The sequence below is a fragment of the Klebsiella sp. KE9456 genome (genome assembly GCF_043832615.1).
In the GTDB taxonomy this organism is placed as follows: Bacteria; Pseudomonadota; Gammaproteobacteria; order Enterobacterales; family Enterobacteriaceae; genus Klebsiella; species Klebsiella indica.
Genome location: NZ_JBDYQK010000003.1, coordinates 172,421 through 287,763, shown reverse-complemented (window position 1 = coordinate 287,763; position 115,343 = coordinate 172,421). Strand labels below are relative to the sequence as shown.

At 53.7% G+C, this 115,343-nt stretch carries 102 protein-coding genes, 1 tRNA gene and 1 pseudogene (2 of these 104 running past the window's edge); 52 read left to right on the top strand and 52 right to left on the bottom strand.

The genetic code is table 11. From position 1 onward, the window contains the following. The 3 genes from ABK821_RS05020 to ABK821_RS05010 form a co-directional block, all read right to left on the bottom strand. A protein-coding gene (locus ABK821_RS05020) for a DUF3696 domain-containing protein (protein WP_200049888.1) crosses the window boundary here: on the bottom strand, positions 1 to 156 show its beginning. It extends 993 nt beyond the left edge of the window; the window shows 156 of its 1,149 coding nt (coding positions 1-156); its start codon is at positions 154 to 156; its stop codon lies off the left edge, out of view. Then, positions 149 to 2,098 (bottom strand): DUF262 domain-containing protein, encoded by a 1,950-nt coding sequence (locus ABK821_RS05015; RefSeq protein WP_200049887.1) that lies wholly within the window; start codon positions 2,096 to 2,098, stop codon positions 149 to 151. The genes ABK821_RS05020 and ABK821_RS05015 overlap by 8 nt, the downstream gene beginning before the upstream one ends. 65 nt (positions 2,099 to 2,163) lie before the next feature. Then, entirely contained in the window at positions 2,164 to 3,306 is a 1,143-nt protein-coding gene (locus ABK821_RS05010; protein WP_343178415.1) for a DNA cytosine methyltransferase, read from the bottom strand. Positions 3,307 to 3,723: 417 nt separating this feature from the next. Between ABK821_RS05010 and ABK821_RS05005 the strand changes: the two genes are divergently transcribed. Both ABK821_RS05005 and ABK821_RS05000 read left to right on the top strand, forming a co-directional pair. Continuing rightward, positions 3,724 to 4,017 carry a hypothetical protein gene (locus ABK821_RS05005; protein ID WP_343178416.1) on the top strand — a complete coding sequence of 98 codons (294 nt, stop codon included), beginning with the start codon at positions 3,724 to 3,726 and terminating at the stop codon, positions 4,015 to 4,017. A gap of 85 nt (positions 4,018 to 4,102) precedes the next feature. Then, the gene (locus ABK821_RS05000) at positions 4,103 to 5,014 is read left to right on the top strand and encodes a zincin-like metallopeptidase domain-containing protein (protein ID WP_343178417.1); all 912 of its coding nucleotides are present in this window, start codon (positions 4,103 to 4,105) and stop codon (positions 5,012 to 5,014) included. A 21-nt stretch (positions 5,015 to 5,035) separates the two neighbouring features. Here the strand turns inward: ABK821_RS05000 and ABK821_RS04995 are convergent, their stop codons facing one another. Together ABK821_RS04995 and ABK821_RS04990 are read right to left on the bottom strand one after the other, a co-directional pair. Next, the gene (locus ABK821_RS04995; RefSeq protein ID WP_063390046.1) at positions 5,036 to 5,242 is read right to left on the bottom strand and encodes a hypothetical protein; all 207 of its coding nucleotides are present in this window, start codon (positions 5,240 to 5,242) and stop codon (positions 5,036 to 5,038) included. Positions 5,243 to 5,318: 76 nt separating this feature from the next. Continuing rightward, positions 5,319 to 5,591: a helix-turn-helix transcriptional regulator gene (locus tag ABK821_RS04990; RefSeq protein WP_343178418.1), complete on the bottom strand. Its 273-nt coding sequence runs from the start codon at positions 5,589 to 5,591 to the stop codon at positions 5,319 to 5,321. 120 nt (positions 5,592 to 5,711) lie between these two features. Here ABK821_RS04990 and ABK821_RS04985 point away from each other — a divergent pair, with 120 nt between their 5' ends. Continuing rightward, positions 5,712 to 5,966 carry a helix-turn-helix transcriptional regulator gene (locus tag ABK821_RS04985; protein ID WP_210943330.1) on the top strand — a complete coding sequence of 85 codons (255 nt, stop codon included), beginning with the start codon at positions 5,712 to 5,714 and terminating at the stop codon, positions 5,964 to 5,966. 92 nt (positions 5,967 to 6,058) lie between these two features. Beyond that, complete coding sequence (locus ABK821_RS04980) at positions 6,059 to 6,304, top strand: helix-turn-helix domain-containing protein (protein ID WP_210943391.1); 246 nt, start codon at positions 6,059 to 6,061, stop codon at positions 6,302 to 6,304. Between the two features lies 1 nt (position 6,305). Here ABK821_RS04980 and ABK821_RS04975 read toward each other — a convergent pair whose 3' ends face one another. Both ABK821_RS04975 and ABK821_RS04970 read right to left on the bottom strand, forming a co-directional pair. Beyond that, positions 6,306 to 7,418, bottom strand: a complete 1,113-nt coding sequence (locus ABK821_RS04975; RefSeq protein WP_343178419.1) for an ROK family protein — start codon at positions 7,416 to 7,418, stop codon at positions 6,306 to 6,308. 19 nt (positions 7,419 to 7,437) lie between these two features. Next, complete coding sequence (locus ABK821_RS04970; RefSeq protein ID WP_343178420.1) at positions 7,438 to 8,268, bottom strand: glycerophosphodiester phosphodiesterase family protein; 831 nt, start codon at positions 8,266 to 8,268, stop codon at positions 7,438 to 7,440. A gap of 215 nt (positions 8,269 to 8,483) precedes the next feature. Between ABK821_RS04970 and ABK821_RS04965 the strand changes: the two genes are divergently transcribed. From ABK821_RS04965 to ABK821_RS04940, 6 genes are all read left to right on the top strand, one after another. After that, on the top strand, positions 8,484 to 9,551 hold the full coding sequence (locus tag ABK821_RS04965) for an ABC transporter ATP-binding protein (RefSeq protein ID WP_343178421.1): 1,068 nt from the start codon (positions 8,484 to 8,486) through the stop codon (positions 9,549 to 9,551). Further along, positions 9,548 to 10,414, top strand: a complete 867-nt coding sequence (locus tag ABK821_RS04960) for an ABC transporter permease (RefSeq protein WP_226295807.1) — start codon at positions 9,548 to 9,550, stop codon at positions 10,412 to 10,414. Before ABK821_RS04965 ends, ABK821_RS04960 begins: the two co-directional genes overlap by 4 nt. Next, positions 10,411 to 11,247, top strand: coding sequence for an ABC transporter permease (locus ABK821_RS04955; RefSeq protein WP_110274846.1), 837 nt, complete (start codon positions 10,411 to 10,413; stop codon positions 11,245 to 11,247). The genes ABK821_RS04960 and ABK821_RS04955 overlap by 4 nt, the downstream gene beginning before the upstream one ends. A 21-nt stretch (positions 11,248 to 11,268) precedes the next feature. Beyond that, positions 11,269 to 12,342 (top strand): extracellular solute-binding protein, encoded by a 1,074-nt coding sequence (locus ABK821_RS04950; RefSeq protein ID WP_343178442.1) that lies wholly within the window; start codon positions 11,269 to 11,271, stop codon positions 12,340 to 12,342. 181 nt (positions 12,343 to 12,523) lie between these two features. Beyond that, complete coding sequence (gene mobH / locus ABK821_RS04945) at positions 12,524 to 14,134, top strand: MobH family relaxase (protein WP_343178422.1); 1,611 nt, start codon at positions 12,524 to 12,526, stop codon at positions 14,132 to 14,134. Then, positions 14,124 to 15,050, top strand: coding sequence for a site-specific integrase (locus ABK821_RS04940; protein ID WP_061376752.1), 927 nt, complete (start codon positions 14,124 to 14,126; stop codon positions 15,048 to 15,050). The genes mobH and ABK821_RS04940 overlap by 11 nt, the downstream gene beginning before the upstream one ends. A gap of 147 nt (positions 15,051 to 15,197) precedes the next feature. On the opposite strand, the gene ABK821_RS04935 is transcribed toward ABK821_RS04940, so the two are convergent. Beyond that, positions 15,198 to 15,282: transfer RNA gene (locus ABK821_RS04935), tRNA-Leu, on the bottom strand. A gap of 222 nt (positions 15,283 to 15,504) precedes the next feature. Between ABK821_RS04935 and ABK821_RS04930 the strand changes: the two genes are divergently transcribed. The 7 genes from ABK821_RS04930 (at position 15,505) to ABK821_RS04900 (ending at position 22,704) form a co-directional block, all read left to right on the top strand. Further along, complete coding sequence (locus tag ABK821_RS04930; RefSeq protein ID WP_343178423.1) at positions 15,505 to 16,524, top strand: NAD(P)-dependent alcohol dehydrogenase; 1,020 nt, start codon at positions 15,505 to 15,507, stop codon at positions 16,522 to 16,524. Between the two features lie 202 nt (positions 16,525 to 16,726). Next, complete coding sequence (locus tag ABK821_RS04925) at positions 16,727 to 17,599, top strand: carbohydrate ABC transporter permease (RefSeq protein WP_138361609.1); 873 nt, start codon at positions 16,727 to 16,729, stop codon at positions 17,597 to 17,599. Next, on the top strand, positions 17,589 to 18,476 hold the full coding sequence (locus ABK821_RS04920; RefSeq protein ID WP_138361610.1) for a carbohydrate ABC transporter permease: 888 nt from the start codon (positions 17,589 to 17,591) through the stop codon (positions 18,474 to 18,476). The genes ABK821_RS04925 and ABK821_RS04920 overlap by 11 nt, the downstream gene beginning before the upstream one ends. Before the next feature lie 10 nt (positions 18,477 to 18,486). Continuing rightward, positions 18,487 to 19,311: a phosphodiesterase gene (locus ABK821_RS04915; protein WP_343178424.1), complete on the top strand. Its 825-nt coding sequence runs from the start codon at positions 18,487 to 18,489 to the stop codon at positions 19,309 to 19,311. A gap of 5 nt (positions 19,312 to 19,316) precedes the next feature. Continuing rightward, the gene (locus ABK821_RS04910; protein ID WP_142502842.1) at positions 19,317 to 20,402 is read left to right on the top strand and encodes an ABC transporter ATP-binding protein; all 1,086 of its coding nucleotides are present in this window, start codon (positions 19,317 to 19,319) and stop codon (positions 20,400 to 20,402) included. 2 nt (positions 20,403 to 20,404) lie between these two features. Beyond that, complete coding sequence (locus ABK821_RS04905) at positions 20,405 to 21,715, top strand: ABC transporter substrate-binding protein (RefSeq protein WP_343178425.1); 1,311 nt, start codon at positions 20,405 to 20,407, stop codon at positions 21,713 to 21,715. Between the two features lie 230 nt (positions 21,716 to 21,945). Further along, on the top strand, positions 21,946 to 22,704 hold the full coding sequence (locus tag ABK821_RS04900) for an IclR family transcriptional regulator (protein ID WP_138361614.1): 759 nt from the start codon (positions 21,946 to 21,948) through the stop codon (positions 22,702 to 22,704). Between the two features lie 4 nt (positions 22,705 to 22,708). On the opposite strand, the gene ABK821_RS04895 is transcribed toward ABK821_RS04900, so the two are convergent. From ABK821_RS04895 to iolD, 7 genes are all read right to left on the bottom strand, one after another. After that, a complete protein-coding gene (locus tag ABK821_RS04895) occupies positions 22,709 to 24,328 on the bottom strand; it encodes a glycoside hydrolase family 43 protein (protein ID WP_138361615.1) in 1,620 nt (539 codons plus the stop codon). A 12-nt stretch (positions 24,329 to 24,340) separates the two neighbouring features. After that, entirely contained in the window at positions 24,341 to 25,720 is a 1,380-nt protein-coding gene (locus ABK821_RS04890; protein WP_138361616.1) for a glycoside-pentoside-hexuronide (GPH):cation symporter, read from the bottom strand. Positions 25,721 to 26,073: 353 nt separating this feature from the next. Beyond that, a complete protein-coding gene (locus ABK821_RS04885; RefSeq protein WP_138361617.1) occupies positions 26,074 to 28,041 on the bottom strand; it encodes a YjhG/YagF family D-xylonate dehydratase in 1,968 nt (655 codons plus the stop codon). Between the two features lie 14 nt (positions 28,042 to 28,055). Next, positions 28,056 to 28,964, bottom strand: a complete 909-nt coding sequence (locus ABK821_RS04880) for a dihydrodipicolinate synthase family protein (protein WP_138361618.1) — start codon at positions 28,962 to 28,964, stop codon at positions 28,056 to 28,058. A gap of 330 nt (positions 28,965 to 29,294) precedes the next feature. Continuing rightward, positions 29,295 to 30,194 carry a myo-inosose-2 dehydratase gene (gene iolE / locus ABK821_RS04875; RefSeq protein ID WP_138361619.1) on the bottom strand — a complete coding sequence of 300 codons (900 nt, stop codon included), beginning with the start codon at positions 30,192 to 30,194 and terminating at the stop codon, positions 29,295 to 29,297. A 128-nt stretch (positions 30,195 to 30,322) separates the two neighbouring features. Further along, positions 30,323 to 31,336, bottom strand: a complete 1,014-nt coding sequence (locus ABK821_RS04870; protein ID WP_138361620.1) for a Gfo/Idh/MocA family protein — start codon at positions 31,334 to 31,336, stop codon at positions 30,323 to 30,325. Between the two features lie 48 nt (positions 31,337 to 31,384). Continuing rightward, complete coding sequence (iolD, locus tag ABK821_RS04865; protein ID WP_343178426.1) at positions 31,385 to 33,325, bottom strand: 3D-(3,5/4)-trihydroxycyclohexane-1,2-dione acylhydrolase (decyclizing); 1,941 nt, start codon at positions 33,323 to 33,325, stop codon at positions 31,385 to 31,387. Between the two features lie 955 nt (positions 33,326 to 34,280). Here iolD and iolC point away from each other — a divergent pair. Together iolC and ABK821_RS04855 are read left to right on the top strand one after the other, a co-directional pair. After that, on the top strand, positions 34,281 to 36,194 hold the full coding sequence (iolC, locus tag ABK821_RS04860) for a 5-dehydro-2-deoxygluconokinase (RefSeq protein ID WP_343178427.1): 1,914 nt from the start codon (positions 34,281 to 34,283) through the stop codon (positions 36,192 to 36,194). Between the two features lie 152 nt (positions 36,195 to 36,346). Further along, the gene (locus tag ABK821_RS04855; protein ID WP_138361623.1) at positions 36,347 to 37,204 is read left to right on the top strand and encodes a MurR/RpiR family transcriptional regulator; all 858 of its coding nucleotides are present in this window, start codon (positions 36,347 to 36,349) and stop codon (positions 37,202 to 37,204) included. Between the two features lie 141 nt (positions 37,205 to 37,345). Here ABK821_RS04855 and iolB read toward each other — a convergent pair whose 3' ends face one another. The 4 genes from iolB to lptF form a co-directional block, all read right to left on the bottom strand. Beyond that, positions 37,346 to 38,158 carry a 5-deoxy-glucuronate isomerase gene (gene iolB, locus ABK821_RS04850; RefSeq protein WP_138361624.1) on the bottom strand — a complete coding sequence of 271 codons (813 nt, stop codon included), beginning with the start codon at positions 38,156 to 38,158 and terminating at the stop codon, positions 37,346 to 37,348. Between the two features lie 18 nt (positions 38,159 to 38,176). Further along, the gene (locus tag ABK821_RS04845) at positions 38,177 to 39,682 is read right to left on the bottom strand and encodes a CoA-acylating methylmalonate-semialdehyde dehydrogenase (RefSeq protein WP_138361625.1); all 1,506 of its coding nucleotides are present in this window, start codon (positions 39,680 to 39,682) and stop codon (positions 38,177 to 38,179) included. A gap of 525 nt (positions 39,683 to 40,207) precedes the next feature. After that, on the bottom strand, positions 40,208 to 41,290 hold the full coding sequence (lptG, locus tag ABK821_RS04840) for an LPS export ABC transporter permease LptG (RefSeq protein WP_138361626.1): 1,083 nt from the start codon (positions 41,288 to 41,290) through the stop codon (positions 40,208 to 40,210). Next, positions 41,290 to 42,387: an LPS export ABC transporter permease LptF gene (gene lptF, locus ABK821_RS04835; protein ID WP_138361627.1), complete on the bottom strand. Its 1,098-nt coding sequence runs from the start codon at positions 42,385 to 42,387 to the stop codon at positions 41,290 to 41,292. Before lptF ends, lptG begins: the two co-directional genes overlap by 1 nt. 394 nt (positions 42,388 to 42,781) lie before the next feature. On the opposite strand from lptF, the gene pepA reads away from it, so the two are divergent. The 5 genes from pepA to ABK821_RS04810 all read left to right on the top strand — a co-directional run bounded on the left by pepA (position 42,782) and on the right by ABK821_RS04810 (position 49,600). Further along, the gene (gene pepA, locus ABK821_RS04830) at positions 42,782 to 44,293 is read left to right on the top strand and encodes a leucyl aminopeptidase (protein ID WP_343178428.1); all 1,512 of its coding nucleotides are present in this window, start codon (positions 42,782 to 42,784) and stop codon (positions 44,291 to 44,293) included. 128 nt (positions 44,294 to 44,421) lie between these two features. Beyond that, positions 44,422 to 44,865: a DNA polymerase III subunit chi gene (gene holC, locus ABK821_RS04825; RefSeq protein ID WP_343178429.1), complete on the top strand. Its 444-nt coding sequence runs from the start codon at positions 44,422 to 44,424 to the stop codon at positions 44,863 to 44,865. Then, positions 44,865 to 47,720 carry a valine--tRNA ligase gene (locus ABK821_RS04820; protein ID WP_343178430.1) on the top strand — a complete coding sequence of 952 codons (2,856 nt, stop codon included), beginning with the start codon at positions 44,865 to 44,867 and terminating at the stop codon, positions 47,718 to 47,720. Before holC ends, ABK821_RS04820 begins: the two co-directional genes overlap by 1 nt. Before the next feature lie 200 nt (positions 47,721 to 47,920). Continuing rightward, complete coding sequence (locus ABK821_RS04815) at positions 47,921 to 48,424, top strand: GNAT family N-acetyltransferase (protein WP_138361631.1); 504 nt, start codon at positions 47,921 to 47,923, stop codon at positions 48,422 to 48,424. 153 nt (positions 48,425 to 48,577) lie between these two features. Then, positions 48,578 to 49,600, top strand: a complete 1,023-nt coding sequence (locus ABK821_RS04810) for an alpha/beta hydrolase (RefSeq protein ID WP_138361632.1) — start codon at positions 48,578 to 48,580, stop codon at positions 49,598 to 49,600. A gap of 38 nt (positions 49,601 to 49,638) precedes the next feature. Here the strand turns inward: ABK821_RS04810 and miaE are convergent, their stop codons facing one another. Together miaE and rraB are read right to left on the bottom strand one after the other, a co-directional pair. Beyond that, a complete protein-coding gene (gene miaE / locus ABK821_RS04805; RefSeq protein WP_343178431.1) occupies positions 49,639 to 50,397 on the bottom strand; it encodes a tRNA isopentenyl-2-thiomethyl-A-37 hydroxylase MiaE in 759 nt (252 codons plus the stop codon). 151 nt (positions 50,398 to 50,548) lie between these two features. Beyond that, on the bottom strand, positions 50,549 to 50,971 hold the full coding sequence (rraB, locus tag ABK821_RS04800; RefSeq protein ID WP_138361634.1) for a ribonuclease E inhibitor RraB: 423 nt from the start codon (positions 50,969 to 50,971) through the stop codon (positions 50,549 to 50,551). Positions 50,972 to 51,071: 100 nt separating this feature from the next. Here rraB and ABK821_RS04795 point away from each other — a divergent pair, with 100 nt between their 5' ends. Continuing rightward, complete coding sequence (locus ABK821_RS04795) at positions 51,072 to 51,167, top strand: hypothetical protein (protein ID WP_374043487.1); 96 nt, start codon at positions 51,072 to 51,074, stop codon at positions 51,165 to 51,167. After that, positions 51,137 to 52,141 (top strand): ornithine carbamoyltransferase, encoded by a 1,005-nt coding sequence (gene argF, locus ABK821_RS04790; protein WP_138361635.1) that lies wholly within the window; start codon positions 51,137 to 51,139, stop codon positions 52,139 to 52,141. Before ABK821_RS04795 ends, argF begins: the two co-directional genes overlap by 31 nt. 85 nt (positions 52,142 to 52,226) lie before the next feature. Here the strand turns inward: argF and ABK821_RS04785 are convergent, their stop codons facing one another. Together ABK821_RS04785 and ABK821_RS04780 are read right to left on the bottom strand one after the other, a co-directional pair. Beyond that, the gene (locus ABK821_RS04785) at positions 52,227 to 52,679 is read right to left on the bottom strand and encodes a YhcH/YjgK/YiaL family protein (RefSeq protein ID WP_138361636.1); all 453 of its coding nucleotides are present in this window, start codon (positions 52,677 to 52,679) and stop codon (positions 52,227 to 52,229) included. A 141-nt stretch (positions 52,680 to 52,820) separates the two neighbouring features. After that, positions 52,821 to 52,895: pseudogene (locus ABK821_RS04780) on the bottom strand (hypothetical protein); the annotation flags it as partial. On the opposite strand from ABK821_RS04780, the gene ABK821_RS04775 reads away from it, so the two are divergent. From ABK821_RS04775 to ridA, 4 genes are all read left to right on the top strand, one after another. Further along, the gene (locus ABK821_RS04775) at positions 52,875 to 52,979 is read left to right on the top strand and encodes a pyrBI operon leader peptide (protein WP_138361637.1); all 105 of its coding nucleotides are present in this window, start codon (positions 52,875 to 52,877) and stop codon (positions 52,977 to 52,979) included. The pseudogene ABK821_RS04780 and the gene ABK821_RS04775 overlap by 21 nt on opposite strands. Before the next feature lie 35 nt (positions 52,980 to 53,014). Further along, entirely contained in the window at positions 53,015 to 53,950 is a 936-nt protein-coding gene (gene pyrB / locus ABK821_RS04770; RefSeq protein ID WP_138361638.1) for an aspartate carbamoyltransferase, read from the top strand. 13 nt (positions 53,951 to 53,963) lie between these two features. Next, positions 53,964 to 54,425, top strand: coding sequence for an aspartate carbamoyltransferase regulatory subunit (gene pyrI / locus ABK821_RS04765; protein ID WP_138361639.1), 462 nt, complete (start codon positions 53,964 to 53,966; stop codon positions 54,423 to 54,425). Between the two features lie 133 nt (positions 54,426 to 54,558). Next, positions 54,559 to 54,945, top strand: coding sequence for a 2-iminobutanoate/2-iminopropanoate deaminase (gene ridA / locus ABK821_RS04760; protein WP_138361640.1), 387 nt, complete (start codon positions 54,559 to 54,561; stop codon positions 54,943 to 54,945). Positions 54,946 to 55,282: 337 nt separating this feature from the next. Here ridA and mgtA read toward each other — a convergent pair whose 3' ends face one another. Both mgtA and mgtL read right to left on the bottom strand, forming a co-directional pair. Then, complete coding sequence (gene mgtA / locus ABK821_RS04755; RefSeq protein ID WP_138361641.1) at positions 55,283 to 57,991, bottom strand: magnesium-translocating P-type ATPase; 2,709 nt, start codon at positions 57,989 to 57,991, stop codon at positions 55,283 to 55,285. Between the two features lie 146 nt (positions 57,992 to 58,137). Further along, positions 58,138 to 58,191, bottom strand: coding sequence for a mgtA regulatory leader peptide MgtL (gene mgtL, locus ABK821_RS04750; protein WP_221887633.1), 54 nt, complete (start codon positions 58,189 to 58,191; stop codon positions 58,138 to 58,140). Positions 58,192 to 58,518: 327 nt separating this feature from the next. On the opposite strand from mgtL, the gene treR reads away from it, so the two are divergent. The 5 genes from treR (at position 58,519) to nrdG (ending at position 66,021) form a co-directional block, all read left to right on the top strand. After that, positions 58,519 to 59,466, top strand: coding sequence for a trehalose operon repressor TreR (gene treR, locus ABK821_RS04745; RefSeq protein ID WP_142502853.1), 948 nt, complete (start codon positions 58,519 to 58,521; stop codon positions 59,464 to 59,466). A gap of 129 nt (positions 59,467 to 59,595) precedes the next feature. Further along, the gene (gene treB, locus ABK821_RS04740) at positions 59,596 to 61,014 is read left to right on the top strand and encodes a PTS trehalose transporter subunit IIBC (protein ID WP_138361643.1); all 1,419 of its coding nucleotides are present in this window, start codon (positions 59,596 to 59,598) and stop codon (positions 61,012 to 61,014) included. A gap of 51 nt (positions 61,015 to 61,065) precedes the next feature. After that, the gene (gene treC, locus ABK821_RS04735) at positions 61,066 to 62,721 is read left to right on the top strand and encodes an alpha,alpha-phosphotrehalase (RefSeq protein ID WP_395033830.1); all 1,656 of its coding nucleotides are present in this window, start codon (positions 61,066 to 61,068) and stop codon (positions 62,719 to 62,721) included. Between the two features lie 432 nt (positions 62,722 to 63,153). Continuing rightward, positions 63,154 to 65,292 carry an anaerobic ribonucleoside-triphosphate reductase gene (nrdD, locus tag ABK821_RS04730; protein WP_343178432.1) on the top strand — a complete coding sequence of 713 codons (2,139 nt, stop codon included), beginning with the start codon at positions 63,154 to 63,156 and terminating at the stop codon, positions 65,290 to 65,292. Between the two features lie 264 nt (positions 65,293 to 65,556). Further along, the gene (gene nrdG / locus ABK821_RS04725; protein WP_343178433.1) at positions 65,557 to 66,021 is read left to right on the top strand and encodes an anaerobic ribonucleoside-triphosphate reductase-activating protein; all 465 of its coding nucleotides are present in this window, start codon (positions 65,557 to 65,559) and stop codon (positions 66,019 to 66,021) included. Positions 66,022 to 66,085: 64 nt separating this feature from the next. On the opposite strand, the gene ABK821_RS04720 is transcribed toward nrdG, so the two are convergent. The 12 genes from ABK821_RS04720 to pmbA all read right to left on the bottom strand — a co-directional run bounded on the left by ABK821_RS04720 (position 66,086) and on the right by pmbA (position 75,896). Beyond that, on the bottom strand, positions 66,086 to 67,996 hold the full coding sequence (locus ABK821_RS04720) for a PRD domain-containing protein (RefSeq protein ID WP_308560805.1): 1,911 nt from the start codon (positions 67,994 to 67,996) through the stop codon (positions 66,086 to 66,088). After that, positions 67,972 to 68,217 (bottom strand): hypothetical protein, encoded by a 246-nt coding sequence (locus ABK821_RS04715; RefSeq protein WP_138361648.1) that lies wholly within the window; start codon positions 68,215 to 68,217, stop codon positions 67,972 to 67,974. Before ABK821_RS04715 ends, ABK821_RS04720 begins: the two co-directional genes overlap by 25 nt. Before the next feature lie 70 nt (positions 68,218 to 68,287). Further along, complete coding sequence (locus ABK821_RS04710) at positions 68,288 to 69,028, bottom strand: KDGP aldolase family protein (protein WP_142502857.1); 741 nt, start codon at positions 69,026 to 69,028, stop codon at positions 68,288 to 68,290. Beyond that, on the bottom strand, positions 69,025 to 70,143 hold the full coding sequence (locus tag ABK821_RS04705) for a DgaE family pyridoxal phosphate-dependent ammonia lyase (protein WP_343178434.1): 1,119 nt from the start codon (positions 70,141 to 70,143) through the stop codon (positions 69,025 to 69,027). The genes ABK821_RS04710 and ABK821_RS04705 overlap by 4 nt, the downstream gene beginning before the upstream one ends. After that, positions 70,127 to 71,260 carry an amidohydrolase/deacetylase family metallohydrolase gene (locus ABK821_RS04700; protein WP_138361651.1) on the bottom strand — a complete coding sequence of 378 codons (1,134 nt, stop codon included), beginning with the start codon at positions 71,258 to 71,260 and terminating at the stop codon, positions 70,127 to 70,129. The genes ABK821_RS04705 and ABK821_RS04700 overlap by 17 nt, the downstream gene beginning before the upstream one ends. Before the next feature lie 115 nt (positions 71,261 to 71,375). Next, positions 71,376 to 72,020 (bottom strand): DUF4310 family protein, encoded by a 645-nt coding sequence (locus tag ABK821_RS04695; RefSeq protein WP_138361652.1) that lies wholly within the window; start codon positions 72,018 to 72,020, stop codon positions 71,376 to 71,378. 12 nt (positions 72,021 to 72,032) lie between these two features. Then, positions 72,033 to 72,809 (bottom strand): DUF4311 domain-containing protein, encoded by a 777-nt coding sequence (locus ABK821_RS04690; protein WP_138361653.1) that lies wholly within the window; start codon positions 72,807 to 72,809, stop codon positions 72,033 to 72,035. A 21-nt stretch (positions 72,810 to 72,830) separates the two neighbouring features. Beyond that, complete coding sequence (locus tag ABK821_RS04685) at positions 72,831 to 73,130, bottom strand: DUF4312 family protein (RefSeq protein ID WP_343178435.1); 300 nt, start codon at positions 73,128 to 73,130, stop codon at positions 72,831 to 72,833. 2 nt (positions 73,131 to 73,132) lie between these two features. Beyond that, positions 73,133 to 73,495: an SFCGS family glycine-rich protein gene (locus tag ABK821_RS04680; protein WP_110276583.1), complete on the bottom strand. Its 363-nt coding sequence runs from the start codon at positions 73,493 to 73,495 to the stop codon at positions 73,133 to 73,135. 9 nt (positions 73,496 to 73,504) lie between these two features. Next, entirely contained in the window at positions 73,505 to 73,843 is a 339-nt protein-coding gene (locus tag ABK821_RS04675) for a glycine dehydrogenase (protein ID WP_138361655.1), read from the bottom strand. A 277-nt stretch (positions 73,844 to 74,120) separates the two neighbouring features. Continuing rightward, entirely contained in the window at positions 74,121 to 74,507 is a 387-nt protein-coding gene (gene cybC / locus ABK821_RS04670; RefSeq protein WP_138361656.1) for a cytochrome b562, read from the bottom strand. 36 nt (positions 74,508 to 74,543) lie between these two features. Beyond that, the gene (gene pmbA / locus ABK821_RS04665; protein WP_343178436.1) at positions 74,544 to 75,896 is read right to left on the bottom strand and encodes a metalloprotease PmbA; all 1,353 of its coding nucleotides are present in this window, start codon (positions 75,894 to 75,896) and stop codon (positions 74,544 to 74,546) included. Positions 75,897 to 75,990: 94 nt separating this feature from the next. Here pmbA and yjgA point away from each other — a divergent pair, with 94 nt between their 5' ends. The 5 genes from yjgA to ABK821_RS04640 all read left to right on the top strand — a co-directional run bounded on the left by yjgA (position 75,991) and on the right by ABK821_RS04640 (position 84,309). Further along, positions 75,991 to 76,542 (top strand): ribosome biogenesis factor YjgA, encoded by a 552-nt coding sequence (yjgA, locus tag ABK821_RS04660; RefSeq protein ID WP_138361658.1) that lies wholly within the window; start codon positions 75,991 to 75,993, stop codon positions 76,540 to 76,542. Positions 76,543 to 77,101: 559 nt separating this feature from the next. After that, positions 77,102 to 79,771 (top strand): bifunctional acetaldehyde-CoA/alcohol dehydrogenase, encoded by a 2,670-nt coding sequence (adhE, locus tag ABK821_RS04655; RefSeq protein ID WP_343178437.1) that lies wholly within the window; start codon positions 77,102 to 77,104, stop codon positions 79,769 to 79,771. A gap of 131 nt (positions 79,772 to 79,902) precedes the next feature. Then, complete coding sequence (locus tag ABK821_RS04650; RefSeq protein ID WP_138361660.1) at positions 79,903 to 81,414, top strand: CoA-acylating methylmalonate-semialdehyde dehydrogenase; 1,512 nt, start codon at positions 79,903 to 79,905, stop codon at positions 81,412 to 81,414. A 225-nt stretch (positions 81,415 to 81,639) separates the two neighbouring features. Beyond that, a complete protein-coding gene (locus ABK821_RS04645) occupies positions 81,640 to 82,782 on the top strand; it encodes an iron-containing alcohol dehydrogenase (protein ID WP_138361661.1) in 1,143 nt (380 codons plus the stop codon). Positions 82,783 to 83,100: 318 nt separating this feature from the next. Further along, complete coding sequence (locus ABK821_RS04640; RefSeq protein WP_138361662.1) at positions 83,101 to 84,309, top strand: aldose 1-epimerase family protein; 1,209 nt, start codon at positions 83,101 to 83,103, stop codon at positions 84,307 to 84,309. An 81-nt stretch (positions 84,310 to 84,390) separates the two neighbouring features. Here the strand turns inward: ABK821_RS04640 and mpl are convergent, their stop codons facing one another. Continuing rightward, entirely contained in the window at positions 84,391 to 85,764 is a 1,374-nt protein-coding gene (mpl, locus tag ABK821_RS04635; RefSeq protein WP_138361663.1) for a UDP-N-acetylmuramate:L-alanyl-gamma-D-glutamyl-meso-diaminopimelate ligase, read from the bottom strand. A gap of 175 nt (positions 85,765 to 85,939) precedes the next feature. Here mpl and fbp point away from each other — a divergent pair, with 175 nt between their 5' ends. Further along, on the top strand, positions 85,940 to 86,938 hold the full coding sequence (gene fbp / locus ABK821_RS04630; RefSeq protein ID WP_138361664.1) for a class 1 fructose-bisphosphatase: 999 nt from the start codon (positions 85,940 to 85,942) through the stop codon (positions 86,936 to 86,938). A gap of 40 nt (positions 86,939 to 86,978) precedes the next feature. On the opposite strand, the gene yjfF is transcribed toward fbp, so the two are convergent. The 4 genes from yjfF to ytfQ all read right to left on the bottom strand — a co-directional run bounded on the left by yjfF (position 86,979) and on the right by ytfQ (position 91,515). Continuing rightward, positions 86,979 to 87,965, bottom strand: a complete 987-nt coding sequence (gene yjfF, locus ABK821_RS04625) for a galactofuranose ABC transporter, permease protein YjfF (protein ID WP_138361665.1) — start codon at positions 87,963 to 87,965, stop codon at positions 86,979 to 86,981. Beyond that, complete coding sequence (gene ytfT / locus ABK821_RS04620; protein ID WP_142502863.1) at positions 87,952 to 88,977, bottom strand: galactofuranose ABC transporter, ATP-binding protein YtfT; 1,026 nt, start codon at positions 88,975 to 88,977, stop codon at positions 87,952 to 87,954. Before ytfT ends, yjfF begins: the two co-directional genes overlap by 14 nt. 10 nt (positions 88,978 to 88,987) lie before the next feature. Further along, complete coding sequence (ytfR, locus tag ABK821_RS04615) at positions 88,988 to 90,490, bottom strand: galactofuranose ABC transporter, ATP-binding protein YtfR (protein WP_343178438.1); 1,503 nt, start codon at positions 90,488 to 90,490, stop codon at positions 88,988 to 88,990. Between the two features lie 68 nt (positions 90,491 to 90,558). Then, positions 90,559 to 91,515 (bottom strand): galactofuranose ABC transporter, galactofuranose-binding protein YtfQ, encoded by a 957-nt coding sequence (gene ytfQ, locus ABK821_RS04610; protein WP_138361668.1) that lies wholly within the window; start codon positions 91,513 to 91,515, stop codon positions 90,559 to 90,561. Between the two features lie 403 nt (positions 91,516 to 91,918). On the opposite strand from ytfQ, the gene ppa reads away from it, so the two are divergent. Continuing rightward, on the top strand, positions 91,919 to 92,449 hold the full coding sequence (ppa, locus tag ABK821_RS04605) for an inorganic diphosphatase (RefSeq protein ID WP_138361669.1): 531 nt from the start codon (positions 91,919 to 91,921) through the stop codon (positions 92,447 to 92,449). 87 nt (positions 92,450 to 92,536) lie between these two features. Here ppa and ABK821_RS04600 read toward each other — a convergent pair whose 3' ends face one another. Genes ABK821_RS04600 through tamA form a run of 3 tightly spaced genes read right to left on the bottom strand, consistent with a single transcriptional unit; the run spans position 92,537 to position 98,393 of the window. Continuing rightward, positions 92,537 to 92,884, bottom strand: coding sequence for a gamma-glutamylcyclotransferase (locus tag ABK821_RS04600; RefSeq protein WP_138361670.1), 348 nt, complete (start codon positions 92,882 to 92,884; stop codon positions 92,537 to 92,539). A gap of 2 nt (positions 92,885 to 92,886) precedes the next feature. Continuing rightward, complete coding sequence (locus ABK821_RS04595) at positions 92,887 to 96,663, bottom strand: translocation/assembly module TamB domain-containing protein (protein WP_343178439.1); 3,777 nt, start codon at positions 96,661 to 96,663, stop codon at positions 92,887 to 92,889. Beyond that, entirely contained in the window at positions 96,660 to 98,393 is a 1,734-nt protein-coding gene (gene tamA / locus ABK821_RS04590) for an autotransporter assembly complex protein TamA (RefSeq protein WP_138361672.1), read from the bottom strand. Before tamA ends, ABK821_RS04595 begins: the two co-directional genes overlap by 4 nt. 209 nt (positions 98,394 to 98,602) lie before the next feature. Here tamA and msrA point away from each other — a divergent pair, with 209 nt between their 5' ends. Both msrA and ABK821_RS04580 read left to right on the top strand, forming a co-directional pair. Beyond that, entirely contained in the window at positions 98,603 to 99,241 is a 639-nt protein-coding gene (gene msrA / locus ABK821_RS04585) for a peptide-methionine (S)-S-oxide reductase MsrA (RefSeq protein ID WP_138361673.1), read from the top strand. A gap of 169 nt (positions 99,242 to 99,410) precedes the next feature. Further along, positions 99,411 to 100,754, top strand: a complete 1,344-nt coding sequence (locus tag ABK821_RS04580) for a hemolysin family protein (RefSeq protein ID WP_138361674.1) — start codon at positions 99,411 to 99,413, stop codon at positions 100,752 to 100,754. 48 nt (positions 100,755 to 100,802) lie between these two features. Here the strand turns inward: ABK821_RS04580 and ABK821_RS04575 are convergent, their stop codons facing one another. Then, entirely contained in the window at positions 100,803 to 101,009 is a 207-nt protein-coding gene (locus ABK821_RS04575) for a DUF1107 domain-containing protein (RefSeq protein ID WP_138361675.1), read from the bottom strand. 319 nt (positions 101,010 to 101,328) lie between these two features. Between ABK821_RS04575 and ABK821_RS04570 the strand changes: the two genes are divergently transcribed. Continuing rightward, on the top strand, positions 101,329 to 101,886 hold the full coding sequence (locus ABK821_RS04570) for a YtfJ family protein (RefSeq protein WP_142502866.1): 558 nt from the start codon (positions 101,329 to 101,331) through the stop codon (positions 101,884 to 101,886). A gap of 235 nt (positions 101,887 to 102,121) precedes the next feature. After that, the gene (locus tag ABK821_RS04565) at positions 102,122 to 103,534 is read left to right on the top strand and encodes a sodium:solute symporter (RefSeq protein WP_138361677.1); all 1,413 of its coding nucleotides are present in this window, start codon (positions 102,122 to 102,124) and stop codon (positions 103,532 to 103,534) included. A gap of 53 nt (positions 103,535 to 103,587) precedes the next feature. On the opposite strand, the gene cysQ is transcribed toward ABK821_RS04565, so the two are convergent. Continuing rightward, entirely contained in the window at positions 103,588 to 104,331 is a 744-nt protein-coding gene (gene cysQ, locus ABK821_RS04560; protein ID WP_138361678.1) for a 3'(2'),5'-bisphosphate nucleotidase CysQ, read from the bottom strand. Positions 104,332 to 104,520: 189 nt separating this feature from the next. Between cysQ and ABK821_RS04555 the strand changes: the two genes are divergently transcribed. After that, complete coding sequence (locus ABK821_RS04555; RefSeq protein ID WP_138361679.1) at positions 104,521 to 106,464, top strand: bifunctional 2',3'-cyclic-nucleotide 2'-phosphodiesterase/3'-nucleotidase; 1,944 nt, start codon at positions 104,521 to 104,523, stop codon at positions 106,462 to 106,464. 79 nt (positions 106,465 to 106,543) lie between these two features. Here the strand turns inward: ABK821_RS04555 and ABK821_RS04550 are convergent, their stop codons facing one another. After that, on the bottom strand, positions 106,544 to 106,921 hold the full coding sequence (locus ABK821_RS04550) for a helix-turn-helix domain-containing protein (RefSeq protein WP_142502970.1): 378 nt from the start codon (positions 106,919 to 106,921) through the stop codon (positions 106,544 to 106,546). 90 nt (positions 106,922 to 107,011) lie between these two features. On the opposite strand from ABK821_RS04550, the gene ABK821_RS04545 reads away from it, so the two are divergent. From ABK821_RS04545 to ytfE, 4 genes are all read left to right on the top strand, one after another. Further along, entirely contained in the window at positions 107,012 to 107,860 is an 849-nt protein-coding gene (locus ABK821_RS04545; RefSeq protein ID WP_343178440.1) for an SDR family oxidoreductase, read from the top strand. An 80-nt stretch (positions 107,861 to 107,940) separates the two neighbouring features. After that, complete coding sequence (locus ABK821_RS04540; protein ID WP_138361681.1) at positions 107,941 to 108,765, top strand: AraC family transcriptional regulator; 825 nt, start codon at positions 107,941 to 107,943, stop codon at positions 108,763 to 108,765. A gap of 75 nt (positions 108,766 to 108,840) precedes the next feature. Continuing rightward, on the top strand, positions 108,841 to 109,812 hold the full coding sequence (locus tag ABK821_RS04535) for a DMT family transporter (protein WP_171034895.1): 972 nt from the start codon (positions 108,841 to 108,843) through the stop codon (positions 109,810 to 109,812). Between the two features lie 82 nt (positions 109,813 to 109,894). Then, positions 109,895 to 110,554, top strand: a complete 660-nt coding sequence (gene ytfE, locus ABK821_RS04530; RefSeq protein ID WP_343178441.1) for an iron-sulfur cluster repair protein YtfE — start codon at positions 109,895 to 109,897, stop codon at positions 110,552 to 110,554. A 658-nt stretch (positions 110,555 to 111,212) separates the two neighbouring features. Here ytfE and cycA read toward each other — a convergent pair. Both cycA and fklB read right to left on the bottom strand, forming a co-directional pair. Beyond that, positions 111,213 to 112,616, bottom strand: coding sequence for a D-serine/D-alanine/glycine transporter (cycA, locus tag ABK821_RS04525; protein WP_138358642.1), 1,404 nt, complete (start codon positions 112,614 to 112,616; stop codon positions 111,213 to 111,215). A gap of 305 nt (positions 112,617 to 112,921) precedes the next feature. After that, on the bottom strand, positions 112,922 to 113,542 hold the full coding sequence (gene fklB / locus ABK821_RS04520; RefSeq protein ID WP_138358640.1) for an FKBP-type peptidyl-prolyl cis-trans isomerase: 621 nt from the start codon (positions 113,540 to 113,542) through the stop codon (positions 112,922 to 112,924). 266 nt (positions 113,543 to 113,808) lie between these two features. Here fklB and ABK821_RS04515 point away from each other — a divergent pair, with 266 nt between their 5' ends. Then, positions 113,809 to 114,471: a LysM-like peptidoglycan-binding domain-containing protein gene (locus ABK821_RS04515; RefSeq protein ID WP_343178150.1), complete on the top strand. Its 663-nt coding sequence runs from the start codon at positions 113,809 to 113,811 to the stop codon at positions 114,469 to 114,471. A gap of 172 nt (positions 114,472 to 114,643) precedes the next feature. Here the strand turns inward: ABK821_RS04515 and rplI are convergent, their stop codons facing one another. Then, complete coding sequence (gene rplI, locus ABK821_RS04510; RefSeq protein WP_138358636.1) at positions 114,644 to 115,093, bottom strand: 50S ribosomal protein L9; 450 nt, start codon at positions 115,091 to 115,093, stop codon at positions 114,644 to 114,646. Positions 115,094 to 115,134: 41 nt separating this feature from the next. Beyond that, positions 115,135 to 115,343, bottom strand: partial view of a 30S ribosomal protein S18 gene (rpsR, locus tag ABK821_RS04505; protein WP_000135199.1) — the 3' portion only. Its footprint extends 19 nt past the window's final position; only the last 209 of its 228 coding nucleotides appear in the window; the start codon falls outside the window, past its right edge — the gene reads right to left on this strand; the stop codon is at positions 115,135 to 115,137.

Below are 115,343 nucleotides of genomic sequence, written 5' to 3'. Positions count from 1 at the left end.
TAGCTTACTTAATTTATTTTGGAACGGAATCGCAATAGCTTGTATTGCAGTACTTTTACCAACAGAATTATTGCCACAAAAAACAGTCAATTTCCCGAATGTAAAGCCTTCGTTTTTATAGCATTTAAAATTTTTTAAAAATAATTTTTTAATCATGATTTTTACTCACTACTATTGGTGACAAGGATATTTCACAACCGGTAGTTATATTTATCATTTTTATGATAGCTTCAAATCTATAAAGAATAGTAACTCTCTTTCCTGTTGAGCTAGATATAGAATAATTGAAACCACGTTGTGCTTCAATATATGGCTGACTATTCCAAGTTGCATAGAAATCAACGTCTTTATTGATGGCCTCATAAAAAGCCATCAAAAAATCAGATTTATTTCTCCGAATTAAATCTTGTTGTTCTTCAGTTAAATTTGAAAAAAGTGAAACAAACATTTCAAATAATGGTTTGCTTATAGGATCCTTTTTGCTTGAATTCCGTACCTTTTTAAAAGCATCTTTACCAAATATTTCTTGGCAAAACTTTAAACTTGATTCAAATCTTTTAGTGAGTTCTATTATAATAGATGATTCAGAAATGTACGTCACTATATCATTAACGGTTGATTTTCTAAAAGGCTGGTCATTAATCCATCTCATAGCTTCAGTTAAAAAATCATCATATCTATTTTTCTTATAGGATTTATATCCAAATATCATAAATGCCAATGCACCCAAACAAAGTTCAAGATCTTTTTGCCTTTTAGTGTTCACAGTGTTTGTAGTAGCTGAAGTGAATATTTTTGTAGATGCAAGGAATTTCAAATAATAAACACTGGAACCAAAGTTTATTGCAGAACGAATTTCTTGATCACTTAATTTTACACCATATGTATTAATTCTATGAAAAAGCTCAGTAATGAATTTATTTGAACTAGAATCTATTATATCAATAACGTATGCAGTTATTTCAAACTCTCTCAATAAACGTGTATATGTACGATTAAAATCTTTGAATAATAAACCATTTGCATCATAGACAGATGAACCTTTTTCAAGCTTTAGCGGAAATTTATTCTGCATAAAATCTTGGACTGTAGTTATCCTTTGCAAACCATCGATAATAACCCATGTATCATCTTTCCTTTCCCCAAAATAAAATATTGGCAAGGGCAGGCCCATTAATATGGACTCTATTAATTTAGATTTTTTATCATCACTCCATATTCTATCTTTTCGCTGATAGTCTGGCTGGATTTCTATTTCATCATAAAGCAAACGCTCATACAAAAGAGCAAAACTAGGGGTAGTTCTGCGAATATTCGGAACTCTTAAAACAGCTCCTTCATCTTCATCCTCACTGTCTTCATCTCCACTATTATCATCATCTGAAGATGTGACATCACCTTCTATACCTGTGATATAGGACATATCAACAAGATCAGACATATCAAAATCATCATTCTCAACAATTTCGGGTAAACTTTGCTCTTCGTCGTTTTTATCAATAGACAACGTTGTTGAATTGATTAATGCAGACATATTTTTAAAATCAGAAAGCAACTCTCTGAGATTAGTATCCGCAAGTAATCCTGGAGCAAGAACATGAATTTTTTCTATTTCACGATCGAGCGATGATATGCTATTAAGCAAGGATGATGAAAACTGATTATATTGTAGTTGCCTAAAATTAGATATGACTTTTTTAGCAGACCGTTGCTCTTTCAGCGGTAACTCTTCAACTGTACCATATGGATGATTTAAGCTATTTCGGAGAACAAGATATATAACACCATCCAGTCTAAAATAATTAATATAAGGTAGATTTAGAAAAATATTTTCAATCTGCATTATATTTACATCTGTAGTTTTTAATATATCACTGACGCAGCAAAAGTTTGTTCTTGTTAGCTCTTTTAATACTAATTCAAGGTCTTTAAAGTTTCTCGCTAATAACCTTTTTTTACCTTCGCTGGATAAATAAATTTTCTTCTTTAGATGATCTATATTTTTAATCATATAGATCTCATTACTATTCTTGACATCTACTAATGGCAAATCAATAAGATTTTCAATGTCATGAATTAGTTCATCAAAGTTGATCATATAGCGCCACTAAGTTTAATAAAATGTAGCGCTATTTTATCATTAGAACTAGAGGTTTTCTAGTTCTAATGATAAATTCTAATTTGTTCTAAATAGTCAGTAATTGATTTAGCTATCCCTAGAGAAAGCAGATACGGAACACCATTCCCAATTGTTTTAAACATATCGGTTAAAGACATAGATGCTGGCAATTCAAACTCTTTAGGAAGCGATTGAATTGCCAATGCTTCAGCAGCACTTAATCTGCGATCCTTGTAGGGATGTAAATGAACTTCATTATTTCCATACGCAGTTGTTGGAGAATATCTCCACCTATGTAGCCGTTTAAAAGATTTACGACTATCATCACCTTCCATAATAGTCTGAAATTTTAACAGTCCTTTTCGCGGCTGAAAGTAGTGTAAAGAATTAGGGTGTGCTGATACATTATTTTTCTCAAACCAATGTTCTACGGTTAATTCTATAAACTCTTCCACATATGAAGGGCAACTCTTTAACGAATCCTTCATATATATTTCTTGCTGAGGCCAGTTTTTCTTGCTTGGTATTTTATTTTTATCAAAACAAATATGTTTGCGCCAAGGAAAATCATTGCCGATATTTTGTTTGTTTTTATGAGATAATAATTTTTTGTTAATACCAAACAACATAATTCTGTCACGATCTTGAGGAACACCGAACTCTAAACTATTGACAAGACAATCAGTCAATACATAACCATTATTACTCAAAAAAACTTTCATATCATTATAAAAAGCTCTGTGTTTTTCAGTTTTCCAAAGCCCTTTAACATTTTCCAAAAGGAAAAAATCCGGCTTAAATATAGAAATCAGATCAACATATTCTTTCGTTAGCCTACCATTATCTCCATGGTGTCCACGGTTTTTACCTCCATTAGAGAAATCTGGGCATGGAGGACCTCCAATAAATCCTACAACAGAATCTTTCTTCGATTCTTTGATCAATTGAGATAGAAACTTCTTCCGACTCCCAGTTATATATTCCTCTATACTTTCCAAATGGCATCCATATTTTGGCAAAGACAAATTCATTTTATCTCTAGAAAAGGTATATGCGCCCTGGAAAGGTTTATGAATTTCGTTCGCAAAATTTATAGTAATCCCATTTTTCTCAAAACCAAGATCTAAAAATCCTGCACCAGAGAAAAAAGAAAATATACTTATGTTATGGATATCAACACTCATCATGAAACTCATTTTAAAATCTTATATTACATTATAATTCTAATAACAAAAAAATGACACAAAAAAATGCTCCCTGAAAAACAAACAACCTATTGATTTTATTGCAATTAATAACGATGAGGTTATTTTGATACAACATAAAAGACTAAACCATCTTGGAATCCTTATGGATATGAAAGCACTCAATTTTAGATGTACATAAATTTATCGCATTTGGTTTAAAAAATTGCTTCAATAGTACCGAATACCCCGCAGCCAGAGCCTTCAGGTTGCCACCCTTCCCGGTGAGGCTCGCCTTTTGTCCGCTCCGTATCATCTTCGCGGACAGCGCTTAGCGCCTGATACATCCTCTACCCCACCATGCAGGGAAACCCTCCCTGTCGGGCGGTGTTTCTCTGCTTTCATCACTGGAGAAACACTATGCCAACTTCATCTTGCCCTGAAGCAAAATCCTTATCGTTGTCTATCTCATCTGAGGCCTGGGAAAAGGTAGTCAGTTTTCCTCTCGATCCCTCTCAGGAAGATGACCGTCTCGAAAACCTGATTGTCGCCACTATGCTGACATTCAAAAGCGCAGGCCCGGACCGTAAGAGTATTAATTTCGGTCTGTACTGTTTGCCTTCTGACGGCAGTAGCAATGTACCGCTGATAACGCCGCTGCGCTTAACCCTTGAAGATAACCACTTGTTGGTTACTGCCCTTCATACCAGCTGATTCTCTCTGCGTCCTTTACTCCCCGTGCCGGGCGACTCCCGACCGGGAGCGCTGTACCCGGCTTCTTTATCATGAGGTTACGCTTATGAACAGAAGCAACGATCTTTACCAGAAAGTCACCGATGAAATTATCGCCGCGCTGGAGAAAGGCGTGATCCCCTGGGTTCGCCCGTGGCGGGAAGGGGAACCGGTGGTGCCAATGAATGCCTTATCCGGGCGGTTGTATCACGGCATCAATATTCCTCTACTCTGGAACAGCGCTGAGCGACAGGGATATGAAAGCGATCGCTGGCTGACCTTCACTCAGATTCGCAATGCGGGCGGTAACATCCGCAAAGGCGAAAAATCTACACTGGCCGTGTTTTATCTGCCCCAGCAGCGCGAAGTTGTGGACAGCAACGGGAACACGGTTCTTGATGCTGACGGAAACCCCAAAGTGACGTCTTACGCCGTGGTACGCGAGTTCCGGCTGTTTAATATTCAGCAATGCGAAGATTTGCCGGAAGCGTTCTCGCAGCCTGTCGTGATGGTCGATGATCCCATCGCCGCTGCTGAACAGATGGCCCGACAAAGCGCGGTGACAATCACTCACCGACGCCAGAACCGAGCGTATTACTCGCCGGGGCGCGACTGCATCATCATGCCGCATCCTGAGCAGTTCGCTTCGCGTGAGGATTACTACGGCACGCTGCTGCATGAACTGACGCACGCTACCGGACATGCTTCACGACTAAATCGGGACGGAATTACCGCCGGAAACCATACCTTTGGTGATCCGATGTATAGTTTCGAAGAGCTCGTTGCCGAAATGGGATCCGCCTTCCTGTGCGCTCATGTCGGCATTCAGGCGAAACTACAGCATGACAGCTACATCGCATCGTGGCTGAAGGTATTGCAGCAGGACAAAAAAGCGATTTTCCGCGCCAGCGGGTTAGCGCGTAACGCCTGCGAATATCTGCTTGAACGGGCGCAGCAGCCGTTAGCGCTGAGCGCATAACTTCATATTCACGGCAGGGTTCTACTCTGCCGTTCTCCCCTGCTCTTCCTCGTTATTGATATACCCCGCATCCATCGCACCTTTGAGCAGATCAAGCTGGTCGGAAAGGATAAACGTCAGTACATCCCGCACTCCTGGTTGTTTCGCGGCAATAATTTCCCGAACCAGTATCTGGCAGCGGATCACCAGTTCTTCGGCAGATGGCGGCGGTAAGAAGTGAGCCTGCATAAGCGCGTCCTGAACAGTTAAACCATTACCATCATCACGGAGTGCGAGGTCTTTTGTACACGGCATTTACGACCAATCAGCGTCCGGGCATCGGTAATTTCTGCCCCCGGACAAAACGTTCAATCCAACGCCCTCGCTCATCAAAGTATCTACTAGGCCAGATCTCCGCCGGGTGCTTACCAAGGCGCGATGCAATCAGCCATTCTCCCTTCGGCCAGGGTCTGTCGAGCGTGTTGGAGAGGGTGGAAGAACTCAGCCCGGCGCTACGGGAGAGCGCGGCAAGGCTGGTGCCACATTTGTGCAGTTCTGCAATGATATCCGCCCGATGCCAGTCATCCTTTGGTTTCATAGCCCACTCCACGAGATCCTGAAAGGTTATTTGAATCACCAATACTAAGGATAACTTAGTAATATTTACGCTAGCAAGGCTGAAAATTTCCCCAAATATCAGAAATGACACGGGGATCTCATGCTGCCACATCGTCTTAAAGAGGCGCGACTCAGGTCGGGGCTGTCACAGGAACGGCTGGGGATCCTTGCGGGTATTGATGAAGCAACGGCCAGCGCCCGAATGAACCAGTATGAGCGCGGCACCCACTCTCCCGATTTTTCTCTGGCATGTAAGTTTGCTGAAGTACTAAAAATCCCTGCTTGTTACCTTTACACCGTCGAAGACGATCTGGCAGAAATCATCCTGAATTACGCGGAACAGCACCGCACCTAGTTTCTGCCTACTGAACGCCGATTATCCCGTTTTGGGATAATTCATTAAAGCACGGATATTCGATTTTGGGATTTCAATCGGATTTCTGTGCGATGACTTCAGTTTATTCAGATGATTACCAGTCTGTGATTTCGGCCCTGAAACAAGCCAGAGTCAGGCAAAACATCACTCAAACAGCCATAGCGACCGCATTAGGGCGGCCACAGTCATTTATTGCGAAGGTCGAAAATGGGGAAAGGCGTCTGGATGTGGTGGAGTTTATCCGTCTGGCACAACTTCTGGGTATGGACTGGCAAAGCGAGCTACAAAGCATAGCCCGCAAATATAACTCTTTGTAACTCAATCTTCATTAATCACCTGATACAACGGGATCATCGCCGCGCCGCGTGATGCACTCTGCGCCCCCATTGAGGACGCCGCCAGTCTCACTTTCGGGCGGTTGGGGTCGAGCCGGGTTTCCAGCCGTTGATTCAGCTCCTGCACCAGACGGCTGATAATCGGTTTCGGCATCGCGCCACCGAGTACGATGATTTGCGGGTCTACCCACTGCACGCAACCAAAGACCGTCTGCTCCACCTGACCACGACAGCGTTCAAACCAGCTTTCCAGCAGCGGATGCTGCCCGGCAATCAGCTCCGGTAGCTGAGTTTCACTGAACCCTTCACGCTCCAGCGTGGCAAGCAGATCCTTATACGACGGGCGCGGTGTACCGGACGGAAATGCCATCCCGACTTCACCGGCGTTACAGAACCCGCCGCGCAGCATTTTATGTCCGGAGATAATCCCCGCGCCGATACCGTAGCCGAGATCGATAAAGGTCAGATCGCTGTACGCATTCCATTCGCCGCTGTACAGCTCGCCTACCGCCGAGGCGTTGGCGTTGTTCTCCACCCACGTCGGCCACGGCAGGTTATCGGCAAACGCCTGCTGTAAATCCACCTCGCGCCAGCTCTCCAGCCACGGCACGCTGTGGCGCTTGCGCCCGTCCGCTTTCAGGAAGCCCGGCACCGCATAGCCAATGCCGAGGATACGTGCGTGCTGGAGCTGGCGCTTTTTCAGCGTCTGCTCCACCAGGGTTTTAATCTGCACAAGAGTCGCCGCCAGCGGCTGGTTCTCCTGATGCGCTTCGGAAAGTGACAATAACTGGCGACCACTGAGATCGACCACCGTCATATCGATAAAACCGGGACTGAACGACAGCCCGATAGCGCAGCCGCCGCCGGGGTTAAGGCGCAGCGGCAGCGATGGCTGGCCGCGCTGCCCGGTGTTGCGCTCCCCTTCCACCACCAGACCGGAGAACATCAGCTCCCGGCACTGCTGGGTGATCGCCCCCGCCGTCAGCCCCGACAGCCGAGCCAGTTCGGCTCGCGTCACCGGGGCGTGGCGGCGGATCAGTTCCAGCAACAGGCGCTGCGAACCGCGCAGTTCAAGGCGTTCAGAGTGGGCGTTCATGGTGTCCTTAATTTTTTATCTAATCCCAGCGCAGTCCGGCCTCTTCTATCAGCCCCTGCAGGTACGGAATATCATCGTGGCTGAGCATATCAATCAGCCCCGCCTGCATCCAGCCGATAATCACAGGACGACTGTCACAGCCGAATTTATAGTCGTACTGCTCCAGCGGCGTCATGCCATTTTTCATTTCATGCAGATACATCCGCACGCCCAGACCGGCGTTTTTGTAGGCCCGCAGGTCGTCGATATGGGCTAACTCGAACTCAAAACAGACGCATCCGGCATTTGACTGCTGCACCGCTGCGAGCTGGTTATTGTACCGCTCCAGCGTCACCACCTGTAACGCCAGTTGCGGAATTTGCGCTTTTACCCGGTTAATCAGCACATGGTTAAAGCCCAGCAACTGGATATGGCCGAGGGCATCCGGCTGCTCACGCAGCAGCGCGACCAGCGCCGCCACAAACTCGTCATGGCGGTTGCGCTGTTTGACCTCAACAATCAGCCCCATGCCGTTTTCCACCGCCCAGCGCAGCACGTCCGCCAGCAAGGGGACGCGCGTTCCGGCAAACGACGGATGGTATTTCACGCCAAAGTCGCACGCCAGCAGTTGCGGGTACGTCATCTGCTCCACAAATCCGTGCCCGGTGGACACCCGGTCGATACGGTGATCGTGCGTGACGACCAGCTGGTTATCCGCCGTCAGGTGGATATCAATTTCGATACAGTGGGTTCCCGCCAGGCGGGCGGCTTCAAAGGCCGGAAAGGTGTTTTCCGGCGCACAGCTGGAATAACCCCGGTGGCTGTTGGCCAGCACGATCCCCTCTGCCGCCCGGTGAAAGTTAAACGCCATCTTCTTTTCCTCTCGAATGTAAGATGGTAATTAACTTTACTACTTAAATTTAAATGTGAAAGATGTTTTTATCATTTTATGGTTAATTCATTGTTTTATATGTTTTTAATTTGATATTTAGATCATTTTTTAGCTTTAAGGATCTGTGTCACATAAATTTAATGTTTAGTATGTAAATTTAATAATCATCTTTTTAATCGATGGAAGACAGACTCATGTCAAAACTGGTTCTGGAACAGGTGACCAAAACGTTCGGCGAATTCTATGCCGCCAGGGAAATCTCGTTCTGCGCTGAAGAGGGGGAGTTCGTCACCCTGCTCGGGCCGAGCGGCTGCGGTAAAACCACCCTGCTGAAAATGATCGGCGGTTTTCACCAGCCGGACAGCGGGCGCATTCTGATTGGCGATAAAGCGGTCAACGCCCTGCCGCCGGAAAAGCGCAACACCGCCATGTGTTTCCAGTCCTATGCGCTGTTCCCGCACCTCAACGTGGCGCACAACATCTGTTTTGGCCTGAAGCAGAAAAAGGTCGCCATCGGCGAACAGCAGGCCCGGCTGGCGGAGGCGCTGAAGCAGGTGGGGCTGGAGAGCCAACGTCTGAAAATGCCCGCTCAGCTCTCCGGCGGCCAGCAGCAGCGCGTGGCGCTGGCGCGGGCGATGATCACCCGCCCGGACGTGATCCTGTTCGACGAACCGCTCTCCAACCTCGATGCCAAACTGCGCGAAAGCGTGCGTTTTGAGATTAAGGAACTCCAGCGGCAGTACCAGCTCACCTCGATCTACGTCACCCACGACCAGGCGGAAGCGCTGGCGATGTCGGATAAAATCGTGGTGCTGAACGCTGGCAACGTCGAGCAGATCGGCAAACCGGAAGAGATTTACTACCGCCCGGCCAACCGATTTGTGGCGGATTTTATCGGCGCGGCCAATATCGACACCGCGCAGGTCACGCCCGCAGAGCAGCCGGGTTATTACCGGGTACGCTGCGCCCTCGGCGAGTTTTACGTGCATTCCGTACAGCCGCCGCGCGCGGAGCACTGCTATGTCTGCTGGAGACCGGAAGACGCACAGTATGTCAGCCAGCCACAGGCAGGCGACAACTACTTCACCCTGACGCTCGACAAAATGGCTTTTATGGGCAACCTCACCGAAGCCTGGGGCCACAACGACAGCGGGTTATCGGTCCGTTTACAGCTAATTAAAAAGCCGCCCGTCGCCCCCGGCGAGCGCGCCTGCTTCCGTCTGGCGGAAAACGCCATCCATTTTCTGGAGCCGGTATCATGAAAAACTGGCGCAACGATGCGGTCGCCTGGCTGCTGATGCTCAGCGGGCTGGGCACCATTCTGCTGCTGATGGGATCGACGTTTTACGTGGTGATCGTCCAGAGCCTGGGCTGGTTCAACCTCGAAGGCGACAGCCATTTCTCGCTGGAGTACTGGCGCAATATGTTGCAGGACGAAGTGCTGCAAAGCGCCCTGTTCTACTCGGTAAAAGTGTCGCTGCTGGGGGCGTTCGGTTCGGTGATTTTTGCGTATCCGCTGGCGCTGTGGCTGCGTAAACCGATGGTCGGTAAAGAAGGGATTATCGCGGTGCTGCGCGCGCCGATGTTTATTCCCGGCCTGGTGGCGGCGTTCCTGTTCGTCAACATCGTCGCTTACCACGGCATTATCAACGAACTGTTGCTGGCGCTGGGCATTATCAGCGAACCGCTACGGATGCAGAACGATGACTTTGGCTGGGGCGTGGTAATCCTGCAAATCTGGAAGAACCTGCCCTTCGCCCTGATCCTGGTCGGCGGTGCGGTCAATGCCATTCGTAACGACGTACTGGACGCCGCCAGCAACCTCGGCGCCAGCCGCTGGCGCAGCTTTACCGGCGTGGTGGTGCCGCTGACGCTGCCCGCCGTGCAGGTGACGCTGATTCTGGTGTTTATCGGCGCGCTGGGCGACTTCGCCTTCTTCTCGGTGGCCGGGCCGCGCAACACCTATTCGCTGGCGCGCCTGATGCAGGCCACCGCCATGGAGTACGGCGAGTGGAATAACGCGGCGGTGATTGCGGTGATCATTATGGTCACGGCGGCTATCTGCACGCTGCTGATCGCTACCCTGATTACCCCGTTCGCCACCCGCAAAGGAGAAGTCAAATGAGCCACACTACCAACGGTCGCCGGGTGGTGACGATTTCACTGATCTTCTTCGTGGTCGCCAACCTGGTCTGGCTGGGGATGCCGTTCGGCATGGCGATCCTCTGGTCGCTGGTTGACCCGGCCCATCCGTGGAGCTACCCGGATATCTTCCCGCCTGTATTATCGTTCAGCCGCTGGCTGCTGGTCTGGGAAAAGACCTCGCTTTCCGAGGCGCTGTTCAACAGTTACACCATCGCCCCTGCGGTGGCGGTGGTCAGCCTGCTGCTGTCGCTGCCCACCGCGTATGCCTTCGGACGCATGACCTTTCGCGGCAAGGCAGTGGCGGAGATGCTGACGCTGATCCCGCTGGTGATGCCGGGGATGCTGATCGGGATTTTCTTCAGCGCCATGCTGATCAACCTCAATATCGACAACGCCTTTATCAGCATTGTGATCGGCCATACCGTGCTGACGCTGCCCTATTCGATCCGCATTATGTCGGCGGGATTTAAGGCGGTGCCGCAGGATCTGATCGACGCCAGCCGCGACCTGGGCTCCGGCGCATGGGGCACCTTCTGCAATGCCTATCTGCCGCTGCTGAAACCGAGCTTCCTGGCGGCGCTGATTTTTTGTCTGGTGCGAAGTCTGGAGGAGTTCAGCATCTCATACGTGCTGGGCGCGCCGGATTTTATCACCGTCCCGACCATTCTTTACTCTTTCCTCGGCTACTCCTTCGTCCGCCCGGACGCGGCGGTGGTGTCGATGATTCTGGTGATCCCCAACGTCATCCTGATGGTCATCATCGAGAAGTTGCTGAAGGGGAACTATCTGTCGCAATCCACGGGGAAAGCCTGACCTTTTACAGGAGATAATGTGATGAAAAAAACAGTGATGATTCTGGCGGGCGGCCTGCTGTGCAGCTCGCAGGCGTTAGCGGCGGATAACCCCGACCTGATCGCCCAGGCGAAAAAAGAGGGCAGCGTGACCTTTAACGTCTGGTACCTCCAGCCGCAGTGGCGCAGCTTTGTGAAGGATTTTGAGCAGCAGTACGGCGTTAAGGTGCGCATCCCGGAAGGCAGCATCGACGGCAATATGAACAAGTTGCTGGCGGAAGCGGGCAAAGCGAAGGGTAAAATCGACGTTATCGCCCTGTCGGTGGCGCAGTTGCCGGTGACGACGGGGGCGAAAGCGCTGGCAAAGGTGGACGACCTGCCCGGCTATGGCGACGCCATTCACCAGATTCAGAACGTCGATACCCAGGGTTATGCCGTGGCGTTCTGGGGCAATCAGACCGGATATGCTTACGACCCGCAGCAGATGGGCGACCGGGCGCTGCCGCAAACGCTGGAGCAGTTGCAGAGCTTTATCGACGCCAACCCGAAGAAGTTTGGTTATAACGACCCGAACAACGGTGGCGCAGGAGAAGCCTTTATTCAGCGTATCGTCACCACTCAGGGCGGCGCATTTAACAGCGAAGCGGAGAGCGTTGACCCGGCGGTGGTGAAAAACTGGCAGAAAGGCTGGCAGTGGTTTGCCGCTAATAACGACAAAATTACCCGCACCGCTTCTGGTGCCGACAGCCTGACACGTCTGAACGACGGCGAACTGATGCTGACGCCCGCGTGGGAAGACCATCTGGCTGGCCTGCAAAAAACCGGAGCCATCACCTCGCGGCTGAAATTTTACGTACCGGCGTTCGGTATGCCCGGCGGCGGTAACATCGCGGCCATTGCCGCCAACAGCCCGCACCCGGCGGCATCACGGCTGTTTCTTAACTGGCTGATTCTGCCCGAAACGCAACAGGCGCTGAGCAAAGCCTTCGGCTCCACGCCGATGAATAAACAGGTCAGTCCGGATGTGCAGCGCCCGGATACCGAGGTGCAATTTTACGGCAAGTCGTACAGTACACAGCTCAGGAAAGAGTTTGTGCGTGAAGTCATGATGCAGTAAGCCTCAATTTGCGTGCAGCTATAAACAATTTCCCCCAGAACCTGACCACGCGAAAAGGCAGAATGCAAAAGGTTCAGGGGAAGGGGTTGAAGGGATAACGGGCTTACCCGGAAAAGGAACCCCCTTCGTCTTTCGGGTTGCAGTCCCGCGACCCGAAATCCATTGGGTATAAAGGGCCATTATGCGGATATGGCTGGCACGCAAAAAACCAGACACCACACCCTCCACCGACGAGACAAACGCCACGGAGGGCTGGCTGCAACCTGAATCCACCGAAATCCTGCTGGCGAAACCATCCCGCCAGCAGCTTATTCAGTTTATCCGTCAGAGCACCGCGCTCCCTGCCCCGCTGTTCGAACGCTTCTGGCTGACGCCGCTCCATCGTTTTGCGGAACTGGCGCAGTCGTTTCCCGCTTCGGAAAACCATCACCACGCCCATGCGGGCGGTTTGCTCGAGCACAGCCTCGAAGCCGCCTGCTATGCCGCACGGCTGCGGCAGAGTTATCTTTTTCCGCCTGATGCAGCGCCGGAAGATCAGGCCGCTCAGTCCGAACGCTGGACGACGGTTATCATCTACGCCGCGCTGCTACACGATCTGGGTAAACTTGTCACGGATGTTGAAGTGGAGGATGCCAGCGGGAAACGCTGGTTTCCGTGGCATGGCCCGCTGACCCAGCCTTATCGGTTCCGTTATCTGCCGCAACGTGATTACCTGCGCCATCCGGCTGCGGCAGCTCTTCTGCTGACCCAACTGCTCCCCCCGGAATGCCTCGACTGGCTCGCCGCTGATTCTGCTGCCTTATCCACCCTTCTGCACTGCCTGAACGGGCAGTATCAGTATGCCGGGCTGGCGGGTGAACTGGTGCAGAAAGCCGACCGGGCGTCGGTGGCGTTTAATCTCGGCGGCGATCCGGTTAAGGCAATTCATCGCCCGCCAACCTCGCTGCCGCAGCAAATTATTACCGCCCTGCGCGACCTGCTGGCGCAGGAGTTCCGACTCAATAACCCGAACGGCGGCTCGGATGGCTGGCTGACGGAAGAGGCGCTGTGGCTGGTCAGTAAGAACGCTGCCGATGCCGTGCGCGGCTGGCTGCTGCGCCAGGGGATTGACGCCGTACCACAGCATAACGTGCGGTTGTTCGACGAGATGCAGGCGCACCAGTTGCTTATCCCCTGCGAGGATAAAGCCATCTGGCATTGTCGGATTGAGGCCAGCGGCGGCTGGAGTAGTGAACTGACCCTGCTGCGCTTTTCTCCGTCGCTTATCTGGGAAAGCCTGCAGCAACGGCCAGACGTTTTTCAGGGAACGGTAACGCCCATCGCGCCAGAACCGGATAAATCCTGCGTTGCCAGTGATCCTGAGCCTGAACCTGTTCCCGCCACGCTACCGGATGAAGAACCGCTGTCCGGCGAAGCCTTCTGGCAGTGGCTGACCCAAAGCGTCCAGATGCAACGCCTGGAAATCAACGAACCCAACGCCCGGATCCACACCGTCGCCGGAACGGCGTTTCTGGTGACTCCTGGCATTTTTAAGCTATGGCTGAATGCCTGCGGCAGGAATATCCCGACAGAACGCTGGCGGGAGGTACAGAAAGCGTTTCAGGACCTGAATCTGCACCGCAAACGCAAAAACGGCCTCAACATCTGGAACTGCGCCGTTGTCGGCCCGCGCCGCAGCTCGCGTTTAAAGGGGTATCTGCTCCACGATCCCACACTGCTGTTCGGCGATGACGTCCCCTTTAATAACCCGCATCTCTTGCTGAATGAAGGAGAGAATGATCATGACCTTTGAAAAACTCCTGGAGGAGTACTTTTTCGCCCGCCTGCTGCGACCGGCGACCCAGGATTGTTATCGCACGGCGGTGGAGCAGTTCACTCACTGGCGCAACGTACTGCCCGCCGAAGTCACGCCACATATGGCGCTGGAATGGCGCGGCTATCTGCTTAACGAGCGCGATATCAAGCCGGTGAGCTGGAATCACTACATGCGCCACCTGCGGGCGCTGTATAACTTCGCCATCCGCCAAGGGCTGCTGACGCAGTTCGTAAACCCATTTATGAACATTACGCTGCGCGAATCGCGTCGCCGGAAGAAAACCCTGACTCATGAACAGATAGTTCTCTCACGCGACGTGCTGCATCACTACATCGAGCAGGAGAAAACGCAGTACGGCTACCGTTCGCCGTTTTACCCCGCGTGGTTCTGGCTGACGGCAATAGAGACGTTCAACTACACCGCCATCCGGCTGAACCAGCTTCTGCATCTGCGCAGCCGCGATATCGACCTGCTGCATAACACCCTGTTTATTCAGAGCGAGGGCAGTAAAAGCCACGATGAGCATGTGGTGCCCATCTCCTCCCGACTGCGGCCACATCTGGAAACGTTGCTGTATGAAGCGCGAAAACGAGGGATCGCCTCCGGCGAGCAGTTATTTAATATCAACTGCTTCAACCAGCGGACGCTGCGTCAGGGTAAACCGATGACAGAAAATCAGGTTAGCTACTTCTTTGCCAAACTGAGCGACGCCTGCCACAGTCGTTTTTCCTCACACCGCTACCGCCACACCGTGGCAACCGAACTGATGAAGAAACCGGAGCAAAATTTATACGTCACGCAGAAGCTGCTGGGACACAGGGATATTAAAGTGACGCTCAGCTATATCGAACATAATGTCGAGATGCTCAGAAGTTGCGTGGAGAGAGATTGACAAAGCGGAAGGTGAGTGGAAAGATCCCGAACTGAGGCTTTATAAACAAAAAAGCCAGAAACACGGCCTCTTGTGGTTGCCGTTAATTTCCGGTCTTAATGAATAACGTATTGACTGCTTTAGGTTTTCCGCCTGCTTTTTAATTCATGGTGCCGAAGGCCGGACTCGAACCGGCACGTATTTCTACGGTTGATTTTGAATCAACTGCGTCTACCGATTTCGCCACTTCGGCACTGAAGGGGATGCGGAAACGTTGTGGATTATACCTGTCATACGCTGCCATGCAAGCAACGTTACGTCCTCCAGCCATCAAGTGATGAATTTTTCATCTGTTCAGTGCCTTAGCTTCTTTAAGCGCCCGTTTTCCCATTCTCCTGCCCCACCTTCTTTCAGCATCCGCCCGCCGCATGCTCTACACTTCCTTCTTAACTACGCCAAACCCAAGGAAACTGTGATGAGCAAAATGAAAAGTTACGCCGCCAAAGAAGCGGGGGCCGATCTGTCGCTGTGGGAGTACGATGCCGGCGATCTCAAGCCGGAAGATGTCGAAGTACAGGTGGAATACTGCGGCATCTGCCACTCCGACCTGTCGATGATCGACAACGAATGGGGTATGTCGAGCTATCCGCTGGTAGCCGGTCACGAGGTGATTGGTCGCGTGGCTGCGCTGGGCAACGCGGCGCAGGATAAAGGACTGAAAATCGGCCAGAAGGTAGGCATCGGCTGGACGGCGCGCAGCTGCGGGCACTGTGATGCCTGTATCAGTGGCAATCAGATTAACTGCCTGGAAGGAACGGTACCAACCATCACCAACCGCGGCGGCTTTGCCGATAAGCTACGCGCCGACTGGCAATGGGTGATCCCGCTGCCGGAAAACATCGATATCGAATCCGCCGGGCCGATGCTCTGCGGCGGCATCACCGTCTTCAAACCGCTGCTGATGCATCACGTCACGGCAAACAGCCGCGTCGGCGTCATCGGCATTGGCGGCCTCGGTCATATCGCCATCAAGCTGCTGCGTGCGATGGGGGCGGAAGTCACCGCCTTTAGCTCAAACCCGGCCAAAGAGCCGGAAGTGCTGGCGATGGGGGCCGATCGCGTGGTCAACAGCCGCGATCCTGACGCCTTAAAAGCGCTCGCCGGTCAGTTCGACCTGATCATCAACACCGTCGCCGTCGACCTCGACTGGCAACCGTACTTTGCCGCGCTGGCTTACGGCGGCAACTTCCATACCGTCGGCGTGGTGATGAAGCCGTTCCCGGTCTCCGCCTTTACCCTGATTGGCGGCGACCGCAGCATCTCCGGCTCAGCCACCGGCAACCCGTCTGAGCTGCGCAAGCTGATGAAATTTGCCGGGCGTAGCAAAGTCGCGCCGACCACTGAGCTGTTCCCGATGTCGCAAATCAACGACGCGCTGAAGCACGTTCGCGAGGGCAAGGCCCGCTATCGTGTGGTGCTAAAAGCCGATTTCTGACGCTCCCGTCTATGCTTCAGGCAACGCGCAGGTTGCCTGGAGGCAAATAATTTAGGCGATACGCTCATCCCCATGCCGGGCTGCCCCTCTGCCCGGCATATCTGATTCGTTCATTAAACCGTCATCTCACTGCCATACCTTTGCAGTCATTCCTTTTCACAATCCGGGCTTCTACAAACGCCTGCACGAGACATCTGCCGCCATGAGAAAATACTGGCTCCCCTGGATGATACTGTCGCCTTCCCTGCTATTTTTATTACTGTTTACCTGGTTGCCGCTGGGGCGTTCGGTGTATGACAGCCTGTTCGATACCCGAATGGCCAGCGATGGCGGCCAGTATGTCGGACTGGAAAACTTCGCCCGCCTGTTTGCCGATGACGTCTTCTGGCAGTCTCTGGTTAACAATCTGCTCTATATCCTGCTGACGGTGGTGCCGGGCGTCACTCTCGCCCTGCTGCTGGCGGTCGCTCTGGCCGAAAATCACCGCGTGAATCGCTGGCTGCGCACCGCGTTCTTTTTCCCGATGATTATCCCGATGGTCAGCGCCGCCGCGCTGTGGCTGTTTATCTTTATGCCCGGTCTCGGACTGCTGGACCATTACCTGGCGAAGCTGTTCGGCCCGATGAACAACAACTGGCTGGGACGCAGCAACAGTGCGCTACTGGCGCTGGCGCTCATTGGCGTGTGGAAGTTCGCCGGTTACTACATGCTGTTTTTCCTTGCCGGACTGCAAAGCATCCCGGCGTCAACCCGCGAGGCGGCGCTTATGGAAGGGGCCACCCGCACGCAGGTCTTTTTTAACGTCACTCTGCCGCTGTTGCGCCCGACGCTCAGCTTCGTGATCACCACGGCGCTGATTTATTCCATTACCCAGATTGACCACGTAGCGGTAATGACCCGTGGCGGTCCGGATAACGCCACTACCGTACTGCTTTACTACATTCAGAACCTCGCCTGGGACACCCACGATTTAGGTAAAGCCTCCGCCGCCACTTTCCTGACCCTGGCCGGGCTGTTCGCCTTCTCGCTGATTAACCTCAAACTGCTGGAGAAAGGAGCGCATTATGAGCGCTGAAATCTCACCGCTGGTACTACGTTCGCAGCGCGCATCGCGCCCGCTGTGGCTGCGCCTGCGCCGCTCGCAACCCTTTACCGTGACGGTATTAATGTGCTGCCTGGCGCTGCTGTGGATAAGCCCGTTTTTGTGGATGCTGGCGACCTCGTTCAGCGCCACAACCTTCGGCGAAGATATGGCATCCCTGCTGCCCAGACTGCCGCTGACGCTGGATAACTTTCGCGATGCCTGGGCCAGCGCCGACTGGCTGAACCTCTATGCCAACACCATTATCTTCGCCTTCGGCACCTTTTGCGTACAGCTGTTGACCATCACCACCGCCGGATACGTCTTCGCCTGCCACGAGTTCCGCGGCAAAAAGACGCTGTTTCTGCTGTTCCTCGTGCAGTTGATGATCATGCCGGTAGTGATGATGGTGCCGAACATGCTGACCCTGAAAACCTTCGGCCTGCTCAATACTCTCACCGGGGTGATGATGCCCTATTTCACCTCGGCGTTCGGCGTGTTCCTGATGCGTCAGGCATTTCTCGCCATCCCCAAAGAGCTGGAAGAGGCGGCGCTGATGGAGGGTTGTCGCTGGTGGCAGGTGCTGTTCCGCGTGCTGCTGCCGATGTCATGGCCTTCGGTGCTGGCCTTCGCCACCGTCAGCATTACCTACCACTGGAACGAGTATCTGTGGCCGCTGATGATGCTTAACGACCCGGATAAACAGGTACTGACCGTGGGGCTGGTCTCCTTCGCCATGGGCGCGGAATCCGGCGGCCAGTGGGGCACCATCGGCGCCGGAACGCTAATGGTCTGCCTGCCGCTGATGCTGGCGTTCATTCTTTTCCAGAAACAGTTCCTGCGAAGCTTCGGTTTCGCCGGGATCAAATAAGGAGTTATTCATGCTGCTCGCGCAAATTTCCGATACCCATTTCCGCAGCCACGGCCAGAAGCTATACGGTTTTATTGATGTCAACGCCGCCAACGCCGATGTGGTCTCCCAGCTTAATGCCCTGCAGGAGCACCCGGACGCGGTGGTGGTAAGCGGAGATATCGTCAACTGCGGCCGCCCGGAAGAGTACCAGGTCGCCCGGCAGATCCTCGGCAACCTCAACTATCCACGCTATCTCATTCCCGGCAACCACGACGATAAAGAACTGTTTCTGGAATATCTGCATCCTCTGTGTCCGCTGCTCGGTAACGATGCGCAAAATATGCATTATGCGGTAGACGATTTTGCCACTCGCCTGCTGTTTATCGACTCCAGCCGGACGGGGACGTCGAAAGGCTGGCTAACGGACGACACCATCAAATGGCTGGAAGCGCAGCTATTTGATGGCGGCGACAAACCAGCAACGGTGTTTATGCATCATCCGCCACTGCCGCTGGGCAACGCGCAGATGGACCCCATCGCCTGCGAGAACGGCCACCGTCTGCTGGCGCTGGTTGAACGTTTCCCGTCGCTGACGCGCATTTTTTGCGGCCATAACCACAGTCTGACCATGACTCAATATCGCCAGGCCATCATCTCCACCATTCCGGGAACCGTCCACCAGGTCCCCTATTTTCACGAAGATACGCGCCCGTATTACGACCTCTCCCCCGCGTCATGCCTGATGCATCGCCAGGTGGGCGATCGGTGGGTGAGCTATCAACATCCGCTGACCCATTACGCCGGGCCGTGGATGTACGACGAACATATCAGTTGCCCAACGGAAGATCGCTAATCACCATGCTTAGTCTGCAAAACATCAGTAAACAATTTGACGGTAAACCGGCCCTCAGCGCCCTGTCGCTGGATATTCACGACGGTGAATTCGTGGTGCTGGTCGGCCCGTCCGGCTGCGGCAAAAGCACCCTGCTGCGCCTGATCGCCGGGCTGGAGCCGGTCAGCGCGGGGGAAATCTGGCTATATGATGAGAACATCAGCGAAATGTCGCCCAGAGAGCGTAATTTTGCGATGATTTTCCAGAACTATGCTCTGTTTCCACATCTGTCGGTGCGCGACAACATCACCTTCGGCATGAAGGTGAGAAAAGAGGATAAAACCAGCTGGCAGCCACGGGTGGAGAAAGTGGCGCAGATGCTGCAACTGGAAAACCTGCTGGATCGCAAACCGGCGAAGCTTTCCGGCGGTCAGCGGCAGCGGGTGGCGATGGCGCGGGCAATTGTGCGCAATCCGCGCCTGTTCCTGATGGATGAGCCGCTCTCCAACCTTGATGCCCGCCTGCGCAGCGAAGTACGCGACAGCATTATGGACCTCCACCAGCAGCTCAACATCAGCACCATCTACGTCACCCATGACCAGACGGAAGCGATGTCAATGGCTGACCGTATTGTGGTGATGAACGGCGGTCACGTACAGCAGGTCGGACGCCCGGAGTATCTCTACGCGAATCCGGCCAATTTGTTTGTCGCCGGTTTTATCGGCTCCCCGGCGATGAATCTGCTGTCGCTGCCCTGCGCCGACGGTCAGGTACTCCTTGGCGAACAACGTCACCCGCTACCGCCGGGCTACCGGGAAGAATCCCGCGTCTGGTTAGGTATTCGTCCGGAACATATCAGCGATCGCGTGGAAGAGAGCCATCTGCGCCTGCCCGCCACCGTGCTGCAACGAGAACTGATGGGAGCCGATTATCTGCTCCACGTCAGCACCCCTATCGGCACCTTACGCTTTAGCCGTCGCCATCGCGGAGCGGTGCCGGAGAAAGGCGACGCCCTGCTTCTCGGCTTTTCGCCCGACGATATTCATCTTTTTCATGCTGAGAAACAGCATAATTTAACGCCTGTGCATCAGGCGCTTACTCCAGGAGATTAATCATGTTTAAACCTCTCACGGCTCTTGCGGTTGGGCTAAGCCTCGCTCTCAGCGGCGTGGCGCTGGCAAAAGAGAAAATTGACTTCATGTTTCCGGCGCCGGTGGATGGCAAGCTGACCATGGAGATGACCCGCATCATTAAGGCCTTCAACGAGTCGCAGCAGGATGTCGAAGTGCGCGGGATCTTTACCGGCAACTACGATACCACCAAAATCAAAGCCGAATCGGCGCAAAAGGCCGGACAACCGCCCGCGCTGGTAATTATGTCCGCTAACTTCACCACCGATCTGGCGCTAAAAGATGAGATCCTGCCGATGGACGAACTGTTCCGTTATGGCAATCAAAAAGCGGGGGATTTTTTGCAGCAGGCGTTCTGGCCGGCAATGCGTAAAAATGCCCAGGTGATGGGCACCACCTATGCGATCCCGTTCCATAATTCGACGCCAATCCTTTACTACAACAAAACCATGTTCGATCAGGCCGGGATCAAACAGCCGCCCCAGACCTGGGCCGAGCTGCTGGCGGACGCCAAAAAGCTGACCGACGCGAGTAAAGGGCAATGGGGGATCATGCTGCCGTCAACTAACGATGATTACGGCGGCTGGATCTTCTCAGCGCTGGTGCGGGCCAACGGCGGACAATACTTTAACGAGGATTATCCGGGCGAAGTGTATTACAACACGCCGACCACTATCGGTGCCCTGCGCTTCTGGCAGAACCTGATTTATAAAGACAAAGTGATGCCCTCCGGCGTGCTGAACTCGAAACAGATCAGCGCCAGTTTCTTCTCCGGTAAAGTCGGAATGGCGATGCTCAGCACCGGCGCGCTGGGTTTTATGCGCGAGAACAGCAAAGATTTTGAGCTCGGCGTGGCGATGCTGCCGGCCAAAGAACAGCGCGCGGTGCCGATCGGCGGCGCCAGCCTTGTGAGCTTTAAGGGGATCGACGACGCGCAGAAAAAAGCCGCGTATCAGTTCCTGATGTATCTGGTCAGCCCGCAGGTTAACGGGGCCTGGAGCCGCTTTACTGGCTATTTCTCACCGCGTAAAGCCGCCTACGATACGCCCGAAATGAAGGCCTATTTGCAGCAGGATCCGCGCGCGGCAATCGCTCTTGAGCAGTTGAAGTATGCGCATCCGTGGTACTCCACCTGGGAGACCGTCGCCGTGCGTAAAGCGATGGAAAACCAGCTGGCCGCGGTGGTGAACGATGCTAAAGTCACCCCGGAAGCCGCAGCACAGGCGGCACAGAAAGAGGCCGACGCGCTGATGAAACCCTACGTGGATAAGACTGCCCTGGCGGAAGTGAAGTAAGCATTTTCTCCTCAGACGGTACACCGCGATGAGGTGGGGAGCGCGTTCAGTCACGGCGTGAATTGGGAGGTTACTCGCCGCCGTGAATCTCCCCGATCGTACCTCGCTGACTGGTGCTACAGGCCAGTACAAGATGATATCACTCGTCCTTTCTGCCCCAGCCGTTTGATTTTTCAACGTAAAAAAGGTACTTTTTCATCTTCCCCCCCCAGCGTGAGCGGTCATGCATTATGCCTATTATTCAGTCTGTTGAACGTGCACTGACGATCCTCGATCTGTTTAATGAACAGGCTACGGAACTCAAAATCACCGACATCAGCAAACAGATGGGCCTGAGTAAAAGCACCCTCCATTCGCTACTCAAAACTTTACAGTTATACGGCTATATCGACCAGAACCCGGAAAACGACAAATACCGCCTGGGCATGAAGCTAGTAGAGCGCGGCAACTTTGTGGTAAGCAGCATAGACATTCGTCAGAAGGCGAAACGCTGGCTGACGGAACTCTCGCAACGCACCGGACAGACCACCCATCTTGGTATTCTTGACGGACGCGAAGGCGTTTATATCGAGAAAATTGAAGGCAGGCTTGCCGCCATTGCCTACTCACGTATCGGTCGTCGTTTACCGATCCATGCGACGGCTATCGGCAAGATATTGATTGCCTGGCTAAGCGAGACAGAGCTGAATACTCTGCTGGAAGGCTATCAGTACACATCGTTCACTCCAGCAACAATTACCTGCCGCGAAGATCTGTTGGCGACGCTGGCGCAAACCCGCGTCCAGGGTTATGCGCTGGATTGCGAAGAGAATGAACAAGACGTACGCTGCGTAGCAGTGCCGGTGTGGAACCATGAATCTCGCGTTATTGCAGCGCTGAGCCTGTCAACGTTAACCTCCCGTGTCGATGACGACGAGCTGGCCCGCTACCGCGGATTGCTGGAAGAGGCCGGGCGTCAGTTGTCGAAAGCGCTGGGCTACCCGGCCTGAGGATTTACTCGATGACCGGTTGGTAACTGAAGTAGTCAAAATCAGCGTAGCAACCATCACCGCTAATATCCTCGCAGTGCAAGCCAACAAAAGCACCGGTAAAGAATCCGCGTCCGCCGATGTAATCATCCGACAACTTCCAGGCTGCATATTCCACCGGCACAGTTTGCCATTGCTCACCGTCAAACGAGTAGCTGTAGCGATAGATAAGATGGTCAACGTCAACCCTCAGCCACACGCTCCGCGTCTCGTCCGGCACTGCAATGGGTTGTTCGTGCAGCGGCCACGACGGTACGTTATGGTCAAGTTGCAATACTTTAATAGTTCTCCCCTTCCCTTCTTCATAGTCAACAAAACAGTAGCTCCAGTTTTTGCTGTTGTAATAACAGGTTAATCCGGCGCTCTGCTGGAAGTTTTCCGGGGCGAACTCCATCCGTGTTTCGGCGCGAAAGGCGAAATGCTGCCAGCGCCGCGCCACCGTGGACTGGATAAAGGTAGAGTTGAGCGAGTCATTACCGTACAGACGTAAAAATCCCGGCCGCACGCTGAGGGAGCCCAGCGTGTCATCAAACGGAATACGCAGAGTTTGCAACTCTGGATTGAGTGTCGGGCCATTGAAGTCATCTCGCCAGTTCACCACCGCAGCCGCACGACTTTCAACCATTTGCGGCCCCGGCACGGTCAATTGGGCGTGTTTTCCTCCTTCCACGGACGGCCAACCGTCATGCCAGGCGATGCGCACAATTCCGGTTTCTCGTCCCAGTGAACAGTAACCACGACCGCCGGAGGCCAGCAGCGGCACGCCGGGTAAACGCTTCGGACGACTAGTAAGATAGGCCATATACCACTCGCCAGTATGCGTCTCCAGCAGCGATCCGTGGCCGCTTTTCTGTAACGGGTTCTCCGGCAGATGCCAACTGGTCATCATTGTCCCGTCCGGGTGCAGTTCGTACGGCCCGTCAATATTTTTCGCCCTGAGCACAACCACCGCGTGTTCGTAACTGGTACCTCCCTCAGCGACCAGCAGATAATACCAGCCATCCTTGCGATAAAGGTGCGCCCCTTCGGTATAACGCAGCGCCGTACCGGTAAACAAAGTTTTGCGCGTTTTAGACAGGGTCCGGGTTTGCGGAAAATACTCCTGTAGCACGATGGTACAGTGCGGATCGCTGTGGTGACGCGGCCCCCATGGTCGGTAAATATAGTATTTTCGACCATCGCTATCATGAAACAGCGATGGGTCGAAGCCGCCGTTGCCCATCGCAACGGGCTCGCTCCACGGCCCTTCAATCGATGGTGCGGTCACCAGATAGTTACGACCATTTTTCCATGGCGAATCGACGATTTTCACATCAGTATACAGTAGCCAGAACAACCCGTCGGCATAGCTCAGGCATGGTGCCCAAATGCCGCCGGAATCAGGGTTGCCTTTCATATCCAGCATCGACACGCGATCCAGCGGTGCGCTCACCAGCGACCAGTTTTTCAAATCCCGCGAGTGATAAATGCGTACCCCCGGAAACCACTCGAAGGTGGAGGTTGCGATGTAATAATCCTCATTCTGGCGACACAGCGATGGGTCCGGGTTAAACCCGGTCAGAATAGGGTTAGTAATGGTATACATATTGCCTCCTCATTAATTTGACGTCGCAGTGGTCGCGGCAGAAATAGCCTCTTTCGGCTCCTCACGATGCTTACGTAATTGCTGGCTGATGGCTTCAACGCGGGCATTGGTCAATTTATAAAATGAAAGCATGATGAACATGCCAACGTAGAGCACCACAGGCACCACGCAGAACAGGATTTTAATGGTGGTTAAAACCTCCACCGGCTGTACGCTGCTGCTCGCGGAGTAGTTCACATATGCCAGAATCCAGCCCACCACCGCGCCGCCAATAGCCAGGCCAATTTTCAGACTGAACAGGTAAGTAGAGAACACCAGACCATCGAGACGCCGCCCGCTACGACTCTCTTCATAGTCGACCACATCGGAAGCCATCAGCCACTGCAGTGGCGTAGTGGTGTTAAAGATGAACAGGAAAACAATATTGAGAGCGAAAATCAGCGCAATGTACTCAGCAGGAGTAACGAAAATAAGCAGGCTTATCAGCGAATAGACGACGATAATCGCTTTAAAAGCCTTTACCCGGTCAAAGCGGCCCAACAGGCGTGACGAGGCCAGCGAACCGAACATAGTAGCGATGCTGCCATAAAGCAGGAACTGCATCGCCATTTCTGGATGATCCATCACATATTTCACGAAGTATAACGTTGCCCCACCGCGCACAACGTTGGAGCAAGTCGCCATCATTTTGAAGGTACACATAATTCGCCATTGGGTGTTACCGAACAGCAACTTGAGATCTTTCGCCACCGACGACCCTGGCTGTACCTCAAAGGTGTAACGCTCTTTGGTGGTAAAAAAGCAGACGTAAAGCAGTACCACGCCGACCAGTCCCAGCACACACATCGCGCCAAAATAACCGACCTGTTCGTTACCTTTACCGATAATATTCACCAACGGCAGCGCTATGCCGCTGATCGCCAGCGAACCTGCCGCCGCAAGGAAAAAACGCCACGACTGTAACGCATGGCGCTCTTTTGGATCGGCGGTAATTACTCCCGGCATCGCGCAGTAGGGCACGTTGACGAAGGTATAAACCAGCGTCAGCAGAATATAGGTCACGCAGGCATAAATAATTTTCCCCTGCGCAGAAAAATCCGGCGTGTAGAAGGTGAGCATACAGACGACCCCAAATGGAATCGCCCCCCACAGCAGAAACGGACGAAACTGACCGTGGCGAGTACGGGTACGGTCCACCAGCAGTCCCATCAGCGGATCGGTGACGGCATCCAGAACGCGGGAAATTAAAAACAGCGTACCCATAATGCCGGCGGACAGGCCGAATACGTCGGTGTAAAAATAAGCCAGCAGAAACATCGTTGCCTGCCAGACAAACCCGCAGGCAGTATCGCCCAGCCCGTACCCGATTTTATCTTTCATAGTTAATTGCATATTTATCCCCGATCCAGAGAGTGGATATCGTGCAAACGTCAGGGACCTGAAAAAAGCAATAAATAGCCGCTGAAGAATCAGGAATACACCCATGATACGTGTGCTTAATTCACGTTTTCGTGTTATTTCAGTGTACGGAGTTGTTCCTTTTTACGGCAATGGTCATTTTTTACTTATGAATTATGTTATTTAGTTTTTGTGATTTCCATCGACATTAAACACAAATAAAAAATATTTTTATCTTTTATTTTTAGCTAATTACAAACATATAAGAAAATGGAATTTGGCTTATTTAAGACATAAAAAAACGGCCCGCGAAATATTTCACACAAGCGAGAAAAACTTAAATTTATTTAAAGTCCAAGGGCTTTTTTACCGGCGTTAATCACCTCAATAATTTTATCAGTATCATATATGCAGCCTTTCCATGTACCACCGCTAATCGACTGCAAAGCCGCCCACAGGCGAGTATCGTCGGGTAAACAGTCATGAGCATGCAGGTCAGGATGGAGAGGTCTCGCCGCTAATTCCATCCCCCCCTCTTCCACCGTCAATCGCTTTTCCACTGTGCCGATGAAATTAACGCTGCCGGTTAAAGCAAAACGATCGACTACAATCTCAATAATGTCGTCATCGCGCAGTTTACCGATCGGCCCGCCCGCCAGCGCCTCCGGAGCGACATGACCAAAACAGGCACCGGTCGAAACCCCGGAGAAACGGGCATCGGTAATCAAGGATACCGTTTTTCCCCATGAGATGTGCTTCAACGCCGAGGTAAGCTGGTAGGTCTCTTCCATGCCAGTGCCGGACGGCCCACCACCAATCACTACCATAATGTCTCCCTGTTCGATCTCGCCGTTTTTGATCGCTTTGATCGCCAGCGCTTCAGAAACAAATATCCTCGCAGGCCCGGTATGACGATACACACCATCCTCATCCACCACAGTCGGATCGATCGCCGTGGCTTTTATCACCGCTCCTTCCGGAGCAATATTGCCAACAGGGAAGGCAACCGTCGAGGTAAGTCCTTTAGCCCTTGCACGGGTCGGGGGGAGGATCACATCATTCGGATCGACTCCATCCTGATCGCGCAGACACTGGCGAAATTTCACACGTCGTTCGGAAGCTTGCCACCAGTCAAGATTTTCACCCACCGTCTGACCAGTCACTGTCATCGCATCCAGATGCAGTAGGCCCAGACCTCGCAAATGCAGCATCACTTCCGGCACTCCACCGGCGAGAAAAGCGCGTACCGTCGGGTGGTAGTCCGGTCCATTCGGTAGCACGCTGACCAGACGCGGAACTTTTCGATTTATACGTGTCCACTGTTCAACGTCAGGAATCGTGCAGCCTGCAGCATGAGCAATAGCGGGAATGTGCAACAGGAGATTGGTCGAACCGCCAAACGCCGCATGGATTACCATCGCGTTTGCGATCGCTTTATCGCTCAAAATATCGCGAGTGGTGATGCCGAGATTATCCAGTTCGCTTACCGCTCGTGCCGACTGGCGCGAGATTTCCAGCCACACTTCCTGCCCTGATGGCGCCAACGCCGAGTGCGGCAGCGCCAGCCCGAGCGCTTCCGCCACAACCTGCGAGGTACCCGCTGTGCCTAAGAACTGGCAGCCGCCGCCCGGCGAGGCACAGGCACGACAGCCGAGTTCAGCGGCTTCCTGCAACGACAATTCATGGTTGGCGTAGCGTGCGCCAATAGTCTGTACCTTTCCAGCGTCTTCGCCAAAGGTTGGCGGCAGCGTTGCCCCACCGGGTACCAAAATGGTCGGTAGATCGTGCATCGCCGCCAGCGCGATCATCGTCGCCGGTAGGCCTTTGTCACAGGTGGCGACACCAATCACCGCCCGACGCGTCGGCAACGAACGGATCAAACGACGAAACACAATCGCCGCGTCGTTGCGGTACGGCAAGGAGTCGAACATCCCATGGGTACCCTGAGATCGTCCATCGCACGGATCGCTGACAAAAGCGGCGAACGGAATGCCGCCATTGCGCGTTATCTCTTTTGCCGCCGCCTGCATCTGTAGGCCGATTTCCCAGTGCCCGGTATGATAACCTAACGCCACCGGGCGACCATCACCGGCGCGAATTCCCCCTTGGGTACCAATAATCAACACCTCCTTCCCCGTAAGCTTGTTGGTATCCCAGCCCATGCCGGCGTTTTGCGTCATGCCAAACAGATTACCGCTCGGCGATTCCATCAGCATTTGCGGCGTCAGTGGCAGCACGCCCTGTGGTCCGGATGCATGAGTGATGACCGCATAAAAGGCATCATCCTGGGAAATGAATATCTTCTCTATCGCCATCTTATTATTCCGGTTTAGCAGAGTCTAAGCTGTTGCAACAGCGCTTTAAGCTGCATCTTTTGCACTTCATCCAGCGGAGAGGCCGGGGGGAGTACGTGTGTCGAAATCGGGCGACCGCACATGACGATCGCCTCTTTAATCACGTTAACGAACGGTGTATCCAGTTGATAAATTCGCGGGATTTGCAACAGCGTCTGATGATAGTGTGCCGCTTGCGCCAGATCGCCATCGCGGAAAGCCTGCAGCAGCTTCACTGATATCTGCGGCGCAAAATTGACGCTGGCAGAGATCGCCCCATCACCGCCAAGCAGCAGAGTGTTAAATAGGTGGTCATCGTAACCACAAAGTACCGAGAAGTGTGGGTGCGCCGATTTGACCGTTTTGATCATGCTGCGCAGGTGAGCCACCGAATCGATAGTGTCTTTGATGCCAACAATATTACGTCGCGAATCCACCAGCGTTTTTACCAACTCAGGAGGCAGATCCTGGCCTGTTAACGCCGGAAAGTTATACAGCACCACCGGCAGAGTCACGCAATCAGCCACCTGCTGAAAATAACGAATCAGATTGTGTTCAGAAACTTTCCAGTAATAGGGGTTGATGACCACAATGCCGTCGGCTCCCGCTTCCTGTGCGTGCTGACTAAGTTCGATGACTTCCCGGGCGTTAGTGCCACCGGTGCCAACCAACACCGGCACCCGCCGATCCACATAACCAATGACAAAGGTGGCAATGGTTTTACGCTCATCGACATTAAGCTGAGAGAACTCCCCACCGCTGCCGAGGATGAACAGGCCGTCAACGCCAGCGAAAATCATGTCATCAATCAACGCGGCGGTACCCACTTCATCGAACTGACCATCGGCGGTAAAAATAGTCGAAACAGGCGGAATAATCCCTGAGAACTGCATGGTTTGCTGCATGAGATCCCCTTGCTGAATCATCTTGTTCTATATTATAGAACCTCGTTCTTTTATTTAACGATCATACTATGCCGCCAGCAAAGAAAAGGTAAATGCTAAGGAAGCCGGAAGTGCGTATTTTTTAATCTCGATCACAAAATAACCGTTCTGTTCTAAAAGTTGTGGTGAGCTCGGTGCGAGACATATACCGCCGTTCAGACTGGCTGCGAGAAGAAAAACTGTACGATATTGATGACTGGAGAGAGAGCGAGTGCCCAGGAGTTTTATTCCACTGAGAGGAAAGTAGAAAAAGCAGGCCACAGCACGCTGTGGCCTGAAATGAAACAACGATTAGATTCCTGCCGTTTCACGGATGTATTTACGTGCTTTTACCGCATATTCGAATGGGTTGGCCAGCGCCGGATCCTGCTCGGCCTCGACCACCATCCAGCCTTTATAACCATGATCGTCCAATAATTTGAACACCGGGCGGAAATCAATCACCCCATCGCCCGGAACCGTAAAGGTCCCTTTCTTCACCCCATCAAGGAAAGAGAGCCCTTCACGACGCACCTGTTCAATCACCGGCGGACGCACGTCTTTCAGGTGCACATGGTTAATCCGCGACAAATACTTTTTCAGAATCGCCAGCATCGGCTCCTCACCGCCTTCGGAATACCAGGCATGGCCGGTGTCGAACAGCAGGAAGACCTTGTCATCTACCAGCGACATAAACTTGTCGATCTCTTCGGTGGTCTGGATACCGGTTCCCATATGATGATGGAGACAAACCTGCATACCCTTTTCCGCCGCCAGACGGCCGATGGTGTTGTAACCTTCCGCAACCCGCTGCCACTCTTCTTCGCTAAAACACGGTTTCACATTGCCAAGAATCGGTTTTTCCAGCCCCTGGATACTGCCGCTCTGCTCAGAACAACCGATTACTTTCGCGCCCATGGCATGAAGAAAATTCATATGATTCACAAATTCATCAATGGTTTTTTCCCGCTGCCCGTTGGCAAAAAAGGTACTAAACCAGGCGTTGCAAATCTGAATGCCGCGGATATCCAGCATCGGCTTGAGAACCGCCGGATCGCGTGGATATTTGCTGCCAACTTCGCTACCGGTAAAACCCGCCAGCGCCATTTCGCTGACGGTTTGCTGGAAAGTATTCTCGCTGCCAAGATCCGGCATATCGTCATTCGTCCAGCCAATCGGGGCGATAGCCAGTTTTACATTATCTTTGTTCATAGTAGGGCTCCTGCCGCTGCGCCTTGCCAGCGCAGCAATTGATGCTCGATAAGTTCACATGTTTCCGTTACCTGATTTCTATTTTCCAAATCCCTATGTAAATAGATCTACCCACCAGAAAAATGTGCTTAACGTTTATAGAACTCGGGACATTCAGGCAACGCTATCGTAACCGGTTCGCTGATCCCCTGCGCTTTGATACAGGCGTCGGCAGCAACAGATGCCGCATAGCCATCCCATGCTGATGGGCCATTCAGTTGTCCAGCCTTAACATCGTTAATGAAAGCTTGCAGTTCAACGTCATATGCTTTGATAAAGCGGTCTTTCCAGTCGACCAGAATAGCGGTCGACAGGTTAGCGGATTTACGCATTTGTACCGCTGACGGCTCAGGCAGACGGGCAATGCCGGTTTCACCAATAACCTCGCACTGGATGTCGTAGCCGTACTGGCAATTCACGAACACTTCAACATCGATCAGTGTGCCTTTCCTGGTTTCAAACGACACGATCTGCGGATCCTTCAGCCCCGCATGGGCGTAAGACGTGGAACGCGGGAAGCGTACCTGTACCGAACGATAGTCGTCGTTCAACAACCAGCGCAAAACGTCCAGCTCGTGGATCAGGGTATTGGTGATCGCCATATCGGTGGTATAGTTCTCGCCTACAGACTGATTGCGGTGCGCGCAGCGCAGCATCAGCGGCGCACCGATATCGCCGTCATCAATCACTTTTTTTAACGCCTGATAGCCTTCGTCATAGGGGCGCATGAAACCAACCTGCACCAGGCGGCGCCCCGCTTTCATTTCTGCATCGACAATACGGCGACAGCCTTCCGCGCTCATCGCCAATGGCTTCTCACAGAAGACTGGCTTACCGGCAGCAATAGCAGCCAGCGTATACTCTTCGTGGGTCGGGTCCCATGAGGTGACCAGGATGGCGTCAACATCGCTGGCCTTAATCACATCATGACCATCAGCATAAATTTCCGCAGTGACGCCCGGCAATGCAACCGCAGCGCGAGCGTTCTCTTGATTGATATCTGAAACTGCCACGACCGTGGCGCCCTGTAATACCTGAGTGCAACGGCGGATATGTTCTTTACCAATGGCACCTGCGCCGATAACGCCTAATTTAAGTGACATAGTGAGTGTTCTCCCGATAATTTTAGGGTTCAGAGTTTATGTTCAGTTTTAGTAATCCCGCGCCTGAGCGCGTTTTTCATTAATTATTTTGGCGACCTCGCGGATCCGTGCCGACAGCGCTGTCTGCGCGACACCTACGTTCCACCAACTTCCATAGCCATGCACCATCGTTTTCGGCAGCACTTTTATATCGATCAGCGTACTGATCGTCTCACGACGCGCGGCATCCAGCGCATGGCGCAGTTCATCCAGCGTCGTCACGCGCCAGGTTTTACAACCATAGCCGGCAGCAACAGTAGCAAAATCCACCGGCATCAGGCCCCCCTGAAGCTGGCCCGTCTCCGCGCAACGGAAGCGGAACTCAGTACCAAAACTGTCCATACCATGCCCTATCTGCAGGTTGTTGATGCAACCATTGGCCATATTGTCGAACAGTATGATGTTGATCTTCGCGCGCTCCTGCAGGGAGGTCACCAGTTCGGAATGCAGCATCATGAACGAACCGTCACCCACCAGGGAGTAAACCTCACTCTGGGGCTGAGCCAGTTTAACGCCCAGCGCGGCGCTGACTTCATAACCCATGCAGGAGTAGCCGTATTCCACGTGATAGGTGTTGGTTGCCCGGTTGCGCCAGACGCGCTGCAGGTCTCCCGGCAAACTTCCCGCCGCCGCGACAATCACCGCGTCGGACGGTAAGGTTTCGTTCAGCACGCCGAGGACGCTGCTTTGTGTCAGGGTGGAATCGGTTATCTGGCGGAATTCGCGATACACCGACTCACGATCCAGATGATCATCAATTTCCGGTACGAAAGACTTTTCCTGCCACACCGCCTGATAAACGCGCTGCGTCTCTTTCAATTGACGGCTCTGCACGCTTTCAATCTGCTCGCCCCACCCGGCCTGCCAGGTTTCGCCGGACAGGGCGTCATCCAGGGCAGTAAGGGCTTCACGCGCATCGGCCAGCATTGGAATACCGTCCAGTTTCCAGGCATCGAAATTGCTGACGTTAATATTGAGAAAACGCACTTCCGGATGCTGGAAAATCCATTTCGACGACGTGGTGAAGTCGCTGAACCGCGTACCGAGGCCGATAACTAAATCCGCTTCTTTCGCCAGCAGGTTGGCTGCCAGACACCCGGTTTCACCAACGCCGCCCACATTAAACGGATGCGAAGAGACCACGGTGCCTTTACCGGCCTGGGTTTCGGCAAACGGGATACCGTAGCGTTCGGCAAAACGGGTCAATGCCTCGCCTGCGCCGGAATATTTCACCCCGCCACCGCAAACAATCAGCGGTTTACGGCTGGCTTTAATTGCGGCAACCGCGTCCGCCAGCTGCACGGCGCTAACCGGGCGACGGTCGAGACGGTGTACACGACGGGTAAAGAAAGACGCGGGATAATCCCAGGCTTCACCCTGAACATCCTGCGGCAGGCACAGGGTCACCGCGCCCGTTTCCGCCGGGTCGGTCAGCACGCGCATGGCGTTGATGCAGGCGCTCATCAATTGTTCCGGGCGGGTAATGCGATCCCAGTATTTGCTCACCGCACGAAACGCGTCGTTGGTGCTGATACTCAGATCATGGCTCTGTTCAATTTGCTGTAAAACCGGATCGGGCTGGCGAGTGGCAAACACATCGCCGGGCAGCAATAACAGAGGAATACGGTTGGCGGTCGCGGTGCCGGCGGCGGTAATCATGTTCGCCGCACCGGGGCCGATGGAGGAGGTGCAGGCAATAATCTGACGGCGTAAAGACTGTCTGGCAAAACCCGTCGCAGCATGCGCCATCCCTTGCTCGTTACGCCCCTGATAGACCCGCATTTCACCGCTATCTTGCTCCAGGGCCTGTCCCAGCCCCAGAACGTTGCCGTGGCCAAAGATAGCAAAGATACCTTGCACGAATTTATGCTCTTCACCATCGACGTCCAGGTACTGATTATCCAGGAACTTAACCAGCGCCTGCGCCGTTGTCAGTCTCAGTCTGCCCATGTTGCCTAATCCTTATATTTCAGTATTTGTTGTGTGGGTTAGCGCGTTTGCCCTGTACAGCCTGTACAGTGATACGATTAATGACTCAGGGAAATCGTTAACGTCACAGGAATACTGTTGGATTATAGGCAAACATTTTTTTCATTAAATAGAAATACAGAAGAAATATTTCATTTTGCGAGAGGGATCAAACTATACATAAAATCATTCAGTCGGTATTCAGGCGGCAACAAACAGCATCCCCATGAGCATGCGCAAGCCAGGTGGCTGGAATGAAAAGCAAATCTGTCAGAAACAGATCTGAGCATCATGAAAAAACCGGCCCTCGATAAGGTTCGCACATTTTTTCCGGATGATGGCTAACGCCTTACCCTATCTTTAAAAACATGTAATATCAAAAAGTTATATATATACCCCCAGTCCATTACGGCACGCTACCCACGATTCATGCCCTCGCGGCACAGTTTGTCAGCAGTCTGAAATCCATCAGAAACAGGCGGGGGCGCGGCGATGTTATGGTTGGCCAGGATGAGAGGCAAGAGTGCGCCGGATCATTTTACACCCAATAGATTAGCGGCCGACAAAAGGCGGCAGTTTTATGGATAAAATGCTTACTCGTGCATTTCACACGTTTCATTAACAGCCCGCATTTGGCTGGACGCGCGGTTTATGAGGCCATATCGTTTATATTTCCTTAAAAATCATAGATAAAGAAAATAACACACGCCGTCCGGGACGCCTTTTCGCCGCCTCGCAAGATCCATCCCGGAATGAGGCTCAGCGCGGCATAGTGGTAGATCCCTCACATTTTTGGTTTTTTAATTTCGAACTAGTTTGCAAATGAAATATTTATTTCTCAAACTAAGGGGAACCAATAACCCTCAGGCTGTTTTCGGAGACGCTGTCGGCATCCCGACTCTTCCGTACAGCAGAAATGCAAAAGGAAACCCTAGCTATGAATGCAGCAGTAAAGCGACTCGATGTCATCTGTATTGGCCGGGTGGCAGTCGATCTCTACGCCCAGCAAATTGGCTCAAGGCTGGAAGATGTTGCCAGTTTTTCTAAATACCTTGGAGGTTCTTCCGGCAACGTCGCCTTCGGTACCGCCATTCAGGGATTAAAATCGGCCATGCTCGCGCGCGTAGGCGACGAACATAATGGCCGTTTTTTACGTGAAACGCTTAGCCGCGCCGGCGTCGATACGGAATACTTGATCACGGATAAGCAGCGCCTGACGGCATTAGTGATGCTGGGAATCAAAGATCAGGAGACGTTCCCGCTCATTTTTTACCGCGATAACTGCGCCGATATGGCACTTTCGCCAGAAGATATTAAGGAAGAGTATATTGCCTCTTCCCGGGCGCTGGCGGTAACCGGTACTCACCTTTCGCACGCCAATACCCGTGAAGCGGTGTTGAAAGCGCTGGAGTATGCCCGTCGTCACGGCCTGCGTACCGCGCTGGACATCGATTATCGCCCGGTACTCTGGGGCTTAACTTCGCTGGGCGATGGTGAAACGCGTTTCATTGAATCCGGCCCGGTAACCAGCCAGCTCCAGGAAGTGCTGCATCTGTTCGATTTAGTGGTCGGCACTGAAGAGGAGTTCCATATTGCCGGCGGCAGCACTGATACGCTAACCGCGCTGAAAAACGTGCGTAATGCCACTAAAGCGACGCTGGTTTGCAAACGCGGTCCGATGGGTTGTGTGGTGCTGGAAGGCGCCATTCCGGACAGCTGGGATAGCGTACCGCTGCACCAGGGCGTGCGCGTAGAGGTGCTTAACGTTCTGGGCGCTGGCGACGCCTTTATGTCAGGCCTCCTGCGGGGCTGGCTTAACGATGAAGGCTGGGAGCAGGCTTGCCGTTACGCTAACGCCTGCGGCGCGCTGGTGGTCTCGCGCCACGGTTGCGCACCGGCAATGCCAACCAAAGTCGAGCTTGACGACTACCTGTCGCGCGCAGAATCGGTCCCGCGTCCGGATGTCGACGCGCGCCTCAACCATCTCCATCGTGTCACCAGCCGCCGTCATGCATGGCCTGAGCTGTGTATCTTCGCCTTTGACCACCGTAAACAACTGGCGGATCTGGCACAGGAAACCGGGCGCGATGAATCCTGCATTCCACCTCTGAAGCTGTTGCTGCTGGCCGCCGCGGAAGCCGCCGCGAAAGAAGCCGGACTTGATGGACGCAGCGGTATCCTCGCCGATGGCACCTACGGTCAGAGTTCACTCAATGCCATCACCGGTAAAGGCTGGTGGATTGGTCGTCCGATCGAAATGCCGAGCTCACGTCCGCTACGTCTGGAGCATGGCAACATCGGTTCCCAACTGATCGACTGGCCGCTGGAGCATGTGGTGAAATGCCTGGTCTTCTACCATCCGGCCGATCCCGCCGAACTGCGCGCCGAGCAGGATGCGCTGCTGCTGGAGGTCTGGCAGGCGTGCAACAAGTCCGGCCATGAACTGCTGCTGGAAATTATCCTGCCGGAGAACGGCCCGGATAACGATGAACGCCATTACCACGATATGCTGGAACACTTCTATCAGTTGGGTATTCAGCCGGACTGGTGGAAGCTGCCGCCGCTGTCGAGCGCTGAATGGGAGAGGATCAGCAAGCTGATTGAACGTGAAGATAGCTGGTGTCGTGGGATACTGATCCTCGGCCTGGATGCGCCATCGGATCGCCTGCGCGCCGGTTTTGCCGAAGCCGCGAAGCATCCAATGATCAAAGGCTTTGCCGTTGGTCGCACCATCTTTGGCCAGCCTTCACGCCGCTGGATGCAAGGAGAACTGACCGACGAGGCACTGATTGAAGAAGTGAAACACAACTACCTCACGCTCATCGGCTACTGGCGCGAAGCCCGCGGCTGATTCTGAACCGGCCCGCATCCTCTCCTGAAGATGCGGGCTTTTTTTCTGGATCTTCACGAAATAAGCCGAGAATTTCAGCGAAGTGAATGAAAAATTCGCTTCATTTGATACACTGGAAATTATATTCCTTTTCTTTTTTCAGAGCGCAATCTATGGCCAATAATCCGACTCAACTTACCATCTTGCAGGATGAAATCAGGCGTCGCTACGACACATTAAGTAAACGCCTGAAGCAGGTAGCCCGTTATATTCTGGATAACAGTAATAGCGTCGCTTTCGACACCGTGGCCTCTATCGCGCAGCAGGCAGATGTCCCGCCTTCAACACTGATTCGTTTCGCTAATGCCTTTGGTTTTAGCGGCTTTAATGAAATGAAGCAGATGTTTAAACAGCATCTGATGGAGGAGACCGCTAACTATACTGAACGTGCGCGTCTGTTCCGCCAGACCACCACAGATGACTCCAGCCCGCCGGAAACGCCGACCGAAATCCTGAATATGTTTACGATGGTCAACACACAGGCGCTACAGCAGCTGGCAATGCAGACTTCCGGCGATGAGCTACAACGCGCGGTGGCGCTGCTGGCAGAGGCGGAAAACATTTACGTGATTGGCCTGCGTCGCTCCTTTAGCGTCGCCTCCTATCTGACCTACGCCCTGCGCCATCTGGACCGCAAAGCGTTCCTGATTGACGGCCTCGGCGGGATGTTCACCGAACAGCTCAGCCTTGTGAGCCAGAAGGACGTTGTCATCGCGGTAAGCTTCTCCCCCTATGCGCGTGAAGTCGTCGAACTGGTGGAACTGGGGGCACAACGCAAAGCCCGACAGATAGCGATTACCGACAGTCAGGTCAGCCCGCTGGCGGCCTTCAGCGATGTCTGTTTTGTGGTACGCGAGGCGCAGGTTGATGGTTTCCGTTCTCAGGTGGCCTCCCTGTGTCTGGCTCAGACGCTGGCGGTCTCTCTGGCGCTGAATAGCAGCCAGGAGGCAGAAGCGAAGCAGCAGGCTTAATTTTTTGGTTTTCCCTGGGCTGCGCGTTGTGTCTGCCCGTTCAGCCGCCATCCGGCACAGAATACGGGCACTATTGCAAAATTTAAGGCCGGTTAGCATCGCTAATCGGCCTTTTCGTCATCAGTAATTCATCATCAACAACTATTCGCCGTGACGGGGATATTCAGGGCTGTTGATCCACGCGTGATCGTCTTCCCAGGTAAACAGCCATTTACGATCCGGGCCCGCCATAACGTTCAGATAATAACTGTCATAACCCGCAATCGCTGCCACCGGATGATAACCGCGCGGCACCATGACCACATCGTGGTTATAAGGGGCCATGCAGGCATCCAGACTGCGGTCATCAGTGTAAACACGCTGAAACGCAAAACCCTGCGGCGGATCGAAACGATGATAATAGGTTTCTTCCAGTTGGGTTTCCTGACCCGGCAGCGCCGTATCATGCTTATGCGATGGCCATGAGCTGGTCGCACCCTCATCGGTGTACACTTCCACCACCAGCAGGCAATCCGCCTGCACGTTATCCGGCAGAATATTATGCACCAGACGCTGATTGCGGCCTTTACCGCGATGCTCCACGCCCACATCCTGCGGGGAGATGACTCGCGCAGGAAGCGTACCTTTGCCCGGCGCGCTGCATACGGCCAGCTCAAGGTCAGAATCCGCCGTCACTTCGACTTTATCCTGCGGCGGCACGTAGACTGACCATGGCGGCGTGCGCTCAAACGGCGACATCCGCTGACCAAGATTCGGAAAGTCAGCTTTCGTGGTTTTTACCGAAGCCAGCCCGGCAACCAGCACCAGGCACAGTTCGCGATCGCCGCTATCCAGCGTAATGGTTTGCCCTTTCTTTAACATCCAGACATCAAAACCGATATATTTCCACCCCGCGCTTTGCGGGGTGATGTGCTGGATTTGCCCTTCTTGTTTCGCTTTAGCCAGTAAAGACATGGCGTTCTCCTTCGCCGATTAGCCTAACGTCGGCATACTGAACTCAGATACAGTTTGCTGCCCTTGCGGCCAGCGGACGGTGGCGGTTTTCATACGCGTGTAGAAACGTACCCCATCCGGCCCATGCACGTTCAGTGCGCCAAATACGGAGCGTTTCCAGCCGCCAAAGCTATGGAAGGCCATTGGAACAGGAACAGGGACGTTGACCCCAACCATTCCGGCCTGAACATCATGTACAAATTCGCGTGCGGTGTGCCCGTTGCTGGTAAAGACGGCGCTGCCGTTGCCAAACTCATGGCTATTCACCAGCTCCAGCGCGCTGTGGTAATCCGCCACGCGGACAATCCCCAGCACCGGGCCAAAAATCTCTTCGCGCCAGATAGTCATCTCTGGGGTAACGTTATCAAACAGCGTTCCGCCGACGTAGTACCCCTCTTCAAACCCGGCTACCCGCAGCTTACGTCCGTCAACAACCAGCGTCGCCCCTTCGCTGGCCCCTTTATCAATATACCCTAGCACTTTCTTCTGATGAGTATCGGAAACAACCGGTCCCATCTCGTTCTCTTCTTTGCCGCGCATACATCCCGGGCCGACTTTCAGGGCTTCCACCAACGGTTTCAGACGTGCGATCAGCTTGTCAGCCGTTTCATCACCTACAGCCACCACGACCGGCAGCGCCATGCAGCGTTCGCCTGCTGAGCCGAATGCGCCGCCCATAATGGCGTTAACGGTGGCATCAAGATCCGCGTCCGGCATAACAATCGCGTGGTTTTTCGCCGCGCCGAATGCCTGAACCCGCTTACCATACGCGCTGGCGGTTTTATAAATATGCTCCGCCACGCCGGAAGATCCTACAAAGCTTACCGCCGCAATACGCGGGTCCTTATACAGCTGTTCAGCGTCTTCATTGCTGCAGTGCACCACGTTAAAGACGCCATCCGGCAGGCCCGCTTCTTTCAGCAGTTCCGCCAGACGTACAGCGGCGGTCGGCGCCAGCGCAGGCGGCTTAAGAACAAAGCTATTTCCACAAGCCAGCGCCAGCGGGAACATCCACATCGGCACCATCGCAGGGAAGTTAAATGGCGTAATGCCCGCCACCACACCCAGCGGCTGCATCAGGGAATAGCTGTCAACACTGGTCCCCACATCCGAGGAGAATTCCCCCTTGATGAGGTGCGGAATACCGCAGGCAAATTCAACAACTTCCATGCCACGGGTCAGCTCACCCATTGCGTCTGAAAAGACTTTACCGTGCTCGCTGACAATAATCCCTGCCAACTCTTCGGCATGCTGTTCAAGCAACATTTTAAAATTGAACATCACGCGAGCGCGGCGCAGCGGCGTGGTACGCGACCAACCCTCAAAAGCATCCCGAGCAACCTGAATGGCGTCAGACACTTCCTGGGCGGTCGATAACGTGACTTCGCGGACCACTTTGCCCGTCGCGGGGTCAAAAACCGGTATCGTTTTATTGCTGCTGCTGGTAACGGTCTGCCCGCCAATAAAGTTTCCTGTGATAGTCATGCTTTCGCCTCATAGTATGGAGTATCGGGGCCAACGCAGTACGGCCCATTGCTGGATCTGCTATGCTATAACCGTAGTAAAATGAAATTAATATTTCAATATTCATCTATAATGAAATTCTATTTTGGTGATGAGAGTCGCATTTTCCTGTAAGAAAATGTCACCTCGCAGGCGAAATAGTCACGAAAAGAGATGAGATATGACAGGAAGCGGCGAACGATAGTAACAAAAACGCAACAGATACTCACATTGCGATCCGGCTCAAAAATCCACCATTTCATGCATTGTTATTTTTAGAATAAATATTTTAATTGTAACATATCCGAACGCGTCCCTTTTTTGCGCCAGTAAAGCGTATTGCTTCGACCCGCTGAAGCGGATTTATTCGAGGGTGAAGGCGACAACATGGCGTAAACCATGGCGAAATGCGCCGTCGTACGGCAGACCGGGAAATACAAGGAAACGTGTCAGACAGGAAGGGGCGATAAAACGCCCCTTTCGACATCAGAAAGAGGGTGTATTACATCAGGATTTACGCATCATCAACCAGAGGCTCAGCAAAAAGAAGCTGGCGCTCGGCAACAACGCGCCGATAATCGGCGGAATACCGTATACCAGGGTTAACGGGCCAAAAATCTGGTCCAGCACATAGAAGATAAAACCGAAGCTGATCCCGGTAACCACCCTGATCCCCATCGGCACGCTACGCAGCGGGCCAAAGATAAATGACAGGGCCATCAGCATCATCACCGCCACCGACAGCGGCTGGAAGATTTTGCTCCACATATTGAGCTGATAACGCCCCGGATCCTGACCGCTGGACCGCAGATAGTTGACATAGTTATACAGGCCGCTGATCGACAGCGCATCCGGGTCCAGCGCCACCACGCCCAGTTTATCCGGCGTCAGATTGGTTTTCCAGGTCCCGCTGACCCTCTGGGTACCGGTCACCTGTTTCGGGTTGGTAAGATCGGATTCATCCACCTGCGACAAGTGCCAGAGCTTGTTCTCGGTATCAAATTTCGCTGAAGCGGCATAGCGAACCGACTGTAAACGACGCTGGTCGTTAAAAGCGTAAATACTCACGCCGCCGAGCTCATCGGCACCTTTTACCCGTTCAATATAAACAAAGTTATTGCCGTCTTTCGCCCACAGCCCCTGCTGAGTGGAAAGCAGGGAACCGCCATACATCTGTTGAGCACGGTAGTTACGCGCCATCTGCTCACCCTGCGGCGCAACCCATTCACCCATAGCCATAGTCAGCAATACCAGCGGGATCGCGGTTTTCATTACCGACAGCGCAACCTGAAAACGGGTAAAACCGGAAGCCTGCATCACCACCAGTTCGCTGCGCTGGGCCAGCATCCCCAACCCCAGCAGCGCGCCAAGCAGCGCCGCCATCGGAAAGAATATCTGGATATCTTTCGGCACGCTAAGGATCGTGTAAATCCCCGCGCCCAGCGCATCGTAGTTACCCTGCCCCGCTTTTTTCAACTGATCGACAAATTTGATGATGCCCGAGAGGGAGACCAGCATGAACAGCGTCATCATGATGGTATTGAAGATCGTCTTACCGATATAACGGTCAAGTACGCCAAACGCCTGCATTACACCGCTCCTTTATTAAAACGGGCACGGAAGCGGCGCATCGGCACCGTATCCCACAGGTTCAACAGCACGGCCAATGCGAAATAGAGCAGATTGACTCCCCACATCCAGATCATCGGATCCATTTTTCCTTTACCGCCGTTCGATTTAATCGACGTCTGCAGCAGGAAGAACACCAGATACAGCAGCATCGCGGGCAACATCGATAGCACGCGGCCCTGACGCGGATTCACCACGCTGAGCGGCACAACCATCAGCGCCATGATGAACACCGTCGCCACCAGCGTGAAACGCCAGTGCAGCTCCGCCCGGGCGCGATCGGTATCAGTACGCCATAACGTACGCATGTCCATCTGTTCAGTATCGTTAGGATCGGATGCCACCGCCTGATGGCCGATAATCGCCTGATAATTTTTAAAGTCGGTGATGCGGAAATCTCTCAGCATCGCGGTCCCTTCAAAGCGCGTGCCCTGATTCATGGTGACCACCTGCGAGCCGTCTTTACGCAATGTCAGCTCGCCGGTGTCCGCGACCACCACCGAAGGACGGGCATTGCCTTTAGGACGGAGTTGTGCCAGGAAGACATCGCTGAAATGGTTGCCTTTGACATTTTCGATAAACAGTACCGCGCTGCCGTCGCTGGCCTGCTGGAACTGCCCCTGGGCCAGCGCAGCCATACCGGGATTCGCTTTCGCTTCCGCCAGCACTTCATCCTGATGGCGGGACGACCAGGGCCCGGCCCACATGACGTTAACCGCCGCGATGATGCCGGTAAATAGTGCAAGGATCATCGCGGCTTTCACCAGCACGGCTTTACTCAAGCCGCAGGCGTGCATCACCGTAATTTCACTTTCGGTATACAGTTTACCCAGCGTCATTAGCAGCCCGAGAAACAAACTCAGGGGCAGAATGAGCTGCGCCATTTCAGGTACGCCCAGCCCCAACAGTGAGAGCACCAGATTCGTCGGGATATCGCCATCAACAGCGGCGCCAAGGATCCTGACCAGTTTCTGACAGAAGAAAATGAGTAGCAGGATGAACAAGATCGCCAACTGGCTTTTCAGCGTCTCACGAACCAGATATCTTATGATTAACACTATAAATACGCCCGTAAAAACCCGTTTTATTGCAGGAAAATTGCTTGTTTCATGGCTTAAACGTCATTTATTCTCTTTGGTCGTCGAAAACATCGCTAAGATTAAATGACTCGCTGGTTCCGCGTATCAGGATCTTTTCTGACGAACCAAAGCCGTAATAACGTTAAGATTAACATGAAGTCACCACAACAGCGGACATGAGTTACGAAAGCTTTCAATTTCTGTACTCTATGGATTTCGAGTTGCAGGCAGGCGGCAAAGACTGTGAAGCTCCGGCGCTTACATCAGGTAAGTGACTGAGGTGAGCAGGCGCAGCCAACGCATCTGCAACGTGAAAGACGACGAGTATATCTGTAGCGACCACTGTTGTCTTTAAGATTCAGGAGCATAGTGCATGGAGTTCAGTGTAAAAAGCGGTAGCCCGGAGAAGCAGCGGAGCGCCTGCATCGTAGTTGGCGTCTTTGAACCGCGTCGGCTCTCCCCCATCGCCGAACAACTCGACAAAATTAGCGATGGTTATATCAGTGCCCTGCTGCGTCGCGGCGAACTGGAAGGCAAGCCTGGCCAGACATTATTGCTGCACCATGTGCCGAATATTTTGTCGGAGCGCATTCTGCTCATCGGCTGCGGTAAAGAGCGTGAGCTGGACGAGCGACAGTACAAACAGGTCATTCAGAAAACCATCAATACGCTGAATGACACCGGCTCAATGGAAGCGGTCTGCTTCCTGACCGAACTGCACGTCAAAGGCCGCAACAACTACTGGAAAGTGCGCCAGGCTGTCGAAACGGCCAAAGAGACGCTGTACAGCTTTGATCAACTGAAGACCAACAAGAGCGAGCCGCGCCGCCCGCTGCGTAAAATGGTCTTTAACGTGCCGACCCGCCGGGAACTGACCAGCGGCGAGCGTGCGATCCAGCACGGTCTGGCGATTGCCGCCGGGATTAAAGCGGCGAAAGATCTCGGCAATATGCCGCCGAATATCTGTAATGCCGCCTACCTGGCCTCCCAGGCGCGCCAGCTGGCCGACAGCTACAGCAAGAACGTCATTACCCGCGTCATCGGCGAACAGCAGATGAAAGAGCTGGGGATGCACGCTTACCTGGCGGTCGGTCACGGTTCGCAGAACGAATCGCTGATGTCGGTGATCGAATACAAAGGCAACCCGTCGGAAGACGCACGGCCGATCGTGCTGGTGGGCAAAGGGCTGACCTTTGACTCCGGCGGCATCTCCATCAAGCCTGCCGAAGGTATGGATGAGATGAAGTACGATATGTGCGGCGCAGCGGCGGTGTACGGCGTGATGCGTATGGTCGCCGAGCTTCAGCTACCGTTAAACGTTGTCGGCGTACTGGCCGGGTGTGAAAACATGCCGGGCGGGCGAGCGTATCGTCCGGGCGACGTGCTGACCACCATGTCCGGCCAGACGGTTGAAGTGCTGAACACCGATGCCGAAGGGCGCCTGGTGCTATGCGATGTGCTGACCTACGTTGAGCGTTTCGAGCCGGAAGCGGTGATTGACGTCGCGACCCTGACGGGCGCCTGCGTGATCGCGCTGGGCCATCACATCACCGGTCTGATGTCGAACCACAATCCGCTGGCGCATGAACTGATTAGCGCGTCCGAACAGGCGGGCGACCGCGCATGGCGCTTGCCGTTGGGCGATGAGTTCCAGGAACAGCTGGAGTCTAACTTTGCGGATATGGCGAACATCGGCGGCCGTCCAGGTGGTGCTATCACCGCCGGTTGCTTCCTGTCGCGCTTTACCCGTAAGTACAACTGGGCGCACCTGGACATCGCCGGCACCGCATGGCGTTCCGGCAAAGCGAAAGGCGCCACCGGTCGTCCGGTGGCGTTGCTGTCGCAGTTCCTGCTCAATCGCGCGGGTTTTAACGGCGAAGAGTAAGTTTGCATGATTGCCGGATGGCGACGCATATGCGCCGTATCCGGCCTACATGGAGTATTTAACCGTAGGCCGGATAAGCGTAGCGCCATCCGGCTTCGCATTTAAATTCACCACAAGAAGCCCCATATATGAAGAATGCAACGTTCTATATTCTGGACAATGACACCATCGTTGATGGCCTGAGCGCCGTTGAACAACTGGTGTGCGACATTGCCGCAGAACGTTGGCGCAGTGGTAAACGCGTGCTGATTGCCTGTGAAGACGAGAAACAGGCCATCCGCCTGGATGAAGCACTGTGGGCAAGACCGCCGGAGAGTTTTGTCCCACATAATCTGTCGGGAGAAGGCCCTGCAGGCGGTGCGCCAGTGGAGATCGCCTGGCCGCAGAAACGCAACAGCAGCCCGCGGGATATTCTGATCAGCCTGCGGCTAAACTTTGCAGATTTTGCCACCGCTTTCACAGAAGTGATAGACTTCGTCCCCTATGAAGATTCTTTGAAGCAACTGGCGCGCGAACGCTATAAAGCGTACCGCATGGCTGGTTTCAACCTGAACACGGCAACCTGGAAATAATGGAAAAGACATACAACCCCCAAGATATCGAACAGCCGCTTTACGAGCACTGGGAAAAGCAGGGCTATTTCAAACCCAATGGCGACGAAAGCCAGGAAAGCTTCTGCATCATGATCCCGCCGCCGAACGTCACCGGCAGTTTGCATATGGGTCATGCCTTTCAGCAAACCATTATGGATACCCTGATCCGCTACCAGCGCATGCAGGGTAAAAACACCCTGTGGCAGGTCGGTACCGACCACGCGGGGATCGCAACCCAGATGGTGGTTGAGCGCAAAATTGCCGCCGAAGAGGGTAAAACCCGCCATGATTACGGGCGTGATGCCTTCATCGACAAAATCTGGCAGTGGAAAGCGGAATCCGGCGGCACCATTACCCGTCAGATGCGCCGTCTGGGTAACTCCGTAGACTGGGCGCGCGAGCGCTTCACCATGGACGAAGGCCTGTCCAACGCGGTGAAAGAAGTGTTTGTCCGCCTGTACAAAGAAGATCTGATCTACCGCGGCAAGCGTCTGGTCAACTGGGACCCGAAACTGCGCACCGCCATCTCTGACCTGGAAGTGGAAAACCGCGAGTCCAAAGGCTCCATGTGGCACATCCGCTACCCGCTGGCTGACGGTGCGAAAACCGCAGACGGTAAAGATTACCTGGTGGTCGCCACCACCCGTCCGGAAACCCTGCTGGGCGATACTGGCGTGGCCGTCAACCCGGAAGATCCGCGCTATAAAGACCTGATCGGCAAATACGTCATTCTGCCGCTGGTTGACCGCCGCATTCCGATCGTCGGTGATGAACATGCCGATATGGAAAAAGGCACCGGCTGTGTGAAGATCACCCCGGCGCACGACTTTAACGACTATGAAGTGGGCCGTCGTCATGCCCTGCCAATGATCAACATCTTCACCTTTGATGGCGATATCCGCGAAACTGCGGAAGTGTATGACACCAAAGGCGAAGAGTCCGACGTCTACTCCAGCGACATTCCGGCGGAATTCCAGAAGCTGGAGCGCTTTGCCGCACGTAAAGCGGTGGTTGCCGCTATCGATGCCCTCGGCCTGCTGGAAGAGATTAAACCGCACGATCTGACCGTACCGTACGGTGACCGCGGCGGCGTGGTTATCGAACCGATGCTGACCGACCAGTGGTACGTGCGTGCCGACGTGCTGGCAAAACCGGCGGTGGAAGCGGTTGAGAACGGCGATATCCAGTTCGTGCCAAAACAGTACGAAAACATGTACTTCTCCTGGATGCGCGATATTCAGGACTGGTGTATCTCCCGTCAGCTGTGGTGGGGCCATCGCATCCCGGCATGGTATGACAACGACGGCAACGTCTACGTTGGCCGCAGCGAAGACGAAGTGCGTCAGGAAAACAACCTGAGCGCCGACGTTGCCCTGCGCCAGGACGACGACGTACTGGACACCTGGTTCTCCTCCGCGCTGTGGACCTTCTCGACGCTCGGCTGGCCGGAAAACACCGACGCGCTGCGTCAGTTCCACCCCACCAGCGTGATGGTCTCCGGTTTCGACATTATCTTCTTCTGGATTGCCCGCATGATCATGATGACCATGCACTTCATCAAAGATGAAAACGGCAAGCCGCAGGTGCCGTTCAAGACCGTCTATATGACCGGTCTGATTCGCGATGACGAAGGGCAGAAAATGTCCAAATCCAAGGGTAACGTTATCGACCCGCTGGATATGGTTGACGGTATTTCCCTGCCGGAGCTGCTGGAAAAACGTACCGGTAACATGATGCAGCCGCAGTTGGCTGAGAAGATCGCCAAGCGTACTGAGAAACAATTCCCGGACGGCATTGAGCCGCACGGTACTGACGCCCTGCGCTTCACCCTGGCGGCGCTGGCCTCTACCGGCCGCGACATCAACTGGGATATGAAGCGTCTGGAAGGCTACCGTAACTTCTGTAATAAGCTGTGGAACGCCAGCCGCTTTGTGCTGATGAATACCGAAGATCAGGATTGCGGCTTCAACGGCGGCGAGATGACCCTGTCGCTGGCGGATCGCTGGATCCTGGCGGAATTCAATCAGACCATCAAAACGTACCGCGAAGCGCTGGACAGCTTCCGCTTCGATATCGCAGCGGGCATTCTGTACGAGTTCACCTGGAACCAGTTCTGCGACTGGTATCTGGAGCTGACCAAGCCGGTCATGAACGGCGGCTCTGAAGCAGAACTGCGCGGCACCCGCAACACGCTGGTCACCGTGCTGGAAGGTCTGCTGCGCCTGGCGCACCCGATCATCCCGTTCATCACCGAAACCATCTGGCAGCGTGTGAAAGTGATTTCCGGCATTACCGCCGACACCATCATGCTACAGCCGTTCCCGCAGTACGATGCCTCCCAGGTGGATGAAGCCGCACTGGCCGATACCGAATGGCTGAAGCAGGCGATCGTTGCGGTGCGTAACATCCGTGCGGAAATGAACATCGCGCCGGGTAAACCGCTGGCGCTGCTGCTGCGTGGTTGCAGCGAGGCGGCGATTCGTCGCGTCAACGACAACCGCAGCTTCCTGCTGAACCTGGCGCGTCTGGAAAGCATCACCGTGCTGCCAGCCGATGACAAAGGGCCGGTTTCCGTGACCAAAATCATCGACGGAGCCGAACTGCTGATCCCGATGGCCGGTCTTATCGACAAAGAAGCCGAGCTGGCGCGTCTGGCGAAAGAAGTGGCGAAGGTCGAAGCGGAAATTGGCCGTATTTCGGGCAAACTGGCGAACGAAGGTTTTGTCGCCCGCGCGCCGGAAGCGGTGATCGCCAAAGAGCGTGAGAAACTGGAAGGCTACGCGGAAGCGAAAGCGAAGCTGATTGAGCAGCAGGCGGTTATCGCCGCGCTGTAAAGATCGTACCAGACTGTTTGCCGGATGGCGCTACGCTTATCCGGCCTACGGTTTCGGGTAGCCCGGACAAGACGCAGCAGCGCCGACTCCGGGTTATCCGCGTTACGCTTCCAACCGCCTGAATTATCGTCGCTTGCACTCCCCCTCCCGGCAGTGTTATTAACTGCATATGTTCAGCCATTTATGTCATGAGTTTCGCTATGAGTGTGATTTCACCGGTTGCGGCGACATTGCGTCGAATCACCGCTGACGATAACCCCGCCATTGCCAGCGTTATCCGCCAGGTTTCCGCTGAATATGGCTTAACCCCCGATAAAGGCTATACGGTGGCCGACCCGAATCTGGATGAGCTTTTCCAGTTGTACAGCCAGCCGGGCTCTGCCTATTGGGTAGCCGAACAAAATGGCCTGGTCGTTGGCGGTGGCGGAATTGCGCCTCTGACCTGTAGCGAGCCCGATATTTGCGAGCTACAAAAAATGTATTTTATGGCCTCTGCACGCGGCCACGGGCTGGCAAAGAAGCTGGCGCTGATGGCATTGGATCACGCCCGCGAACAGGGATTCAAACGCTGCTATCTGGAAACCACCGCCTTCCTTAAAGAAGCGGTTGGTTTATATGAACACCTTGGCTTTAAGCATATCGACGGCCCGCTGGGCTGCACCGGACATGTTGACTGCGAAGTCAGAATGTTAAAAACGCTGTAGCACGCCGAAACAACCGCGCCGGTTCATCGAAAAATTGCATCAATCTAATACAAAAAGAGCATTATTCACGGTAAATTTTCGCTAATACACTGTCTGAGTATTCGCTATTTTTTAGCCTGCCACCGTGGCAGGCATTACTCAGGATCGAACATAATGAAAAAACTCCCATTCCTGCTGACCAGCAGCCTGATTTTTGGCGGCATGGTGTCCAGCGTCTATGCCAACGCGCTTCCGGGTAATACCGAAGGTGCCCAGATCATGCACGTGGAAAAAACACAGGGCCGTATCGATGCGCTAAACGATATTGTTTACAGCCAGGTTAAAAGCACCGTAGCCGTTCGTCAGTTGCATATGTCATTGCTGGTGCCATACAACGACGACCTGAAACCGGCAATTGTTTATTTCCCCGGCGGCGGATTCACCGGTTCAGCATGGCATAAGTTTATCCAAATGCGCATGGCGCTGGCGGAGGCCGGATTCGTTGTTGCAGCGGCGGAATACCGCACGATTCCCGACACCTTTCCGGCTCCGGTAGTCGATGGTAAAGCCGCGATTCGTTACCTGCGCGAGCATGCCGCTGAATACGGTATCGACCCGTCCCGCATTGGCGTACTGGGCGACTCCGCCGGCGGCTATCTGGCGCAGATGCTGGCGCTGACCAATGGCGATAAATCATTCGACCGTGGCGACAATCTCGCACAATCTTCCGATGTCCAGGCCGCCGCGACGCTGTACGGGATTTCGAATTTACTGAACATTGGCGAGGGCTTCCCGGAAGCGATACAAAAAGTGCACCAGTCGCCGGCTGTCACAGAGGCGCTACTGGTAAACGGTAGCGCCTTCCGCGACTGGCCGGGAGCCACTATCGACAGCGATAAACAGAAAGCGCTGGCCGCCAGCCCAATGGGCCATATTCACGGTAAGAAACCGCCGTTTTTGATTATGCACGGCAGCGCTGACACGCTGGTCTCGCCGGTACAAAGTAAGCAACTCTATGAAGCGCTGAAAAAGGAGGGTAATCAGGCGGATTACGTGTTGCTGGAAGGCGCAAACCATGGGGATGATAACTGGTATCAGAAGCCGGTTATTGAACGCGTGGTGAAATGGTTTAAAGCGACTCTCGGCGCGCCGAAAGCCGCCACTGCGGGGAAAAAAGATAAAAACGCCAATCTGTAGCGAACACCAGACCGCCGTGGCTAAACGGCGGTCAGCGTTCAGGCCGGGACACCGCTATGGAAACGGAATTCCGTTTCCGGCGTGTTAATCAACACGGCTTCCGCCTCGCCAAGCTGGCGCACGCGTTCGCGAATATCATCTTCGGCAATCCGCTGCGCCAGTTCCAGATAGTCCTGATAATGGCGTGCTTCCGAGCGCAGCAGCGACAAATAAAACGTCTGCAGATCATTATCCAGCCATGGCGCCAGCGCGGCAAAACGCTCGCAGGAGCGGGCTTCGATGTAAGCGCCGCAAATCAGTTTATCAATAAGCATCGCAGGTTCATGAGAACGCACTTCCCGACGCAGCCCGCGCGCATAGCTGCTGGCGGTAATTTTGACGTAGGGGATATCGCGGGAAAGCATGATTTCGCGAACCTGCCAAAAGTGATGCAGCTCTTCTTTGATCAGCAAAATCATGCTGTCGAGTAGCTGACGCCCCCAGGGATCGTCGGTCTGCGGCATGGCGCTTTTATTAATCTGTTTATGCAGCGCGACAAAATCAGGCTCTGACCCGCGTCGCCAGGTGAAATCCTCATAGGGCTTCAGGCAGGCCAAAAGCTCATCCGACTCTTCTTTATCCGCCACATATCGACGCACCAGCAGCATGGCATTTTGCGCCGCCTTTAGCTCGCATACCATATGGTCCGTCAGCAGCAGCGGGAGATTTTCCGGTTTACGGGCTTCATCGATCCACGCCTGCGGCGTCGGACAATGTAAAAATTCTAAGATCGGGGAGAGTATTTGCGGATAATCCATTGACGTTCCTTGCTACACACACAATCATTCAGATACATCGCGACGGCAAAGAACACGGCTCCGGGATGAACAGCGTGCTGTTGCCAACGTGAATGATGATGGATATAAACGACGGCATACCTTGCCGTCGTTTACTTCAACGCGGAGATGCTTAGTGGCGAATGCCGTTGTCGTCGTCCATAAGATCTTCGTCGTCATCACCTTCTTCGTCTTCCCCGTCGGGATCTTCGTAGTAGGTGCCCCAGCCGTCGTACTCAACGTCGTATTTTTCAGCCAGCGTCATCAGTTGCTCGACCTGGGCATCGATCAGCTCAGCATTCAGCGCAGATTCACTGAGGATATCGCAACAAATAACCATCTCCCCCTCTTCAACTTCCAGCTCTTCTGGCTCGGTCACTTCGTAACCCAGTTTGAAGGCTTCAACTGCCACTTTCTCCAGCGTGTCGAAATCATCGGCGGAAAGATGATGTTCGATGGTGTACAGCGCATCCGGATCGCTGCCATCTTCGAGCAGCTCTTCGATAATCAGACGCGTTTCTTCACGCTGCTCTTCCAGTAGTTCCGGGTTTGCCATGGCTTGTTCCTCATAATATGTCGCGGATACTGCATATTGTCACATACCGCCGTGATTGCCTCCACCTTCTGAGAGAAAGATTTATCGCACGGGGTTGCAAATGAATATTAATACATATAAAGTGAATTTTAATTCAGTAAGTGGCCTAAGCCATGTGAGGAAACCATGTCAGCGTTTTATCAGAAGCACTTTTTAAAGTTACTCGATTTTACCTCTGCCGAAATTACCTCCCTGCTTGAGCTGGCAGCCAGACTCAAAGCAGATAAAAAAAACAATATTGAAGTCCAGCATCTCATCGGCAAAAACATCGCGCTCATCTTCGAAAAAGACTCGACCCGTACCCGATGCTCTTTCGAAGTTGCCGCATACGATCAGGGCGCTCGCGTAACCTATCTTGGGCCAAGCGGCAGCCAGATTGGGCATAAAGAGTCCATTAAAGACACCGCCCGCGTGCTGGGACGCATGTATGACGGTATTCAGTACCGCGGCCACGGCCAGGAAATCGTAGAAACGCTGGCGGAATATGCGGGCGTTCCCGTGTGGAATGGATTGACCAATGAATTTCACCCCACGCAGCTGCTGGCGGATTTGCTGACCATGCAGGAACACCTGCCGGGCAAAGCCTTCAATGAGATGACGCTGGTTTACGCTGGCGATGCGCGTAATAACATGGGCAATTCCATGCTGGAAGCCGCCGCGCTGACGGGGCTGGATTTACGCCTGGTGGCTCCACAGGCATGCTGGCCGGATGCAAGCCTGGTCGCAGAGTGCAAAGCGCTGGCGCAAAAGAACGGCGGCAATATTACGCTGACTGAAGATATTGCAGCGGGTGTAAAAGGCGCGGACTTTATCTATACCGATGTCTGGGTATCGATGGGCGAAGCCAAAGAGAAATGGGCAGAGCGCATCGCGCTGTTGCGCGGTTATCAGGTAAATAGCGCGATGATGGCGCTGACCGGCAATCCGCAGGTGAAATTCCTCCACTGCCTGCCCGCATTCCATGACGATCAGACCACGCTCGGCAAACAGATGGCGGCGGATTATGGCCTGCACGGCGGAATGGAAGTAACCGATGAGGTCTTTGAATCTCCGGCCAGCATCGTATTTGACCAGGCGGAAAACCGCATGCACACCATCAAAGCGGTGATGGTGGCAACGCTGGCGAAATAATGATAATGCCTTATTTATCCGGCCTGCAGAATATACTCCCGCAGGCCGGATGAGGCGTTTTGCATCGCGCCCCCGGCAATACGTCTTATTCAACCAGCAGCTTCACGACCGCTTTGCGTACCTGAGCTGGCGCCCCCACGGCGCACAGCGGCTTATGGACTTCCCCGGGGTAAAAGACCACAAAATCGCCTTCATTCAGGATCACCGTTTTTTCCTCTGCCCCTTCAGGCAAAAACGCGATGTCTTTATCCGCCAGCCAGTCGGTTTCCGGCGCGCCCGCAGGCTGGGTGCTAAAGGTCATGCCTTCCTGCCCCTTTAATACGATCTGAATATCGAGATAGCGCCCGTGATACTCCGCACGACGCTTTTCGAACGGCTCGGTCATGTCTTCGGAAACCAGATAGAACAGGCGATTACCATCGATATCATGCTTACCGAGCGGGGTCGCATCGGTAACATGGGCTTTAATATAGTCAATAGCCTGACGCAGCTGTTCCGGTAGCCAGGGTTGCAGATTGTGGATGTTTCCGGCGATCATAATGCCTCCTAAAATATAAAACAGCTTTTCATTTTACGCTTTTATACCGCCCTTCCTGCTACCCTGCCACCCCTATTTAAGGGTTTTTTGCGTTAGCGCAGGAATATCCAGGCAAACGTTTACTTGTTTGTGGATTAATCACTTGATCCGAAATTTGAGCTGCGTATAATCGCGGACAATTTGCCGGGAGGAAGCATGACCTACTGTGTACGACATTCTGTCTTACCGCGTCTGAAAACAGGCGCTGGCGTAGCGTTTTTCTTTCCGTTGCTCAATAAAGTCTCTAAGCCCCTTATTTAAGGGGCTTTTTTTTGCCCAGGCGTCAGGAGATAAACATGGCTAACCCGCTATTTCAAAAACATATCATTTCCATAAACGATCTCAGCCGCGAAGACCTTGAACGGGTACTGGCGACCGCAGCCAAACTGAAAGCCAATCCGCAGCCAGAGTTGCTGAAGCATAAGGTGATTGCCAGCTGCTTTTTTGAAGCCTCTACCCGCACCCGTCTGTCGTTTGAAACTTCAATGCACCGGCTGGGCGCCAGCGTGGTGGGTTTCTCAGACAGCAGCAATACCTCGCTGGGCAAAAAAGGCGAAACTCTGGCCGACACCATCTCGGTGATCAGTACCTACGTCGATGCCATCGTCATGCGCCACCCGCAGGAAGGCGCGGCGCGCCTGGCGACAGAGTTCTCCGGCGGTATTCCGGTGCTTAACGCCGGTGATGGCGCTAACCAGCATCCGACGCAGACACTGCTGGATCTGTTCACCATTCAGGAGACCCAGGGCCGTCTGGAAAACCTCAATGTCGCGATGGTTGGCGACCTGAAATATGGTCGCACCGTCCACTCGCTGACCCAGGCGTTGGCCAAATTTAACGGCAACCGCTTCTACTTTATTGCGCCGGACGCGCTGGCGATGCCGCAGTACATTCTCGATATGCTCGACGAAAAAGGCATTGGCTGGAGCCTGCATAGCGCCATTGAAGAAGTGATAGAAGAGGTCGATATTCTTTACATGACCCGTGTGCAGAAAGAGCGCCTTGACCCGTCAGAATATGCCAACGTTAAAGCACAGTTTGTTCTGCGCGCAGCCGACCTGGAAGGGGCACGAGCCAATATGAAAGTGCTGCACCCGCTGCCGCGTGTGGATGAGATCACCACCGATGTCGATAAAACGCCGCACGCCTGGTACTTCCAGCAGGCAGGGAACGGCATCTTCGCCCGCCAGGCGTTACTGGCACTGGTACTGAATAGCGATCTGGCACTGTAAGGGGGAAAAAGAGATGACACACGACAATAAATTGCAGGTTGAAGCCATCAAACGCGGCACTGTTATCGACCATATCCCGGCGCAGGTCGGCTTTAAGCTACTGACCCTGTTCAAACTGACCGAAACGGATCAGCGCATCACCATCGGCCTGAACCTGCCTTCCGGTGAAATGGGCCGTAAAGATTTAATCAAAATCGAGAATACCTTCCTGACCGATGAACAGGTCAACCAGCTATCCCTGTATGCGCCGCAGGCAACGGTAAACCGTATCGATAATTATGAAGTCGTAGGCAAATCTCGCCCGAATCTGCCGGAACGCATCAACAATGTACTGGTGTGCCCGAACAGTAACTGCATCAGCCATGCCGAGCCGGTCGCTTCCAGCTTTGCGGTAAAAAAACGTGAAAATGATATTGCGCTGAAGTGCAAATATTGTGAAAAAGAGTTCTCACATAATGTGGTCCTGGCTAACTAATTGCGGTTGGTATTGCGTACCCGGCTGCCTATAATGGTCGGGTTTACCGCATATTATCTTTTTGCATGTTGCGCTGTCGGCAACGAGAAAAGTTTGTATAACGACTTCATTATGCTGTTATTCAGGAGAACTCATGTCTAAAACTATTGCGACGGAAAATGCACCAGCAGCCATCGGCCCATACGTTCAGGGTGTCGATCTGGGTAACATGATCATCACGTCCGGCCAGATCCCGGTAGACCCGAAAACCGGCAGCGTAGCGGAAGATGTTGCCGCTCAGGCGCGTCAGTCTCTGGACAACGTGAAAGCTATCGTTGAAGCAGCCGGTCTGAAAGTAGGCGATATTGTTAAAACTACCGTTTTCGTAAAAGATCTCAACGATTTCGCCACCGTTAACGCCACATATGAAGCGTTCTTCACCGAGCATAACGCCACTTTCCCGGCGCGTTCCTGCGTGGAAGTCGCTCGCCTGCCGAAAGACGTGAAGATTGAGATCGAAGCAATCGCCATTCGCCGCTGATTGGCGACAGTGTGAAAAAATAGAGCCTCTGGCTGTAAAAAAGGCTGATGACAAACCGGATTTAAATATTGTGCTGGAATTTGGGCCGGGTGGCGCCTTACCCGGTCCGGGAGAGCAACAATATCACTATATTACTGTTTTTCGTCGGTTTTTTTTCGGCTCGCGCAAACGAAGCGCCGCCGGCAATTGCTGAAGAACCCGCTTTGTCAGCAATCTGTATTACAGCCTCCGGCTGTAATACAGACCCGTTAAGCCCCCTTTCGGTGGATGTGCCGTAAATCAACGGCGGCATTTGCTATTTTCGCCAGGTTCGCGCTCGTCCCCAACTCCCCGCTGCTCACTGCCAGCCGTAACGGCGGCTATAGAAGCCTTTCACCATCTGAGTCAGAGTCATATAACCTGCCAGAATGGCAATCAGCCACGGGAAGTAGCTCAGCGGTAGCGCCTGCAGTTGCAAATAGCTCGCCAGCGGCGAGAACGGTAGCGTCATCCCCACCACCATCACCAATAGCGTCATTACGATCAGCGGCCAGGCCGCACGACTCTGGATAAACGGGATCCGTCGCGTGCGGATCATGTGCACAATCAGCGTTTGCGACAGTAGACCCACCACAAACCAGCCGGACTGGAACAGCGTCTGATGTTCCGGCGTATTGGCATGGAACACCCACCACATCAGGCAGAACGTCAGAATATCGAATATCGAACTGATCGGCCCAAAGAAGATCATAAAGCGCCCGAGGTCCGCCGGATTCCAGCGCTGCGGCTGTTGAATTTGCTCATCGTCAACGTTATCGAACGGAATCGCCACCTGGGAAACATCGTACAGCAGGTTCTGAATCAATAAGTGCAACGGCAGCATCGGCAAGAACGGCAGAAAGGCGCTGGCCACCAATACACTGAAGACGTTGCCGAAATTAGAACTGGCGGTCATTTTGATGTACTTGAGCATGTTGGCGAAAGTCCGGCGGCCTTCGATAACCCCCTCTTCCAGCACCATCAGGCTTTTCTCCAGCAAAATGATATCCGCCGCCTCGCGCGCGATATCCACCGCGCCATCAACAGAAATACCGATATCTGCCGCCCGCAGCGCCGGAGCATCATTAATGCCATCGCCCATAAACCCCACCACGTGCCCTTCGCGTTTCAGCAGCGTCACAATGCGCTCTTTATGCAGCGGAGTAAGGCGGGCAAACAGCGTGGTACGCTTTGCCAGCCCGGCAAGTTGATCATCGCTTAGCGCGTCAATCTGGCTGCCGATCACCACGTCGCCCGCTTCCAGTCCCACTTCATGGCACACTTTTGCCGCTACCAGCTCGCTATCGCCGGTGAGGATTTTCACCGTAATGCCGCTGGCCTTCAGCGCCTTAAGCGCCGGGGCGGTGGTCTCCTTCGGCGGATCGAGGAAAGCAATATAGCCTTCGAGGATTAAATCTGATTCATCCGCACGCCGGTAGTCGCCTTCGCGGGCGGGGAGGTATTTGCTCGCCACCGCCACTACCCGCAGCCCCTGACGGTTCAGCGTATCGGTAACCCGACGAATACGTCGCAGCATGGTTTCGTCCAGCGGTACGATTTCGCCGTTATAGCGCACCTGGGTAGAAACGTTGAGGATCTCCTGTAACGCCCCTTTGCAGATCAATTGATGGACGTTATCCTGCTCCTGCACCACCACCGACATGCGGCGGCGTTCAAAATCGAACGGGATCTCATCCACTTTTTGCCAGCGTGCCGCCAGACTCCGCGCCGACTCCAGCTCTACCCCCTCCAGCACTGCGGTATCCAGCAGGTTCTTCAGCCCGGTCTGGTAGTGGCTGTTCAGCCAGGCTGCGTGCAATACGCGTTCACTCACCTTACCCGACACATCCGTGTGATTCTCCAGCACAATTTTATCCTGAGTCAGTGTGCCGGTTTTATCGGTGCACAGAATATCCATCGCGCCAAAGTTCTGAATCGCGTCAAGGTGTTTAACGATAACCTTCTGTTTCGACAGTTTCACCGCCCCGCGCGCCAGCGTCGAGGTGACGATCATCGGCAGCATCTCCGGGGTCAGGCCAACCGCCACCGAAAGCGCGAACAGCGCCGCTTCCCACCAGTCGCCTTTGGTATAGCCGTTAATCAACAGCACGACTGGCGTCATCACCAGCATAAAACGGATTAACAACATACTGACCCGGCTGATGCCTTTCTGGAAAGCGTTAGGCTCGCTTTCCTGCTCGCTGACGCGCCCCGCCAGTTGACCAAACCAGGTGCCGCCGCCGGTGGCGAAAACCATGGCCTGCGCCGAACCGCTCACCACGTTCGTGCCCATAAAGCACAACGTGTCGCACTCCAGCGGATTTGTTTGTTGCGGGTCACGGGTGTGCGCCACTTTCTCGATCGGCAACGATTCCCCGGTCAGCGAGGCCTGCGCAACAAACAGATCGCGCGCCTGAATGACGCGCAGGTCAGCCGGGATCATATCTCCCGCCGAGAGTTTCACGATATCTCCCGGTACCACCTGGTCTATGGGCAGCTCACACCAGCGGCTTTCGCCCTGCTCATTCACCACCCGCAGCACCGTCGCGGTATTACTGACCATCGCTTTCAGGGCGTCCGCCGCTTTGGTCGAGCGGGCTTCCTGAATAAAATTGAGCAGCGTGGATATCCCTACCATTAGCGCGATCACCGCTGCGGCAAACAGATCTTCCGTCGAGTAGGAGACAATACCCAGAACGGTCAGCAGCAAGTTGAAGGGATTGCGATAACAGCTCCACAGGTGCACCCACCACGGCGATGGCTTCTGCGCCGGGATGTGGTTTGCGCCATACTGCGCGATTTTCTGCGCCACTTCACCTTCATTGAGCCCTTCCGGATGGCTGGCAAAAGCGTGCCAGAGCGCATTTTCATCCATGACTGCTACACTCAGGCACTGCTTGCCGAGAGAATCCGGGATTGGCGCGCTCGCCAGATGACGGGCATCAGGTAGCGGATCGCGTTGTACCAGACGACGCGGTAAATGGCGGCTAAGCTGAGCAAACAGTTGCCGGGTAAAATTTTTCAACATAAACAGTCCCTCCGCGCTCGCGCGAACGAACGCAGCATCACCGACAGACGCGCATAAACCTTACCTGTCAGGCATGTTATTTTTATGGCAAGGACATCAAAGACATCGCTGCTTTACGTTTTCCGGTAAAGCGGCGCAAAACAGGTTTACCGGAAAGAAAGGGGGCTCCATCGAGGATGAGGAGTGGGATCAGGGTCCATAAAATCTCCGGTAAATGAATACAAACGACACGAATGCTAAGAGCCTATCCCATTAGGGCTATTTTGCTTGTCATTTTGAACCTGGGCAGTGCTCAGAATCCTCACGTACTACGTGTACGCCCGGTTCTTCCGCGCTGGCCGTGTTCAAACTGTCTGCGCCAATAACGCCTGGTGGGATAGGCTCTAAAACTACCAATAACCGAGTCAGGGCTATTATGGCGATAATACCCTCGTGTCATTAAACCAGACGTAAACCAGGCTTTGCTCAACGTGGCTTCGTTGAGTAGCATTAGGCTCACTTTAAGCGGATCACAACGGGAACCCAGCATGCAAAACCGGCTGACCATCAAAGATATTGCGCGCTTAAGCGGCGTCGGGAAATCGACGGTATCGCGAGTGCTGAATAATGAAAGCGGCGTTAGCGAGCGCACCCGCGAACGGGTGGAAGCGGTGATGCAGCAGCACGGATTCTCCCCCTCGCGATCTGCAAGAGCGATGCGCGGCCAGAGCGATAAGGTGGTGGCGATAATCGTCACCCGTCTGGATTCACATTCGGAAAACCTCGCCGTGCAAACCATGCTGCCCGCCTTTTACGAGCAGGGCTACGATCCGATTATGATGGAGAGCCAGTTCTCTCCAACGCTGGTTGAAGAGCATCTCGGCATACTCGCCCGGCGCAATATTGACGGCGTAGTGCTGTTTGGCTTTACCGGTATTCATGAAGAGATGCTTACTCCCTGGCGAGAGACGCTGGTGCTGCTGGCCCGCGATGCACCGGGGATCGCCTCCGTTTGCTATGACGACGAAGGGGCCATCAACATGCTGATGCAGCGTCTGTACGATCGCGGCCATCGCCATATCAGTTTCCTCGGCGTGCCGCATAGCGATGTGACAACCGGGCAACGCCGCCATCAGGCCTATATCCATTTCTGCGAGAAAAAGCATCTCTCCCCCCTTGCTGCCCTGCCGGGGCTGGGGATGAAACAAGGCTATGAAAACGTCGCCAGCGTGCTGACGACTGAAACCAGCGCGCTGGTCTGCGCCACCGATATGCTCGCCCTTGGGGCCTGCAAATATCTTCAGCAGCAGGGAATTGACCATCTCCAGCTTGCCAGCGTCGGCAGTACACCGCTGATGACATTTCTTCATCCAGAGATCATCACCGTCGATCCCGGCTACGCCGAGTCCGGACGCCGGGCAGCCCGGCAGTTGATCGAGCAGATCGCCGGGAGCAGAGCGCCTCGTCAAATCGTGATTCCCGCCATCTTGAATTAGGCCCGTCTGCACGATTTATGTGATCTTCGCAGCGTTTCGGGAACGTTCCCGTTTTGTAATTAAAGCGAACCGGTTAGGATCCGCCCCAAGTAAATACCCAACCTCTCCTCCCGGTCATGAGGCCTCATCATGAGTAAAGTTAACCAGCAGGATATAGATAAACTTATCGAACTGGTGGGCGGACGCGACAATATCGCCACCGTCAGCCACTGTATTACCCGTCTGCGTTTTGTGCTGAATAATCCCGCCATCGCCAGACCAAAAGAGATTGAACAGCTACGCATGGTGAAAGGCTGCTTTACCAACGCCGGGCAGTTCCAGGTGGTGATTGGCACCGATGTCGGCGATTACTATCAAGCGCTGCTGGCCACCACCGGGCAAGCCAGCGCAGATAAAGAGCAGGCCAAAAAAGCCGCCCGACAAAACATGAAGTGGCACGAACAGCTCATCTCACACTTCGCGGAAATCTTCTTCCCGCTGCTGCCCGCACTGATCAGCGGCGGCCTGATCCTGGGCTTCCGTAACGTCATCGGCGATCTGCCGATGAGCAACGGCCAGACGCTGGCGCAGATGCACCCGTCGCTGAAAACCATTTATGACTTCCTGTGGCTGATTGGCGAAGCGATCTTCTTCTACCTGCCGGTAGGTATCTGCTGGTCAGCGGTGAAGAAAATGGGCGGCACGCCGATCCTCGGCATTGTGCTGGGCGTCACCCTCGTCTCCCCGCAGCTGATGAACGCCTATCTGCTGGGCCAACAGGTGCCGGAGGTGTGGAACTTCGGTCTGTTTACTATCGCCAAAGTGGGCTATCAGGCCCAGGTTATTCCGGCGCTGCTGGCGGGACTGGCGCTCGGCTTTATCGAAATTCGCCTGAAACGCATCGTTCCTGACTATCTCTACCTGGTGGTGGTGCCGGTATGTTCCCTGATCCTCGCGGTATTCCTCGCCCACGCCTTTATTGGTCCATTTGGCCGCATGATTGGCGACGGCGTGGCCTGGGCCGTGCGTCATCTGATGACCGGTAGCTTCGCGCCGATTGGCGCCGCGCTGTTCGGCTTCCTGTATGCCCCGCTGGTGATTACCGGCGTCCATCAGACCACCCTGGCCATCGACATGCAGATGATTCAGAGCATGGGCGGTACGCCGGTCTGGCCGCTGATTGCGCTGTCTAACATCGCCCAGGCGTCAGCGGTCGTCGGAATCATCATCGCCAGCCGCAAACAAAACGAGCGTGAAATCTCCGTCCCGGCGGCCATTTCCGCCTACCTCGGCGTGACGGAGCCGGCGATGTACGGTATCAACCTGAAATACCGCTTTCCGATGCTGTGCGCGATGATCGGCTCCGGTCTTGCCGGACTGCTGTGCGGACTGAACGGCGTGATGGCCAACGGTATTGGCGTCGGCGGCCTGCCGGGTATTCTCTCCATTCAGCCGAGCTACTGGCAGGTCTACGCTCTGGCGATGGCCATTGCGGTGGTGGTGCCGATTATCCTGACGACGGTCGTCTATCAGCGTAAATTCCGCCAGGGCACCTTACAGATTGTCTGACTTCTTATTTTCGGGGCGCGCTGTCGCCCCTTGTCGTAGCAGGAACGCGAAATGAATACCCTTCCCCTCTGGTGGCAAAACGGCGTTATTTATCAAATCTATCCGAAGAGTTTCCAGGATACCACCGGTACAGGAACCGGCGATCTACGCGGCGTTATCTCACGTCTTGATTATCTGCAAAAGCTGGGCATTGACGCGATCTGGCTGACGCCATTCTACGTCTCGCCGCAGGTCGATAATGGCTACGATGTCGCCAACTATACCGCTATCGACCCGGCCTATGGCACGCTGGACGACTTCGACGAACTGGTTGCGCAGGCGCACAATCGCGGGATCCGTATCGTGCTGGATATGGTGTTTAACCACACCTCTACTGAGCATGCCTGGTTCCGGGAAGCGCTTAACAAAGAGAGTCCGTATCGCCAGTTCTATATCTGGCGCGACGGCGAACCAACCACTCCACCAAATAACTGGCGCTCTAAATTTGGCGGCAACGCCTGGCAGTGGCACGCTGCAAGCGAGCAGTATTATCTGCATCTGTTTGCCGTGGAGCAGGCGGATCTGAACTGGGAAAACCCGGCGCTACGCACAGAGCTGAAAAAAGTCTGCGAATTCTGGGCCGATCGCGGCGTCGACGGTCTGCGTCTGGATGTGGTCAATTTGATCTCCAAAGATCAGACTTTCCCGTCTGATACGGATGGCGATGGCCGCCGTTTCTATACCGACGGCCCGCGAGCGCACGAATTTTTACAGGAAATGAGTCGCGATGTTTTCGGACCGCGGAATCTGATGACGGTAGGGGAAATGTCCTCCACCTCGCTGGAGCATTGCCAGCGGTATGCGGCGCTGGATGGCGGCGAATTGTCGATGACCTTTAACTTTCACCATCTGAAGGTGGACTATCCCGGCGGTGAGAAGTGGACGCTGGCGCGCCCGGATTATGTGGCGCTGAAATCGTTGTTCAGCCACTGGCAGCAGGGGATACACAATCGCGCATGGAACGCGTTGTTCTGGTGTAACCACGATCAGCCGCGCATTGTTTCCCGCTTTGGCGACGAAGGCGAATACCGCGTCCCGGCGGCGAAAATGCTGGCGATGGTGCTGCACGGCATGCAGGGCACCCCCTATATCTACCAGGGTGAAGAGATAGGCATGACTAACCCGCACTTTACGCGCATTACCGATTATCGCGACGTAGAGAGCCGCAATATGTTTATTGAACGTGCGGCCCAGGGGCAGAGCGCCGATCAACTGCTGGCGATTCTGGCCAGCAAATCCCGCGATAACAGCCGTACGCCAATGCAGTGGAACAGCGGCGAAAACGGCGGCTTCAGCGCGGGCAAACCGTGGATTGCGCTGTGCGATAATTATCGTGAGATCAACGTCGACGCGGCGCTGGCTGACCCGGAATCGGTCTTTTATACCTATCAACAGCTGATTACGTTGCGTAAAAGCACGCCGGTACTGACCTGGGGTGATTACCAGGATTTGCTGCCAGCACATCCTTCGCTATGGTGCTATCGCCGTCAATGGCAAGGGCAAACGCTGGTTGTCGCCGCTAACCTGAGTCGTGAATTCCAGTCCTGGCGAGCGGAAGGCATAGCAGGTGAATGGCAGGTGCTAATGAGCAACTATGCCGAAGCAGCCAATCGCCCCTCGGACATGCTCCTGCGTCCATTTGAAGCAGTATGGTGGTTACAGGAGTAAGTGGCGCCCCCGGTAGCGATGTTACCGGGGATGCTGATCCCTCCGCCCCGCCTGAATTTGACCATTCCTTTACCTGCAATCTACATGCTCCCCGAGCGGACGCAAATTATGCTTAATTTATAAGCAGATAAATTTACATTTAGCGCTAGCGCCCATCATCTGTACTCTCATCTTTTTACTTTGTCCTGCATCAATAAAATTGCAAACATCTTTGATGCAAAGCACTATATATAGAACTTAAAATGCCAACCGGCCCCACATATTGTATTAATAGTCTATTATGTCACCACAACCCGTCGTTCGTTGGTGGTGGTGGGATGTGGATAAAAAGGGCCAGGATCGGAGGAAAACAGCAGTAGCTATAGCGCCTCGGGACGCTGGTTGACCTTCCGCCTCTGTGGATAACCTGTTCTATAAAAGTATGGAGTGATCATGACACCGCATGTGATGAAACGCGATGGCTGTAAAGTACCGTTTAAGTCAGAGCGCATTAATGATGCAATTCTACGTGCAGCTAAAGCAGCGGGAGTCGATGACGCAGACTATTGCGCCACCGTCGCAGAAGTCGTTAGCCAGCAAATGCAGGGCCGCGCCCAGGTTGATATCAACGAGATCCAGACCGCCGTTGAGAATCAGCTGATGTCCGGTCCGTACAAGCAGCTGGCGCGCGCCTACATTGAATATCGCCATGACCGTGATAGCCAACGTGAAAAGCGCGGCCGTCTGAACCAGGAAATTCGCGGCCTGGTTGAGCAGACCAATTCGGCATTACTCAATGAAAACGCCAATAAAGACAGTAAAGTCATCCCGACCCAGCGCGACCTGCTGGCGGGCATCGTCGCCAAACATTACGCCCGTCAACACCTGCTACCGCATGACGTGGTTATGGCGCATGAACGCGGCGTTATCCACTATCATGACCTCGACTATTCTCCGTTCTTCCCGATGTTCAACTGTATGCTGATCGATCTGAAAGGCATGCTGACCAACGGCTTTAAGATGGGGAACGCTGAGATTGAACCGCCGAAATCCATCTCTACCGCGACGGCGGTAACGGCGCAGATTATCGCTCAGGTCGCCAGCCATATTTATGGCGGTACGACCATTAACCGTATCGATGAAGTGCTGGCGCCGTTCGTTACCGCAAGCTTCAATAAGCATCGTCAAATTGCTGAAGAGTGGCAGATCCCCGATGCAGAAGGTTATGCCCGTTCGCGTACGGAAAAAGAGTGTTACGACGCCTTTCAGTCGCTGGAATATGAAGTGAATACCCTGCATACCGCCAACGGTCAGACGCCGTTCGTTACCTTTGGTTTCGGCCTCGGCACCCGTTGGGAATCGCGTCTGATTCAGCAATCCATTCTGCGTAACCGCATCGCCGGTCTGGGTAAAAATCGCAAAACGGCGGTGTTCCCGAAACTGGTGTTCGCGATTCGCGACGGTCTGAACCACAAATTCGGCGACGCGAACTACGATATCAAACAGCTGGCGCTGGAGTGCGCCAGCAAACGCATGTATCCGGATATCCTCAACTACGATCAGGTAGTGAAAGTCACCGGCTCGTTCAAAACCCCGATGGGCTGCCGCAGCTTTCTCGGCGTGTGGGAAAACGAAAATGGCGAGCAGGTGCACGATGGCCGCAATAACCTCGGCGTGATCAGCCTCAACCTGCCGCGCATCGCGCTGGAAGCCAAAGGCGACGAGACGGAATTCTGGAAACTGCTGGATGAACGTCTGCAGCTGGCGCGTAAGGCGCTGATGACCCGTATCGCCCGTCTGGAAGGGGTGAAAGCCCGCGTCGCACCGATTCTGTATATGGAAGGCGCCTGCGGCGTGCGTCTGAAAGCGGACGACGATGTTGCCGAAATATTTAAAAACGGCAGAGCGTCGATTTCTCTGGGCTATATCGGCATCCATGAAACCATCAATGCGCTGTCCGGCAACAAGCATATCTACGATAGCGAAGTGTTGCGCGAGAAAGGCGTCGCCATCGTTCGCCGTCTGCGCGAAGCGGTAGATCAGTGGAAGGAAGAAACCGGCTACGGTTTTAGCCTGTACAGTACGCCAAGCGAAAACCTCTGCGATCGTTTCTGCCGTCTGGACACCGCTGAGTTCGGCGTGATTGAAGGGGTGACGGATAAAGGCTATTACACCAACAGTTTCCACCTCGACGTGGAGAAAAAGGTTAATCCGTACGACAAAATCGATTTTGAAGCGCCCTACCCGCCGCTGGCTAACGGGGGCTTTATCTGCTACGGCGAATACCCGAATATTCAGCACAACCTGAGAGCGCTGGAAGACGTCTGGGATTACAGCTACCAGCACGTTCCCTATTACGGTACCAATACGCCAATCGACGAGTGTTACGAGTGCGGTTTTACCGGCGAGTTCGAGTGTACCAGCAAAGGTTTCACCTGCCCGAAATGCGGTAATCACGACGCGACTCGCGTATCGGTAACCCGCCGGGTATGCGGTTATCTCGGCAGCCCGGACGCCCGTCCGTTCAATGCCGGTAAGCAGGAAGAAGTGAAGCGCCGCGTGAAGCATCTGGGCAACGGGCAGATCGGTTAATTCCAGGTGGTTTAGCCCCTCACCCTCTCCCCAAGGGGGAGAGGGGATCAATTAGTAGCCGTTTGACCATTCAAGAGCCGCTCCCGCATCGCGCCGCAAAGCGCTTTTTATCCAGGGCTACCGCCACTATATGGGTTTCCTCAAATCAGTTGGCGTTGTAGCAAGGCGGCAAGCGAGCAAGTCCCGGGGAGCTTACTGAAGTAAGTGACCTGGGCGCACGAGCGCAGCCAACGCCGCTACAGCGTCAAATGAGAAGAGGAAACAATGAATTACCATCAGTACTACCCAGTAGATATCGTGAACGGCCCCGGCACCCGCTGCACGCTATTTGTCTCCGGCTGCGTGCACGAGTGCTCCGGCTGCTATAACAAAAGTACCTGGCGGCTGAACTCCGGCCTGCCGTTCACCACCGAGCTGGCAGACCGAATCATTGCCGATCTCAACGATACACGGATCAAACGCCAGGGAATTAGCCTCTCAGGCGGCGATCCGCTACATCCGCAGAACGTACCGGAGATCCTCAAACTGGTTCAGCGCGTTCGCGCCGAGTGCCCTGGCAAAGATATCTGGGTGTGGACCGGCTATAAGCTGGCGGAACTGAACGTCGCCCAGATGCAGGTGGTGGATTTAATCAACGTGCTGGTTGATGGTAAATTTGTGCAGGATCTCAAAGACCCGGCGCTCATCTGGCGCGGCAGTAGCAACCAGGTTGTGCACCACCTGAGATAGCCGCTGGCCACAACCGTTTATTTGCTTTTCAGTAGACGTGACGTGCGGATCTTGCAAACGATACTCAAAATCGGCTGACGCATTCCATCGCCACCGTTTTAAACTCATCAAAGCTGCGGGTGACGGCAAGGCGGGCCATCGCGCGTTCACGCAGAAAAGTGACAAAAATATCGTAGATCGCCATCGCTTCTTCATACTCGCTTTTACTGATGGCAAGCAGGAAAATGATATGCGCAGTTTCATCGCCCCAGGCAATGCCGTGCGGCGCGATCACCGTGTAGACGACGGTCTTTTTCGCCAGCAGGCCGAGGGCGTGCGGCAGCGCGATACCATCGCCGAGCATCGTGCTGACGATAGCCTCTCTCTCCACTACCGAATCATGAAACTCCGCATCAACAAATCCCTCCTGCTGTAACTGCTGACACAGCGTGGCAAACAGCGTCTGCTGATCCAATGGGGTATAAACCACCTGAAAGTGGGCTTCATCAAAATACTTATTCAGCATCCACGGACGGGTGCGATCCACCAGCACCAGTTTGCCGATTTGCTCAAGCTGATAATCGGTAGGGAATGGGGCGATAGTCACCACCGGTTTCTCTTTTTCGCTGATACGCACGGTGGAAATAACGAAATCCTCCGTCACCTCCTTTCGCTGTTCATATTCACGCTGCGAGATCGTGGCGGCAATTTGCAACTGCGGATATTTTCGCTGCAAAATAGCTTCAATCATCCGCACCATTGCGTTGCTGGTATCGCATACCAGCAGCACCTGCGGCTGACGCTGGTAGCCAATATTATAGTGACGCTCCAGCCCGACGCCGATATGCAGTACCAGAAAACCAATCTCATTTTCACTGATGGCGTAGGGAGTATATTTTCCCCAACTGGATACCGCCGCCAGAGTCATATCCCAGGCCATCGGGTAGTGCTGTTTGATGTTGTCGAGCAATGGGTTGGGGATCATTATCTGGTAGCGTACGCGGGTGATCATGGTCTTAATATGGGTCAATAAATCCGCGCGTAGCTGGGCATCGTCCAGCAGATTGTAATTATATTGCTGATTGATATAACGCAGGATGTAATTCACCAACGCTTCGTCGTCGTCAGCGCTGATTGTCCCCGGATCGACGTCCTGCACCTGACGAGCGGCAAAGTGTACGCAGAGCCACTCCTCTTCCGCTGGTGCAAATGGTTTCCCCGCTAACTTTTGCATCACACTGGCCAGTTCACTGGCGGCATCGCGCACATTTTGTTCCACATCTTCAGCACAAAAATCCGCCAGCGGATATCCCTCTCTCACCCGGCGCACGGCAACCGCGCCATACAGGCAGATAAAGCGTTCCCCCGCATCCGTCAGGCGCACATGATGGCGGGTTAACGTTTCCTGCAACACGCCTTCCAGCAAGGTCGGTACACTGACATCAAACGCTTCCTCGCAGATCTGTGGGTTCAGCGGTCCCTGCTGACTTAATTCCCACAGCAAATCGGTCAGACAGGCGCGAACAGAGACTTCACTACCGAAAAGCTTCATGCCATGGCGCGGACGGGTTTCCAGGGTGAGCTGATAACGCTGAAAACGCTCGCGGACATCAGCCATATCCCCCTGCAAGGTAGCACGGCTGACGAACCACACATCGGCCAAATCCTCCAGTTTGATAGAAAAGGCGGATGTCAAAAAGCGCACCAGCAAAAAATGGATACGATCTGCCGCGGTACGCGGGATGTGCTGCGTTTTCGGCGCGCTCTCTTTCAGGGCCTGATAGCGCAATGGATCGTTAATCACCAGCTGATAACCGCTACCGCGAGTAAGAATAAACTGTGCGCCGTAACGCAACAACAGCGCGTTTAACGCGGTGATATCCGCGCGCACAGTGCGCGTAGAAACCGACAGCCGCTGCGCCAGTTCCTCCTGCGGCAGCGTTTCGTTTTGCAACAGAGTAAACAGCTGCGCTAAACGTTGATTGGGAAATCGCATGTCAGTTCCTTTTTCTTACGACTCAAGGTTGAGCGGATATCACCATCTGCAACGGACTGCTGGCCGGAGTCCAGGGGGAAGATTAGCCTGCCATTCTTTGGCGTAACGATAAAGCGGTACAGACCTTCTTTGTCAGGATTGTAAGCGTCAAGGGTTTGTGCGGCAGCGCCGGCTCCAGGCAGAGACAGTAAAGCAACAAGCAGATAATGAGCGGTTAGCATGGTGACTCCCTGATGGCCTGGCGGAGCGTATCCCCTCACCCTCTCCCCTGAAGGAGAGGGTTAATCGACGCTATTTAACGAATTGTTTGGTGATCTCCAGCAGCTGACGCACGTCCGCCGGACGGGTATTACCGCTGGCTTTATCAATAATAGAACTATAGATATGAGGGATAATTTTGCTCACTCCCGCTTCCAGAGCGATCTGCAGGATCTCGCCATAGTTTTCCAGATCGATCCCGCCGGTCGGTTCCAGCCAGAAATCATAGCGGGCGCACGCTTCAGCTACCGCAATAAACTCGTCACGATGCTTCAGACCGCCCATCGGGAAGTATTTGATCGAGCTTCCCCCCATATCCTTCAGTAAGGCAATGGCGGTTTCCAGCGGAACGACGCCATCTGGCGCGCCGCTGCTGAGCGGACCGGTGGAGATCTTCACCATCCCTGGCGTGCCGGTGGGCGACACCAGGCCATTAACCACGGTCTGATTCTGCCCCAACAGCGCGCGACTGGTCGCCACACCGGTAAACACCTGGTTGACGTGCTGCGGCTGTACCTGACGAGAGATCTCGCTGACCATCGCCGATTGATTAGGATCGCCCGCCCCCAGCCCCACCGAAAGCGCGTTATCAATTCGCTTCGCGTATTCGCGCATATCGGCTACCGCGCTGGCGACATCCGGATAATTTTTGGAGAGCACGCCCACCAGCACATGGCCTTCCGCCGCGACGTAAATCTCACTGGCGTTCTCTTTGCTGCCGGCCAGCACGTTCAGACAGACGCGGTCACGGTAAAAATTAGGGGTCAACTTCATGCCTTTTTCTCCTTATTCAGAACTTCTGCGATGCGACGGAAGACAATCTCCAACTGTCGGGAATTTACGCTGCGCACATCGGCCTCAATAATGCCTTCATTGGCTTTATAACCACGGAAATAGATGGCGTATTCGCCTTGCTTCAGCAAATTCACCAGCTCGCCGGTGCTCACCCCGGTTACCGCTTCATCAAACTTAATTTCAGCGCGCGCGATATCGCGACCCGCGCTGTCCCAGACCACCCGCGCGCTCACGCCATCAAGCGTATTAATCTGGTTAATAAACGGCGTCATCTTCGCCACCATCTCTTTCCCGCTCTCTTTGGTTGATGTCAGGAAGTGTTCGATAGCGCAGGTCAGGCCCAAAATCCCCTCTTTGCCCACTTTCATCGCCCGACCAATACCATTAGCCTGGCGTTTTACCCACTCGACATATTTCGTTTTACCGATCACCAGCCCGCTGGTTGGCCCTTCGATAGCCTTCGCGCCGCTGTAAATAACCAGATCCGCACCGGCGTAATAGTAGGTCTGTAGATCCTCTTCCGCCGCGGCGTCGACGATCAGCGGCAGATTATGAATGCGCGCAACCGCGGCCGCCTGCGCCACGCTAAGCATGCTTTTCTGTACGCAGTGGTGGGATTTGATATACAAAATAGCCGCAGTACGTGGCGTGATCGCTGCCGTCATTTGCTCGGCGGAACATTCGTTGGCGTAGCCCGCTTCGACCAGTTTGCCGCCGCCCAGCGCCACCATGGTACCCACCGGCGCGCCAAAATTGACGTTATGGCCCTTTGGCAACACGATTTCATTGTTTGCAATCGGCGTCACATGCAGGTTTTCCAGCAGCCAGTCGCTGTCCTTCACCAGAACCGCCGCCACCGACTGCGCGATACCCGCCGAGGCGCAAGAGACAATGGTCGCTCCTTCAACATCCAGCAATCCCGCAATATAGGCGCCGGTTTTATTGACCAGATCTTTCATCTCGAAATATTGGGTCATTCCCGCCATCGCGGCTTCCACCACTTCCGGACGCGGCGTGGAGACGCCGAGAATGGTCATACGACCGGAGGTGTTGATCACCTGTTTTAAACCGTATTTCTCAAAAATCGAAGGCATTTTCCGCGCTCCCTTGTTCGGTCAGAAAGCCCTTGCCCGCACGAATGGCGGCAAGCGGCAGCAGAATCTTATCAGCCTGAAGGCTGTCGTTTTCAGCATCTACCAACACCGTTGGCCTGTGCGCGAGGGTAAATAGCGTGAGGTCCGCGTCATAGCCTACGTCCAGCCGTCCCTTGTGCGTCAGATGCAGGCCGTCAGCGGCATTGGCCGTTACGCAGTCAATGACCTGCGACAGGGACATGCCGATGGCGAGAAATTTCGACATCACCAGCGCCAGCGAACGCACCGGGCCATCAATACGATTGCGGCAGTAAATATCGGAGCTGATGGTATGCGGCAAAATGCCCATAGCAATCGCCCGGCGCGCCACTTCAAAGCTGAAGCTGGCAGTGCCGTGACCGATATCAAGGCGCACGCCGCGCTGTAAGGCGCGGGTAATCGAGCTCTTCAGCTCACCGGATGGCGTCAGAATGCGGTTGGGCTTGCCGTTATAGCAGTGGGTAATGATGTCACCAGACGTCAGCAGATCGGCGATTTCCTCAAGATCCGGCGGATTGTTGCCAATATGCACCATCAGCGGCAAGCCGCCATTTTCCTGCTGGAGAGCCTTCGCGCGTTCCAGCGGCGTGATACCGTTTTGCCCTACCACGCTGCTGCTCATCCGCGCCTTTAGCCCGACGATAAAGTTCGGGTAGCGGTTGACCGCCTGCTTCACCGCATCGGCATCAATATTGGTCATATTGGCCAGTTCGTTCTGGGCAATCAGCCCGACGCGGGAAATATTGAGCAGCGCATAAACGTCAGTCGATACTTTACGGGTCAGCTGATAGAAATCATCCACATCGTCCGCACCGGTACTGCCCGCGTCAATCACCGTAGTCACACCAGTGGCAATACCAACGCTATCCGGTTCATCATGGTAAATCGGTGAATTCGGATAGCAGTGGACGTGGGAATCAATCCAGCCAGCGCTGACGTAATAGCGCCCCCCCAGCTCGACGGTTTTGCGCGCAGGGGCGCTAATATCGCCCAGATCGGCAATTTTCCCGTCACGGATGGCGATATCGGTCAGGGTATCGTCGACGAGGCGCGCGCGACGAAGAAGTAAATCAAACATATCCATCTCCTGTAAAACCAGGTAAACCTTTTACCTGGATAGCGACTAAATGCCTTATCAGGCCTACGAAAAATCACTTATCCGTAGGCCTGATCGGCACAGCACCATCAGTCAATCAGCTAATTGCCACCGGGAAGATAGAACCAAGTAGCATCGCGCCAAGAATTGCGCCGCCAGTGATTGGCTTCTGCCAGATGTAGAACAGCAGCGCGCCAACAAGAGAACCGATACCGATGGGAATAGAGGCAGCCATTGCGCTGAGAATGATCAACGGCCCAAGAAAGCGGCCGGAGGCGTTCCCTGCGCCCATCATTACATCCGCGCCATAGGTGGAGTCACTCTGGTTGATGGTGAATTTACGCGCCAGGATGATGATGTAGCCAATCACCAGGCCAAGCACCAGACCGGTAACCAGGGAGGCGATAAAGTTGGTCACCGGGAACATAATACCCGCCCCCAGCAGCAGCGCCGGAACACCTAAACCAACCCCGGTCTGAATCGCCCCACCGATATCCAGAATCCCTACCAGTGAGCCCTCAATAATTCGGGCGAACAGAAAACTGGCACCGAAAGCCGCTACCGCGCCGTAGGCGCCCGTATCAATTCCCGCTTTCAACATGGCGACGAAGGCCACTTCGTTAAACGCGCCAATGCCATAGAGATAGTACATATGCGTTCCGGCAAAAACGCCGGATGAGAGCAAGCCAACAAAGATCGGGAACGACCAGTCGGCATACCAAAAACCTTTATTTTGTTCCATGAGAGGCTCCAGTTATTTACCGCTGAGCGAGTTGTGGATCAGTTCCAGCCAGTTCGGCACGGTCAGATGGAAGGATTCAATCATCTTCATATCGAAACCACGGAAGAAACCACTCAGAACGAACAACGCGATAATCGCCGCCATCATGACTTTAGTGACGCGGTGCCAGCCGCTCTCTTCCACGCCTTTACCAATCAAGATCCCCAACACCAGACCTGGAACCGCATTCCCCATAATCAACTGCGCCGCGCCGCCAAAAATCGTGGCCCAGAAACCGGATTTTTTCCCGGCCTCAATCGCCGCCAGCCAGAAGATAACCGGCATCACGGTATTCACCAGCAAGTTTGCCGCGGGTACCAGCACTTTAACCGCCGTCACCTGTAGCGCTTCAGGTACTGAAGACGCGGTCAGGTTCAGGAAGGTGACGACGATCATGCCAATAATGCCGCAGGCGATCGCCATCCTCTTCGGGTCATGCAACGTCTCGCCGACATTGCGGTTTTTGATCATCAGCGCCGCCGCCCCCCAGTTCGGAATAATGCGGTGGTCAACATCCTGGGTGAAGGAGCCTGCTGCGACAGAAGAAGCCCAGGCGTTGAAGAAAAAACCGAGGCCAAAAGAGAAGTGAGAAGCCGGATCGCCTTCACATGAATTCAGCTCGCCTAATGTACGAAATGCGCCCATCCCTTGCGTGGTGGGCGCATGAAACATGCGTGCCGCTCCGGCGCCCACACCGACGCCAACCAGGCCGCCGATAATGAGCGATTTTATTAAAATTATCAGGAACATAGTCTGACCCTTTGGTGAAAATCAGGTTTGCGTGACGAAATCCACTTTATCGAGATTAATGGCCGTCACGGTGACGGTAACATTCAGCTCAATGCTGTAAGTCCGTCGCTCACGGCGCAAAAAGATGAACAAGAACGCCTCTTTTCGTATCGCTTCACGCGCATAAACAACCTCCACATCCTGTGGCTCAATACGCAGTAAGATATGCGGCGACGTTTTCATGACCATCGCCTGTACATGGTTCAGAGCATCGGCAAAGGCCCGCGCTTTGCTCTCGCCTTTGCCGGTAACGCTCACCGTAACGGTGAATTGCTCTTTCATACTCACACGCCATACTTCTTCTTCCAGGCTTCGACCAGGCGCTCCCCCAGCTCTTCTTTATCCATAAAGCCGAAACCCAGCACGTTGTAGCCTTCATTGATCGCGGTGACGCCTTCATCAACGGAGCGCATACCATATTTTGCTTTGTAGCCATGTTTATTCTGCGCGGTGATCGCTCCCGCTCCGCCGCTGCCGCAGAAAGAGATGCCAAAGGTGGCGTTCTCGGCCTTCATCATGTCGCCCAGTTTCATATCCGCAGCAACGCCAGGTACCACCACTGCGCGAGCACCGGCTTTTTCCGCACCAGCAGCCACTTTTTGCCCTTTACCCAGGCGGTCGCCAATAACGACGGTAATCTGTTCCATTTTTTCTCCTTATAAATTGTCTTTCGCGACTTCAAAGTGAACCGACAGCAGCCAGGCTTCTTCATCTGGCAGATTGCCGAATTGCGCGACGACTTCGCGAGCCAATATCATTGAATCGTCTGAAATCTCTTCGAACAGGCTGGCATCCACTTCCGGCAGCGGCTCGCCGCTGATTGACCGATGGGCCATCGCCCGCACGTGGGAAGTCAGCATTTGCTCCTGCACGTCATTGGGAACGATGTTGCGATGGCTTAATAGTGCAAAAACCTGCTGCAGCATCTTGTCGGCCAGTTGTTCAGTGAGCATGGCCTGTTCCTCTGAGACGTTTGTTACCGCTCCGTTATTCACTTACGTTTCCCCGTTGATATCTCTGGGGATAAAACTAATACTGAGGAGAAAGAGTTTGTAGCGAGTTGTTTTCCACTTCGAAGTGGAAAGAAGGACGGCTGATGCGATCTTGATCACATAAACATGAGTAGAATGTTCTTTTTTACATATTATTGTGACGCATATCACAATATAGAGACATCAACAAGGCGGGTATAGCGGAACAGAAAAGCGGAAAAATGTGACGGGACGACGCTTTTTCGTTGCAGGAGGGCACACACCCTCCTGAAAAAAGAAATTAGCGGTACTTCTTGTGATAAGTATTACGGGTGGTTTTAAACTCTTCCGCTGCAGCCCGGGCCTCTTTGATTTTACCTTCGTCAGCGAACTTCAACGCTCCGTCTATCTGACCAATCAGCACATCCAGACCATGACGATAATCTTTCATTTCCGCGCTATCGGCGGCTTTACCTTCCAGCCGGGGCGGCGTCTCTTTCTGGGCGTCGACCGCCGCAGTACGCATCTTATTCAGCGCCGCTTTCAGTTCGCCGGCATCCGACGTTTTCTGCACCACTTGCAGATTCTCGGCGAGGGTATCCATATCTTCGCCCAGATCGGCAAAAGCCGAAGCCGAACCGAGGGCGAAAGCAGAGACAGCCAGCATCGCTAACAGTTTTTTACGCATTGCTCACTTCCTTTTTTATTATTAAGCAAACAGGTATTATTGCCCGGCGATTTTCATCTCCGGCAGCAGTACGGAACCGCACTGAATGTTGCTGCGCGTTTCGATATCGTCGCCGATGGTCACGATATTACGCCACATTTCTTTCAGATTTCCTGCAATGGTGATTTCACTGACCGGATACTGAATTTCGCCGTTTTCTACCCAGAAGCCAGATGCGCCGCGTGAGTAGTCGCCGGTGATGCCGCTTACACCCTGCCCCATCAGTTCCGTCACGACAAGACCGGTACCCATCTCTTTAAGCAACTTTGCAAAACTCAAACCGCGGCCGCTGATGCGCCAGTTGTGGATACCGCCCGCGTGGCCGGTACTTTTTAACCCCAGCTTACGGGCAGAATAGTTAGTCAGTAGCCACTGGGTTAGCACGCCGTCTTTAACGATATCACGACGTTCGGTACGCACGCCTTCGCTATCAAACGGGGTGGAAGCCAACCCTTTCAGCAGATGCGGATGCTCTTCAATGGTCAGCCAGTCCGGCAGGATCTGGCTACCCAAAGCATCAAGCAGGAAGGTGGATTTACGATAAACAGCGCTGCCGGCAATCGCCCCGACCAGATGACCAAACAACCCGGTGGCCACTTCACTGGCGAAAATCACCGGCGCTTTCATCGTCGACAGCTTGCGTGGCGACAGACGTGACAGCGTGCGGCGAGCGCACTCCTCGCCAACCCACTCCGGCGATTGCAGATCGTCAATCGCCCGACCAAGTGTGTAGGCGTAATCGCGTTCCATATCGCCCTGCGCTTCGGCAATCACGCAACTGGAGAGTGAATGGCGGGTAGAGCAGTAGCTTTGCAGCATACCGTGGCTGTTGCCGAATACTTTGATACCGTAGTGGCTATTAAAGCTGCCGCCTTCGGTATTATTGATGCGTTTATCCGCTTTCAGCGCCGCCAGCTCTGCCCGGGATGCCAGTTCAATGGCTTCATCCGGGGAAACGTCCGCCGGGTGGAACAGGTCGAGATCCGGCGCCTCAAAGGCCAGCAGCGCTTTATCCGCCACGCCCGCGCACGGATCGGGCGAGGTGTAACGGGCAATATCTAATGCCGCCTGCACCGTGCGGGCAATCGCCTGTGGGCTAAGGTCCGTCGAGGAGGCGCTGCCTTTACGGTTCTGGTGATAAACGGTGATGCCTAATGCGCCATCGCTATTAAATTCTACGTTCTCCACTTCGCCGTAGCGGGTGCTGACGCCGATGCCGGTCGTTTTGCTGACGGAGACTTCCGCACCGTCGGATTTGCCTGCCGCCAGTTCCAGCGCCGTGGTCACGGCCTCTTCCAGCGTCTTACGCTGTTGTGCAACTTGAGAGATGACTTTCATCGCTAATGCCATAATGTAAGAAGGAGTTAACTGAAGTCTAACAGAGAACCGTTTTTCAGTGCGCGCCTTAACTGGTAACATTAGCCTCTTTTTTAAGGAACCTGAAATGACAAAGCAGCCCAAAGACTGGCTCGACGACGTTCCCGGTGATGACGTCGAAGATGAAGACGATGAAATTATCTGGGTCAGTAAAAGTGAAATTAAGCGCGACGCGGAAGAGCTCAAGCGTCTTGGCGCGGAAATGGTCGAGCTGGGAAAAAACGCGCTGGATAAAATCCCGCTGGATACTGACTTGCGTGACGCCATTGAACTCGCCCAGCGAATCAAGAAAGAAGGCCGTCGCCGCCAGCTACAGTTAATTGGGAAGTTGCTGCGCAATCGTGATGTGGAACCGATTCGTCAGGCGCTGGACAAGCTGAAGAACCGCCACAATCAGCAAGTTGCACTGTTCCATAAACTTGAACAGATCCGCGATCGTCTGCTTGATAATGGTGACGATGCCGTTGCGGAAGTACTGAATCTGTGGCCTGACGCCGACCGTCAGCAGCTACGTTCGCTTATCCGTAACGCCAAAAAAGAGAAAGAAGGCAACAAGCCGCCGAAGTCCGCGCGTCTTATCTTCCAGTATCTGCGTGAACTGGCCGAGAGCGAAGGCTAAGTTTTCCCGATCTCCCGGATTATGGCCGATGCCCGATCCGGGCGCCGATGTGAATATTCGTGACTGCTCGTAAAACCGCAGTCATGTTCCCTGGCAGCGGTGAAGTCGAGGGCAAATTGAATATTTTATTCACTTAAAGGTTTAAATGTTTCATTTTTATCTTGAATGACTTTTATATTTAACTTTTATTTTACATAATCATTTATCTTTTTCTCACTATTGCCTCATTTTCAGGTTCATCAGCGAATCCAGAATAAACATATCTGTTTGTTTTTATTGATCTCGATATAAAAGTCCGCTTGTTAAAGCGCTGCTCTTTTCAGCAGTTTGCTTATCTTTGATCCATCTCTCAAAACGGTTTTTGTATTTCATTCATTATTGTAATTGAAAAATAAATTTCATTATGGCGTGAATAAAAACCGAATCACACGTTGGCACATTCCGATCGGTCAGTTCTGTTAATTAAAACCAGGCATCTGCAGTGGCGGACGGTTTGGCGTCATTACAGTTAAGGCACGCGTTTTACTTAAGAGAATTGAATCCCTTATGGAGAAAACTTATGTCACTCATAACCAGTAATGACGATCTCGACGCCCTGGTCGCACGGGTACGAAAAGCGCAGCAGGCGTATGCGACCTTTCCTCAGGAGAAAGTCGACAAAATATTCCGCGCCGCGGCGCTGGCCGCTGCCGATGCTCGTATTCCGCTGGCAAAAATGGCGGTCGCCGAGTCCGGCATGGGCATCGTTGAAGATAAAGTCATTAAAAATCACTTCGCTTCCGAATATATCTACAACGCCTATAAAGATGAAAAAACCTGCGGGGTGCTTAGCGAGGATGAAGCCTTCGGCACGATCACTATCGCCGAACCCATCGGGCTGATCTGCGGCATTGTTCCCACCACCAACCCGACCTCCACCGCCATTTTTAAATCGCTGATTAGCTTAAAAACCCGTAATGGGATCATCTTTTCTCCGCATCCGCGGGCGAAAAATGCCACTAATCGTGCAGCGGAAATCGTACTGCGCGCAGCAGTCGAAGCCGGTGCGCCGCCGGATATCATTGGCTGGATTAACGAGCCAACCGTTGAATTATCTAACCGACTGATGCACCACCCGGATATCAATCTGATCCTCGCGACCGGTGGGCCGGGCATGGTGAAAGCCGCTTACAGTTCCGGTAAACCAGCAATTGGCGTCGGTGCAGGCAACACGCCGGTGGTAATTGATGAAACTGCCGATGTGAAGCGCGCGGTGGCCTCTATTCTGATGTCAAAAACCTTCGATAACGGCGTTATCTGCGCCTCCGAACAGTCGGTCGTGGTGGTGGATGCCGTCTATGACGCGGTTCGCCAGCGCTTTGCCAGCCACGGCGGCTATCTGCTGCAGGGCAAAGAACTGAAAGCGGTTCAGGGAATTCTGCTAAAAAATGGCGCGCTCAATGCGGCGATTGTCGGCCAGTCGGCGGTTAAAATCGCCGAAATGGCCGGGATCAGCGTTCCTGTGGAGACCAAAATTTTAATTGGCGAAGTCAACGTTATCGATGACAGCGAGCCTTTTGCCCATGAGAAGCTTTCGCCGACGCTGGCGATGTACCGGGCAAAAGATTTTGCCGACGCCGTGGAAAAAGCGGTGAAGCTGGTGGATATGGGCGGTATCGGCCACACCTCTTGTCTCTATACCGATCAGGATAACCAGTCAGACCGGGTAATGGCCTTTGGCGAAAAAATGAAAACCGCACGCATTCTGATTAATACCCCGACCTCCCATGGCGGGATCGGCGATCTCTATAACTTCAGTCTCGCCCCTTCCCTGACGCTGGGCTGCGGCTCCTGGGGGGGGAACTCCATCTCGGAAAACGTCGGGCCTAAGCACTTGATCAACAAGAAAACCGTGGCTAAGCGAGCTGAAAATATGCTGTGGCATAAACTTCCCAAATCTATCTATTTTCGCCGTGGTTCCCTGCCCATCGCCCTGGCGGAAGTGATCGGCGATGGCCATAAGCGCGCACTGCTCGTGACTGACCGCTTCCTGTTTAACAATGGCTATGCTGACCAGATCACCTCCGTGCTGAAAGCGGCTGGCGTTGAAACTGAAGTTTTCTTTGAAGTTGAAGCAGACCCGACGCTGACTATCGTGCGTAAAGGCGCGGAGCTGGCAAACTCCTTCAAACCAGACGTGATCATCGCGCTGGGCGGCGGCTCCCCGATGGATGCGGCAAAAATCATGTGGGTCATGTATGAACATCCGGAAACTCACTTTGAAGAGCTGGCGCTGCGCTTTATGGATATCCGTAAACGTATCTACACCTTTCCGAAAATGGGCGTCAAAGCCCGGATGGTCGCCATCACCACAACGTCGGGCACCGGCTCTGAAGTGACGCCATTTGCGGTGGTGACCGATGATGCCACCGGACAGAAATATCCGCTAGCAGACTACGCGCTGACCCCGGATATGGCGATTGTCGATGCAAATCTGGTAATGGACATGCCGAAATCCCTGTGTGCTTTCGGCGGTCTGGATGCGGTCACGCACGCGCTGGAAGCTTACGTTTCCGTACTGGCGTCCGAGTATTCCGATGGCCAGGCGCTGCAGGCGCTGAAACTGCTGAAAGCGTACTTGCCAGCCTCCTATCATGAAGGATCGAAAAACCCGGTGGCCCGTGAACGTGTCCATAATGCGGCAACCATCGCCGGGATCGCCTTTGCCAATGCCTTCCTCGGCGTGTGCCACTCTATGGCGCATAAACTGGGTTCCCAGTTCCACATTCCTCACGGTCTGGCGAACGCCCTGATGATCTGCAACGTCATCCGTTATAACGCTAACGACAACCCGACCAAGCAGACGGCATTCAGCCAGTATGACCGTCCGCAAGCCCGCCGTCGTTATGCGGAAATTGCCGACCACCTCGGCCTGAGCGCGCCGGGCGATCGCACCGCGGCGAAAATCGAGAAGCTGCTGGCATGGCTGGAGATCCTCAAAGCCGATCTGGGTATTCCAAAATCCATCCGCGAAGCGGGCGTGCAGGAAGCGGATTTCCTGGCTCAGGTAGACAAGCTGTCTGAAGATGCGTTCGACGATCAGTGTACCGGAGCGAACCCACGCTATCCGCTTATTGCCGAATTAAAACAACTGCTGTTAGACAGCTTCTACGGCAATAAATATACGGAAAAACCACGGGTTGCGGCCGCCGAAAAATCCACCAAACCGGAGGCCATCACTGAGAAATAACAACTGTGTCGCCTGACAGATTCACACGAGTCCCTGACCCGGCAGCAGAAAATTAACCATGGGTTATTTTCGCCGCCAGGTCAGAACCTGATTTTTAGAGCACGTAGAACGATATCATCATGGAGAAAAATATGACTACCGTCCCAAGATTGAAATATTTCGTTGATGGTCAATGGCGCGTTTCGCAGACCGAACGCTATATGGACGTCTATAACCCAAGTACCGGGGAGGTCATGGCTCAGGCTCCCTGCTGTACCGAGCAAGAAGTGCTGGATGCGATTGCCGCAGCCCGTAAAGCCTTTCCGGCGTGGTCAAATACTCCGGCAATTAAACGCTCACAAATTATGTACCGCGTTCGCGAATTATTAATTCAGAACCAGGAACGCTTAACCGAGCTAGTGGCAAAAGAGAACGGTAAGGCCTGGGGCGATGCCGAAGGTGATGTATTAAAAGCAAAAGAAGGCACCGAGCTTGCCTGCGGCATCCCGACATTGATCGCGGGTGAAAACCTGATGGACGCGTCATCCGGGATCGACACCAACCTTTATCGCGAACCCATTGGCGTATTCGCCGGTATCGTGCCTTTTAACTTCCCCGCGATGATCCCGATGGGCTGGATGACGCCGTTATGCGTCGCTTCCGGTAATACAATAGTGATCAAAGCCGCCAGTATGACCCCGATGACCTGCATGGAGATCGCCAAACTTTATCAGGAAGCAGGCGTGCCGGATGGCGTGATTAACATTGTGACCTGCTCACGTAATGAGGCCGATATTCTGCTGACTCATCCCGATGTTAACGGCGTCTCCTTTGTCGGCTCCACCTCCGTGGGTCTCCACGTTTATTCCAAAGCTGCCGCCCACGGTAAACGCGTCCAGGCGCTGTGCGAAGCGAAAAACCATGCGCTGGTGCTGGCCGACGCACCGATTAACCGCACCGCTGCCGGGATTATCAACGCCGCATTCGGCTGCGCAGGCGAACGCTGCATGGCGCTGCCGGTGGTCGTTGTACAGGAAGAGATCGCCGATAAATTGATTGCCGCGGTCGTCGAAAAAGCCAAACAGCTCAAAGTCGGCCCGGGCTATTTGCGCGATACCGATATGGGTCCGGTGATTTCCAAAAGCCACAAACAGTCGGTCATCAACTGGATTAATAAAGGGCTCGAAGAAGGCGCCAGGCTGGTTCTCGATGGGCGTGACATTAAAGTGCCGGGCCAGGAGAACGGTTTCTACGTCGGGCCAACCGTGCTGGATCACGTCACCGAGAAAATGAGCGTCGGCACAACAGAAATCTTCGGGCCGGTCCTGTGTTTTAAACGGGTGAAAACCTTCGAGGAAGGTCTGCAGGTCATGAACAATAACCCTTTCGCCAATGGCTCGGTTATTTTCACCCAGAGCGGCTACTACGCCCGTGAGTTCCAGAAACGTACCCACGGCGGCATGGTAGGGATTAACGTCGGCATCCCGGTACCGGTTGGCGTGTTCCCGTTCTCAGGCCATAAACACTCTTTCTTCGGCGATCTGCACTGTCTGGGTAAAGATGGCGTACGTTTCTATACCGAATCAAAATGCGTCACTACGCGCTGGTTTGATGAAGAAGAAGCGAAGCGTGAAAAAGTCGACTCCTGGGACGGTACGATTTAATCGGCAAATAAAATCTTTACCCTAAATAATTCGAGTTGCAGGGAAAAATGGTCAACCGTTTTTAACAGTGCCTGCAACTTGAAGCATAACGGAAATCACTCCCTCCAGGTATTGCGACAGCAATATCTGGGGTATTAATGGGATTTTTTTACTCTGCACCTGTCATTGCATCTCACATGGCCAATGCACACTAAAAAAATCCTTAATATTAAAATGGAGTTCCCTATGATCCAGGCCTTCTCAATTCCACGCAGTATTATTTATGGCGAAAATGCTTTAGAACATCTGTCGACGCTAAGCGGTAAAAAAGCGGCATTAGTCACCGGCGGCAGTTCAATGAAGCGCTTTGGTTTTCTGGATAAAGCCATCACTGAACTTAACAAAGCGGGTATCGAATGCATTATTATCGATAATGTTGAACCTAATCCGTCAATTAAAACTGTCTGGCGCGGCGCAAAAGAGATGCTGGCCTTTGAGCCTGACTGGATAGTGGCAATCGGCGGCGGTTCCGCGCTTGATGCCGCCAAAGTCATGTGGTGTTTCTATGAGCACCCGCAATTGACGTTCGAAGAGATCATCCCGGTCGGCGCCATGCCGCCGCTGCGCAACAAAGCCCGGTTTGTTGCGATCCCGTCCACCAGCGGCAGCGCATCAGAAATCACCGCATTCTCGGTGATTACCGATACGGCGAATCATATTAAGTACCCCATTGTCGCCGCCGATCTGGTACCAGATATCGCCATTCTCGATCCCACGATCCCGGCTAAAATGCCGCCGCACGTCACCGTCCACACCGGTATGGATGTCCTGACCCACGCGATTGAAGCCTATGTATCCACCGCATCCAACTCGTTTACCGACCCCTATGCAGTAGAAGCTATTCGCCTGGTGTTTACATATCTGGAAACAGCATACCGCTCGCCTGATGATTTAAACGCTCGCATGCATATGCATAATGCCTCTGCGCTGGCGGGAATCGCCTTTACCAATGCATCGTTAGGATTAGTGCATTCAATGGCGCATAAAATTGGCGGCGAGTTCGGCATTACACATGGCCTGGCAAACGCCATTATGTTGCCTTATATCATCCAGTATAATGCGAAATTCACGAAAAAATATCACCAGCTTGAAGCCGCGTTAGGGATAACTAATCTGATTGAGAAGATTAAAGATCTGAATACACGTCTGGAAATCCCACCAACATTAAGTCAGTGTAATGAAGTTGATATTAATGAAGTGACTTTCGTGAATGTTCTCGACAGAATGAGCGCCAATGCCGTCGACGATCCCTGCACATTAACAAACCCCAACTATCCGTCGGTTCAGGATGTGAAGGGGTTATATACTAAAGCATTCTACGGCGCATAATCGCCATCCCGTCGGCTTTTTAAACCGCAAAATACGTTGCATCAGGCGGTAGGGGTTATCCACACCTCTACCGCCTTCTTTTTTCTGTTCCCGTCGCAGGATAAATCAAAGCTGAATCGTTAAATCTAAAAACGATTAAGTTCACATATTTCATATATGTGAATGGTTAATTACAAATAAAAATGAGATTTAAATCCCATTTATAGATATAAAATCGCATATTTCCTCACCAGGTGAAACATCTCACATTTCAAAAATCCAGTTACCACTAAATTTCCCGAACCAGAAACACAATCGATTCAGCAAAAGGGATGAAAAATGAAAAAGACATTAGCTTTAACAGCAATCGCCATGCTTATCTCTGGGCCGGTCATGGCAAAAACATGGGTGCTGACAAACGCTGAAAGCGGCATGGATAAAGGAAACTGGCAAATAACCAGCGATCAGCTGAAGATAAAAGATCATACCTTCAGCATTGAGCAAAAAGTGCTGCACGGCGGTAAACAGGAGGGCAGTAAAATCCTCATAATCCGCAGCAAAGATGGCCTGACTATTACCCTGAGCCCGACCCGTGGCATGGATCTGCTGAAAATTGAAGGTTTCGGCTCGCGAATGGGCTGGGACTCACCGGTAAAAGAGGTGGTCAACCCGGCCTTTATTAACCTGGAAAGTCGTAATGGTCTGGGTTGGCTGGAAGGGTTCAATGAGATGATGGTGCGCTGCGGTTATGAATGGACCGGCCATCCGGTGACCGCCGACGGGCAAATTTATACCCTGCATGGCAGAGCCGGCAACACGCCAGCCTCTCAGGTAGAAGTTGAGGTGGCGGATAGCGCGCCTTATGAAATTCGCGTGCGCGGGCTAATAAAAGAGAGCGCCTTCAAGAAAGTGAATTTACAAACCATGACTGAGCTGCGCTATGTGCCTGGCAGCAATAGCTTCAGCCTGCATGATGTCTTAACCAACCACGCCGACTATCCTCATGATTATCAAATCATCTATCACAGCAACTTCGGTAAACCGATCCTCGAAGAAGGCGCCCGATTTATCGCGCCAATATCCAGTATCAGCCCGTTCAATGACTATGCTAAAGCCGGTTTAAAAACCTGGCAAACCTACGCCGGTCCGACCAAAAATTTCGATGAGATGGTCTTTAATATCCAGCCGCTGGCGGATGCTAATCATCAGAGCCTGGCTGCGGTAGTCAACAAAGCGGGAGATAAAGGCGCGTCCATTCAGTTCGATACCCGGCAGCTACCGGTGCTGACGCTATGGAAAAATACTGATACCGAGAAACAAGGCTATGTGACCGGTATTGAACCCGGCACCAGCTACGCCTATCCGGTAACCATCGAGCGTGAACAGAAACGCGTTAAGCAGCTTCAGCCTGGGGCCAGCACGCAATTCGATCTGACCTATACATTGCTGCATAACAGCAAACAAGTGGCCGACATTGAGAAGAAAATTGCCGCTATTCAAGGAAATACCCCTGTCGCGGAAAACGAAACGCCGATCGCGAAAGAGTAATGTCACGCACAGAGGATAGCGTAACCCGGTAACGAAAAGCATCTGCCCTCACACAGAGGGCAGATAAACAAAGCGTCTCGCTTACCCGGCAGCCTGCGCTTTTTTCGCCAGCTTATCGAGCAGCTTCTGATGAATGCCGCCAAACCCGCCGTTACTCATCACCAGAATGTGGTCGCCCGGATGCGCGGTTTTGACAATCATATCCACCAGATTATCGACATCGGCGCTCCAGTGCGCAGGCTGTACGCAAGCGTCAGCCACTTCAGCGACCTGCCACGGAATATGCTGAGGCTGCAGCAGGAAGACTTCATCCGCGCGACCAAGCGATGGCGCCAGGTCGTCTTTGCAAATGCCCATTTTCATAGTGTTGGAACGCGGTTCAAGCACGGCAAGAATTCGCGCGGTACCGCCAACTTTGCCGCGCAGCGCCTGCAAAGTCGCCAGAATCGCCGTCGGGTGGTGGGCAAAATCGTCGTATACGGTGACGCCGTTGGCTTCACCGCGAAGTTCCAGACGGCGGCGGGCGTTGATAAAGCTGCCCAGCGCATTGGCCGCATCGGCAGGCTGTACGCCGACATGCCGGGCGGCAGCAATGGCCATCAGGCCGTTATGCATATTATGTTCACCGACCAGCGCCCACTTCACCTCGCCAACTTTCTCTCCGTCCAGCCACACTTCCCATGAGGAAGCATCGGTGGTCAGCTTTTTCGCCTGCCAGTGGCCCTGTTCGCCGACCAGTTCCTGCTCGCTCCAGCAGCCCATCGCCATCGTCTGTTTCAGATTGATGTCGTTCTCAGGCAGAATGATTTTGCCCTTGCCCGGCACAATGCGCACCAGATGATGGAACTGTTTCTGGATGGCCTTCAGATCGTCAAAGATATCCGCATGATCAAACTCAAGGTTATTGAGAATCAATGTACGCGGGCAGTAGTGAACGAACTTAGAGCGCTTATCGAAGAAAGCACAGTCATATTCATCGGCTTCAATCACGAAGAACGGGCTGTCGCCAAGGCGCGCGGACACATCAAAGTTGCCCGGTACGCCGCCGATGACAAAGCCCGGCTTGTAGCCACAGGCTTCAAGGATCCAGGTCGCCATCCCGGCTGTGGTGGTTTTACCATGCGTCCCGGCAACCGCCAGCACCCAGCGATCGCGCAGGACAAAGTCGTGCAGCCACTGCGGCCCGGACATATACGGGATGTTATTTTCCAGCACCGCTTCCACGCACGGGTTGCCGCGCGTCATCGCGTTACCGATGATCACCAGATCCGGCTGCGGATCCAGCTGGCTGGCATCATACCCCTGGATTAATTCAATTCCCTGAGTTTCCAGCAAGGTACTCATCGGCGGATAAACGTTCGCATCCGACCCCGTTACCTCATGACCAAGGGAGCGCGCCAGCACCGCCAGCCCCCCCATAAACGTGCCACAGATTCCTAAAATATGAATGCGCATTCGTCATTTCCTTCTCTTATCTGAAGCACAGTTTACCGGGATGTTGGGGGGGAAAGAAATGCATTTAGGGCGAATCCGCATTTTGCTGGCGCGATTCACCTGTGCGAACTTTTTTTATTCTTTGTTAAGATTGTGATGTTCGTTTTACTTCACATAAACATGCAGGGAACGGGTTATGAAAACGTTAGGTGAATTTATTGTCGAAAAGCAGCATGAGTTCTCTCACGCTACTGGCGAGCTTACTGCTTTGTTGTCGGCGATAAAGTTAGGCGCCAAGATCATCCACCGCGATATCAATAAGGCCGGTCTGGTCGATATCCTGGGTGCCAGCGGTGCGGAAAACGTTCAGGGCGAGGTACAACAAAAACTCGACCTGTTCGCCAATGAAAAATTAAAAGCTGCACTGCGAGCACGTGATATTGTTGCCGGGATCGCCTCTGAAGAAGAAGATGAAATCGTCGTCTTTGAAGGGTGCGAACACGCCAAATACGTGGTGCTGATGGACCCTCTGGATGGCTCCTCTAACATTGACGTTAATGTCTCGGTCGGCACGATTTTCTCTATCTATCGTCGCGTCACACCGGTGGGCACGCCCGTTACCGAAGAAGATTTTCTGCAACCGGGTAACCGGCAGGTCGCCGCAGGCTATGTGGTTTACGGCTCCTCGACGATGCTGGTCTATACCACCGGCTGCGGCGTCCACGCTTTTACCTACGACCCGTCCCTTGGCGTCTTCTGCCTGTGTCAGGAGCGCATGCGCTTCCCGGAAAAAGGCAACACCTATTCCATTAACGAAGGCAACTACATCAAATTCCCGATGGGCGTGAAGAAGTACATCAAGTACTGCCAGGAAGAAGATAAAGAGACCCAGCGCCCCTACACCTCGCGCTATATCGGTTCTCTGGTGGCGGATTTCCACCGTAACCTGCTAAAAGGCGGCATCTATCTCTACCCGAGCACCGCCAGCCACCCGGAAGGTAAGCTGCGCCTGCTGTATGAATGCAACCCGATGGCGTTCCTCGCTGAACAGGCGGGCGGCAAAGCCAGTGATGGCAAAGAGCGCATTCTGGATATTATCCCGGAAAGCCTGCACCAGCGTCGCTCTTTCTTCGTCGGCAATAATCATATGGTGGAAGACGTCGAGAACTTTATTAAAGCGTTCCCGGACGCGTAAAGCCCTTCCCCCTCCTGATGACGGGAGGGGGCATCTCCCCTCAGCGCTCCACTCTTGATACCGGCGAGCTCTGCCGATTTTCCCATAATACCGTCAGACCTCGCTGAAACGCGATAAAGATAAACAGCAGAATGCCAATGGCGATCTTGGTCCACCATGAACTCAGCGTACCGTCGAAGTTGATATAGGTTTGAATCAGCCCCTGAATCGCAACGCCAAACAACGTGCCCAGCACCGTCCCGACACCGCCGCTTAACAGCGTGCCGCCAATCACCACCGAAGCGATCGCATCCAGCTCGACCCCCACGCCCGCCAGCGCATAGCCCGCCTGGGTATAAATGGAAAAAACGATCCCCGCCAGCGTCGCCAGCCCGGTGGAAAGCATATAGATGCGGATCGTCGTGCTGCGCGTAGAGATCCCCATCAGATTCGCCGATGTTGCATTGCCGCCAATAGCATAAACCTGATTGCCAAAACGAGTACGGTGAGCCAGAAAAATCCCTACCACCACCACCAGCAGCATCAGCAGCCCCATCGCGCTCAGACGGCCGCCGCCGGGTATCATCCATGCCAGTCCGGAGAGGGTGTCATACAGCGGATGATTGATGGGGATTGACTCTTCGGAAACCAGATAGCTGACACCGCGCAAGAAAAACATCCCGGCGAGCGTGATGATGAACGCCGGGATCTTCAGCGCATCGATCAGCAAGCCCATAAATGCGCCAAAAGCACACCCCATCACCAGCACCAGCGGAAACGCCACCAGCGGCGAAAATCCCCAGAAGCCGATCGCTTTGGCGAGAAATACGCCAGTAAAGGCGATAACCGATCCCACCGACAGATCGATCCCGCCGGAGAGGATCACGAAAGTCATGCCGACGGCGATAATCCCAAGAAAAGCATTATCGGTCAGGATATTGCAGATTACCCGCGTCGAAGCAAATCCCGGAAACTGAACCAGGCAGTAGAGGTACCCCAGCAGAAATACCGCCAGGGTGATCATTAACGGTAAATTACGTTTTATCATGGCTGCGCATCCCCTTCAGTAAACTGATAAAGCGCGGCGACTGGACAACCAGCACGCACAGCACCACCACCGCTTTGACGACCTGGTTAAGTTCCGGCTGGAATCCCGACAGCAGGATCCCGGTATTCATCCCCTGGATAATCAGCGCCCCAACCACCGAAAGCAGCAGGTTAAAACGCCCCCCCAGCAGCGAACCGCCGCCGATCACCACCGCCAGAATAGCGTCCATCTCCAGCCATAAACCGGCATTATTGGCATCGGCCCCGCGAATATCCGCCGCGACAATAATCCCGGCAATCGCCGCACAAACGCCGCTTAATACATAGGCCAGCATCACCACAATGCGGGTATTCACCCCGGCGTTTTTCGCCGCGCGAATGTTAATGCCCACCGCTTCGATAAACATCCCCAGCGCGGTCTTGCGGGTAAACAGCCAGAACAGCAGCAGCGTGAGGACAGCGATAATCACCGGCGTCGGGAAAAGCAGCAGCGAACCGCTGCCAAGCCATGCAAGGTGTGGGGAATCAAAGGTCACAATCTGCCCGGAAGTGATTAACTGCGCCACGCCGCGACCGGCAACCATCAGGATTAACGTGGCGACAAAAGGCTGGATCTTCAGCATCGCCACCAGGATCCCGTTCCACAGACCGGCCAGCGCGCCAGCGGCCAGCGAGGCCAGCAGCACCACCGGCAGACTGTGTCCCGCCACGGTCATCGACGCCGCCGTCGCGCCGGCAATCGCCATCACCGCTCCGACAGAGAGGTCAATCCCGCCGGTGGCGATAACCAGCGTCATGCCGATCGCCAGCAGGGCAACCGGCGCTGCGCGGTTCAAAATATCAATGGGGCTTCCGAACAGCCGCCCTTCCTGGAGCACTATCTGGTAGAAATGCGGGGAAACCATGCTGTCGATCACCAGCACCAGCAGTAAGGCAATAATTTGCGGCATCCCCTTTGGCCAGGTAAAGCGCCGTTTCGGCTGGCCGGTTTTCGGAACTGATTGAGGCATCATCGGTTACTCCTTATGCCGCAATAGCATTCATGATCGCCGGAACGGAGAGCTCGCTCAGCGCCAGTTCCGCCACCTGCTGGCGATCGCGCATGATAATCACCCGATCGGCATAGCCCACCAGCTCTTCCAGCTCTGAAGAAATCACCAGCAGCGCCAGGCCATCGGCACACAGGGATTCGATCAGACGGATGATCTCCGCATGGGCGCCGACATCAATACCGCGCGTCGGTTCGTCGAGGATCAGGAACTGTGGTTTGGTCAGTAGCCAGCGAGAGAGTAAAACTTTCTGCTGATTCCCCCCGGAGAGGAACTCTATCGGTTGCTCAGCGTTAGGGGTACGAATCCCCAACTGGCGGATAAAGCGCTGGGCAATCTCATTTTGTTCACGTCGGCCAATCGGCCGCAGCCAGCCGCGCTGCGCCTGCAACGCGAGAACGATATTTTCCCGTACCGACGCGGCGGCGATAATACCGTCTGTTTTGCGATCTTCGGGACAAAAACCGATCCCGAGGCAGGATGCCTGATGTGGCGAACGCAGAGTCTGCGGTTTGCCTTTGATCCATGCTTTGCCGCAATCCGCGGGTTTGATGCCGAAGATCACTTCCGCCGTTTCCGTCCTTCCCGAACCGAGCAGGCCCGCCAGACCCACGATCTCTCCAGGACGAACCTGGAGATTAAACGGCGCGATGGTGCCTTTTTTGCCAAAATCTTCGAAGGCGGCGACCGGTTTCTCACTCAGCAGAGTACGGCCTGCACGTTGCAGAGCGTTATGCTCCAGCTCACGACCCAGCATCATTTTCACCAGTTCGATTTGCGGCAGTTCGCGGGTTTCCCGGCAGCCAACAAAGCAACCGTTGCGCAGGACGGTGATGCGATCGCTCACCGCATACACCTGGTCAAGAAAATGGGTAACGAAAATCAGACTGACCCCGCTATCGCGCAACTGGCGCATCAGGGTGAAGAGCATCTCCACTTCCAGGGTATCCAGACTAGCGGTGGGTTCATCAAGAATTAACACTTTTGCGGACAGATCAATCGCCCGACAGATCGCCACAATCTGCTGCATCGCAACCGAAAAGCGATTGAGCGGTTCGCGCACATCAAGGGAAAAACCGTAGGACGCCATCAGATCCGTCGCGCGCTTTTCCATCTCTTTACGCCGCAGCAGGCCAAAGCGTCTCGGTTCACGGCCAATAAACAGGTTATCCGCCACCGACATATTGGGCAGCAGGTTTACTTCCTGATAGACGGTGCCAATCCCCAACTGCTGGGCATGGGCGGTATTTTTTGGCGCGATCTCCTGCCCTTCCAGCCAGATAGCCCCACGATCCGCATGATAGACCCCGGTCAGCGCTTTAATCAGGGTTGATTTGCCCGCGCCATTTTCACCTAACAGGGCCATGATTTCGCCCCGCCGCAGGCTGAAATTAACGTTATCCAGCGCTTTCACGCCGGGGAAAAATTTGCTTAACCCTTCGGTACGAAGAATTTCCTGATGTGATTCGTCGTTCATGCTCTCCCCTCACCTTAACCCTCTCCGGGAGGAGAGGGTTCTCAGCCGTGCAGTCGTCAGACAACCACTCAGTAGCCCATATTTTTCTTCTTCTCCAGCTCTTCTTTCGCGGTATCCGGTAAGTAGAGCGTTGATTTAGTGATGATCACTTTCTCAGGTACGGTGCCGTCTTTTTTGTATTTCTCCAGCGCATCGAATGCCGGCCCGGCCATGTCCGGCGTCAACTCGACGCTGGCATTCGCTTCACCGGCAATCATTGCTCTATAGATATCCGGTACACCGTCAACGGAGCCGGTGAGGATATCTTTGCCCGGCTTCAGCCCGGCCTCTTTAATCGCCTGAATTGCGCCAATGACCATATCGTCGTTATGGGCGTAAACCATGCAAATGTTCTTGCCGTTGTTTTCCGCTTTAATAAAGCTCTCCATCACTTCTTTACCCTTACTACGGGTAAAGTCGCCGGATTGGGAGCGGATAATTTTGATATTCGGCGCGTTAGCAATGGCTTCGGCAAAGCCTTTCTTACGGTCAATCGCCACGCTTGCTCCGACGGTGCCCTGCAGTTCAACCACGTTGCACGGCTTACCATCAACGGTTTTAATCAGCCATTCGCCAATCAGCTTACCTTCCAGCACGTTGTTCGCGGTGACGGTCGTCATATAGAGATCTTTATCTTTTACATCAATCGAGCGATCGAGCAGGAAAACGGGAATTTTTGCCTCTTTGGCTTCCTTCAGTACCGGCTCCCAGCCGGTCGCCACCACCGGAGCGATAAAGATGGCATCAACCCCCTGCGCGATGAAAGAACGTACTGCCTTAATCTGGTTTTCCTGCTTTTGCTGCGCATCGGCAATTTTCAGGGTGATACCGCGTTCTTTCGCTTCCGCCCTGGCGACGTTGGTTTCAGCCGCACGCCAGCCGGATTCTGAACCGACCTGAGAAAAACCTACGGTAAGAGGGGCAGCCATAGCCATAGACGACATAGCTGCGGAAACTGCTGTGACAAGAAGTAAGCGCTTCCACATAAGAAGATCCTCGTAGGGTTATTGTTGGTTAAAACCTCACCTGCGGACAAACTATAGACAATCGGAGATGTAACTGGATGCGTTACATCACACTTCAAAAAAGTTAATTAGATGTTAATCGACACAACTTACGCCAGCAGAGAGCCCATAAGGCTTCGCGCCCTGTGTGATGATGGCTGTTTATGATGAAATTTTGCACGTATTGAGATATCAAGCACATGCAATGAAAACGGTTACATAAATTTATTCAGTATGCGGCTATGTTTATGGATTTTTCGATTGTTTAACGGGGAAAAATTCAGACGCTTGCCATGCATTTCGCGGAAAAAGAAGCGAAGACATTCGATGTGAGTTGGCTATAATACCTGGCACTTGTTTGCCATACATTTTAAAGGAAACAGACATGAGCTTACTCAACGTACCTGCAGGCAAAGATCTGCCGGAAGACATCTACGTCGTGATCGAAATCCCGGCGAACGCAGATCCAATCAAATACGAAGTCGACAAAGAGAGCGGCGCACTGTTCGTTGACCGTTTTATGTCCACAGCGATGTTCTATCCGTGCAACTACGGTTACATCAACCACACTCTGTCTCTGGACGGTGACCCGGTGGACGTTCTGGTCCCGACGCCGTACCCGCTGGAGCCGGGTTCAGTGATCCGCTGCCGTCCGGTTGGCGTGCTGAAAATGACCGACGAATCCGGTGAAGATGCCAAACTGGTTGCGGTACCGCACACCAAGCTGAGCAAAGAGTACGATCACATCAAAGATGTGAGCGACCTGCCGGAACTGCTGAAAGCGCAGATCACCCACTTCTTCGAACACTATAAAGACCTCGAAGCCGGCAAATGGGTTAAGGTTGATGGCTGGGACAACGCCGAAGCGGCGAAAGCTGAAATCGTTGCTTCCTTTGAGCGCGCGAAACAGAAGTAATTCCGCAGCGTTCTGACCAACGAACACCGCCTTCGGCGGTGTTTTTTTGTCTAAAGAAAACAACGCCACCCGAAGGTGGCGTTGCCGTTATTGATACTGGTCTCTGTCCAACCAGTTGCCATTTTCTATCAGCACAAACCCCTCAACGGGGCGCTGATAGACATACATCCAGGCACTACCGTAAGGCGTCTGGATTAAGTGACGAGCATACTCGCCCCCTTTGGTACGCAACGCATCCAATTCAGCCAGCGTCGAAGCGTCAATACGATAAACTTCACCATGTACTGTGCCCTTACCCGGCACTGCACCTGGATAGTGGCCCAGGTTGTACAGTTGATAATCAGTGACACTATGATCGCCCAGCCACTGAGCATTAGTCATCCAGTGGCTGTTGCCTTGTTTGCGTCGTAAACTGCCGTAAACAAATATTCGCATTGCTAAAACTCAAACTGATAGAGCAAATCGAGAGCCTGGTCTACGCCAGACACCGCTTCCATATATAGCTTAGGCATCAGGCGATAACGCAACGTCAACGTCGCCAGGGAATCAAAGATCCCTACCCCATATTTTACCTGCAGACCCGGCAGTACATAGCCGCTGACCACCACCTGGGAGGAGTCACCCACCCCCTCGGTATCCAGCGCCAGATTGCTTACGCCAAACGTCTCGCCGATTTTACCCACAACCTGACCACTTTGTGCAACCCCCATGCCAATAAGCATCGAGGTCATGGCCGCACTATCGCTCTGTCCGCTGCTTAACCCCTGCCCTCGCAGCAGATAAGAGAGCGCCTCTTGTTGCGACATTACCGGGTCAGAGAATATTTCCGCTTTCGGCTGATCGGCCGAACCGGTCACTCGAACGCCAGCAACCACATCATCTTCAGTGGCATCCGGATTACGAATAGCTTCAATATTCAACAACGGCTGATCCGGTGGGCCGGAGAACATCAGCTCACCTTTACGCACAATCAGATCCTGACCATAGGCGTGAAAACGGCCTTCCGGGATACTGATCTGCCCGTTCAGGCCCAGCCCCTGTTTATCCTGAGCGACTTTCAAATCACCGGTCAAACGGGCTTTCAGGCCGAAGGCGCTCAGACGAACATTATTGCCGACGTGGATCATCAGGTTACTGTTGATGGGGATACTGGCGCTCTGCTGCTTAATCGGTTGCAGATTTTTATCCAGCATCACTTCATCAGAAGAGACGCCAACGGCGCTTTCCGGCACTTCATTGACGACAATACGTGCCCACGGCACATCGACGCTGCCATCAAGGCTAAACAGGCTTGGTGTGGCAGTAAAGACCACATCCGGCGATACATCAAGGCGCACCATCGGCGGCACGGTTATCCGCACCCGGCTGCCTTTCGCCGCGATTTGCGCGCGCCAGTTATCAATCTGCGTCCAGTCGGCGCTACCGCTTAAAGCAATTTGCCCCTGGCTGGTATTCACCGTTCCCTGCAATGTTGAACGGGTGCCGGTAAAATTCATTGCCAGCTGGCTCGGCTGCATATCGAACGGCATAAAGTTGCCTTCAATATCCACGCCATTGAGCCGCATCTGACCATGCAACTGCGGGTTCTGCACATTACCGCCAAGCGTAAGATGCGCGTTAAGTATCCCCTCAGCCTTCTCACCGCGCGCGAAAACAGGATTTATCATCGCAAGCGAGAAGTTGTTGATATTAACATTGCCCCCCAGATTGCGGCGTCCCTGCGGATCGGTGACCTGAACCTGCCCGTCCAGTTGACCGTTGTTGGTCAAACGAATCAACCAGCCCAGCTGCGCGCGGTTATTGTGCAAATCGGCCGTGAGGTTCAGGGTATCGAAAGACACCGGTAGCGGCGCGTCATTGACCATCTGGGTCACTTTCACGTTACGCCCGTTTAGCGTGACCTTGCCCTGCGGTAATCCCTCTTTGGTCGTGTCCCAGCTCACATCAGCGTTACCGCTAAATACGCCGCTGGCGCGCGTCTCTTCCGGCATAAACGGCTTCAGCATCGCCAGGTCGAAACGCCTGAGATCCACCCGCGCGTGCCCGCTCGCCCCCGCGTCGATGGTTTGCGGCACGCATAGCTCGGCATCAGGGTTAGTCCAGCAATGTGGCCCGATACTGATTTTTTGCTCAAAATGACGGTAATCCAGCGCAATATCCCGCGTCAGGGCAACCGGCCCCACCGGCGTCTGGAAACGCGTATTGCTGAGCGTCCCTTTCCAGCGCTCTGCTTTACGATCAAAGCTCCCTGCCAGCGACAGATGCCCGGCAACCGGCTCGCCCTGCACCCGCAGTTGCAGGTCGTGCTGCTTCTCGTCGCCCTTCGCATTGAGCTGTACCAGGCTGATATTGACACCCGGCTGACGAATACGATCGATGCGTACATCAAGGTTTCCGCCAATCTGCTCTGCAGATTTGACATCCCCCTTCACGTTCACTTGCGCAATGGACAGCTCCTGCCAGCGCAGCGCCCGGGCGGTGATATCCGCCAGTAGCTGCGGCGCATCGACGGTACCGCGGACTTTCACCAGTCCCTTCGCCGTGCCGCCCAGTCCCGGCAGCGCATTATCAAGCCGCGGCGCATCAATCGTGGCGTCGAGGTTCAGATCTTTCACCCCCAGTTCGCCTTTCACGTCGGCGCGATTAGGGCCTAACGCCAGATGCAGGCCGGGGATTTTCCACTGCATATAGCTATTGCCCTGCAGCGAACCGTTCACATCGACCTTATTCTGTTTCACATTACCGGTGATTTTTAGCTCCGGCACCGACATCTGCCAGCTTCCGCCGTACAGGCTACCCTGAGTTTTAATCAGACCGTTGAGCTTCGAGGGCCACTCAGGCACCTCTTTCGCGGTGTTAATGCCGTTGAGCGTCAGTTCGCCACGCCAGCTGATCGCCTGCTGCCAGTCAAGCAGCGCTTTCAGCTCGGTTTTCCCCTCCAGGGCGGCGACGGTCAGCTTATCGATATTGACCTGCTGTTCGTTGCCCTTCGCGTTCAGGCTAATTTTTGCCGGCGGCAGCGATTGTCCTTTCACCGCGGTGCTGAAAGCCATGGTGTAGTCGGTCATTTTGCCGTTAAATTTCAGCAGCAGATCATCGGCCTGGAACGCTTTCTCGCCGGTAAACGGCCAGTAGAGCTGGTTGCTTTTAACCTCCATATCCAGCGGTAAGCCCGCTTCAGCCAGCTGCGCTTCGGCACGCAGCGTCATTGCCACTGGGCCAGTTAAATCCACGCCAACCGTCAGCTTTTTACGCACCTCGCCCCCGACGTTCAGTTGCACCTTCTCGCCCTTCAGCGGATCGATATTCAGCGTGCTGTTAAGGGTGATATCAACCGGCCAGTTTCCCTGCAATTGCGCGCGACCGGAAGCCTTCACGTTGCCCTGGTCGGAGTCCACATCCAGCGCATCCAGTTTCATCTGCCCGTCAGTGCTGCTGACTTTCAGCAACAGCGTATAGATGGTCATATCGGTATCGCCGGTCAGGCGCAGCTGTTCGCCGCGGAGCGCCTGAATATTGAGATTCAGCGGCAAATGAACGTCTGCCATTTCCGGCAGCACCGGCTTCGAGAAGAGATCTTTCATCATCTCGCCAATCGGTTTCTCTTCCGGCTGCGGGTTGGCGATTTTCGGTTCGACCACCTGCTCTTGCGCCACTTTTGCTGCTTTCGGCAGCGCAATAAGCAACCCTTGCAACGAAGTCGGCGTCAGGGTCAGGTTTTTCTCCTGCCAGTTCAGGCCGCTGGAAAAATCACGCAGCGAAACGGCGGTATCGTCAATTTTCACATTGACGTTATGCAGCGCCACCCGGTTCAGGGTAATCGGATAGGGAGTGGAAAGATTTAGCGGGCCGCTCTCTTCTTCCTCCACCGGCTCAGCTGGCGGCATTTTACGGGTATCGATCGTCACATAAATATCGCGCAGAGAGATATCGTTGACGCACAGGCTGCTGTCCCACAGGCAGCGCAGCTTGACGCCAAGGTGGAACTGACCTGCGCTTATCGCCACCCCAGGCTGTTCATAACGTATATTATTGAGCGTCAGGTCACGCCAGCCGCCGGTGGTTTTGCCGATTTCCAGCCCCGGAACCCAACGATTGGCGGCGTTTATCACCAGATGCAGGCCCGTAGTGGTACCCACCAGAAATCCTGCTGTTCCCAGTAACAACACCAGAAAAATCAGTACGCCGAGGCTTATTTTCTTCCATAAACTCATAATTCAGGCCCCAGACCAATGTAAAACTGTAAACCGTGCTCATCTTTGTCGCCTATCGGCCTGGCGATATCCAGTTTGATCGGCCCGACCGGCGACTGCCAGCGCACGCCAAAGCCCGCGCCGGTTTTGAAATCACTTTCACGGATATCGCTCACGGCTTCACCACTGTCGACAAACACCGCGCCCCACCACTTGCCGCTCACGTTATACTGATATTCCAGCGAGCCGGTAGCCAGCTTCGAAGCCCCTATCAGCTTGCCATCATCATCTTTAGGCGAGATAGATTTGTATTTATAACCACGAATACTCCGGTCCCCCCCGGCGAAGAAACGCAGGTCCGGCGGAACTTTGCTGAAGTTATCGGCTTCAATCCAGCCGAGATTGCCGCGCACCACGAAACGGTGACGGTCGTAGAGCGTTCGGATCCACACATCCTGCGCCTGCATGACGATAAAGTTAATATCCGAGCCCCACAGGGTGTTGGAATAGTCTACCGAGTAGCGCTGCGAATCGCCCCAGGTTGGCATCAGACCGCCCCGCGAGCGGGTCCGGTTCACCGACACGCCCGGATAGATCAGCATCGTGGTATTCGTCACGTTAGCCTGGGTAAAGTGGTCAAGGCTCCAGCGCAGATTCAGCGCGCGCTGCCAGCCGCTCGACATCTCCCAGTAGCGCGAAACGGCCAGGGTCGTTGAGTCGGCTTTCGTATCGTTGAGGTCCGTACGTTTGAATCCGCCCTGCATCAGGTAGTACTGCTCAAGGGGGCTTTTTAACAGCGGAATTTTATAGCTGAAATCAAGCTGCTGCTCAGGAGCGGAAACGCTAAGACTGGAAGTCAGGCTATGGCCGTACGAGTTCATCCACGGCTTTTTCCACGTCCCTTTGACCCGCGGGCCGACGTCAGTTGAGTAACCGACGCCGGTTTCAACGGTATTCTCTTTACGCGGGGAGACAACGCCCTGCAAAGGCAGAATTTTGGTCTGGCGGGACTTTGCAAACTGCGGCGCCACGACCACGGAGCTAAACCAGCCGGTAGCCGACAGACGGCGGTTGAGTTCGGCTAAATCCTGTGAAGTGTAGTAGTCGCCCTGTTTAAACGGCACCAGGTTTTGCAGGTATTCGTCGCGAATCTGCGAGCCTTCGAAAGTGACCGGGCCAAAGCGATAGCGCTCGCCGCTGTTGTAGTCGATATCCCAGAAGGCCTGATGTCTGTCGAGAGAGACGCCAAGCTGGCTTTTATTAAATTCGCTATCGAAATATCCCTTGCGCAGCGCAATGCGGGTCAGTGAACTTTTGAAGCCATCATAATCGCTATGATTGAGCACGGTGCCGATGGCCGGGCGCGTTTTTAACAGATCCAGATAGTCGCGATCGGTCCGCGCTCCGCCGCGCAAAATAACCTCGGTACCGCCAATACGCACCGGTTCGCCGGGCGTGACTTTAGCAATCAGGACCTGGCGCCCCTTCTTTGGCGGCGGACGCAAATCAAAATCGATCGTCGGTTCGTAGTAACCCAGCGCTTTGAGCCCTTCACGAATAGCATCGTCCACGCGCGCGCGGAAGCGCCGATCCGGCGTCACCTCATCGCTCTGGATCGTAGACAATTGGGCGCGGACGTTTTTTTCCAGCTCCCCGGATAACCCCTCCACTTGCAAACGCACGCTCGCTGCGCTGGCGACCCCGCTGACCAGTAAAAGGCTGGTGATACATAACTGGCGGATTTGTAGCACGTTTTCTCCTGAATATCCTTGTTTGCCCCGAAGGAAACGAAATCGCCGCTCCACGGCTTAACAACCCACTAACAGCCAGGGGTTGAAAAAGTGACAATAGCCCAAATAGTTCTTATGTTTAAATTTAGACGTATTGAGCGTGTGTATTGTGTTAAAAGACACGCCTGGTTACAACCTAAACCCCCTTTTCTGTTTTTATGAGGCCCACCGTGAGTCTATTTGATAAAACGCATCTTGTCGCCCAGGCGGACGCGCTGCCGGGACGCAATACGCCGATGCCGGTGGCTACGCTCCACGCCGTCAATGGCCACTCAATGACCAACATTCCGGCAGGAATGGAGATCGCCCTGTTTGCTATGGGCTGTTTCTGGGGCGTCGAACGCCTGTTCTGGCAGCTTCCTGGCGTTTACAGCACCGCCGCGGGCTATACCGGAGGCTATACGCCAAATCCGACCTACCGCGAAGTCTGCAGCGGTCAGACCGGTCATGCGGAAGCCGTCCGTGTGGTCTACGATCCCCAGGTCATCAGTTATGAACAGTTATTACAGGTATTCTGGGAAAATCACGACCCGGCGCAGGGCATGCAGCAGGGCAACGATCATGGCACCCAGTATCGTTCAGCGATTTACCCGCTGACGCAGGAGCAAAGCAAAGCGGCGCAAGCCAGCCTGGCGCGTTTCCAGGCGGCAATGCACGAAGCGAACGACTCGCGCACGATCACCACTGAGATAGCGACGGCGAAGCCATTCTATTATGCGGAAGACGATCATCAGCAGTATCTGCACAAAAACCCATACGGGTACTGCGGTATCGGGGGGATCGGCGTGTGTCTGCCGCCACAGGCCTGATGTTACTGCCTGGCTGAATAATTTACGCGCTGGCGGCTATACGGTGCCTTACGCTATACTACCCCGTGTTACAAGCCGGTCCTATGCCTTCGGACCGGTTTTTTGTGTGTTCCACATGAGTATTATTCACTTCCCTTCCGAGGATCTGATCTCAACGATCAGATAAGATATGTTAAACAGTATTTTAGTCATACTTTGTCTGATTGCCGTCAGTGCATTCTTTGCGATATCGGAGATCTCGCTGGCCGCGTCACGTAAAATCAAACTCAAACTGCTGGCCGATGACGGCAATGTGAACGCCCAACGCGTTCTCAAAATGCAGGAGAACCCCGGCACCTTCTTTACCGTGGTGCAAATCGGCCTCAATGCGGTGGCGATTCTCGGCGGTATCGTCGGCGATGCCGCATTCTCACCGGCTTTCGATGGTCTGCTAAGCCGCTATATGTCCCCCGCGCTGGCCGAACAGCTAAGCTTTATCATCTCCTTTACCCTGGTCACCAGCCTGTTCATCCTGTTTGCTGACCTGACTCCGAAACGCATCGGTATGATTGCGCCTGAAGCCGTCGCTTTACGCATCATCAACCCGATGCGCTTCTGCCTGTTTGCCTTTCGCCCGCTGGTATGGTTGTTCAATGGCATGGCTAACAACATCTTCCGCTTGTTCAAAATTCCAATGGTGCGTAAAGACGACATTACCTCTGATGATATTTACGCCGTGGTGGAAGCCGGCGCGCTGGCCGGAGTGCTGCGTAAACAGGAACATGAGCTAATTGAAAATGTGTTCGAGCTGGAGTCGCGCACCGTTCCTTCATCCATGACCTCCCGGGAAAACGTCATCTGGTTCGATCTCCATGAAGATGAACAGAGCCTGAAAAATAAAGTCGCAGAGCATCCGCACTCCAAATTTCTGGTCTGTAACGAAGATATCGATCACATCATCGGCTACGTTGATTCCAAAGATCTGCTTAACCGCGTGCTGGCGAATCAAAGCCTGGTGTTAACCGGGGGTGTGCAAATCCGCAATACGCTGATTGTCCCGGATACTCTGACGCTGTCCGAAGCGCTGGAAAGCTTCAAAACCGCCGGTGAAGACTTTGCTGTGATCATGAACGAGTATGCGCTGGTGGTGGGGATTATCACCCTTAACGACGTGATGACCACGCTGATGGGCGACCTGGTCGGTCAGGGGCTGGAAGAGCAGATCGTCGCACGCGATGAAAATTCCTGGTTGATTGACGGCGGTACGCCGATTGATGACGTGATGCGCGTGCTGGATATCGATGAATTCCCACAGTCGGGTAATTACGAAACGATTGGCGGCTTTATGATGTTTATGCTGCGTAAAATTCCCAAACGCACCGACGCCGTAAAATTCTCTGGCTATAAGTTTGAAGTGGTGGATATCGACAACTACCGCATCGACCAGTTGCTGGTGACCCGTATCGACAATAAGCCGACGGTGCTGTCCCCCAAAATACCGGATGCCGCGGATAACGAAAAAGCATCGGCGTAAGCCCTTTTAAAACGAAATATGGCTCCCGTCGGGAGCCATCTTTTACCCTCAGGCCATCTCTGTCTGCAGACGCATAACCTGACGGTTGACCTCAGACATCACTGACAAATGCAGCTTGTCCTTGATCTTCGGGATAAGGATTTTACCCTTATCAAATTCAAAAGCGCCAACGTCCTTGATATACAAACGTCCACGAAACAGGATCTTCACGTACTTCGCTACTTGTAGCGGGTTGTAGCGTTGGAAAATTTTCATTGTTGTCTCCTGCCAGGGTTACGCTCTTGTGGTGCCACAGTTAGCCCACGTATCGGGAGCGCAAATTTTAGTGCCCTGAAACTATAGTCCAGAATCTCAGTGATACCCAGTTTGTATAAGTTTATTTACCGTTTAATGACATTAATTCAGAGTTTTCGTTTCAGACATCCGGCAATCAGAGTATAAGTCCCCGATATTAGACGAATTTGTGCGTTAACGCGCAAACTGGCACCATCATTGCGGGTAAGACCGGCAATCGCACTTATGCTTAAAGCAGACCAAGTGGTCGGATCACCTGCAACGATAATAAGGAAACATCATGACCCTACGTAAATTGCTGGCCGTTTCATCGCTTTTGTTGCCACTGATGGCGTCAGCGCATAACTTTGTCGACGGACAACGTGTCGCGCCAGTCGGTGTAGCAGACCGCGGAGAGTTAGTGCTGGATAATGATAAATTTAGCTATAAAAACTGGAATAGCGCACAACTGACAGGAAAAGTACGCGTCGTACAGCACATCGCCGGACGCTCTTCGGCGAAAGAAAAAAACGCCATGTTAATTGAGGCCATTAAAAACGCGAAGTTCCCACACGATCGCTATCAGACCACCACCATCATCAATACCGATGATGCGATCCCTGGCTCAGGAATCTTTGTCCGCAGCAGTATCGAGAGCAACAAACAGCGCTATCCCTGGTCGCAGTTTATCGTCGACAGCAACGGCCAGGTACGCAAAGCGTGGCAGCTTAACAAAGAGAGCTCAGCGATTGTGGTGTTGGATAAAAATGGCCGCGTACAATGGGCCAAAGACGGCGCACTCACCCAGGATGAAGTGCAGCAGGTTATCGCCCTGCTGCACAAGCTGCTGGCTGAATAATCTTGAATCTCTCCCGTCATCGCGGGAGGGACGCGATCCATAAGCACAATTCGGCTCTAGCCACACAAAATACAGGCCAGATGAGGTGAATTGATAATATCGTTATCAATGTGAAGCGGATTTATCATTATGAGTAAATAATAGTGACCGGTTTCGCATTTGTTTTTCCCTATTACCCATTCACACTGGCATGGTAATTGAATACATATCCCTTTCACCGTAACAGGAGAAAGGGATGGATCACAAAACCACAATATACATCATTATCATATTATATATGATGTCAATGATTGGCATCGGACTATATGCCAGAACAAAAATTAAAAATACCGAAGATTATCACCTCGCCGGGCGTCGTCTTGGACCTATTATGCTGGCAGGAACGCTGGCCGCGACGGAAATCGGCGGCGGCAGCTCGGTAGGCGTTGCCTCAAAAGCCTACGGCGCATGGGGACTGTCGGCCGGATGGTACGTGGTCGCTACTGGCCTGGGTATTTTTCTGGTTTCGTTTATTGCGCCTTATATGCGCCGGGCAATGGCGACAACCGTACCGGAAATCATTGGCCGTCGCTACGGTAAAGGCAGCTACCTTATTACCACCGTTCTTTCATTATTAGCGCTGGTCGCACTGGGTGCCGCACAAATAACCGCAACGGCCACAATTGTGCATGTTCTTACCGGTTTTAATACGCAATACGCTATTATTATTTCCGGCATTGTCGTCGTTTTTTATACATGGATTGGCGGCATGTGGAGCGTAACATTAACGGACTTTGTGCAGTTCTTTTTAATTATTTTAGGCTTTGCTGTCGCTATTCCGGTGTCGTTATCCATGCTGGACGGCGGCTGGGGCTATGTCGTTTCCCATGTTCCCGAAAGCCAGTTTGAGATGACGCGTCTGGGCTGGAAAACCATTATCGGCCTGACGGTCATGTACTTTATGACCTTCTCCACCGGGCAAGAAGCCGTCCAGCGTTACTACTCCGCCAAAAACGAAAGAGTGGCAATCGTCGGCTCCCTGCTATGCAGCCTGTTTATGGCTATATACGCCTTTATCCCTGCGGTGCTGGGATTAATCGCCCTCGCCGCCTTCCCTGATATTGATCCGAATAATGCGCTGGCAACCGTATCGGTACAGTTATTGCCTCCGGCGATCGCCGGGCTGCTGCTATCGGCGGTGATTTCCGCCACCTTATCCAGCGCATCCGGCGATCTGCTGGGTGCCGCCAGTATCTGGGTAAAAGATATTCACGAACAATATTTTCATAAAGAAGCGACCAATACGCTGACAATGAGCCGCTGGGTGGTGCTGGTGGTCGGCATCCTCGCCATTCTGATTGCTTTATGGAGCGGGGAAATAATCAGCTTATTAATGTTTGCCTTTACGCTGCGCGCGACCGGACCCTTCGCCGCCTATTTATTTGGCCTACTGTGGAAGGGGGCGACACCCAATGCCGGTCTATGGTCAATTATTTTTGGTTCACTTGCCGGGCTGGGCTGGCAGTTGGCCGGCGAACCTTACGGAATCATGGCAATTATTGCGGGTTCACTGGTGAGCGCCGTAACCTTTCTTCTCGTGGCCTGGGTTGAGCGCAGAATGGGGATCGCGCCCGCACCTTCCGCTTATCTGAGTAATGAAGAGAACTGACGCTGCGCTTCTTCATTATTGCCAGAGAGGCAAAGCGAGGAAGCGCAGGGGATTTAATAAATAGAAACCCGGAAACCGGGGTTGAGGAACGATTCACGCGGCGTATAGTCCAGGGTGCGTCCCTGCCAGTCGTGAACCTGCGCCCCGGCGGCGCTGGCGACCGCATGACCTGCCGCGGTGTCCCAGGTACAAGTCGGCCCGAAGCGCGGATAAAGCTGGGCCTGCCCGTCGGCGACGAGGCAGAACTTCAGCGAGGAACCAATGGACGTGGTCTGATGTTCTCCAAGCTGCTCCAGGTACTCCTCCAGCTCCGGGTCATTGCCGTGGGAGCGACTGATGACTACGCGCGGCGGACGCGCATCCTGGACATGAATCTGCTTACGCACGCCGCACTCTTCTTTCCATGCTTTGCCCTTTTCCGCGCTGTACATCATCTTCATCACCGGCGCATAGACCACGCCAAGTATGGGTTTGCCGTTTTCGATCAAGGCGATATTGACGGTAAATTCGCCGTTGCGCTTGATAAATTCTTTGGTGCCGTCCAGCGGATCCACCAGCCAGTAACGCTGCCAGTGCTGGCGGACATCCCAGGCGGGCGGGTCCTCTTCCGACAGAATCGGGATGTCGGGAGTCATGGCCAGCAGGCCGCTGATAATCACTTTATGCGCCGCAATATCCGCTGCCGTGACCGGAGAATCATCCTTTTTACTGGCAACGTCCATCGGCTGTTTTCCATCGTAAACCTCCATGATGGCATCGCCAGCGTTCCGTGCCAGTTGACATACTTGTTCTAACATTCTCCACCTCGTCTGATTACAGTGGCGTTAACTCGTTGTTTTATTTATATCGCATCATAGTGAGTTCCGCTATCTGTGATAACGCTGACGGTTTCCACCCGCGCTTTTATGGCATGATTCACACTTCTGTAAGCAACAGAATGTAAATACATTTTCTACTGTGCCATTGCTCATAAAAAGGACGCCACGATGATTAAGTTTAGCGCAACGCTGCTGGCAACGTTGATCGCTGCCAGCCTAAATGCGGCGACAGTCGATTTACGGATCATGGAAACCACCGATCTACACAGTAATATGATGGACTTCGACTATTACAAAGATACGCCGACGGAAAAATTTGGCCTGGTGCGAACCGCATCGCTGATTGAGAAAGCTCGTCAGGAAAGTAAAAACAGCCTACTGGTCGATAACGGCGACGTCATTCAGGGCAGCCCGCTGGGTGACTATATGGCCGCAAAAGGGCTTAAAGAGGGCGATATTCACCCGGTCTATAAAGCGATGAATACCCTCGATTATGTGGTCGGAAATCTCGGCAACCACGAATTTAACTACGGCCTCGATTTCCTGCACAAGGCGCTGGCTGGCGCGAAATTCCCCTACGTCAACGCCAACATTATCGACGCTAAAACCGGCAAACCGATGTTTACGCCTTATCTGATTCAGGATACTCAGGTTCAGGATAGCGAAGGTAACACGCAGACGCTGCGCATCGGCTATATCGGCTTCGTCCCGCCGCAGATTATGACCTGGGATAAAGTCAATCTTAGCGGTAAGGTCACCGTCAACGACATTACCGAAACCGCACGCAAATTCGTTCCCGAAATGCGTGAGAAAGGAGCGGATGTCGTGGTGGTTATTGCCCACTCAGGTCTCTCTGCCGACCCGTACCGGGCGATGGCGGAGAACTCCGTTTACTATTTAAGTCAGGTCCCTGGCGTGGATGCCATTATGTTTGGTCACGCCCATGCCGTCTTCCCGGGCAAAGACTTCGCCACGATTAAAGGCGTAGATATCACCAAAGGCACACTGAATGGCGTCCCGGCGGTAATGCCGGGGATGTGGGGCGACCATCTTGGGGTGGTCGACCTGGTATTGAATAACGACAGCGGCAAATGGCAGGTCACTGACGCAAAAGCCGAGGCGCGCCCCATCTATGATTCGGTCGCAAAAAAATCCCTCGCGGCGGAAGACAGCCACATGGTGGCGGTCTTAAAAGCCGACCATGACGCCACTCGCGAGTTTGTCGGTAAGCCGATCGGTCAATCCTCCGATAATATGTACAGCTACCTGGCGCTGGTGCAGGACGATCCGACCGTGCAGGTGGTGAATATGGCGCAGAAGGCCTACGTGGAGCACTATATCCAGGGCGACCCGGATCTGGCGAAACTGCCGGTGCTCTCCGCCGCTGCGCCGTTTAAAGCCGGTGGGCGTAAAAATGATCCGGCCAGCTTTGTTGAGGTGGAAAAAGGCCAGCTAACCTTCCGTAACGCCGCCGATCTGTACCTGTACCCGAACACGCTGGTGGTGATGAAAGTGAGCGGTAAAGAGGTCAAAGAGTGGCTGGAGTGCTCCGCCGGCCAGTTCAACCAGATTGACCCCACCAGCAACAAGCCGCAGTCTTTAATTAACTGGGACGGCTTCCGCACCTATAACTTTGATGTTATCGACGGCGTGAACTATCAGATTGATATCACGCAACCGGCGCGCTATGACGGCGAATGTAACAGCGTTAACCCGCAGGCCGAGCGGATCAAGCAACTGACGTTTAACGGCAAACCCATAGACCCGAAGGCCACTTTCCTCGTTGCCACCAATAACTACCGTGCCTACGGCGGTAAATTCCCGGGAACCGGTGAGAACCATATTGCTTTTGCCTCACCGGATGAGAACCGTTCGGTACTGGCGGCGTGGATTGGCGCGGAGTCGAAGAAACACGGCGAGATCCATCCGGCTGCGGATAATAACTGGCGTCTGGCACCGATCCACAGTAACGTCCCGCTGGATATCCGTTTTGAAACCTCTCCGGGTGATAAAGCCGCGGCGTTCATCAAAGAGAAAGCGCAATATCCGATGCGCCAGGTCGCCACTGACGATATCGGTTTTGCCATTTATCAGTTGGATTTGAGTAAGTAACTTCCTGTCCCCCGGTCGCGCCCCACTCCGCTTACCGGGGATACACAGGCGCCAGCGACAACCGGGGAATTTTCCCGGTTCACGCCACCTGCCCGTGGTTCGCCAGAACCGCGGGCAGATTCAGCTCTATCCAGTCAGCCAGCTCCGCCACCTTCTCACTCACCTGCTCACCGAGTGGAGTCAGACTATATTCAACATGCGGCGGTACCACCGGGTAGGACACGCGATCGAGAAAACCATCCTGTTCCAGCGCCTGCAGCGACTGGGCCAGCATCTTTTCGCTGACGCCGCCAATCTTACGGCGCAGATCGCTAAAACGGTGAGTGCCGTCACGCAGGGCCAGCAAAATCAGTACGCCCCAGCGACTGGTAACATGCTTGAGCACTTCCCGTGAGGGGCACTGTTCGGCGAACAGGTTGCCATTGCGTAGCTGTTCGCTCAGCGTCAGATTTGCCATATTCATACTTACCTTTTTGTACGTACTTACTAAAAGTTAGTAACAGTGCTAGCTTACCACCACTATCTATAAATACGAAGGAGAAGACCCATGATCGCGATTACCGGTGCAACCGGCCAGCTTGGCCAGCTCGTTCTGAAAAACCTGTTAAATAGCGTCCCTGCCAGCCAGATTGTCGCTATTGTGCGTAATCCGGCAAAAGCTGAAACCCTTAGCCAGCAAGGCATTGTGGTTCGTCAGGCCGACTACGGCGATGAAGCCGCGCTGACTGCCGCCCTGCTGGGCGTCGACAAACTGCTGTTGATCTCATCCAGCGAAGTGGGCCAGCGCGCCGCGCAGCACCGCAACGTTATTAACGCCGCAAAAACCGCTGGCGTGAAATTCATCGCTTATACCAGCCTGCTACACGCCGATAAGTCCCCGCTGGGGCTGGCGAATGAACATATCGCCACCGAGAAAATGCTTGCCGACGCCGGTATTGCTTACGCACTGCTGCGCAACGGCTGGTACACCGAAAACTACCTCGCCAGCGCGCCGCCGTCGATTGAACATGGCGTATTTATCGGCGCCGCCGGTGACGGCAAAATTGCTTCCGCCACGCGCGCGGATTACGCCGCCGCTGCGGCCCACGTTATCGCCGGAGAAGACCATGCCGGGAAAGTGTACGAACTGGCAGGGGATAACGCGTGGACGCTGAGTGAACTTGCCGCGGAACTGAGCAAACAAAGCGGTAAAAACGTGGTATATCAAAACCTCAGCGAAGCCGACTTCGCCGCCGCACTGAAAGGCGTCGGTCTGCCAGCCGGGCTGGCGGATATGCTGGCTGACTCTGATATCGGCGCGTCGAAAGGCGGTCTGTTCGACGACAGCCGGACCCTGAGCACGCTGATCGGCCGCCCGACCACCCCGCTTGCCGACAGCATCAAAGGCATCCTGTAAACGTTACCGGATGGTTAATTTTTGTAGCATCCCGACGGCGCATCCCCAATAATGCAACGATGTCCGTCGGGAGTGATTGCATGCAAGGCGTACCAGAACAGTTCCATGATGAAAGAGACAGCGCGCGCTTTCGCCATCTGGCGCAGGTGCCGGGCGTTGAGCTATACCATGCCCATATCTCCCGCTACGCTTTTGCCCCGCACACCCATGAAGCCTTTGGTATCGGTACGATAGAACTCGGCGCCGAACGCTTTCGCTATCGAGGCAGCCAGTATGTCGCTTCGGTCAACACTGTCGTCACTATGAATCCCGATGAACTGCACACCGGCGAAGCGGAAACCGCTGATGGCTGGCGCTATCGCATGATTTATCTCGACCCGGATATGCTGGAGGAAGTGACCGGCGCAGGCCACTGGTGGTTCAGTGAAGTGGTACGCCAGGATCCGCTGCGCTCGCGGCAAATCGGCAATCTTATCTACGGTCTGTGGCATACTGACGACCCGCTGGCGCAGCAGGGTCTGCTACAGGATTTAATCGATACTTTCCGCCCGTTCGCGCGCCACGCGCCAGTCTTGCCTGAAGCCCGTCACCGCTTCGATCGAGTACGTGAATATCTGCACGACAACTATATGAAGACGATAACCCTTGATGAACTGGCTAAGGTGGCGGCGCTCAGCCCGTACCATTTTCAGCGTCAGTTTAAAGCGCACTTTCACGTTACGCCGCAGCAGATGTTAATGGCGATCCGTCTGTGGCGCGCTAAAGCTTTTCTCACCCGCGGCATGGCCGCCGCCGATGTCGCCGCCGCCTGCGGATTAACCGACCAGTCGCACCTGACCCGCGCGTTCACTCGCCACTACGGCATTACGCCTGTGCGTTATCAAAAACAGGTTCTTAAGCGCTAATGCGCAACCTTATACAATATTCCCGCATACGCCTCATCTACACTCTCGTCAACAGAAAGAGTCGTGGAAGGCATGATGATTAGTGGTGTGCTGTACGCCCTGCTGGCAGGGCTGATGTGGGGACTGATTTTCGTGGGGCCGCTGTTGGTCCCGGAATATCCGGCGGTACTGCAGTCGATGGGGCGTTATCTGGCGCTGGGGCTGATCGCGCTACCGCTGGCCTGGCTGGGCCGCGCGAAACTGCGTCTGCTCTCCGGCAAAGACTGGTGGACGGCGCTGGGGCTGACCATGATCGGCAACCTCATCTACTACGTCTGCCTGGCCAGCGCTATTCAGCGTACCGGCGCACCGGTCTCAACGATGATTATCGGTACACTGCCGGTGGTGCTGCCGGTTTTTGCCAACCTGCTCTATAGCCAGCGCGACGGTAAGCTACCGTGGCGACGCCTGTTCCCGGCGCTTATCTGTATTGCCATCGGCCTGGTCTGCGTTAATACTGCCGAACTGCATCGGGGCCTGCCTGATTTCAGTCCTTTGCGCTACGGCGCCGGGATTATGCTGGCACTGATATCCGTGGCCTGCTGGGCCTGGTATGCGCTACGCAACGCCCGCTGGCTGCGGGAAAACCCGGATAACCCCCCGATGATGTGGGCCACCGCACAGGCGCTGGTCACCCTGCCGGTATCGCTGGCCGGATACCTCATCGCTTGCTGGTGGCTACAGGATCAGCACCCTGACTTTCCTCTGCCCTTCGGCCCGCGTCCGGTGGTATTTATTCCCCTGATGCTGGCGATCGCCGTATTCTGTTCGTGGGTTGGCGCATGGTGCTGGAATATCGCCAGCCAGCACCTGCCGACGGTGATTCTTGGGCCGCTGATTGTCTTCGAAACGCTTGCCGGGTTGCTGTATACCTTTATTTTGCGCCACAGCCTGCCGCCGCTTTTAACGTTCAGCGGTATTGTGCTGCTGGTGCTTGGCGTGGTGTCGGCAGTGCGTACTCGCCTGGATAAACCTCTCCTGCAAGAGTTAGTCTGTGAGAAAAAATAGCCAGCTACCCTAAAGAGGTATTTCTTTAAATATAAGTTGCATTTAAAATACAACTTATATTATTGATGACGAGGTAACTGCTATGGCTTTCCGTGACCAACCCTTAGGCGAGCTGGCGCTGACCATTCCGCGCGCCTCCGCGCTGTTTCGTAAATACGATATGGACTACTGCTGCGGTGGCAAACAGACGCTGGAACGCGCGGCATCGCGCAAAGCGCTGAACGTCGCGATGATTGAAGCCGAACTGGCAAGACTGGCGGAAGATCCAGTAGAGCGCGACTGGCGTGTTGCAACCTATGCAGACATCATCGATCACATTATCGTTCGCTACCACAACAGGCATCGCGAACAGTTGCCGGAACTGATTTTACAGGCTACCAAAGTTGAACGCGTTCACGCCGACAAACCGAACGTCCCGAAAGGCTTAACCAAATACCTGACGATGCTGTACGACGAACTTTCCAGCCATATGCTGAAAGAGGAGCAGATTCTGTTTCCGATGATCAAACAGGGGATGGGGACTCAGGCTGGCGGCCCTATCAGCGTAATGGAAAGCGAACATGATGAAGCGGGCGAGCTGCTGGAAGTGATTAAGCATATCACTAATAACGTGACGCCGCCGGAGGCCTGTACCACCTGGAAGGCGATGTACAACGGTATCAACGAACTGATTGATGACCTGATGGAGCACATCAGCCTGGAAAATAACGTGCTGTTCCCGCGTGCCCTCGCAGGAAACTAAATAAAAAGGCGCCCTCAGGCGCAATGTCGTTCACTTAAGCAAATCATCGGTGTTGTCTTTTGTTTTATTTGCCTGTGGCAATCGCATTATCGGTGGTTTAAACGAAAATCTGATTCGGTTGATTCACTAACTGAGCTGATACGGGCTGAAATATAAAGGATATAACTTTTTTATGACTTTCAGCCTCTGAAAAGCCACTGACGAATAACGGACTCACCGCATGGGGGTTGGGCGCATCAAGGAAACCTGGCGGGAACGCAGGCGCGCATCCAGGACTGGCCGCCAGGACGGCGGCCAGAGGGCGGGTCGAGACAGGGACGTCGAGTCCCGCCCGGTCCGCCAGATGAAGCCGGAGTGGAGCGGACCGCGCAGCGGCAGGTTTTCAGCGCAATGCCGGGGGTGCAGGGGGACGGGCGAAACGTCCCCCTGCCCGTTCACACGCTGTGGATATAACGAATATCCGCGTATTTATAGTGAACGGAACAGGCCACTAAGCCAAACCAGGTGAAAACGAAAAATGCCATTTTCGCCAGAACCACCGATTGACAGAACCGCTCAGCCAGCCATAAACACAACTGACACCCCTTAACTGACCAGCATTACGCCCTCAGGCGCCCAATATTGTCAGTCTTATTGGCCACTTCAGGTGGCCATTTTTTTATTTCGCCAGACGCTTCTTACCGGCAAACAGCCATCCCGCGCCCAGCAGCACAAACCACAGCGGGGTCACCATCAGCGCTTCACGCGTATCCGCCTCCAGTGTCAGCAGCACCAGCACAAAGGCAAAGAAAGCCATACATACCCAGCACATCAGTTTGCCAAGCGGCATCTTATATTTGGATTGCTCATGCAACTGCGGACGCTTTCTGCGATAAGCCAGATATGAACACAGGATAATCGTCCAGACAAACATAAACAGGATCGCTGAAACCGTGGTAATCATAGTGAACGCGGCAATCACGCTTGGATTGACTATCAGCATCACCACACCGCCCAGCAGACACATACAGGAGAAAGTCAGGCCTTTCGCCGGTACCGCGCGCTTCGACAGTTTTGCGAACATTTTCGGCGCCTGCCCATCCTGCGCCAGACCGAACAGCATCCGGCTGGTAGAGAACACGCCGCTGTTGGCGGAAGAAGCGGCCGAGGTCAGCACCACGAAGTTAATCAGGCTCGCCGCCGCAGGCAGCCCCACCAGCACAAACAGCTCAACAAACGGGCTCTTTGACGGTACCACCGAACTCCACGGCGTCACTGACATAATAACGATCAGCGCGAAGACGTAGAACATAATAATCCGCAGCGGAATCGAGTTAATCGCCCGCGGCAGGGATTTCTCGGGATCTTTGGTTTCCGCCGCCGTGGTTCCCACCAGTTCGATACCGACGAAAGCGAAAACCGCTATCTGGAAGCCAGCAAAGAACCCGCTAATGCCTTTCGGGAACCAGCCGCCGTCATTCCACAAATGCGCGAAAGAGGCTTCCACGCCGGTCGGCGACTGGAAGTGCATTAGTACCATCACCAGGCCAACAACAATCAACGCCACAATGGCGACGATTTTGATCATCGCGAACCAGAACTCCATCTCGCCGAACATCTTCACCGTGGCGAGGTTAAGCACAAGCAGCAGCAGAATGACCGCCAGCGACGCGACCCAATCGGAAAGTCCGGGGAACCAGAACTGGGCGTAGGCGGTGATCGCCACCACGTCCGCCATTCCGGTCACAACCCAGCAGAACCAGTAAGTCCAGCCGGTGAAGTAGCCCGCCCACGGCCCCAGCAAATCGGCGGCAAAATCGCTGAATGACTTATATTCAAGATTCGACAGCAGCAATTCGCCCATGGCGCGCATAACGAAAAACAGCATGAAGCCGATTATCATATAAACAAAAATAATTGACGGCCCGGCGAGGCTAATGGTTTTGCCGGAGCCCATAAACAGTCCGGTGCCTATCGCGCCACCGATAGCAATAAGCTGAATATGCCGGTTCGTAAGATTTCGCCGCAACGCCTGTTCAGTCGGGGCCTGCTCGTCGGCAACGACTTTGACCTGATCTACCATGTGATTTTTTTCCTGTTGTACCTGTCTGTGTTGTGCGGGCTCTCTTGGCCCTTCATTCGTCATAACCCCGGAACGAGGTTTATCGATATTAGGTAAGAATCGGGGGGATGAATACTGTGATTCAGAGATAATGTTAATTTTATGTTGAAAGTGAGTGTTATATCACCCTGGCCATGAAAAATAGCTCATAAAAATACACCCATTACGCGGATATGCAATATAAAACTCCAATATATTTCCAACTAAAGGGTTTTGCACTATTTAACACGTCTTCTCTCCCCTCAAGGAGAGAAGACCACTGCCATTTAGATAATATCCAGCAGTTCCACTTCAAAAATCAGCGTGCTGAACGGAGGAATGGATGCACCCGCCCCGCGCTCGCCATAGGCCAGGTTATGCGGAATGGTCAGCTCCCATTTGGAACCTACCGGCATCAGGGTCAGCGCTTCAACCCAACCGCCAATAACCCCGGTAACCGGGAATTCAGCCGGTTCGCCGCGGGCGACAGAACTGTCGAAGACGGTACCGTCGATCAGTTTACCGGTATAATGGACACGAACGCGGTCAGTACGCGCCGGGATCGGCCCTTCACCCTGGGTCAAAACGCGGAACTGCAGACCGGATTCGGTGCTGTTCACGCCTTCACGCTCGCGGTTTTCCTGCAGGTATTTCTCGCCATCTGCCGCCATTTCCTGGAAGCGTTCGCGACGCACTGCGTCAGCGCGTTCGTGGATCTCACGCAGCGCACGATGAACGGCTTCCACCGGCACCTGCGGCTGTTTACCTTCCAGCGCATCAGCGATACCAGCGACCAGCGCTTCCGGCAGCAGCCCCTGCAGGCCAGATTCGTTCAGCTGTTGTCCAACCTGCAAGCCGATACCGTAACTTGCCTGTGCTTCGATCGTGTCAAAAGTCGGGGTTGCCATCTTTGTTCCTTTTTACGAGGGGGAACTCATGCTCTACGGATTTCAAACCACGAAAAAGCCGTGAGCAGAGAAAAGAGGTGGGAAGCATATCAGCCATAGCACGGCGGGTAAAACTTTGTCACCAGGATGATGACAAATCTAAGGGAAACAGAAACAATAGAGATATCAGGTTAACCTCACGAAACATATCTTTGTCTCGTTCTTCAGGACGTTAGCCATCTATACTCTAGAAAGCAGGATAAAATATGCGGAGCAGGAGGAAAGCCATGCCCGGGCGCTTTGAACTGACATCTACCCTGGCGAAGATCTGGCACGCCCCGGATCACATTCGCATTATGGATCCGTTACCGCCCATGCACCGTCGGGGCATCATTGTCGGCGCCCTGCTGGTGATCATCGGTATTCTGCTCCCTTCTGAGGATAACGCTCCCTCGGTTCAGGCGAGCCACGAGGCGAGTCTCGATCTACAATCCCAGTCACAGCTGCAATCTGCAAGCCATCGGGCTGTCCCCCTGCCGCCAATCACCAATACGCCATCGGTCAACGATGCCAATCAGGTTGCACCGGTCTCTCCGGAGCCGATTCAGGAAGAGCCGACAGAGCAAGCGCCACGACAGACCGCGTCTCAGCCCCATCATCAACCGCAATCGGCCCCCGGCATAGAGCAGCAGTGGCGGACTTACCGCATTGAGTCAGGCAAAACCCTCGCGCAACTGTTCCGCGATCATAACCTGCCGCCGACTGACGTTTACGCGATGGCGCAGGTAGAAGGCCCGGACAAACCGCTAAGTTCCCTGCAAACCGGGCAGTCGGTACAGATTCGCCAGAACGCAAATGGCGTGGTCACCGGGCTGGCGATCGATACCGACAACGGTCAACAGGTGCTGTTTATCCGCCAGTCAAACGGCAGCTTTATTCGTGCGCGCTAACGCCGTATTAATGCATTTTCGCCGCCGGGTCAGTGACCGGGCCTGCCGTTAACCCTTATCAACGCGCCCCGGGAAATAGCCGCTACGCACGTTCAGATAAAAAAACCGGGCAAACGCAGAAAAGCAAAACGCCGGCACAAGGCCGGCGTCTCGACGCGAACTGAAAAATAAATTATTCAGCTACAACGTTAACAACCAGTTTAGCGAAAACTTCGCTGTGAACCTGGAAGTCGACTTCATGCTCACCGGTGGTGCGCAGAACGCCGTTCGGCAGACGAACTTCGCTCTTCGCAACAACAACGCCAGCTGCAGTAACAGCATCAGCGATGTCGCGGGTACCGATAGAACCGAACAGTTTACCTTCGTCGCCAGATTTAGACGCGATAGTAACGCTGCCCAGCGCGTTGATTGCTTCAGCGCGAGCGTTAGCAGCGCCCAGAACTTCTGCCAGTTTGGCTTCCAGTTCAGCACGGCGTGCTTCGAAGAACTCAACGTTTTTCTTGGTAGCCGGAACAGCTTTACCCTGCGGTACCAGGAAGTTACGAGCATAGCCCGCTTTAACGTTAACCTGATCACCCAGGCTACCCAGGTTTGCTACTTTATCAAGCAGAATAACTTGCATTACCTTATCCTCTCAAAGTCGTATTAATGGACCGTGACCGATTACTGATGACGATCAGTGTACGGCAGCAGGGACAGGTAGCGAGCGCGTTTGATGGCGCGTGCCAGCTGACGCTGATATTTTGCACGGGTACCGGTGATACGGCTCGGGACAATCTTACCGCTTTCGGTGATGTAGTTTTTCAGCGTAGCGATATCTTTATAGTCGATCTCTTGAACGCCTTCCGCGGTGAAACGGCAGAACTTGCGAC

Excerpts from the sequence above, each read along its gene's own strand:
- ABK821_RS05015 (WP_200049887.1), bottom strand. The coding sequence starts at position 2,098 with ATGATCAACTTTGATGAACTAATTCATGACATTGAAAATCTTATTGAT.
- ABK821_RS05010 (WP_343178415.1), bottom strand. The coding sequence starts at position 3,306 with ATGATGAGTGTTGATATCCATAACATAAGTATATTTTCTTTTTTCTCT.
- ABK821_RS05005 (WP_343178416.1), top strand. The coding sequence starts at position 3,724 with ATGCCAACTTCATCTTGCCCTGAAGCAAAATCCTTATCGTTGTCTATC.
- ABK821_RS05000 (WP_343178417.1), top strand. The coding sequence starts at position 4,103 with ATGAACAGAAGCAACGATCTTTACCAGAAAGTCACCGATGAAATTATC.
- ABK821_RS04995 (WP_063390046.1), bottom strand. The coding sequence starts at position 5,242 with ATGCAGGCTCACTTCTTACCGCCGCCATCTGCCGAAGAACTGGTGATC.
- ABK821_RS04990 (WP_343178418.1), bottom strand. The coding sequence starts at position 5,591 with ATGAAACCAAAGGATGACTGGCATCGGGCGGATATCATTGCAGAACTG.
- ABK821_RS04985 (WP_210943330.1), top strand. The coding sequence starts at position 5,712 with ATGCTGCCACATCGTCTTAAAGAGGCGCGACTCAGGTCGGGGCTGTCA.
- ABK821_RS04980 (WP_210943391.1), top strand. The coding sequence starts at position 6,059 with ATGACTTCAGTTTATTCAGATGATTACCAGTCTGTGATTTCGGCCCTG.
- ABK821_RS04975 (WP_343178419.1), bottom strand. The coding sequence starts at position 7,418 with ATGAACGCCCACTCTGAACGCCTTGAACTGCGCGGTTCGCAGCGCCTG.
- ABK821_RS04970 (WP_343178420.1), bottom strand. The coding sequence starts at position 8,268 with ATGGCGTTTAACTTTCACCGGGCGGCAGAGGGGATCGTGCTGGCCAAC.
- ABK821_RS04965 (WP_343178421.1), top strand. The coding sequence starts at position 8,484 with ATGTCAAAACTGGTTCTGGAACAGGTGACCAAAACGTTCGGCGAATTC.
- ABK821_RS04960 (WP_226295807.1), top strand. The coding sequence starts at position 9,548 with ATGAAAAACTGGCGCAACGATGCGGTCGCCTGGCTGCTGATGCTCAGC.
- ABK821_RS04955 (WP_110274846.1), top strand. The coding sequence starts at position 10,411 with ATGAGCCACACTACCAACGGTCGCCGGGTGGTGACGATTTCACTGATC.
- ABK821_RS04950 (WP_343178442.1), top strand. The coding sequence starts at position 11,269 with ATGAAAAAAACAGTGATGATTCTGGCGGGCGGCCTGCTGTGCAGCTCG.
- mobH (WP_343178422.1), top strand. The coding sequence starts at position 12,524 with ATGCGGATATGGCTGGCACGCAAAAAACCAGACACCACACCCTCCACC.
- ABK821_RS04940 (WP_061376752.1), top strand. The coding sequence starts at position 14,124 with ATGACCTTTGAAAAACTCCTGGAGGAGTACTTTTTCGCCCGCCTGCTG.
- ABK821_RS04930 (WP_343178423.1), top strand. The coding sequence starts at position 15,505 with ATGAGCAAAATGAAAAGTTACGCCGCCAAAGAAGCGGGGGCCGATCTG.
- ABK821_RS04925 (WP_138361609.1), top strand. The coding sequence starts at position 16,727 with ATGAGAAAATACTGGCTCCCCTGGATGATACTGTCGCCTTCCCTGCTA.
- ABK821_RS04920 (WP_138361610.1), top strand. The coding sequence starts at position 17,589 with ATGAGCGCTGAAATCTCACCGCTGGTACTACGTTCGCAGCGCGCATCG.
- ABK821_RS04915 (WP_343178424.1), top strand. The coding sequence starts at position 18,487 with ATGCTGCTCGCGCAAATTTCCGATACCCATTTCCGCAGCCACGGCCAG.
- ABK821_RS04910 (WP_142502842.1), top strand. The coding sequence starts at position 19,317 with ATGCTTAGTCTGCAAAACATCAGTAAACAATTTGACGGTAAACCGGCC.
- ABK821_RS04905 (WP_343178425.1), top strand. The coding sequence starts at position 20,405 with ATGTTTAAACCTCTCACGGCTCTTGCGGTTGGGCTAAGCCTCGCTCTC.
- ABK821_RS04900 (WP_138361614.1), top strand. The coding sequence starts at position 21,946 with ATGCCTATTATTCAGTCTGTTGAACGTGCACTGACGATCCTCGATCTG.
- ABK821_RS04895 (WP_138361615.1), bottom strand. The coding sequence starts at position 24,328 with ATGTATACCATTACTAACCCTATTCTGACCGGGTTTAACCCGGACCCA.
- ABK821_RS04890 (WP_138361616.1), bottom strand. The coding sequence starts at position 25,720 with ATGCAATTAACTATGAAAGATAAAATCGGGTACGGGCTGGGCGATACT.
- ABK821_RS04885 (WP_138361617.1), bottom strand. The coding sequence starts at position 28,041 with ATGGCGATAGAGAAGATATTCATTTCCCAGGATGATGCCTTTTATGCG.
- ABK821_RS04880 (WP_138361618.1), bottom strand. The coding sequence starts at position 28,964 with ATGCAGCAAACCATGCAGTTCTCAGGGATTATTCCGCCTGTTTCGACT.
- iolE (WP_138361619.1), bottom strand. The coding sequence starts at position 30,194 with ATGAACAAAGATAATGTAAAACTGGCTATCGCCCCGATTGGCTGGACG.
- ABK821_RS04870 (WP_138361620.1), bottom strand. The coding sequence starts at position 31,336 with ATGTCACTTAAATTAGGCGTTATCGGCGCAGGTGCCATTGGTAAAGAA.
- iolD (WP_343178426.1), bottom strand. The coding sequence starts at position 33,325 with ATGGGCAGACTGAGACTGACAACGGCGCAGGCGCTGGTTAAGTTCCTG.
- iolC (WP_343178427.1), top strand. The coding sequence starts at position 34,281 with ATGAATGCAGCAGTAAAGCGACTCGATGTCATCTGTATTGGCCGGGTG.
- ABK821_RS04855 (WP_138361623.1), top strand. The coding sequence starts at position 36,347 with ATGGCCAATAATCCGACTCAACTTACCATCTTGCAGGATGAAATCAGG.
- iolB (WP_138361624.1), bottom strand. The coding sequence starts at position 38,158 with ATGTCTTTACTGGCTAAAGCGAAACAAGAAGGGCAAATCCAGCACATC.
- ABK821_RS04845 (WP_138361625.1), bottom strand. The coding sequence starts at position 39,682 with ATGACTATCACAGGAAACTTTATTGGCGGGCAGACCGTTACCAGCAGC.
- lptG (WP_138361626.1), bottom strand. The coding sequence starts at position 41,290 with ATGCAGGCGTTTGGCGTACTTGACCGTTATATCGGTAAGACGATCTTC.
- pepA (WP_343178428.1), top strand. The coding sequence starts at position 42,782 with ATGGAGTTCAGTGTAAAAAGCGGTAGCCCGGAGAAGCAGCGGAGCGCC.
- holC (WP_343178429.1), top strand. The coding sequence starts at position 44,422 with ATGAAGAATGCAACGTTCTATATTCTGGACAATGACACCATCGTTGAT.
- ABK821_RS04820 (WP_343178430.1), top strand. The coding sequence starts at position 44,865 with ATGGAAAAGACATACAACCCCCAAGATATCGAACAGCCGCTTTACGAG.
- ABK821_RS04815 (WP_138361631.1), top strand. The coding sequence starts at position 47,921 with ATGAGTGTGATTTCACCGGTTGCGGCGACATTGCGTCGAATCACCGCT.
- ABK821_RS04810 (WP_138361632.1), top strand. The coding sequence starts at position 48,578 with ATGAAAAAACTCCCATTCCTGCTGACCAGCAGCCTGATTTTTGGCGGC.
- miaE (WP_343178431.1), bottom strand. The coding sequence starts at position 50,397 with ATGGATTATCCGCAAATACTCTCCCCGATCTTAGAATTTTTACATTGT.
- rraB (WP_138361634.1), bottom strand. The coding sequence starts at position 50,971 with ATGGCAAACCCGGAACTACTGGAAGAGCAGCGTGAAGAAACGCGTCTG.
- ABK821_RS04795 (WP_374043487.1), top strand. The coding sequence starts at position 51,072 with ATGAATATTAATACATATAAAGTGAATTTTAATTCAGTAAGTGGCCTA.
- argF (WP_138361635.1), top strand. The coding sequence starts at position 51,137 with ATGTCAGCGTTTTATCAGAAGCACTTTTTAAAGTTACTCGATTTTACC.
- ABK821_RS04785 (WP_138361636.1), bottom strand. The coding sequence starts at position 52,679 with ATGATCGCCGGAAACATCCACAATCTGCAACCCTGGCTACCGGAACAG.
- ABK821_RS04775 (WP_138361637.1), top strand. The coding sequence starts at position 52,875 with ATGACCTACTGTGTACGACATTCTGTCTTACCGCGTCTGAAAACAGGC.
- pyrB (WP_138361638.1), top strand. The coding sequence starts at position 53,015 with ATGGCTAACCCGCTATTTCAAAAACATATCATTTCCATAAACGATCTC.
- pyrI (WP_138361639.1), top strand. The coding sequence starts at position 53,964 with ATGACACACGACAATAAATTGCAGGTTGAAGCCATCAAACGCGGCACT.
- ridA (WP_138361640.1), top strand. The coding sequence starts at position 54,559 with ATGTCTAAAACTATTGCGACGGAAAATGCACCAGCAGCCATCGGCCCA.
- mgtA (WP_138361641.1), bottom strand. The coding sequence starts at position 57,991 with ATGTTGAAAAATTTTACCCGGCAACTGTTTGCTCAGCTTAGCCGCCAT.
- treR (WP_142502853.1), top strand. The coding sequence starts at position 58,519 with ATGCAAAACCGGCTGACCATCAAAGATATTGCGCGCTTAAGCGGCGTC.
- treB (WP_138361643.1), top strand. The coding sequence starts at position 59,596 with ATGAGTAAAGTTAACCAGCAGGATATAGATAAACTTATCGAACTGGTG.
- treC (WP_395033830.1), top strand. The coding sequence starts at position 61,066 with ATGAATACCCTTCCCCTCTGGTGGCAAAACGGCGTTATTTATCAAATC.
- nrdD (WP_343178432.1), top strand. The coding sequence starts at position 63,154 with ATGACACCGCATGTGATGAAACGCGATGGCTGTAAAGTACCGTTTAAG.
- nrdG (WP_343178433.1), top strand. The coding sequence starts at position 65,557 with ATGAATTACCATCAGTACTACCCAGTAGATATCGTGAACGGCCCCGGC.
- ABK821_RS04720 (WP_308560805.1), bottom strand. The coding sequence starts at position 67,996 with ATGCGATTTCCCAATCAACGTTTAGCGCAGCTGTTTACTCTGTTGCAA.
- ABK821_RS04715 (WP_138361648.1), bottom strand. The coding sequence starts at position 68,217 with ATGCTAACCGCTCATTATCTGCTTGTTGCTTTACTGTCTCTGCCTGGA.
- ABK821_RS04710 (WP_142502857.1), bottom strand. The coding sequence starts at position 69,028 with ATGAAGTTGACCCCTAATTTTTACCGTGACCGCGTCTGTCTGAACGTG.
- ABK821_RS04705 (WP_343178434.1), bottom strand. The coding sequence starts at position 70,143 with ATGCCTTCGATTTTTGAGAAATACGGTTTAAAACAGGTGATCAACACC.
- ABK821_RS04700 (WP_138361651.1), bottom strand. The coding sequence starts at position 71,260 with ATGTTTGATTTACTTCTTCGTCGCGCGCGCCTCGTCGACGATACCCTG.
- ABK821_RS04695 (WP_138361652.1), bottom strand. The coding sequence starts at position 72,020 with ATGGAACAAAATAAAGGTTTTTGGTATGCCGACTGGTCGTTCCCGATC.
- ABK821_RS04690 (WP_138361653.1), bottom strand. The coding sequence starts at position 72,809 with ATGTTCCTGATAATTTTAATAAAATCGCTCATTATCGGCGGCCTGGTT.
- ABK821_RS04685 (WP_343178435.1), bottom strand. The coding sequence starts at position 73,130 with ATGAAAGAGCAATTCACCGTTACGGTGAGCGTTACCGGCAAAGGCGAG.
- ABK821_RS04680 (WP_110276583.1), bottom strand. The coding sequence starts at position 73,495 with ATGGAACAGATTACCGTCGTTATTGGCGACCGCCTGGGTAAAGGGCAA.
- cybC (WP_138361656.1), bottom strand. The coding sequence starts at position 74,507 with ATGCGTAAAAAACTGTTAGCGATGCTGGCTGTCTCTGCTTTCGCCCTC.
- pmbA (WP_343178436.1), bottom strand. The coding sequence starts at position 75,896 with ATGGCATTAGCGATGAAAGTCATCTCTCAAGTTGCACAACAGCGTAAG.
- yjgA (WP_138361658.1), top strand. The coding sequence starts at position 75,991 with ATGACAAAGCAGCCCAAAGACTGGCTCGACGACGTTCCCGGTGATGAC.
- adhE (WP_343178437.1), top strand. The coding sequence starts at position 77,102 with ATGTCACTCATAACCAGTAATGACGATCTCGACGCCCTGGTCGCACGG.
- ABK821_RS04650 (WP_138361660.1), top strand. The coding sequence starts at position 79,903 with ATGACTACCGTCCCAAGATTGAAATATTTCGTTGATGGTCAATGGCGC.
- ABK821_RS04645 (WP_138361661.1), top strand. The coding sequence starts at position 81,640 with ATGATCCAGGCCTTCTCAATTCCACGCAGTATTATTTATGGCGAAAAT.
- ABK821_RS04640 (WP_138361662.1), top strand. The coding sequence starts at position 83,101 with ATGAAAAAGACATTAGCTTTAACAGCAATCGCCATGCTTATCTCTGGG.
- mpl (WP_138361663.1), bottom strand. The coding sequence starts at position 85,764 with ATGCGCATTCATATTTTAGGAATCTGTGGCACGTTTATGGGGGGGCTG.
- fbp (WP_138361664.1), top strand. The coding sequence starts at position 85,940 with ATGAAAACGTTAGGTGAATTTATTGTCGAAAAGCAGCATGAGTTCTCT.
- yjfF (WP_138361665.1), bottom strand. The coding sequence starts at position 87,965 with ATGATAAAACGTAATTTACCGTTAATGATCACCCTGGCGGTATTTCTG.
- ytfT (WP_142502863.1), bottom strand. The coding sequence starts at position 88,977 with ATGATGCCTCAATCAGTTCCGAAAACCGGCCAGCCGAAACGGCGCTTT.
- ytfR (WP_343178438.1), bottom strand. The coding sequence starts at position 90,490 with ATGAACGACGAATCACATCAGGAAATTCTTCGTACCGAAGGGTTAAGC.
- ytfQ (WP_138361668.1), bottom strand. The coding sequence starts at position 91,515 with ATGTGGAAGCGCTTACTTCTTGTCACAGCAGTTTCCGCAGCTATGTCG.
- ppa (WP_138361669.1), top strand. The coding sequence starts at position 91,919 with ATGAGCTTACTCAACGTACCTGCAGGCAAAGATCTGCCGGAAGACATC.
- ABK821_RS04600 (WP_138361670.1), bottom strand. The coding sequence starts at position 92,884 with ATGCGAATATTTGTTTACGGCAGTTTACGACGCAAACAAGGCAACAGC.
- ABK821_RS04595 (WP_343178439.1), bottom strand. The coding sequence starts at position 96,663 with ATGAGTTTATGGAAGAAAATAAGCCTCGGCGTACTGATTTTTCTGGTG.
- ABK821_RS04580 (WP_138361674.1), top strand. The coding sequence starts at position 99,411 with ATGTTAAACAGTATTTTAGTCATACTTTGTCTGATTGCCGTCAGTGCA.
- ABK821_RS04575 (WP_138361675.1), bottom strand. The coding sequence starts at position 101,009 with ATGAAAATTTTCCAACGCTACAACCCGCTACAAGTAGCGAAGTACGTG.
- ABK821_RS04570 (WP_142502866.1), top strand. The coding sequence starts at position 101,329 with ATGACCCTACGTAAATTGCTGGCCGTTTCATCGCTTTTGTTGCCACTG.
- ABK821_RS04565 (WP_138361677.1), top strand. The coding sequence starts at position 102,122 with ATGGATCACAAAACCACAATATACATCATTATCATATTATATATGATG.
- cysQ (WP_138361678.1), bottom strand. The coding sequence starts at position 104,331 with ATGTTAGAACAAGTATGTCAACTGGCACGGAACGCTGGCGATGCCATC.
- ABK821_RS04555 (WP_138361679.1), top strand. The coding sequence starts at position 104,521 with ATGATTAAGTTTAGCGCAACGCTGCTGGCAACGTTGATCGCTGCCAGC.
- ABK821_RS04550 (WP_142502970.1), bottom strand. The coding sequence starts at position 106,921 with ATGGCAAATCTGACGCTGAGCGAACAGCTACGCAATGGCAACCTGTTC.
- ABK821_RS04545 (WP_343178440.1), top strand. The coding sequence starts at position 107,012 with ATGATCGCGATTACCGGTGCAACCGGCCAGCTTGGCCAGCTCGTTCTG.
- ABK821_RS04540 (WP_138361681.1), top strand. The coding sequence starts at position 107,941 with ATGCAAGGCGTACCAGAACAGTTCCATGATGAAAGAGACAGCGCGCGC.
- ABK821_RS04535 (WP_171034895.1), top strand. The coding sequence starts at position 108,841 with ATGATTAGTGGTGTGCTGTACGCCCTGCTGGCAGGGCTGATGTGGGGA.
- ytfE (WP_343178441.1), top strand. The coding sequence starts at position 109,895 with ATGGCTTTCCGTGACCAACCCTTAGGCGAGCTGGCGCTGACCATTCCG.
- cycA (WP_138358642.1), bottom strand. The coding sequence starts at position 112,616 with ATGGTAGATCAGGTCAAAGTCGTTGCCGACGAGCAGGCCCCGACTGAA.
- fklB (WP_138358640.1), bottom strand. The coding sequence starts at position 113,542 with ATGGCAACCCCGACTTTTGACACGATCGAAGCACAGGCAAGTTACGGT.
- ABK821_RS04515 (WP_343178150.1), top strand. The coding sequence starts at position 113,809 with ATGCCCGGGCGCTTTGAACTGACATCTACCCTGGCGAAGATCTGGCAC.
- rplI (WP_138358636.1), bottom strand. The coding sequence starts at position 115,093 with ATGCAAGTTATTCTGCTTGATAAAGTAGCAAACCTGGGTAGCCTGGGT.